Source organism: Butyrivibrio sp. XBB1001 (assembly GCF_000424505.1).
Classification (GTDB): Bacteria; Bacillota; Clostridia; order Lachnospirales; family Lachnospiraceae; genus Butyrivibrio.
The window spans coordinates 57,672-173,014 of sequence record NZ_AUKA01000006.1 but is presented as its reverse complement, the minus strand read 5'-3'; the positions used below and the strand labels follow the sequence as shown (position 1 = coordinate 173,014).

The window sequence follows — 115,343 nt, the reverse complement described above, 5'->3', positions numbered from 1 at the left end:
GCGGACATTTAGGCAAACTTGTAAAGGTGTCAGGAGGAATAAAAAATACACATTCATCCTACGGAGATCACAGGATGGAAATACTTGTGGACCTGATCAAAAAGGTTTCAGGGGATGACATGAATATAGATGATCTCTGCGAAAAGGTCATGGACTGCGTTATGACAGATGAGGCTGTAAGGCTGATTACCGAGGCCGGAATAAGGGATAAGGTCTTTGATCTAATTGCAGATAATATAAAAAGAAACATGGAACTTTGGTGCGATGGAAAGCTTGCGGCAGAAGTTATAGTTTTTTCAAACGAATACACAAAGCTGACTCAGACTGACAGGGCTTTAGAGTTTGTGAAGATGGTTTAAAAAAAGTAGAAGAGTAAGAGAGGAACGGTAAATGGTTCATTTTGTGGGCGCAGGCCCTGGAGCAACTGATCTTATAACAATAAGAGGGCAGAGACTGATCAAGGAAGCAGACGTTATTATCTACGCTGGCTCTTTAGTTAATCCAGAGCTTTTAGAATATGCCAAGGATACATGCGAAATATATAATAGCGCCCTTTTATCCCTGGAAGAAGTCATTGATATCATGAAAAGGGCAGATCAAAAGAAACAGGACCTTGTAAGGCTCCACACGGGAGATCCCAGTATTTATGGAGCTATCAGAGAACAGATGGATGAACTTGATAAGCTGGGGATTGCCTATGATGATACTCCTGGAGTTAGCTCTTTTTGCGGCGCGGCAGCAGCTCTTAATCTTGAATATACCCTGCCTGGTGTAAGTCAGAGCGTCATAATAACAAGAATGGAGGGACGGACCAGGGTTCCGGAAAAAGAGTCAGTTGAGGCCTTATCAAGCCATGAGGCCACCATGGTATTTTTCTTATCTGCAGGTGATATTGAAGGGCTTTGTGCAAGACTCATAGCTTCTGGAAGAAGGGCAGATACCCCATGCGCTATTGTTTATAAGGCAACCTGGCAGGATGAAAAGAAGTTTGTTTCTACTCTTGAGAAAATACCTGATATTGCAAGAGAGCAGGGAATAAATAAAACAGCTCTAATAATAGTTGGAGACGTTGTAAGTACAGGAAACTACGAGAAGTCAAAGCTATATGACAAGGACTTTGAAACGCTTTTCAGGGGCAAAAAATAAGAAGGATTTACAGGATGACAATTAAGGAAGAAAGCAGAAAGGTTAGAAGATGTGCAGTATATCTGATGCTGGTTCTGCTGATAATTATTGCCTTTTTTATGAACTTAGGCATAGGAAATGTAAATATTCCTGTCAGGGAAATATGGAATATCATTATTGGTAATAGTCAGGGAGATGTGAATAGCACAATCATCATGGACATAAGGCTGCCAAGAGCCCTTATGGCATTTATTCTAGGTGGAGGCCTTGCGGTGTCGGGATTTCTTTTGCAGACTTACTTTTCAAATCCTATTGCAGGCCCATATATTCTTGGAATTTCCTCTGGAGCCAAGATGATGGTAGCGATAGTCCTGATCTTTATAGTGGGCAGTACTGGGAGAAGTTCAAATCTTCTTCTGGTGTCAGCTGCATTTGTGGGGGCAATTGTGACTACAAGTTTCATAATCCTCATATCAAGAGTTGTGTCCAACATGGCAGTTTTATTGGCAGCAGGCATCATGGTGGGGTATATCTGCAGTGCCATCACGGATTTTCTTATTGCCTTTGCTGACGACTCGGATATTGTTAATCTTCACAGCTGGTCCCAGGGAAGCTTTTCTGGAATAGATATGAATAGCGTATACTATGCGCTTATTCTTGTAGGGCTTATGTCAATTCTTGTGATGCTGCTTAGTAAGCCCCTTGATGCACTTAGGCTGACTGAGAACTATGCTAGAAGCCTTGGAATAAATGTAAAATTTGTAAGACTAATGGTCATACTTATTTCAAGCGTTCTTTCTGCCTGCGTTACGGCCTTTGTAGGACCAATATCTTTTATCGGAATAGCAGTTCCATTCCTTATGAGAGAGCTTCTTGCAACCTCAAGGCCTATAGTTCTGATTCCGGCATCTTTCCTTGCCGGATCAGTGTTCTGCATGTTTAGTGACCTTCTTGCAAGACAGCTTTTTGCGCCCACAGAGCTTAATATTTCTGCAGTCACATCACTATTTGGAGCGCCAATAGTTATTTATATGATAGTTAGGAGACATGGACGAAATGAGGCTTGAAAAGGTTTCAGCAGGCTACGGACGTAAGGTTGTAGTCAGAGATGTAAATATAGATATAAGGCAGGGAGAGATCATATGCCTGATAGGGCCAAATGGCGGTGGCAAATCTACGCTACTAAAGAGCATAAACGGAAGCCTCTCTCTTATAGAGGGAGAGGTCTATCTTGACCTTAGGAAATTGTCTTCTCTATCAGCCAAAGAAATCTCCAAAGAGCTTTCAATAGTAACAACAGAGAGAATACGCCCTCAGCTTATGACCTGCAAAGATGTGGTCCTATCAGGGAGACTTCCTTTTACAGATGGCTTTGGAAGGTATGGAAAAGAAGATCTTGCCATTGTGGAAGAGGTTCTTGAAACCATGAAGATAAAAAAGCTGTCAGATACCCCTTATGATGCACTAAGTGACGGACAGAAGCAGAGATGCCTTATAGCAAGAGCTATATGCCAGAAACCTAAATACCTTGTGATGGATGAACCAACCTCATATATGGATATCAGGCACAGAATGGAGCTTATGGATGTTGTAAGAAAGCTTGCAAAAGAAAAGGTGACAATAATAATGTCGCTCCATGAAATAGAACTTGCTCTTGATGTGGCAGACAGACTCCTTCTTGTCTATGAGGATGGACACGTAGCGATAGAAGAGCCGAAAAATGTTCTTGAAAAAGCTCTTATAAAAGACCTGTATGGACTTGACGATGACAAGTATAAAAAAATCCTGAAGGGCTTTGATAAGGATGATATAAAGCGCCATAGTGCATGCTTTGTGAATGATAAGTGCGAGTATTTCCCATGTCATGACCTTCCAAGGGAGAGGTTTAACTGCCTGTTCTGTTATTGTCCTTTATACACTATAAAGGACTGTGGAGGAACCTACAGCTACACTGAAAAAGGCATAAAAAACTGCATGGATTGTACCTTCCCTCATGAGAGAGATAACTATGGCAAGGTAATAAAAAAGCTCAAGGAAGAAATGTTCTAAAGGAAAAACGGAGCGGATAGTTTGAAGCAGATAAGCTTAGATAAATACAAAATAATATGCTTTACAGACAAGGGGCAGGAGCTGATGGATAGGCTGGCAGAGGCTCTTTTTAATGAGCTTTCTGATGCTGTTGATGTGCCAGTTTTAGAGAGCGTTTCGTCAGTAGCTGACTGGGCCAGAGATAATTTTGAATCCGGAAATGTCCTGATTTTCATTGGAGCCTGCGGGATTGCGGTAAGGGCAATTGCTCCATTTATCCGCGACAAGAAGACTGATCCGGCTGTTATTGTCATGGATGAAAAGGGAGAGTTTGTAGTCCCAATTTTGTCAGGGCATTTGGGAGGAGCCGTAGAGGCTGCCAGAAAGATAGCTCTTTTGACAGGGGCAAGGGCTGTAATGACTACAGCGACAGATACCAGGGGAGAATTTGCCGTTGACGTTTTTGCCAAGGAAAATGATCTTGTTATAACAGACATGAAAAAGGCAAAAGAATTTACGGCAAGACTATTAAAAACAGGAAGCAGCAGTGCTTACATAGATCCAGAATTTGAAGAGTGTCTGGAAAATAAGAATATCCAGCTTCCGGCTAATATTCGCAGAACTAACGTAGAGGAGGCAGAGCTTGTCATAACCAGCAGAGTATATGACGAAGATGCACTCCTACTTATTCCTAGAAATGTTGTAGTGGGGATGGGCTGCAAAAAGGGAAAAACAAAGGACGAACTTGAAAAAGCTCTTTTGACAGGGCTTTTGCAGGAACATATAGAAAAAAGAGCTGTAAGAGCAATTGTTTCAGCTGATATTAAGAGGGGGGAACCTGGGCTCATTGAGCTTTCAAGGGAACTTGGAGCTGAGTTTATAACCTATGACAGTGACACCCTTCTTGCCCAAGAGGGGGATTTTAGCTCCTCTGACTTTGTAAAAAAGGTAACTGGAGTTGACAATATCTGCGAGAGAGCAGTGTGTGCCTACGGCGCAAGGCTGATCTGTAGTAAAAAAGCCCTGGATGGAGTTACATTTGCAGCTGGCATTATAACTTCAGGCAGAGAATGGGAAAGGCTATGATATGGGAAAATTATATGTTGTCGGCATCGGACCTGGATGCTATGAAGATATGACGATCAGGGCGGATAGGGCCCTTAGGGAATGCGATGTGGTAGCAGGATATACGGTGTACTGTGACCTTTTAAGACCATATTTTCCTGACAAAGAGTACTTATCAACTCCTATGATGGGCGAGGAGAAAAGAGTTGCCATGGCCCTTGAAAGAGCAGGGAAAGGTCAGGTGGTAGCGCTTGTGTGCAGCGGAGATGCCGGAGTCTATGGAATGGCAGGACTTGCCTTTGAACTGGTGCAGGGAGATGGGGATGAAAATGTTGAGAATGTGGAAATAGAAGTGATCCCCGGGGTAACTGCGGCTATAAGCGGAGCAGCACTTTTGGGAGCACCGCTCATACACGATTTTTGCCTGATCAGTTTAAGCGACAGGCTGACACCTGTAAATACAATTGAAAAGAGACTAAGGGCGGCAGCAGAGTCTGATATGGTCATAGTTCTTTATAATCCGGAGAGTAAGTCAAGGAGCGGATATCTCAAAAGGGCAGCAGAAATCCTTATGGAGACTTTAGAAGAGAGCAGAATATGCGGCGTTGCCAGAAATATCAAAAGGCAGGACGAAAAAATGGAGATAATGACCTTAAAGGAACTTACTGAGTATCCTGCAGACATGTTCTGCACTGTATTTATCGGTAATTCCAGTTCTGAACTTATTGATGGACATATGATCACTAAAAGAGGATACAGAAGTGAAAGATAAGGTTTTAATATTTGGCGGAACAACAGAAGGAAGAGTTCTTTCTGACTTTTTAAGGAAAGAGAATGTTCCCCATATAGTAAGCGTTGCAACTGAATATGGCAGAGATATTGAGCTTGGAAGCGGAGAAACAAAAGTTTTAACCGGCAGGCTTTCAAAGGAAAAGATAAAAGAGCTCTTAAGCGGTGGTGAGTTTGGGATTGTTGTAGACGCAACGCACCCTTTTGCTGTCAAAGCCTCAGATGAAATAAGGACTGCGGCTAAAGAGTCCCATACAACCTACCTTAGGCTGTCAAGAAATACTAAAGATCCTGATTATCAGCAGGACTTCGTATCCTATGTAAATACTATGAAGGAGGCAGGAGCAGTCCTGAAGGAAACAGAGGGAAATATACTCCTTCTTACAGGCAGCAAGGATTTACAAGAAATCATAGGGCAGATAGGCGATGTGAAAAGAGTTTACGCCAGAGTGCTTCCAAGCCTTGAGAGCATCACCCTTTGTCAGGAGGCGGGACTTTCCGGCAAGCAGATAATCGCTATGCAGGGGCCATTTTCTACCCAGATAAATACAAGCCTTATAAAAGAGATAGATGCCAAGGCTATTCTTACCAAGGAAAGCGGGGTGACTGGAGGGTACTACGAAAAGCTTGAGGCAGCGCGTCAGTGCGGCATAAGGGCAGTAGTAGTAAAAAATCCTGAAAATAGTAGTGCAAATCCTGAGACAGAAGTTGAGCATCTTTCCATGGAGGAAGTTTTAAAAAAGCTTTCGGAATATCTTGGAATATCTTTTACTGATAATAATGAAAAAAGAGAGATAGTTCTTGCAGGGATAGGACCTGGGGAGGAAAGGCTTATTACTCTGGAAACCTTTAGGGCTCTTGAAGAGAGCGACATTATCTTTGGAGCACCATCAGTAGTGGAGCGTCTTGAGAGCTTTTCTGGAAAGGTAAAGAGCTTTTTTGAAACCTCTAAGATAATAGACTATCTCCAGCAACATCCTGAATATAAAAGAGCTGTTGTTGCCTATTCTGGTGACATTGCAGTTTCAAGCGGGGCCAAAAAGTCTGCAGGGATATTTGAAAGGGCAGGCTTCAAGGTCTGCAAGCTATCTGGAATATCATCTGTATCCCTGTTTGCAAACAGGCTTGGAGTAAGTCTTGAAGATGTCAGGATATTAAGCGCCCACGGCAGAAAGTGTAATGTGGCAGGCTACGCTATGGTAAGTCCCAAGCTGATAGTACTTCCTTCAGATATATCTGATGCAAAGAGAATAGTAGGGGAAGTCCTTCAGACAGGAGACCATTTTAGATTGGTTTTTGGGTGCGACCTTGGAAGCGAAAAAGAAAAGCTGACAGAAGTAGTGGTCAAAGAGGGGAAAACTGATACCAATCTGATAGATGGAAATAAAGTTCTTTTGTATATAGAAAATAAAAATACAGATAATATTCTTGCAGGGCCCTTTGTCAGAGATGAGGACATGATAAGGGGAGATGTCCCCATGACCAAGGAAGAAATCAGAGCCTTGTCTGTTAGAAAGCTTGAACTTAAGACTGGAAGCGTCTTTTTTGATATAGGTGCGGGAACTGGATCGATTTCTATAGAGGCAGCTTTGCTTCATCCGGATATAGAGGTTTATGCTTTTGAAAAAAATAAAGTGGCAGCAGAGCTTCTTTGCAAAAATAGGGAAAAGTTTGGACTGTCAAATATACATATTGTAGAAGGAACAGCCCCGGAGGTCCTTTTGGACTTACCAAGGCCAAGCCATGTTTTTATAGGAGGAAGCGGAGGAAAGCTTGAAGAAATCCTAAAGGCAGTTTTAAAGGAAAACCCAAAGGTAAGGATTGTATTAAACTGCGTGACACTTGAGACTCTATCAATGGTTACCACCCTTGCCAGGAAGATGAATTTAGAAATGACCTATGTATCCCTTGTTTCAGTCACAAGATACCAGGCAAAGGGGCATTACCACATGGCAGATGCTCTAAACCCCGTGTATATAGCTGTTTTAGAGCAGAATAGGTGAGTTATGGCTTTTGAATATAAAGTGCAAATTCCAAGAGTTATGATCTGCGCGCCATCAAGCGGCAGTGGCAAGACCTTGGTTTCCTGCGCGCTTATGAGAATTTTAAAAAGAAAAGGCTACAATGTGGCGGCCTTTAAATGCGGTCCGGATTACATCGACCCCATGTTCCACAAAAAGGTTCTGGAAGTCCCTTCCAGAAATCTTGATCTTTTTATGGCTGGAGAAGAGGGGGTAAAAAGAACCCTGATGGCGGGAGCTTTGGGTGGTGATGTGGCTATCATAGAGGGAGTTATGGGCTTTTTTGATGGCCAAAGCGCTCTGTCTATGGAGGGTTCTTCCTATGATCTTTGTAAAAAGACAAAGACGCCTGCAATACTTGTGGTAGATACAAAGGGTATGAGCAGGTCTGTAATTCCACTTATAAAGGGCTTTGCAGATTACGGCCAGGATAATGGAAAGACGGTCTTAAAGGGAGTTATTTTAAATAATATTTCTCCTATGATAGTCAGGGATATTTCCGGAGAGATAGAAAAAGAGCTGGATATCCCGGTTCTGGGCTTTCTTCCAAAGCTTGAGGGGACTCTTTTTACCAGTAGGCATTTAGGACTGGTGCTTCCAGAAGAAGTGCCGGATATCCTTGAAAAAGTAGACTTGGTAGCAGATAAGCTAGAGGGAAGTCTTGACCTTAAAAGATTTCTTGAAATAGCCAAAGAGGCTAAGGAGCTTACTATAGATAATGAAGCTTCAAAAGAAATCCAATTAAAGACCAGAGTTGGAGTGGCTTTTGATGAGGCTTTTTGCTTTTACTATGAGGATAACCTGGACCTTTTAAAGAATATGGGGGCAGAGATTAAGTTCTTTTCTCCGATACATGATAAGGAACTACCAGAGGTGGACAGGCTGATCCTTGGAGGCGGTTATCCGGAGCTCTATGGGAAACAGCTTATGGAGAATGTATCCATGAGAGAGAGCATAAAGAAAGCGGCCATGGAAGGAATGCCTATCCTTGCAGAATGCGGGGGATTTTTATATTTGCAAAATAGCATGACGGATATAGAAGGGAATACCGCTTTGATGGCTGGAGTTCTTGAGGGAGAATCCCACATGACTTCGAAGCTGTCACATTTTGGATATGTAAATGTCACAGCTCTTTTGGACAATCCATATCTAAAGATGGGTGAGACTATGAAGGGTCATGAATTTCACTATTATGACACAACCAATAATGGCCAGGTTTTAAAAATGTCAAAGCCTTCAGGAAAGCGCTCCTGGGAGGGATATCAGAGTTTTAAGAACGTCTTTGGCGGATTTACCCATTTGTATTATCCTTCCAACAAGGAATTTGTAAAAAGGTTTCTGTCCCTGTGAGGACAATAAATAAGGATCTGTATGATATATCAAAAGAAAGATTTGTTCGAGATAAAAATAGAAAGGCCAGATGAAGAAATTTTCAGGAAGGCAAAAGAGGCTTGGGATGGTATTTCCAAGCCAATTGACGGCCTTGGGGATTTTGAGAGTCTTATATGCCGCATTGCAGCCATGAAGAGGGACATATCTCCGAGACTTTCGGAGCGTACTCTGGTGGTAATGTGCGCAGATAACGGAATTGTAGAGGAAGGCATATCCCAGAGCGGCAAGGAAATAACACTGGCAGTTGCAAAGGCTCTTGGAAATGGTATAAGCTCAGCCTGCAGCCTGGGGAGAGCCTCACACGTTTCTGTATTTCCTGTTGATATAGGGATTGACAGCGATGAAAAGCTTGCAGGAGTTCTTGATAAAAAGGTCTCTAAGGGAAGTAATAATTTCTTAAAAGAGCCTGCTATGAGTGTGGAACAAACCCTTGAGGCTGTCTATGCAGGAATAGAGGTTTCCGAGAAGCTTTATAGCGAGGGAAAAGATATTCTGGCTGTTGGGGAAATGGGAATAGGTAATACTACTACATCAGCAGCAGTCCTGTCAGCTATTCTCGGGGGCAACTGTGACAAATTTGTTGGGAGAGGTGCAGGCCTTGATGATGCAGGTCTTTTGCGAAAAAAGGAAGTTATAAGAAGAGGCCTTTTAAAATATGACTTTGAAAAATATAAAGAAAAAAATGAAAAGTACCTTGAAATACTAAGAACTCTTGGGGGCTATGATATTGCTGGAATGGCGGGAGTATTTATCGGAGCTGCCAAGTGCCATTTGCCTGTAGTTATTGATGGAGTTATCAGCTCCACTGCAGCTCTTCTTGCAGAGGGGATGGTTCCTGGCTGCAGGGAATATATGATACCTTCTCACAGAGGAAGAGAAGCGGGGAATATGGCAGCTCTTAAGGCTCTTGGGCTTGAACCTTATATAAATGGGAACATGGCTCTTGGAGAGGGGACTGGCGCCCTTATGCTCTTTCCTTTATTGGACCTTGTTCTTGACTATTATCTTCAGGGAGCCAGGTTTTCTGATTATAAAATAGAAGAATACAAGAGGTTTAACTGATGGTTGTACTGATCATAGGAATACCTGATAGTGGCAAGTCTAAAATGGCAGAAGATATGGCAGTAAGTCTTTCAGAAAACGGCAGCAGATACTACATAGCCACTATGATTCCCTTTGGAGAAGAGGGGCAAAAGAGAATAGAAAAACACAGAAAGTTAAGGCAAGGTAAAGGGTTTGAAACTATAGAATGCCCGGAAGACCTTGGCAGGAAGCTTTCAAATGTGGATGGAATTGCAGGATCTACCTGCCTTTTGGAGTGCATGTCAAATCTTGTTGGAAATGAAATGCATAGAGAAGGGGCCCTGTGCGGGAATGAACTGGTGAACCACATAATAAAAGATGTGCGTAATTTATGTCAAAGAGCTGAAAATGTGGTGATAGTATCTAATTCTTTTCCCATGGAGGCGCCAGGGTACGACGACGATACCAGAAATTATGTAAGGGCACTTTTTCAGGTTAATGAGGAACTTAAAAAGATTTCTGATGAAATCTATGTTTTTGAAGAGGGCACCTGGTTAAAAGAAAAAGCCAGTATAGGGAGTGACAGGACATGAGATTATTAAAACAGATGGCCATAGCTTTTTCCATGTATTCAAGGATTCCTATGCCTATTTTTGAGTGGGAGGATAAAGATTACAAGAAGGCTATAGCTTTTTTGCCTCTGATAGGAGTAGTCATTGGCTGTATTTGCACGGCTGTTTACTGGCTTGGTCAAGGGCATCAGCCTGGAGTAGCTCTAGGGCTTATCCTTGCCTTAATTCCTATCGCAATAACGGGCGGCTTTCATCTTGACGGCTTTATGGATGTTAGCGATGCTCTTTCTTCCTATCAGAATAGGGAAAAGAGCCTTGAGATAATGAAAGATCCTCACATCGGAGCTTTTGCGGTTATAGGCCTGATAAAATATGGACTTTGCTTTCTGGCAGCGCTTTTATCATTGACCATGCAGGATAGTTCTATAAGTGCATTGCAAGGGGTGTTGGCCTACTCTATAGGATTCGTTATAGTAAGGGCATTATGCGGGCTTACCAGTATTTACCTGCCCAAGGCCAAAAAAGACGGAATGCTCAACAATGAAACAAAAGAGGCGGATTTTTTTGTGAAGATAATTCTGTATATCTCTTTGATCATAGGCGCGGGCTCTGGCCTTATTATATGGCCAATTGGCACTTTTATCGCTCTAATTGCAGTTTTGTGCTATACCCTGCACTATAGTTATCTTTGCAAAAAAAGATTTGGAGGAGTCACTGGAGACACGGCAGGATATTATATTTGCATGGCAGAATGTATATATTTGGTGGCTGTTGCTGTGTCGAGTTATATTACAGATGCTTATTCTTTTTGTTTATTTTGATATTTGAATTAAAAGTACTAGTAGAGGTGTTTTATGTTTTTTCACAGTATAGCCTTTTTCCTGGGCTTTGTGCTGGATCAGATAATTGGAGATCCCTATAATATCCCCCATCCCATAAGACTTATCGGAAACCTCATAAGTTTCCTTGATAAAAGGCTCATGGGACCTAAAGAGGCTGATGACAAGGATAAAGGTTATGACCGAAATCCTTCAAAAGAGTTATGGAAGGGGATTATTTTGTGGATAACTGTTGTTTTGACAACGGTTATTGTTACTTTTTTTCTATTATTTTTTTCTTATAAGGTACATGCTGTACTTGGAATCATGGTTGAAGCAGTAATGACCTGCTATATCCTTGCAGCAAAGAGCCTTAGGGTTGAGAGCATGAAGGTTTATAAGGCTCTTAAGGAAGGCACCTTGCAGGATGCAAGATATGCAGTTTCTATGATAGTTGGAAGAGATACTAAAGTCTTGGATGAAGCAGGCGTTGCCAAGGCAGCGGTTGAAACAGTGGCAGAAAATACTTCTGATGGAGTAATAGCGCCACTTATTTATACCTTTATTGGAGGGCCTGTCCTTGGCTTTTTTTATAAAGCTGTAAACACCATGGACTCTATGGTTGGCTATCACAATGACAGGTATGAGTATTTCGGAAGAGCAGCAGCAAAGATGGATGATTTCTTTAACTATATTCCTGCTAGACTTAGTGCTCTTTTTATGATCGGTGCAGCATTTTTGTGTGGAAGAGATTTCTCTGGCAAAAGAGCTTTTGCAATCTTTAAAAGAGACAGATACAACCACAAAAGTCCTAATTCAGCACAGACAGAGAGTGTTTGTGCGGGAGCTCTTGGAGTAAGGCTTGCAGGAGATGCCAGCTATTTTGGCAAAATAGTGCATAAGCCCTTTATAGGAGATGACTTTAGGCCTGTGGAAGCTGAAGATATTAAAAGAGCCAACAGGCTAATGTATGGCACAACATACTTGTGCATGGCAGTTTTGCTGATAATTATGATTCTTGTAAATACGATGCAGGTGTAAGAAATGCTTCATGGCGGCGAGATATATGATAAGAAAATTAAATATGATTTTTCAGTAAATACAAATCCCTTCCCTTGTCCTGAAGATATAAAGGATCAGCTGATTGAGACGGTATTTAATGTGGATAAGTATCCGGATATGACCCAGAGCCAGTTTCGGAGCGCAGTTTCAAAGGCGCAGAATAGTAGTTCCTACAAAAGCATTTTTACACCAGATATGATAATAGGAGGAAACGGGGCATCGGAGCTTATTGCTGCTGCAACGCTTATGCTGCGACCTCGCAAGGTCCTTCTTCCTGTTCCCAGCTTTTGGGGATATGAACATGCTCTTGGAATGCTTGATAATTGCCAGATCAAATACTACCCTCTTTCTGAGAAAAATGGTTTTGAAGTGACTAATGATCTGGTAGATGCAATAGAGGGAGACGTAGATGCAATTTTTCTTGCAAATCCCAATAATCCTACAGGACGGTGTATTGGTAGAGATGTACTCGAAAAAATAATAAGCAGGTGTCAGGAGACTGGAACAAAACTCATAGTAGATGAGTGTTTTTTCAGTTTGTCGGAAGGGGAAACATCAGCAAGAGACTATATCAGGGATTATTCCGGATTATATGTGATCGATGCCTACACCAAGCTTTTTTCTATTCCAGGAGTGAGAGTTGGATTTCTTTTGTCTCAGAGTAGGAACATACTGAATATAAAAAGATATCTGCCAGAATGGAATATGTCATCTTTTGCACTAAGGGCGGGCATTGGATGCGCCAGACACTGCCTAAAGGGCTATGAAGATGAGTCTTTTGTATATATTAAAGAAGAGAGAAGCTTTCTTTCTAAGGAACTTGAGAAATGCGGAATTAAGGTATTTAAGTCGGATACGAATTTTCTTTTGCTCTATGATAACAGGGGAGATCTTTATAGTTATCTTCTGGAAAAAGAAATACTGATCAGAGACTGTTCTAATTTTAAAGGCCTTGAAAAGGGCTATTACCGGGTGGCTGTAAAAAAACATGAGGATAATGAAATACTTATAAAATGTTTAAGGGAGCTGTGACAATCTGTCACAACTCCCTTAGCGTTTTCTTCCCCTCAAAAGATTACGCAGGCTACATATTTAGCCCATTATAGCTTCAACGGTATATTCCTTAACACCTTCTTCGTAAGGAATAATGTTACCGGAAACCTCCTTGCCATTTACGACAAGCTTCTTGATGCCCTTCTGAGCGCCGTTCTGCTTGACGCTTATGTTGTACTTGGCACCTCTGTACTTTCTTGTAATCTCAAAATCACCAAAGTCTTCAGGAACACATGGGTTGATTGAGAGACCAGTGTGTGTAGGATATACACCAAGGATGTATTGAGAGATGTTAACAAATGTCCAGGCAGCTGTACCTGTGAGCCAGCTGTTCTTGCCCTGTCCAAAGAACTTGGCATCTCTACCTGCAACCATCTGTGAATAAACATATGGCTCTGTGCAGTGAATATCACTTATATCCTCAATATATGCCGGGCATGTCTTCTTGTAGATCTCAAAGGCTCTGTTACCGTGACCAAGAACTGTCTCTGCGATTGAAACCCAAGGATTGTTATGGCAGAAGATACCAGCGTTCTCCTTGTATCCTGGTGGATAAGATGAAACCTCACCAAGTTCAAGGTGATATTTGGTATATGCAGGCTGAAGGATCATAACACCATACTTGGTATCAAGTCTCTCTTCAACACTCTTAAGTGCCTTCTCAGCAAGACCTTCCTTGACACCGATTCCGGCAAGAACACAGAAGCCCTGTGGCTCGATGTAGATCTGGCCTTCCTCACACTCTTTTGAACCAACCTTGTTGGAATAAGCATCATAAGCACGAACAAACCACTCGCCATCCCATCCGGCAGTGATAGCAGCCTGGTAAACCTTGGCGATTTCTTCGCGGGCTCTCTTTGCCTCAGCGTCATCACCGAGAAGCTCAGCGAGCTGAGCATACTCTTCGCCGTATTTTACAAACATACCTGCGATGAATACTGACTCGGCTACAGGACCTTCAGAAGGACCAAAGGTCTGGAATGACTCACCTGGATGCTCTGAGAAACAGTTAAGGTTCAAACAGTCATTCCAGTCAGCACGTCCGATAAGTGGAAGACCATGAGGACCCTTGTGAGTTGCAGTAAAGTCAAAGGAACACTTGAGGTGATCCATGAGTGTCTTGGCAACACTCATATCATTATCGAAAGGAACCATCTCTTTTAATATTGAAAGGTCCCCTGTCTCTCTTACATAAGCACTTGTTCCTGCGATGAGCCAAAGTGGATCATCATTGAAACCTGAGCCAATATCTGAATTACCCTTCTTGGTAAGTGGCTGATACTGGTGATAAGCGCTACCATCCTGGAACTGAGTAGATGCAATATCGATGATACGCTGTCTTGCTCTGTCTGGGATAAGGTGTACAAATCCAAGAAGATCCTGACAGGAATCTCTAAAGCCCATACCACGGCCAATTCCAGACTCATAGTAGGAAGCAGAACGTGACATGTTGAAAGTAACCATACACTGATACTGATTCCAGATATTAACCATACGGTCAACCTTCTCATTGGAAGAAGAGATATGGTAGTTGGAAAGAAGCTCTTTCCAGTAATTCTTAAGCTCTACAAGAGCAGCATCAACAGCACTCTCTGTCTTATAAGCCTCAATCATCTTAAGAGCAGGCTTCTTGTTAACAACGCCTGGAGCTTCCCACTTGTCATCCTCAGGGTTCTCGATATAGCCCAAAATGAAGATAAATGTCTTGGACTCACCAGCTGCAAGTTCAATATTTATCTGCTGTGAAGCGATAGGTGACCAGCCGCTTGCTACAGAATTTGTGCATTTGCCCTCTGCAACAACATCTGGATGATCAGGACCATTGTATGCGCCAAGGAATGCGTCTCTGCTGGTATCAAAACCGTTAACAGCAGAGTTGACGCTGTAGATAGCGTAGTGATTACGTCTCTCTCTATACTCTGTCTTGTGATAGATTGTTGATCCGCCATCTGTAACTTCTACTTCTCCGGTTGAAAGATTTCTCTGGAAGTTTTTCATATCATCATCTGCGTTCCAGAGACACCATTCTACATATGAGAAAAGAGAAAGCTTGGCAGCGGTAGTCTTGTTATTAGTAATAGTCACCTTGGAAATCTCACAGTTATCATTCATAGGTACAAATGTAAGAACCTTGGCTTCTACGTTGTTCTTGCTGGATGTAAATGTGCTATAACCAAGTCCGTGACGGCACTCATATGAGTCAAGGGCGGTCTTTACTGGCTGCCAGCCTGGATTCCACACAACTTCATCTGCCTTATCTGTTGTGTCCTTGATATAGAAGTATTTGCCATTGTTATCATATGGCACGTTGTTATAACGATATCTTGTCAGACGCAGGAGCTTGGCATCCTTGTAAAAGGTGTAGCCACCGCATGTGTTTGATATCAGTGAAAAGAACTCTTTGTTACCAAGGTAGTTGATCCAAGGCAATGGAGTCTTTGGCGTGGTGATGACGTACTCAAGAGAAGCGTCATCAAAAAATCCGTACTTCATAAAAACCTCCTGTGAATTGTGAATTAAGAAAAAGTTGCTATATGCACTTAAACGTTTTCGAAATTTCTAGTGACATTATATATGCTAAATTGATATATTGCAACAGAAAATAAAAAAACTTTTTAGCCGCATAAACACTGGGGTGTAGCCTAAAGTTTCCCTTGAAACCGGTATCAAAAATCTCTTCTATATTAAGCTTCGAAAAAACACCGAAAACGTTTGCTAGAAAATTAACATTATACAATTGCATTAGGAGAAAATAGATGAAATAGCGATAAAGATTTTGTAAAAATGCACCAAAAATATAAATGTTGCACAAAAAAATATAAAAAACTATTGAACTGGGGGTGAAAATGATGTAATCTTAAACTACGAAAACGATTTAGTAATGCACATGGAGTTAACGAGATAGAGAATGGTATCACTTAAGGACATTTCAAAGGCTTGTGGAGTATCAGTTGCAACTGTATCCAAGGCACTCAATGATCATAGCGATATCAGCCAGGAAACCAAGAAACATGTAAGAGAGGTGGCTGAGAAGCTTGGATACAGACCTAATGCAGCGGCTCAGGCCCTCAAGACAAATAAGACTAACAATATTGGTGTCTTGTTCGTCGATGAAGCTAACAGCGGACTTACACATGACTATTTCAATCATGTGCTGGACAGCTTTAAGAGAACAGCAGAGGAGAATGGCTACGATATAACCTTTATAAACAGTGGTAATAAGAGACTTAACAATATGTCTTATTTATCACACGCCATTTATAGAGGATTTGATGGAATCGTAATTGCCTGCGTGGATTTCTCAGATCCTCAGGTTGATGAGCTTATTAAGAGTGATATTCCTGTTGTTACTATTGACCATCTTTTCTATAACAGAACAGCAATCATGTCTGATAACGTCAATGGTATCAATGAACTTGCTACTTATGTTTATGAGCAGGGACACAGGAAGATTGCATATATACATGGTAAAGAGTCTGGAATGGAATCTTCAGTTACCAAGAGCCGACTTTCGAGTTTTTATAAAACCCTTCAGGATTTCGGCGTTGAAATTCCGGATGAATATGTTCCGGCAGTTCCTTATAGAGACACAGATGCTGCTTTTGAGGCAACGACAAGACTCCTTGAACTAAAGGATCCGCCAACATGTATCTTTTACCCGGATGATTTCGCGGCATTTGGCGGAATCAATGCAATCAGAAAAAAAGGTCTTCGAATTCCGGAAGATGTCTCAGTTGTAGGATATGACGGAATCGAACTTGCCAGAAAGATTAGTCCGATATTGACAACCATGGTTCAGGATACAGAGAAGATTGGTGCTATAGCAGCTTCCAAGCTGATCGATCTTATCAACAATCCTAAGGGGACGATCGTTGAACAGGTTGTCGTTAAAGGAAATATAGAGAGGGGAGAGTCCGTAGCAAGACTCATATAGATCAAAAAAGGGAGAGTAATGGTATGAAAGATTTTCTTAAAAACACATGGAAACACAGAGCACATGTTGTGATGGCATTGCCGGTTTTCCTGATCTTGTTCTTCATTATGTACGTGCCTATGGCCGGTCTTGTAATGGCGTTCAAGAACTTCAACTATGTTGATGGTATTTGGAAGAGCCCATGGAATGGACTTGATAATTTCAAATTCCTGATCGCCTCTAAGGCAACATTCATTCAAATCACAAGAAATACAATTTTATATTATCTTTTGTTTACAGCTGTTGGAACATTCCTCAATGTTACACTTGCTATCATGATCGATAAGCTGGTGTTCAAGAGAATGGCCAAGACAATGCAGACACTTATGATCATTCCTGTATTCATTTCTTATGCAGCAGTACAGTTCATTGTATATGCATTCATCAGCTCAGATACAGGTATTATCAACCATACATTAAATACCAGCACAAGATTCTATTCTGCTGCAAACCTTTGGCCTTGGATCCTCCTTGTAGTTAAGATCTGGAAGGATACAGGTTATGGTTCAGTTCTTTATATGTCAGTTCTCGCTGGAATTGATTCAGAGCTTTATGAGGCAGCTGATATCGACGGTGCAAACTCATGGCAGAAGATCTTCCACATTACAATTCCTTCATTAATACCTATGGTTACTGTAATGCTTCTTCTTTCAGTTGGTTCAGTAATGCACTCAGATACAGGTCTTTTCTACCAGGTAACACGAAATAGTGGAGTACTGTACGAAACAACACAGGTTATCGACTCCTTCGTACTTAATGCTATTTTCAAGAATTCGAACTTTGGATTCGTAGCTGCAACTTCATTCTTCCAGTCAGTTGTAGGACTGTTACTGATGCTTTTTGCTAATACAACAGTTCGCCGAATTGCACCAGAAAACGCATTGTTCTAATAGGGGAGAGTAAAGAGATGGCTAAGATGAAAAATAAAGATTTAGAAATGTCTAAAAAAGAGAAGGTAACCGTTGGACAGGTTATCCTTGCAATAATTCTTGTTTTATGTACATTATTTGCTTTCATGCCTGTAGAGCTTACATTCGTAGCTGCTTTTACAGATGAGAAAAGTATTGTAGAAAATGGTTTCAGGTTCTGGCCTAAGGACTGGTCACTTACAGGTATGAGCACAGTTCTGAAATATGGCTCACAGCTTGCAAGATCATATTTTATAACAATATTAGTTACTGTTTCCGGAACATTCATGGGACTTTTATTCATGAGTATGTTCGCATATTCAATCAGCCGTAGAGACTTCAGGTTATCCAAATTCTTATCAATTTATCTGTTGATCCCTATGCTGTTCAATGGTGGAACACTTTCAGGATATATCATTTTCACCAGCTACTATCACTTAAAAGATAGCCTCTGGCTCCTGATCCTTCCACTGTGCGTTTCAACTATGAACGTTATTATTCTTAGAACATATATTGCCAACAGTATTCCTGGAGAACTTATGGAAGCTGCCAAGATCGATGGAGCAGGTGAGTACAGAACTTTCTTCCAGATCACACTTCCTCTTCTTAAGCCTTCACTTGCAGCCGTTGGTTTCATGATGGCTACAGCTTACTGGAATGATTGGCAGAATGCACTTTTGTACATTGACACAGATGCCAAGAAGCCTCTGCAGCTCCTTCTTATCAACATCCAGAAGAGTATAGAGTTCCTTCTTAATAACTCAAACGTTCCTGCATCTGCAAGAGCTGCTATGGGTGGAACTATTCCACAGTACTCAGCAACAATGGCAACAGTTTTAGTAGTTATTGGACCTATCATGGTAGTGTACCCATTCTTCCAGAAATACTTCATCAAGGGTCTTACCGTTGGTTCAGTTAAGGGTTGATATCTACCCCTCAAGGGATGATATAAAAACAAAGAAACCTAAAAAAGGGAGGTTACATATGAAGAAAAAAGTATTATCAGTAATTATGGCTTCAGCAATGTCACTTTCATTGCTCGCTGGCTGTGGCAGCACACCTGCAGCTACAGAGACACCAGCAGACAACACAGCAGCTACAGAGACATCTGCAGCTGAGACAAAGACAGAAGAAGCAACTACAGAGACATCTGCAGCTGAGACAGCTTCTGGCGATGTTACAAACATCAATGTTTACAGATGTACATTTAACCTTGCTACACCTGATTCAGCTCAGGTTCAGAAGGTTCAGGATGCTATCAATGCTTACATCGCAGACAAGATTCCTGTACAGATCACTCTTACAGATATCGGTTCTGGTGAGTATACAGAGAAAGCTAACCTTGCACTTGCAAACAACGAGATCAACCTTCTTTGGACAGCTTCATGGGAAGGCACAATCGGAACAAACGATCTTTATCCAGCAGGCGCTGTATATGATCTGACAGATCTTCTCCCTGGAACACCTCTTTATGGATCAATGGCAGAGGGCCAGTGGGAAGCTGCTAAGTACGATGGCAAGATCTACTTCGTTCCTGTATACAAGGACAACGTAGAAGGTTATGACTTCATGTTCCGTCAGGATCTTGTTGACCAGCACAACTGGGATATCAACTCTGTAAAAGAGCTTAAGGATCTTGAGCCAATGCTCGCTGATGCTAAGGCTGATGGACTTAAATATCCATTCCTTACACAGAAGACAGCTATGTTCTACAGATGGTACATTGACAAATTTGATTTCTTCACAGCTGATTCTTCAACAAACTTCTTTGCTGTAGATCGTGCAACAGATGAAGTTGTTGATACAATCCAGACTCCTGAGTACCTTGAGTTCTGTAAGCTTATGGCTGACTGGGCTGACAAGGGATACATCTCAGAGGATGACTTCACAAAGGTTACAACAGATACAACAACACAGACACAGGATTGGGCTATTTCTTGGTGGACAGATATCCCAGTTAATGACGAGGCAGATGCTCGTTATGGCCAGGATGTAACAATGGTTCCAGCTACAGACAGATGGGCTCATTCAACATCAGCTCTTGGTTCTTGCTACTGCGTAACAGCAAACTCAACAGAAGCTCAGGCTAAGGCTTGCGTAGACTTCCTTGGACTTCTTTACACAGATTCAACACTTGCTGATATGTACACATTCGGTATCGAGGGTGAGGACTTCACATACGATGCTAACCACCAGGTAACACAGACATCTGACAAGTACAACCACTCAATGTGGGAGTCAGCTAACGCTACAATCGTTACTCCTCTTGACAACGAGCCAGCTAACAAGGCTGAACTCTATGATGCATTCAACGGTGGTGCTAACACATCTTCAGCAGCAGGCTTCAGATTTGACAAGTCTCCTGTAGAAGCTCAGTACACAGCTTGCGCTGGTGTATTCGAGAGCTATGGATTCCCTCTTGAGAATGGTGGTATTCCTGCAGCAGACGTTGAGTCTACAATCGAGAAGTACCAGGCAGCTCTTGATGAGGCTGGATACCAGGATGTTCTTGCTGAGTTCCAGAACCAGTACAACGCTTGGAAGGCAAACAAGTAATATAGCGATTCGTATATCACGGAGTTTATTAACTTCATAAGTTTTATATTAGGAATAAAAAGGCAGGGCGTATGCAAATGCGCCCTGTATACATAAACGAGTATCTTCAGGATACACGGGAATTTGATATCCTCCTTTCTTTATCCTTGGCCATACCTCCAGGATAAAGGTTACTCTTTCCTTTTATAAGCGTAAGAAAGCCATGACGTTCCCCGACGTCATGGCTTTCGCTATTAATTGCAAAGTCGCAGGTAATCACTAAAAAATCCACAAATAAATCTGCATAAAACATGGATATTTATGCAGATTTTATGCTTGCCTTTATAACTTTACTGTGGTAAACTCTTTTTATCGCAAACACATGTCCGCGAGAGGAGAACAGATTTTGCCATTGACACACATGTGTGTTTGATAGACGGACATACTGATTTGTGTTTTTCAATCCAGTTTTCCAGAGTATAAATAGTGTACAGGAGAGTAATCTCAAATGCAACAGGATACAGGTTACTATGTTTTAAAAAGGCGGGCTGTACCGGATGTCCTTTTAAAGGTTGTGGAGGCTAAAAAGCTTCTTGAATCCGGCAAGGTCAAGACAGCAGCAGAAGCTGCTGCAACACTTGGAATCAGCCGTAGCTCTTTTTATAAATATAAAGAAGATATATACGAATTTCATGATAGTCTTCAGGGAACAACTCTTACCCTGACATTCCAGATGAATGATGAAGTGGGACTTTTATCCTATGTACTAAATCTAATAGCAGAGTTTGGTGCAAACATCCTGACTATTCATCAGTCTATTCCTCTTAACGGGGTGGCATCATTATCTATCACCATCCAGGTTTTACCTACAACAAGAGATATTATGGAAATGATAAGCAAGATGGAAAAATCAGAAGGTGTGCATAAAGTGCATATCACTGGTAGAAGCGCGACGCTGACATAATGCTCAGAAAATGAGCGTTGGAAATAAATATCTGTAAATATTAGAACATAGATCATTCGTAATAGAATGTGACGATATGGAGGACAACATGGCAAAGGTAGCAGTTTTGGGATATGGAACAGTAGGAAGTGGAGTAGTTGACGTTCTTGATATAAACGCAGCTCTCGTTGAGAAAAGTGCTGGTGAAGCTGTAGAGCTTAAATACATCCTTGATCTTAGGGATTTTCCGGGGGACAAGCACGAGGCTCAGGTTGTGCATGATATAGATATTATCTTAAACGATCCTGAGGTCGATGTGATCTGCGAGACTATGGGGGGATTAGAGCCAGCATTTACCTTTGAAAAAAGAGCTTTAGAGGCCGGAAAGAGCGTTTGCACATCCAATAAGGAACTAGTAGCTGCTCATGGACCAGAGCTTGTAGAACTGGCTAAAAAGAACAATGTGAGCTACCTTTTTGAAGCAAGTGTCGGCGGAGGGATTCCAGTTCTTAGATCAATTAATGATTCTCTTAAACATGAGAAGATTGATTCTATAACAGGTATCCTGAATGGTACTACAAACTATATCCTGACCAAGATGGATAAAGAGGGCGTGGCATTTGAACTTGTTCTTAAGAAGGCTCAGGAAAAGGGCTATGCAGAGAGAAATCCTGAAGCTGATGTGGAAGGCTATGATGCCTGCAGAAAGATTGCTATTCTGGCCAGCCTTATGAGTGGTAAGCACGTACACTATGAGGATATATACACTGAGGGTATTTCCAAGATCAGTATCCTTGACTTTGAATATGCAAGAGCCCTCAACATGTCAATCAAGCTCCTTGCTATGTGCAAGAAAAATGAGAACGGCTTCTTTACAATGGTTGCACCTTTCCTTGTTCCGCCTGAGAACCCACTTGCAAGTGTTAATGGCGTATTCAATGCAATCGATGTCCACGGCAACATGCTGGGAGATGTAATGTTCTATGGCAAGGGAGCTGGTAAAAATGCTACTGCCAGCGCAGTTGTAGCTGATGTGATCGATATTTTAAAGCACAAGGGACATCATATCGAGGTTAATATGAAGGCTGAGAAGGCAGAGCTTTCTCCCAAGGATAATGCAGTAAGGCGCTTCTTTGTAAGAGTTCCTGCAGACCTTCAGGATCAGGCCAAGGAAGTCTTCGGCAATGAGGTAGAAGTTGTAAAGAGAAACAGCATTCCAGAAGAGTTTGCATTTATCACAGATCTTATTTCAGAGAAGGACTTTGAAGAGAGATTGTGGAAGATGAACAGTGTTAAGGGATATTTGAGATTGTATTGATAAAAGTGTATTGTGGACAGAGATTTTCTATGTGACAATGAAATACATTAAGTTCTAGGAAGAGAGAGTGGCATATTATGAAAAAAGTAGTTAAATTCGGTGGCAGTTCACTTGCAAGTGCAGAGCAGTTTAAGAAAGTGGGCGAGATCATAAAGGCAGATCCCGACAGAGTCTATGTAGTTCCTTCAGCCCCTGGAAAAAGAAATTCCAAGGACACCAAGGTAACTGACATGCTCTATAAGACCTATGCTCTGGCAGAGGCTGGTAAAGACTTTGCTAAACAGCTCTCAGATATAAAGGCCCGCTATGACGAGATCATAAAGGGACTTAACTTAAAGCTCAGCCTTGCAGATGAGTTTAAGACTATTGAAAAGAACTTTAAGGCTAAGGCTGGAAAAGATTATGCAGCCAGCAGAGGTGAATACTTAAACGGAATCATCATGGCAGCATTCCTTGGCTATGAGTTTATAGATGCAGCTACAGTTGTTGCTTTTGACAAGAACGGCGAATTTGACGGTGAGAAGACCAATAAGCTCATGGGCAAAAAGCTTGAGAAAGCACCTAAGGCTGTTGTCCCTGGATTTTACGGAGCATATCCTGATGGAACTATCAAGACCTTCTCAAGAGGCGGCTCAGATATAACAGGATCAATTGTATCAAGAGCGATCAAGGCTGATGTATACGAGAACTGGACTGATGTATCAGGATTCCTCGTAGCAGACCCCAGGATCATTGAGAAGCCACCACACATTGAGACTATCACATATACAGAGCTTCGAGAGCTTGCCTATATGGGTGCCGGAGTACTTCATGAGGATGCTATCTTCCCTGTTAGAAAGGAAGGCATTCCAATCAATATTCGTAACACCAATAAGCCAGAAGATCCTGGCACATGGATTGTAGAATCCACAGCCAAGAAGTCCAAGTTTGTTATAACTGGTATCGCTGGTAAAAAGGGCTTTTGCTGCGTGAATGTTCTCAAGGATCAGATGAACTCTGAGGTTGGATTTGTCCGCAAGGTATTACAGGCTTTTGAAGATCAGAACATTTCTATTGAACATGTTCCTTCTGGAATTGACACAATGACTGTGTTTGTTCAGCAGGATGAATTTATTGAAAAGGAACAGGCTGTAGTATCAGAAATCCACAGGCTTGCTCACCCGGACATGCTGGAAATCGAATCAGACCTTGCTCTTATTGCAGTTGTAGGTCGCGGCATGAAGTCAACACGTGGTACTGCTGGAAGAATCTTCTCAGCACTTGCGCACGCTTCTGTAAACGTTCGCATGATCGATCAGGGCTCATCAGAGCTTAATATCATCATAGGTGTTGAAACAAGAGATTTTGAAAAAGCTATCCGCGCTATATACGATATTTTTGTAACTACACAGATTTGATCAGGATTTGGATTGTTACAGCCTCAAACATTTACTTAAGCAAATATTCTATAAATTTTACGGCAAGATCTTTTCTGGAGCTGTTGATAATAACTCCTGCTGCGGAGGAGTAACCGGAGTAGGCACCTGTCTCCTTAAGGATTGCTGAGTTATCAAGCTTTATGCCAACAGGAATTGGTCTTTCCATTTCAGAAGGGTCAGTTGGAGGGAAAGTCAGGTCTTTGTTATAGTTATCAGCAATAACTGCGTATTTGTTGTTTTTATCAAACTCGCCAGTGCTGATGTAAGTCTGGTATTCCTCTGAGTTTAGGTAATCCAGGTAACTCTGATCTACATATATAAACAAATCCTGATATTTCTCAATTTGTTCCTTTGAAAGAACTGTCCTTAAATCAGCAAAGACTTCCTGATTGGCGTAATAGGTAAAGATGTTGCTGTCAGCTGCCAGAACATCAAGATCTCCGCCGGCAACATTTGCCATGATCTTCTGACTCGTAGCTATGGTGGTCTCTGTAATAACCTGAAGGTCATAACTCTCAGCAGTATCTATAAAGCAGCTATACTTACTGGTATCAATTCCTGCATAAGGAGCAAATCCGTATTCGAGCTGTTCCTGAGCACTTGATGCGCCGGAATTTATCATGACAGCATAGAAGCCATAGGGCTTGTTGCTTCTGATATCGTGAATGAGCATGGATAAAAGAGCTACTGCACAAATGATCACTATTGTATGGATCTTGTAGTACTCCCAAAAGTATTCCAGCTTGGCCTTAAATCCCTGGCCTTTTAATTTCTTTTGTTGTTCTCTTATTTCATCGTGTAATGACATTTCTTCTCACTTTCCCATTATGGTATTACGTTTTCTCATTTGTTTATTAACAGAAAAATAATACTTTTTTATCATCAAAACATATATAATAGTAATAGGACTTTTTTTGCCCTCATATAATAAAGTAAATAATAAAAATTTAGAACAAAAGTGTCAATCCACAATTTAAATCAAATGTGAAATTGAATACAAGGTAATAGTACAAAAATATTGCAAAATACACCTTGAAAGATTAGAGAAAGTAATATAAGATAGTCGATAAAATGGGCCATTTCTATAGGCCAGATTACAGGAGGCTATTGTTACAAATGGTTAGTGATAACAGTTATGTAGAATGTCTTGTCTCTAGTAAGGCATCACCTCTGTTTGTTGTTTTGAAGGTGGTTTCCCTTATACTTGCGATTCTTTCTTTTCTTTCATCACTATTACTTGGAAGCCTTGTGGGAATGATACTTGCGATAGCATTTGGTGCAGCTTACTATTTCGTTTCACTTAATGCCAGCATTGAGTTTGAGTATCAGTACTGCGACAAAGAGATCACAGTAGACAAGATTCTAAATAAGAGCAGACGTAAGAACATAGGCAAGTTCGATGTTGGCAAAATTGAGGCTATGGCTCCTTCTCGTTCTTATCACCTGGATGAGTACAAGAACAGAACCTACAAGGCTCTTGATTTTTCATCAAGGATCAAGGATCAGCAGCCTGATCCAACCTACACAATCTATTATGATGGCAAGGAGAAGATAGTTATCGAGCCTTCTAAGGAGTTTGTAGAGGCCGTTAGAAACGTGGCTCCGAGAAAGGTATTTTTTGATTAATTGAATATAGTTGAATAAAGTATAAATGTGTTGGGGAATACATAGTTACCAAAAATATTGATTTACGATGGGAGTAGAAAATGGGACAGATTATTGGTGAAGGAATCACATTTGACGACGTATTATTGGTACCTGCATATTCACAGGTAGTACCTAATCAGGTGGATGTAGGAACATATCTTACTAAGAAGATAAGACTTAACATTCCTATGATGAGTGCAGGAATGGACACCGTTACTGAGCATAGAATGGCTATTGCCATGGCTAGACAGGGCGGAATTGGTATTATTCACAAGAACATGTCAATCGAGGCTCAGGCCGAAGAGGTTGATAAGGTAAAAAGATCAGAGAACGGCGTCATCACAGACCCATTTTCACTTTCTCCAGACCATACACTGGCTGATGCTGATTCTCTTATGGCTAAGTTCCGTATTTCAGGCGTTCCTATTACAGAGGGAAGAAAGCTTGTTGGTATTATCACAAACCGTGATCTTAAGTTCGAGAAAGATTTCTCTCAGAAGATCAAGGACGTTATGACAAGCGAGAACTTGATCACAGCTAAGGCTGGAATCACATTAGAGGAGGCCAAGAACATTCTTGCCAAGTCTAAGAAAGAAAAGCTCCCAATCGTTGATGATGACTACAATCTTGTAGGACTTATCACTATTAAAGATATTGAAAAGACTATCAAGTATCCTCTTGCTGCCAAGGATGATCAGGGCAGACTTCTCTGCGGTGCAGGCGTTGGTATTTCTGCTAACTGCCTTGAGAGAGTAGCAGCCCTTGTTGATGCCAAGGTTGACGTGATCGTACTTGATTCAGCACATGGACATTCTGAGAACGTTCTTAAGTGCCTTAGAATGATCAAAGAGAAATTCCCTAATCTTCAGGTTATTGCAGGTAACGTTGCTACAGGTGAGGCTACAAAGGCTCTTATCGAGGCTGGTGCTGATGCGGTTAAGGTTGGTATCGGACCTGGCTCTATCTGTACAACAAGAGTTGTAGCAGGTATCGGTGTTCCTCAGATCACTGCTATCATGGACTGCTACAAGGTTGCCAAGGAATATGGAGTTCCGATTATTGCTGATGGTGGTATCAAGTATTCAGGAGATATTACAAAGGCTATAGCTGCAGGCGGTAACCTTGTAATGATGGGATCAATGTTTGCTGGCTGTGATGAGGCTCCAGGTGAGTTCGAGCTTTATCAGGGCAGAAAATATAAGGTATATCGTGGAATGGGATCCATTGCAGCTATGGAAAACGGCTCCAAGGATCGTTATTTCCAGGAAGATGCCAAGAAGCTTGTTCCAGAAGGCGTTGAGGGACGAGTTGCATATAAGGGAACAGTAGAAGATACTGTATTCCAGCTTATGGGTGGTCTTCGTTCAGGTATGGGATATTGCGGATGCGGTACAATAGAAGAACTCAAGGAGAATGGCAGATTCATCAAGATGACATCAGCTGCTCTTCGTGAATCTCATCCACATGATATTCAGATCACCAAGGAAGCACCTAACTATAGCGTAGATAATAACTAATAACACAGATGTAATTTAATCTTTATTTTCCTTGAGGGGGGAAAATGCAGGAGACAGTTACCAAAGTGGAACTTGAAAAAGCCACAGAGACGGGTTCTTTAAATGAAAAGAAAGGAGCCCTTGGTAATTTTGCGCTCAAAAATGCCGAGGGCATGCAGGCCTGGCAGGATAAGTTCTGCGAAATGTCAGGGGTCTATGCCATGTGCCTTGATGAAAACGGCAGTCCCATGAGCCAGTTCTCCGGCAATCCCCATGAAATAGAGATTATCAAGAAATACGTAACGGATGTACGTATTCATAATATTTTCAAAAGAGTATCAGAGAGCGAGCTGGAGGATCAGGCTGTGGAGATCACAGAGGTGCCTAATCTCCGGCTGGCTGCTGTTGCTGTTAAGAGTGGCAAAGATACTGCCGCTGTCTGGATTGTATGTGGCGTTTTTAAGGACGCAGAATATGAGGCGGAGTTCTATCATGTTCCGCCTATTGATTCTTTTTCTTACCAAATTTCCGAAGACAAATTTTATAGAGTATTAGATCTTTTGAGAGCCACTCTGAATGCTCTTTTGGCTATTGAAACATCGAGAACTCAGGCTGTAGCTATAAGTGAGGAATCCAAAGCCCAGGAACTTGAGATGACTTCCTCTTTCCACAGAGCAGAGACCATGACTGAAATCGTCTCCCTTCTTGATAGCAATGAGGGAATTGAAACTATCATGGCCATGATCCTGTCAAAGCTTTGTGGATATTTACAGATAAGTAACGGATTTACCTGCAGAGTTCACCACGGAAACCTCATGGACATTGTAGTTCAGTGGAATGCGCAGGGTGTAAACAAGATGTTTACTGAGACTACAGATCAGGAAGTGTACTGGTTCCTTGGAAATGAAAAGGCAATCGTGGTATCAAGTGACTCTCAGATGAACGCCGGTGAAAGAGAACAGCTCGATATTCTGGGAATCAGGGCGCTTGTTGCCATGCCCATCATTATCAACGGCGCTCCAAGATTCTATGCCTGTCTAACAGAAAACAGAGAGGATAGGATCTGGTCTATTGATGACGTTAAATTTATTAACGATACCATTAGAATCCTGCAGAGTATCATTACAAAGAGAATACAGACTAACTCACTGGCTAGTTCTTTTGCCTCGCTGGAAGCGGTTCTTGATAACGTGGGCTGTTCCATATACGTAAGAGATATTGGCACCGGAGTATTGCTCTTTGCCAATAGGAGCTTTAAAAAGAACTTTAGCAAAGAGCTTTCTGAAAACAAACTTATAGAGCTCTTTGAATCTAACATTCCATCTAGAAGTCATAGTGGTAACTATGAGGTTAATCATAAGACCAGAGGTAAGTGGTACGACGTTTATTACACTAGGATCAAGTGGGTAGACGGCCGGCCTGTTTCTCTGTGCGCTATTTACGATGTTACTGAGAAAAAGCTCTACCAGAAGAGAATTGAGCAGCAGGCTTATACTGACTTTTTGACAGGCCTGTACAACAGAATGTGCTGTGAGAAGGATCTTGCCAAGTACGTAGATGAAGCCCGTCAGACAGGAAGGACAGGTGCCCTTATGTACCTTGACCTTGATGATTTCAAGCACATCAATGATAGCCTTGGACATCAGTATGGAGATGTCCTCCTTCAGGATATTTCAAATGCCATGAGCAGGATTGATGGCATCAGCAATTCCTGCTATAGAATGGGCGGAGATGAATTTGTCATCATTGTTCCGCCTGAGAACTACAGCAAGATGGACAAGATACTTGAGGAAATCAAGGATGCCTTTGCTACACCCTGGTATCTCAAGGATAGCGACTATTACTGCACCATGAGTATGGGTGTCGTGAAGTTTCCGGAAAATGGCGATAATGTATCTGAACTTATCAGAAAGTCAGACGTTGCCATGTATGAGGCAAAAAAATCAGGCAAGAACAGGATCGCTGAGTATTCAGACAATATAGATTCTTCTTCAATCCACAGACTGGACCTTGAAAAGAATATGTTTGACGCTATAGGTAAGGCCTGCGAGGAATTTGAAGTCTTTTTCCAGCCTATAATCACCTTTACTCAGGATAAAAAGAGTAAGAAAAAGATCAAACATGTGGGAGCAGAGGCACTGGTTCGCTGGAACAGTACTAAACTGGGATTTTTAAGCCCGGATGAGTTTGTGCCTCTTGCAGAATATCTTGGACTTATAAATCCTATTGGAAATCACGTCCTGCAGAAGGCTTGCGAGTGCTGCAGGCAGTGGAATGAGTCTGGAATAGGCGAGTTCGCAGTAAGCGTTAATCTGTCTGTAGTCCAGATCATGCAGAATGATATTGTGGATACCATAAAAAAGTGCATCGAAGATAATCACCTGAATCCAGAAAATCTGGTGCTGGAACTCACAGAGAGACTTGCTATAAATGATCTTGCAAGAACCAAGCAGACTCTTTTGGATATAAAGGCACTTGGAGTAAGGCTTGCACTTGATGATTTTGGTACCGGGTATTCCGCTCTTAGCAGTATAAGAGCTCTGCCTTTTGACATAATCAAGGTGGATAAGGATTTTGTAAAAGATATTGCGACAGACGATTATTCTCAGGCTTTCGTAAGAATGATGGCGCAGCTTGGAGAGACAATTGGTGCAGACATCTGTGTTGAAGGTATTGAGACCAAGCAGCAGCTGGATGCATTAAAAGGCATGGGAGTTAAGTATATTCAGGGTTACTATTATGACAAACCTCTAAGGAGAGCAGCCTTTGAAGAAAAATATGTCTACAATCCATAGAGTTTAGGGAATGTATAATAGAACATAGAATTATGTTATAATTTATGATATCATAGTGTGTCTATACTATACTATTTAGAAGGTTGGTTTTATTAAGTAATGGCAGAGGAAGTAATTAAGAATTTATCTGAGAATGCAGAGGGTGACAATACACCTTCAAGACATTTTATTGAACAGGCAATTGACAAGGATCTTGCAGAGGGAGTTTATGACCATGTTCATACACGTTTCCCTCCAGAACCTAATGGATTTTTGCATATAGGTCATGCCAAGAGTATTCTTCTTAACTATGGAATGGCTCAGGAATACGGCGGCAAGTTTAATATGAGATTCGATGATACTAATCCTACCAAGGAGAAGGCAGAATTCATGGATTCTATCATCGAGGACGTTAAGTGGCTTGGTGCAGATTATGAAGATCGTCTCTTCCATGCATCAGACTATTTTGACGAGATGTATGAGGATGCCATCAAGCTCATCAAAAAGGGCAAGGCTTATGTATCTGAACTTTCAGCAGAAGAGATGCGTGAGTACAGAGGAACCCTTACAGAGCCTGGTAAGGAAGACCCTAACAGAAATAGAAGCGTAGAAGAGAATCTTAAGCTCTTTGAAGATATGAAGAACGGCAAGTTTGAGGACGGAAGCGTTACTCTTCGTGCCAAGATTGACATGGCTTCACCTAACATTAACATGAGAGACCCTATCATTTACAGGGTTGCACATATGACACATGCTAGAACTGGCGATAAGTGGTGCATTTATCCTATGTACGACTTTGCTCATCCTATTGAGGATGCTATTGAGGGAATCACACATTCTCTTTGTACTCTTGAATTTGAGGATCACAGACCTCTTTACGACTGGGTCAAGGAAGAGTGCGAGTACAAGAACCCTCCACGCCAGATTGAGTTTGCCAAGCTTTATCTTAATAACGTAGTTACAGGTAAGAGATATATCAAGAGACTTGTAGAGGATGGAATTGTTGATGGATGGGATGATCCACGACTTGTTACTATTGCCTCTCTTCGTAGAAGAGGATTTACTCCAGAATCTATCAAGATGTTTGTAGATATGTGTGGTATCAGTAAGGCTAACTCTACAGCTGAGTATGCTATGCTTGAGTACTGCATCAGAGAAGACCTTAAGCTTAAGTCTAAGAGAATGCTTGCTATCTTAGACCCAGTTAAGCTCATTATTGACAACTATCCAGAGGGACAGACAGAGCTTCTCGATATCGAGAATAACAAGGAAGTTCCAGAGATGGGATCCAGAAAGGTTCCTTTTGGAAAAGAGCTTTATATTGAGAGAGAAGACTTTATGGAGGAACCTCCTAAGAAATACTTCCGTCTCTTCCCTGGCAATGAAGTAAGACTTATGAACGCTTACTTTGTAACATGCACAAGCTTTGTCAAGGATGAAACTGGCAAGGTAACAGAGATCCACTGTACTTATGATCCTGCTACAAAGGGCGGAGACAGCCCTGATGGCAGAAAGGTCAAGGGTACTATCCACTGGGTATCTGCCAAGGAGGCTGCTACATGTGAAGTGCGCCTTTATGAGAACATCATTGATGAGGAGAAGGGTGTATACAATGAGGATGGTTCACTGAATCTTAACCCTAACTCAATCAAGGTTATCAAGGATGCCAAGCTTGAGCCTGAACTTGCAAACGCAGCTCCATACGACAAGTTCCAGTTTGTAAGAAATGGATTCTTTAGTGTGGACAGCAAGGACTCCAAGCCAGGAGCACCTGTATTTAACAGAATAGTTTCACTTAAGAGCTCTTTTGTACTTCCTAAGAAGTAATGTCACCAAAACTATAATCCTAATAAAGAGAGGTTGCGTTATGGCTGGTATTTTTTCTGGACTTGAAAAACTCGGACTTGGAAACATTGGCGGTGGTAATCTTTTTGAAGATCCTTCCAAGAAGGAAGCACCTGTAAAAAAAGAAGAACCCAAAAAGAAACTTTCCCTTGTAAACGAAGAGGACTATCTGTTTGACAAGAAGTACAAATGTCCTGTTTGCGAGGATGAATTTGACGCTAAGACTGTAAGAACAGGTAAAGTCAGGATGAAGAATGTTGATATCGATCTTCGCCCTGATTACGACGAAGTTGACCAGAATAAGTATGATGTTATAGCGTGCCCTCACTGTGGATATGCTGCGCTGGGAAGATATTTTGCAACACTTAACAAGTATCAGATTGATGATATAAGAGTTAAAATCTGTATGAACTATAAGAAACTCGACTACAATGAGCCTACTTATAGTTATGAACACGCCAGGAATATTTATCAGCTTGCTCTTGCTAACGCAGTGGTCAAGAAGGCCAAGAACAGCGAAAAAGCTTATATATGTCTGAAGACAGCCTGGGTTATCAGAGGTGAGACAAGGCGTATGGATCCTTCTGAGGATGGCTATGAGGAAAAGAAAGCTGCCAATGATGCTCAGGAAAAAGAGCTGCTTTCAAATGCACTTAATGGCTTTGTAATGGCGAGACAGTCTGAGGAATTCCCTATTGCAGGAATGGATTCAACAACACTTGATTACCTGATCGCTGCACTTGCCGTAGAAACTGATCAGTTTGACGTAGCTTCCAAGATGGTTTCAGAGCTGTTAACTTCAAGAGTTGCCAACAGCCGTATAAAGGACAAGGCTCGTTTATTAAAGGATATGATTGCTGAAAAGAAGGGCGAGCCAGCAGAGTGATAGTTTTGTAGTAAACATAAAGAAAACCCCTGTAGCCAATGGCTATAGGGGTTTATTAATATTCATTATTTCTCGTCATTGAAAAATTCTTCTGACTTTTCAGCTGTCTTCTCAGGTTCATCGTCAAGAGCTGAATCATCAGCAGGGCTGATATCTACATATTTGCGATTGCCAAATTTGAATTCTGTAGTATTATACTCGTCATCGTCCTCGAAATCTTCGAAGTCTTCGTAATCATCATCATCAAAATCATCGGCAATAGCTTCATCTCTCTTTGAGAGATAGTAATATGCTCCAGCTGCGGCAGCACCTACAGCAGCACAAAATACAATAAATTTACCAAATCCGTTTTTCTTGGACATGTAAATGACCCTCCTATCAAGCGATAGAATAATTTTAATACAATTTAATCACAAATAAAAGTGCAAAATTAAGAATTACTGTCAAATTCACTTTTTTTGATGCCCCAGATAAGATTGCGCCACTGCTCAAGCTGATCTGTTGTCATGAAACCATTGGAAGTTCCCATATATCCAATCTTGTAGGAAGCAAATAACAAAGCGTTCTTAATCGCATTTACGCTGTCACCGTTTTCCATATAGTAGTGAAGGAAACATGCGAATAGGGCATTACCAGCACCTATGGTATTAACAACCTCATTGGTCTTGACTGTTTTATAGTGGACACGAAGGTCCTGGGCTTTATCATAAAGGATAAGACCTTCCCGGCCCTGGCCCAGAATAATGATATCAGTTCCATAAGTTCCAGCCATTCTGTCGATGAATTCATAAGGGTCTTCGCCCAGATTATCATCACTAAAATACAGAACCTTGGCAGGCTCAAGGAAATCTGTGTTGTATTTTTCTTTTTCCCTATTGTAGGTTCTGATATTGACTGCAATAGGCTTTTTTCTGGCAGCTGCTTCTTTTGCAAATGGTCTGCAGAAATTGGCGTTGGCCAGTACCATCATGTCGCAGGCTTCTGCGATAGGGGCAACCATGGACATGTCATACACGTTTTCTCTTAGATCCTTGATATCTTCAAAGATTTGCTGCTTACGATCTTTGTCATACAGAACAACCTCTGTTGGAGTGGCCTCCATTTGAGGAATGATATACTGGGTAGAAAGAGTTATCTTTCTATCCTGAGGATTGATCAGGCTAAGGTCCTGATTTCTTCCTACGATGGACATGAAAGTTACATCGTCACCGAGCCATTTTAGAGCCAGAGATTCGTTGTAAGCATCGCCACCCATAGCCGTAAAAATGGAATCACTTGCACTGGTAATAGGAGAGTAGACTACAGGAATCTTGTCAACTCTAACAATGGTCTCAATCTGCGTAACACCTGCTACTAAGAACTTGCTCATGCTTTTGCCTCCTCATTATTGAGATATTCTGCATATTTGAACCAGTTTTATGGTTTTATCGTTCCATAAGAGACATGGCTTTTATCATATCTATATATTCTTCAGCTTCCTGCAAAAATAAGTCGGAACGGAAACTTGCACTTTTGATTCTTTTTACCATAAGTCCGTTTATTGTAAAATCAAGGATCTCGCCAACTTTATTGTAATCAACAAAAGGAGCGAACTGGGTTATATCTGCTCTTTCTCTTAGGGCCTCCATGATCCTTTGATATTTTTCTCTTCGCTCGCTGATCTCTGCGACAGCTTCTGGATGTTTTTCCTCATCAGCCTTATTAAGGTAGAGGAAAATGTATGGATACTGAGACATGGCTGCCACTTTGGCAGATAAAATCTGGTGATACAGCTCAAAATAGCCATTTTCATTTTTTTCCACATTGGCTGTAAGCTCCAGAGTTACGAACCTTGTGGCATAGTCGTACAAAAAAGCGTATATACCAATCTTGCTTCCAAAATAGTGAAACAAGAGTCCCTTGCTGATCTCAGCGTTTTTTACTATCTCATCGGTACTGGCATGATAGTAACCGTATTCAGAAAAGACCTTAAGTGCCGCGTTTATCATCCTGTCCTGCTTTTCTTTTTTTAGTTCAAAAAATTTCTCATTCATATTCTAGCCCGCCTAAAAAGTCGTAATTGACCACACCAGTCTATTATAAATATAGCATTTTTGTCATGTCACTTCAAACGGTTTACCGTTATTTATCAATTTTTTATAGGTGGCGTCTAGCTAAGCAATACGCAGTTTCAAGCATTTTTAACGTAATTTAGTAGTTGCGGTAGAGCGATAATGGTGGTAAAGTATATATATGGAAACGTTACCGGTAACGAGCAAAAATTTCCGGAAAGTGGTATTATAATAGTTAATGTGCAGGTTTTTTGCGGATTGAGAGGGTCAAGTAATGGCAAAGAGTAATAAAAAGCAGACAAGGGCATGTGGTGTTCTTCTTCCTATTTTTTCACTGGCTTCAGAGTATGGAATAGGATCTTTTTCCAAGGAGGCATATGAGTTTGTTGACTTTTTGAAGGAGGCAGGGCAGAGCTACTGGCAGATACTGCCACTAGGTCCTACAAGTTATGGTGATTCACCATATCAGTCTTTTTCAACATTTGCAGGAAACCCTTATTTTATAGATATTGAGAAGCTTATAGAGGAAGGTCTTTTGACCAAAAAGGATGCAGAGAGCTACGATTTTGGCGACAATGCTGAGAAAATCGATTACGAGAAGCTCTATCGCAATAGATTCAAACTTCTTAAAAAGGCCTTCGACAACATAGATAAGGCAAAGAATTCCAAAGAGATCAGAAAAGAGTTTGACTCTTTTAAGAAGAACAAGGATAATGATTGGCTAAGGGACTATTCTCTTTTTATGGCTCTTAAAAACGCCAACGGTGGAAGAGCCTGGAATACATGGGATGAGGATATAAGGCTTAGAAAGGCTTCAGCAATGAAGGCTGCTTTTGAAAAGTATGATGAGGAAGTTGAGTTTTACTCATTCCTTCAGTATCTTTTCCTTAAGCAGTGGACAGATCTTAAGGCTTATGCCAATGATAAAGGCATCGAGATCATAGGAGATATACCGATCTATGTGGCCTTTGACAGTGCTGATACCTGGGCTAATCCGGAATTGTTCCAGCTGGATAAAAAGAACACTCCTATCGATGTGGCAGGATGCCCGCCTGATGCCTTTAGTGCTACAGGTCAGCTTTGGGGCAATCCTCTTTACAGATGGGACTATCACAAGAAGACTGGCTATAAATGGTGGATGAAGAGAATTGCTCACTGTTACAAACTTTATGATGTGGTCAGAATAGACCATTTCAGAGGCTTTGATGAGTATTATGCAATTCCTTATGGCAATCCAACAGCCGAGATTGGCGAGTGGAGAAAGGGCCCTGGATACGAGCTCTTTGAAACCATGAAGAAGGAACTTGGGGAAAAGAAGGTTATTGCAGAAGATCTTGGATATCTGACACCTTCAGTAATAAAGCTTGTTAAGAGAACTGGTTTCCCTGGTATGAAAATCCTGCAGTTTGCTTTTGACTCAAGGGAAGAGAGCGATTATCTGCCTCACAACTATACCAAGAACTGTATTGTGTATACTGGAACTCACGACAATGAGACTACAAGAGGCTGGTTTGATCATCTTCCAAGACAGGACAAGAAATTCTGCAAGGAATACCTTGGAATCCATTACAACAAGGACGCTGTTTGGGCTACTATCAGAGCTGCCTTTGCCAGCGTGTCTGACACAGCAATCATTCCTATGCAGGATTACCTTGAGCTTCCTATGTCAGCCAGGATAAATACCCCATCAACCCTTGGCGGAAACTGGGTATGGAGAATGGACAAGAACGCACTTTCAAAAGAACTGTGCGAGAAGATGAGGGATTACGCAAGAATTTATGGCAGAAATAACAATTAGAGAAATCGCAAAGCGCTGCGGAGTAGGTGTCAGCACTGTATCAAGAGCAATCAACAACCACTCTGATATAAATCCTGAGACCAAGCAGCGAATAATGGATGTAATAAAGGAAACTGGATATATTCCAAATAACAGTGCCAGAAATCTTAAGAGAACTGATGCTAAGTGCATAGGTGTTCTGGTAAAGGGTATTACAAACCCCTTCTTTACACCTATCATCGAGAAGATTGAGCAGGAGACTGAAAAGAAGGGCTATGCTCTTGTGCTCAGGCATGTTGAAGCCTATGAGAACGAGGTGAATGTTGCTCTTGAATTGGAAAAAGAAAAAAGGCTCCGTGGCATTATCTTTTTGGGCGGTAGCTCCAAGCATGAGGCAGATAAGCTAAGACAGCTCAATGTGCCTGTAATATTTGCTACAATAGGGTCTGACATTTCTGATGACCTTGGAAGAAATGCATATTCTACTGTATCTGTAGACGATGAGGTAGAGAGCCGTAAGATGGTTGAATACCTGATAGGTCTTGGACACAAGAAGATTGCTATCCTGACAGAGGGTAATGACCAGCCATCTGTTGTTAGTTTACGTTATGATGGGTATAGAGATGCCCTTAATAAGCATGGGATAAAGCTTGATGAAAAGCTAGTCAAATATGTAGACCGTAGGATTTATGCTATGCAGAACGGATATGAGACCACTAAGGCACTTATTGATTCCGGGGCAGAATTTACAGCTCTTTTCTGCGTATCAGACGTTTTGGCAGTAGGCGCTCTCAGAGCTCTTGCTGATGCAGGAATAAGAGTTCCAGAAGATGTTTCTGTTGCGGGATTCGACGGACAGGATCTGGCTTCATTTACAGTGCCAAGGCTTACCACGATCAAGCAGCCATTATCTGATATTTCAGAGGAGACCATGCGCCTGATATTTGATCTCATAGAGGAAAAGAGAGGCCATAAGCATATAATTTTCCCTGGAGAGCTTGTTGTGGCAGAATCTACAAGAAGTATAAAATAATAATATAAATATATAAGAGCCGTCTGGTTACCTTTTGAGAAGGAAATCAGGCGGCTTTTTTCCGCTTATGAACTATCTTTTTGGGGGAAAACATAATACTAACAAACTGGTCATATAAAAAGCCTTAAAACTGAATATATTTATAGTACCAGAAATATTGTATATTTGCTTTTAAATTAAACAAAATGCTTGCAGAGAGGTGATAATTACATGAAAAGAGTTGCTGCGATAAATGACCTTTCAGGATTCGGAAAATGTTCTCTTATAGCGGATATTTCAGTTCTATCATCCATGGGAATTGAGGTTTGTCCTGTTCCAACGGCAGTGCTTACTGCTCAGACTGGCTTTCCATCTTATTACCAGCAGGATCTGAAAGATATGGTGGAACACTGCAGAATAGAATGGTCCAGGATGGGAACGAAGTTTGATGGTATCATCACAGGTTATATACCCCATGAGAACCAGATTGATCAGATTATTGATTTTGCAAATGCCTTTAATCAAAAGAATACAGTTCTTTTGGTGGATCCAGTAATGGGCGATGGTGGACAATGCTATGCAAATTACACAGATTCAATGCGTTTAGGAATACAGAAACTTGTAAGGAAAGCAGATGTTATCACTCCAAATCTGACTGAACTATGCATACTGGCAGGAGAAGACCCAACTGAGTTGCCCAATAATGTTGACCGCATTCTGGAAATTGCCAAAAAGGCAAAGGCTAACGAAAAGCAGAAAATAGTTGTGACAGGTGTGATCCTTGAAAAGGGTGAGCTTTGTAACATAGCAATACATCCAGGTGGAGCAGAGGTTATTCACAGTAAATACAATGGACTCAGCTATTCAGGGACAGGAGATCTTTTTGCGGCAGCTCTAATGGGGAATCTGTTAAATGGAGAAACGCTAGTGGACGCAGCTTCTAAAACAGCGGATTTTATTAGTGAATCCATAGTTAATACTGAGGATAAGGATAGAAACTATGGCGTTGACTATGAATTACAGTTAAAAAAGGGATGGGAGAGGTGAGAGTATGAATGAAAAAGTAAATTCCAGAACAAAAAAGCTTTCTTTTACAGGACTATTGATAGCCATGACTGTATTGTTTACAGCCTATATTTTTCATATTCCGTTTGGATTAAATGGCGGTTATATTCATTTCGGTGATTCAATCATCTATTTGGCAGCAGCTCTTTTGCCAACACCATATGCTCTTATGGTTGGAGCCCTGGGAGGCGGGATTTCAGATCTTTTAACCGCTCCAATGTGGGTAATTCCTACAGTTATCATCAAAATGCTGATCGTGCTTCCGTTTTCAAGCCAAAAGAGTACTTTAATATCTAAGCGAAATCTGGTGGCTCCTGTTATTTCTTTTTTTATCTCTGCTACAGGTTATTTTGTAGCAGAAAAAATAATGTTTGGCACAGAAACAGCCATATTCGCAGCCTTTTCAGGGAGCTTCATTCAGTCTGGAGGAAGTGCATTGTTCTTTTATCTGATAGCAAGTGCATTTGACGGTGTTGGAATAAAAAAGAGAGTTTTTCAGTTTCAGTAATTTGGGGAAAGGGGATAAAAACGTGGCAGACATAATATATACTTACAAAGATTCAGTTTACGCAAACATAACAAATAAATGCAATTGCAGATGTACCTTCTGTATTCGCTTTTTAAAGGATGGTATTGGAAATGCAGACACTCTTTGGCATCAGCAGAATCCTTCCAAAGAAGAAGTATTAAAAACCATAAGGGAATACGATTTTACAGGCTATAATGAGCTTGTGTTCTGTGGCTATGGCGAACCTACCTGCGCTTTAGATATTTTGCTAGCCGCAGCCAAGATTGCTAAAGAGGAGAAGGGGCTGAAGGTCAGACTTAATACAAATGGTCTTGGTAATGAGGAAAATGGCAGAAATATTGTCCCGGAGCTGGCAAGCGTAGTAGATAGCATTTCTATAAGCCTTAACGCGCCGGATAGTGCTGCTTATGAGAAGGTAACAAGACCTCAGGTGGAAAATGCTTTTGACAAAATGGTGGATTTTGCCAGGAAGGCAAAAGATAGCATTGGTCAGGTCAAATGGTCTATAGTTGACGTTTTGCCTAAGGAGGATATAGAAAAGTGCAGGCGACTCTCAGAAGAAACTGGTATTGAACTCAGGATCAGACATTTCACATGAGGACTATGAAAGGACAGGCAGCGATGTTTGTCCTTTACTTATATATTTCAGAAGGTTATCATAAATCTGGATATATAGGAATTTTCTTTTTAGCAAAAAAGGTATAACCAGATGAACTACAAAATTGAAAAAAATATATCGGAACCTGCGTATATTCAGCTTTATAAGCTCCTGGTTAATGATATTGTTGGAGGAATTTATGAGTACGGAAGTAAACTTCCTTCAAAACGCGTTATTGCCGAGGAAACAGGAATCAGCGTCATAACTGTCGAGCATGCACTGACCCTTTTAAATGAAGAGGGCTATGTTGAGAGCAGGGAGCGAAGTGGTGTCATTGTCACCTATAGAGGTGAGGATTTCCTAGGTGATGCCCGGTCTAACAGATTTAGAAGCGAGAACAATTTGAATAAGGGTTCTGATCAGAGACAGATAAGAAGTATAGGTGATTTTCCATTTTCTGTTCTGACCAAGACTATGAGAAAGGTAATGTTGGACTACGGGGAGAAAATATTGATCAAATCTCCAAACCATGGCTGCACAGAGCTTAGGCAGGAACTGTGCCATTATCTTGCAAGAAGCAGAGGCATCATGGTTGAGCCATCTCAGGTCATCATAGGTTCAGGAGCAGAATATCTCTATGGCCTTATTGTTCAGCTTCTTGGAACCGACAGAGTTTATGCTATAGAAGATCCTTCCTACAAAAAGATATATGATGTTTACAATGCGCTTGGCGCCAAGATTGACAGGCTGGGTATGACAAATGAGGGAATATCTTCAGATGCTCTTTTAAAAACAAAGGCACAGATACTGCATGTCACACCCTTTAACAGCTATCCAAGTGGAGTTACAGCCAGTATTTCCAAGAAACTTGAGTACATAAAGTGGGCCAAATTAAGAAACGGAGTTCTTATTGAAGACAACTACGAGTCAGAGCTTACTGTTTCCAGAAAGGCTGAGCAGCCGCTGTTTTCCATGAATCCGGAGGCTGACGTAGTCTATATCAATACTTTTTCACGAACAATAGCGCCTTCCATGCGTATTGGCTACATGGTATTGCCAGAGAGCATGGTGGAACTCTTCAACGAAAAACTGGGCTTCTACTCCTGCACAGTACCTATATTCGACCAATACGTCATAGCACAGCTCCTTAAAAGTGGAGACTTCGAGCGCCACATCAACCGTGTCCGCAGACAAAGACGCCAGCAGCTGAAATGATTCAGGCCTGTGCGGGCATTCCCCGCCACAGAGTAAATAACGCTCATTCAGAAAGTCTTTTTCGTCGGCTTCAGTTCGGATATTCATTGGCTTCTGGAAGTAGCATAAGAATTCTACGGTTCAAAACTCGCGCCAGGGCAGCGCTTGCGAGTCGACCAGTTTCCTATGCGAGTCTTTTCTGGCAAATGCGATTTTCTAATGTTTCCATGGCAGTTTTTCCCGCGCATGCGAAGCGTTGTCTGAAGCAGGACGGATAATAATCTTATATATAAGAAAATGCCATTTGGCGCACCGCGCCATAAAGAAAAGCTACATCAACATCTCCAAGTTTACTTGAGAGATTGATGTAGCTTTTCTTGTAAATGCCCGCATCGCGGGCTATGGCATTTTCTATTGAAATATTTCTCCCCGTCCTGCAAGTTTCAGCTGCAGCATGCGCATTAGAAGAAAAACTGCGGAAACATCTAAGAAAATCTGCATTTGTCAGTGACGAGCACTACGGGAACTGGCGCGAGTAAAAAGCTGCCCATTGGCGCTCAGACATGTTGAACCGAAACAGAATTCTTATGCCACTCCAGAAGCCTCATGAATATCGCCTCCTTACACAGACGAAAAAGTACTTTCATGAATATCGCTCTCATACTCTGTGGCGGGGAATGCCAATGCACAGTGAATTATTTGTAGACGATTTTGGCTGCCATTTCGCGGGCGGCAGTTTCGCCCTGGAAGTGCTCAATGATAGCAAGTCCGAAGGGGATTGCGGTTCCCATGCCGCGGCTTGTGATGAAGTGGCCATCCTTGGTTACTTCTGAAGTTTGTACGTCGGCGCCCTGAAGGTCTACTTCGCAGCCTGGGTAGCAGCAGGCTTTTTTGCCATTAAGAAGGCCCATCTTGCCATAGACTGTTGGTGCTGCGCAGATTGCGCACAGCATCTTATCTGTAGCATCAAACTCTTTAATCTTGATCTTAAGCGGCTGGCAGTTGCCGAGATTTGTTGTTCCTGGCTGACCACCTGGAAGGATCAGCATATCAAGGGAATCAAAATCCACATCCTCAAAAAGTGTATCAGCGATAACGGTGATCTTGTGAGAGCCGGTTACTTCCTTTCTTCCCATTATGGAAGCAGTCGTAATCTCGATTCCGGCGCGCCTCAATAAATCCACTACAGTTAGTGCTTCAATTTCTTCAAATCCATCTGCTAAAAAAATAGCTGTCTTTGCCATAATTTCCTCCAAAAAGATACATTCTATGCAGTAATTGTTTTGTGAATATTGTACCATAGTAATAGATTTAATTCATTGTTTGAATAAGCGGGAAATGGTATATTTATTGATATTAGGGGGAAATATGAAAAAATATATAGCACTAATTTTTATGGTATTACTCGTGACGATTATTTTTACAGGTTGCATGAATGGTAGAAGGAATGTCAATTCATTTAATGCAAAGACATCATATAACGAGTGGGCGCAAGCAATAGGGCTGTTTAATGGGGAGAAACTAAAGATTGACACTTATGCTGAGAGAGAAAATGGTCTAATTGAGATTGTCTTTTATAGCGAGGATGAAGATGAACTGGGCTATAAAGAGCTCAGCGAGTTAATTGATAGGCATAATAAATTTGTCGAAGATAATCCATCGTATTTTAATCCGGGCACCTACATTTGGTTAAGGGACTATGAAGGCGGAACCGGTAGGGGAGTGTATTTCTTTTCCAGAGAGGACGCAAGTACGTATGGATTGCAGGTAAATGGACTAGATGATACCAAGGATGATATGAAGATCAAGTATGCTGCTATAAACATGAAGGATGAATATGGATATAGGAAAATAGCAGATAATAATGTAATCTATGATATCCCAGTTGTATTGCTCTGGTATTATCAAGGAGCATGCCATTCGGAGAACTGCTATGAGGTTTTAAACCATTTTGCTGGAATAGAAAAGGTATTGCTAGAATATAAAGATGATGATGCAGGTTTTGAAGAAAGCAAGGAAAAGGTATTACATTTTGCGCCTGATGTAGAGGTCTATAAAAGGGCATCAGATGGACAATGGACATTGATGGATTAATGGTACTGCTGATAGGGGAAAACTATGAGAATAAAAGTAAATATCATTGTCTTTTTGATTATTACAACTGTTCTATGTGGCTGTGCGGATGGAAGAAGGGCATTGTCAAAGAAAAGCGTTGATTCTAAATATGGGGACTGGATTGAGACGACAGGCCTTTTTGAAAATAAAGCAGTTGCATTAGATAATTATCTGGAAGACGCGGAAGGAAGAATAGAAGTTTCTTTGTATACTATAGATGGAAAGGAAACGGAAGGATACAAGGAACTAAGCGATTTGATAGATAAACATAATGATTTTGTATTAAACAATCCCGAGTACTTTAACGACGAAATTAAGATAGAAATGCATACTGTTGACACTGCAGGAGTAGAAAATCTTTTCTTTTTTTCAGATGGGGATAGCAGATATGGGTATCAGTTTTTGTCTGAAGACTTGGGTATGAGTAATAATGCTGAGATTAAATATATTTCTATCAAAATTATTGGAGGAGAATATGAAATAGCTGATTATCCAGTTAATTATAATATTCCTGTAGTGATACTATGCGATGAGGGGGCAGGTCCAACAAAAGAAAAATATGAAATATTAAAGCATTTTAATGGAATAGAGAAGGTTGTACTTGACTATAGCACAGAAGAAAAATGGATAGATGCTAGTGCGGATTATGTGTTGGAATATGCACCAAATGTAGAAATATATAAGTTTGCGGATGACATGCATCTAGTGAGGGTTAAATGAAAAGAATAAGCATTTTACTTTTGGTTTTAATTGTCACCTTTACTAGCGCTGGATGTATGGCTAATGGTAGAAAAAAACTGGATTTTTGGGGTATAAAAACATCGTATGGAGAGTGGGCCGACAATATAGGATTACTTAATAGAGATGGATTGACGATTTAGCACAATAAAGTAAAATTAAGGTATCTGAGTAAATTATAGGAGGTGACGACATGGAACGAGTAGCAAAGTTTTTGAAGGATGCAGGAACTTATTATCTTGCAACAGTAGAGGGAGATCAGCCGAGGGTAAGACCTTTTGGCACTGCGCACATTTTTGAGGGTAAGCTCTATATCCAGACTGGTAAGGTCAAGAATGTATCCAAGCAGCTTCACGCTAATCCAAAGGCTGAGATCTGTGCATTTATGAATGGACAGTGGCTCAGGGTAGCTGCTGAGCTTGTAGAGGATGACAGAATAGAGGCAAGACAGTCTATGCTGGATGCATATCCTTCACTTCAGGGTATGTACAAGGCTGACGATGGAAATACAGAGGTGTTCTATCTCAAAAATGCGACAGCAACTTTCAGTTCATTTACAAGTGATCCAGAGGTTGTAACTTTCTGATGATAAGTGTAGGGAGTGATAGGATCACTCCCTATTTTTGAGGACTAGTATGGGAATTGAAATTGAGAAGAAATTTACGGTAAAAGAGATATCTTTTGACCTGGACAAATATCCATTTCATGAGATTGAGCAGGGGTATCTTAATGTGCATCCTGCGATTAGGGTAAGACGCCAGGATGATATTTACTATATGACGTATAAAGGGACTCCAGACAGCTCTTTTGCTGATAAAAAGAGTGAGAATATTGGCCAGGTTGAGTACAATATGCCACTTGATAAGGCAAGCTATGAGCATATGGTTTCAAAGGCTGATGGAAATTTTATCAGGAAAAAGAGATATCTGATCCCTTTAAATGAGGATGCGTTTTCTGCGGAATATCTGGAAGCTGATCCAGATTTAAAGGAACAGATAAAGAAGGGCGAGATCAAGATAGAGCTTGATGTTTTTAAGGCGCCTTTTGAGGGAAGAATCCTTGCTGAGGTTGAGTTTCCTTCTGAGGAGGCAGCCAGAAACTATCATCCTGCAGCTTGGTTTGACGAGGATGTGACTGGCAACAGGAAATATAGTAATTCTCAGATGAGCATTGAGAAGGTATGAATATTTTATTTCAATAGTTGCTGCTATTTTAGAATTATAATTTCACGGAATTTTGTTAATAATAAACAATAGAAAAAGTTGCCTTAAATATTTTTTGTGCTACTCATAGATAAATGTATAGATTTTGTGTATTGGGTTTATTTCACTCTTTTCCTGTAGTATAAATATCCCTGCGAATAATTTAGAAGAAAATGAATGAAAGATATGAAGGGCAGGACATAATAAATGAGTAACAGGGCAGAGCTTATAAATCAGCTTGCGGCTTCAATGGGGGCTGGAAAAGTTGGAACTAGTGTGGGAAATGGCACAACCAAGTCAAGATACAATGCCAAGACAGGAACTCTATATTGTAAGGAGCACAACGTTTCTCAGAATGTTGCTAATCAGGCAATGACATATTTTATGGGGATGAAAGAGAAATACAGTAGAAATACATCTCTTCAGGCTCAGCAGATGGTGCAGATTTATCAGTGCGCAATAGATGCCATCAGAATGTCACAGGATCCAAATGTTAAGGCAGCGCTTAAGGCAGTAAAGTCAGTAGGATGACAGATTTTTAATAATTTACGGTAGAAATATAATGATAGATATTTAAGATGTTACGATATCTCAGAAATAATATGAAGATATCGTAACATTTTTGTTGAATGAAAAACAATATTATGATATGATGTAAACCGATTGTGCCCAAAAGGGCGTAGACTTTTTTAGGAGGAAACAATAGTAACATGAGCGTAACAGTAGAGAAGCTCGAGAAGAGCATGGCTAAGCTTAAAATCACAGTTTCTGCAGATCAGCTTGAGAAGGCTTTGCAGAAGGCATATGAGAAGAATAAGAACAAGATCCAGCTTCCTGGATTCCGTAAGGGTAAGGCTCCTCGTAAGATGATCGAGCAGATGTATGGCAAGGGAGTATTCTACGAAGATGCAGCTAACGAGCTCATCGAGGAAGAGTATCCTAAGGCAGTAGAAGAGTGCGGCGAGAGCGTTGTATCTTCACCTAAGATCGACGTTGAGCAGCTTGAGGCTGGTAAGGACTTCATCTTTACAGCTGAGGTAGCTCTTAAGCCACCAGTTAAGCTCGGAAAATATAAGGGTGTAGAAGTTCCTAAGATGGACGTAGAAGTTACAGACGAGGAAGTTGATGCTGAGATCGACAAGCAGCGCAACACTAACGCTAGAACAATCGATGTTACAGATAGAGCAGTTGAGAACAACGATATCGTAACTCTTGATTTTGAAGGATTTGTAGATGGAGTTGCTTTCCAGGGCGGTAAGGGAACAGATTATCCTCTTACAATCGGTTCAGGTTCATTCATTCCTGGATTCGAGGAGCAGCTTATCGGATTTGAAATTGGCAAGGAAGGCGATGTTAACGTAACATTCCCTGAGGATTACCAGGCAGAGGATCTTGCTGGTAAGGCTGCTACTTTCAAGTGCACAGTTAAGGCTATCAAGGCTAAGGAGCTTCCAGAGCTCAATGATGAGTTCGCTTCAGATGTATCTGATTTCGATACACTTGCTGAGTACAAGGAAGATGTTAAGAACAAGCTCGTAGAGCGCAAGACAGCTTCTGAGAAGGCTAACAGAGAGGATCTCGTAGTTAAGGCTGTTATAGAAGATTCAGAGATGGAGCTTCCTGAGGCTATGATCGAGACTCAGCAGAGACAGATCGTTAATGACTTTGCACAGAGACTTCAGATGCAGGGCATGAACTTCGATCAGTACATGCAGTACACAGGCAACACAGTTGACAAGATGCTTGAGCAGGTTAGACCTCAGGCTATCGAGAGAATTCAGGCTAGACTTGTTCTTGAGGCAGTTGCAGAGGCTGAGAAGATCACAGTTTCTGATGATGATTTCGAGGCAGAGCTTGCTAAAATGGCTGAGCAGTACAAGATGGACGCAGATAAGCTTAAGGGTCTTATGGGTGAAGGCGAGCTTAAGACAATGCGTGAGGATCTCACAGTTCAGAAGGCAGCTGATTTCCTTGTAGAGAATGTTAAGGAAGGTGCCAAGAAGGCAGCAGCCAAGAAGACTACTACCAAGAAGGCAGCAGCTGACAAGGACGCTGAGGAGAAGCCAGCTAAGAAGACAACAACAAGAAAGACAACTAAGAAGGCTGCAGATGATGCTACAGCTGAAGAGAAGCCTAAGAGAACAACTAGAAAGAAGAAGACAGAAGAAGAGGCTTAATTCATATCTTTTGACGCAATGAATATATAAGGCGCGAGGATGGTCATACGTCCTCGCGCTTTTCATAGTTTTTTTATAAAATAAAGGTTGCATAAAATCTAATTGTAGCGTAGTATTGCTCGTAAGTGCTAAAGACTTTAAAAAAATCAATAATTAAATTATAATGTAAATAGTATGTGCATTTGCATTTGCCATTACAGTAAGATGAAAGGAAGACAGATATGAGTTTAATACCTTACGTCATTGAACAGACAAGCCGTGGAGAGAGATCCTATGATATCTACTCCAGACTTTTAAAAGAAAGAATTGTATTTTTGGGAGAAGAGGTTAATGCAGCTTCAGCCAGCACAATTGTGGCTCAGCTCCTTTTCCTTGAGGCGGAAGATCCTAACAAGGATATCCACATGTACATCAACAGCCCTGGAGGAGAGATTTCTTCCGGTATGGCTATTTACGATACTATGAACTACATCAAGTGTGATGTTAGCACAATCTGTATCGGAATGGCTGCCAGCATGGGTGCTTTCCTTCTTGCAGGCGGCGCTAAGGGTAAGAGAATGGCTCTTCCTAATGCAGAAGTTATGATCCATCAGCCACTTGGTGGAACACAGGGCCAGGCTACAGAGATTGAGATTGCTGCCAAGCACATTCTCAAGACTAAAGAGAAGATGAACAGAATGCTTGCTGCAAACTGTGGCAAGACATATGAGCAGGTAGCTGCTGATACTGAGAGAGATAACTGGCTTTCAGCTCAGGAGGCTCTTGATTATGGCCTTATCGATTCAATCATTGAGAATCGTCCATCTGAGAAGGATGACAAGAAGTAATTAAGAAGGCATTTTATATTAGAAATGAGGACTAATAATGGCAGGAAAGAATTCCGGTGAGATCAGGTGCTCTTTTTGTAACAAGACACAGGATCAGGTTAAAAAGTTAATAGCAGGACCTGCAGGGGTTTACATTTGTGACGAGTGCGTAGACATTTGTGCAGATATTATTGAGGAAGAATTTGAGGATGAGCCTGTTACAGGCAGAGACCAGCAGATCAACCTCCTCAAGCCTGTAGAGATCAGGAACTTCCTTGATGAATATGTAATCGGACAGGACGAAGCTAAAAAGGTTTTGGCTGTATCTGTTTACAATCATTACAAGAGAGTTCTTGCTCCCAAGAATGAAGACAAGAATGATGTTGAACTTCAGAAGAGTAACATCATTATGATCGGACCAACAGGATCTGGTAAGACATATCTTGCACAGACTCTTGCCAAGATCATCAATGTGCCATTTGCTATTGCAGATGCTACTACTCTTACAGAGGCTGGATATGTAGGTGAGGACGTTGAGAATATTCTCCTTAAGCTTATCCAGAATGCAGATTATGATATCGAGAGAGCTCAGTACGGAATCGTATATATCGATGAGATCGATAAGATCACCAAGAAGAGCGAGAATGTGTCTATAACACGTGATGTTTCAGGTGAAGGCGTTCAGCAGGCTCTTCTTAAGATTGTAGAAGGTACCGTGGCAAGCGTTCCTCCTCAGGGTGGACGTAAGCATCCTCACCAGGAGCTTATACAGATTGATACCAGCAATATTCTCTTTATCTGCGGTGGTGCTTTTGACGGACTTGATAAGATCGTGGAGGCAAGACTTGACCGCAATTCAATCGGATTTAACGCTGAGATTGCAGATAAGTCTGAGAGAGAAATCGGTGAGGTTCTTAAAGAGGTAACTCCTCAGGATCTTGTAAAGTTTGGTCTTATTCCAGAGTTTGTAGGACGTGTGCCTATTACAGTTACTCTTGAAGGTCTTTCCAAGGAAGCTCTTATGAGAATCCTTACAGAGCCCAAGAATGCTCTTGTTAAGCAGTATCAGAAGCTCTTTGATTTTGATGATGTTAAGCTTACATTCGAGGATGAGGCTGTTCATAAGATAGCTCAGATGGCTTATGAGAGAGAGACTGGAGCTAGAGGACTCCGTTCTATCATGGAGAAGACTATGATGGATGTTATGTATGAGATTCCATCAGATGAGACTATCAGCGAGTGCGTTATCACAGATGCATCAGTTGATGGAACCAGCCAGCCACTTCTTGTTCACAAGGATCAGAAGAAGCTTAAGCAAGCTAAATAAGATAAGTAAATGATTATAAATAAAAAGCAATTGGAATGAGGATGTACCTCAAACCAATTGCTTTTTTCATTTTTACACTATAAGATTATGCGAATTTTTGTTTGTAAAAAACTGTCAGGCTTCTGGTGTGTTTGCTGCCTCAGCAAGAAGCTCATCCATGAAATCATATATTTCCTGACGGCCCTCTTTGGACAGGGCTGAGTAAGGGAAAATCTTGATCTCATCTGGAAGTCCAAGGGTGTTTCTGAGCATGTTAAGGTGCTTCTCATGCTGGGACTTTTTGATCTTGTCAGATTTAGTAGCTATGATGACTGGCTGGAAGCCCTGATGAACAATCCATTTGTACATCTGAACATCATTGGCTGAAGGCTCGTGCCTTATATCTATTAAAAGAAATACTCTAAGGAGCTGCTTGGAAGTGTGAAGGTAGTTCTCAATCATCTTGCCCCACTGCTCCTTGACCTTCTCAGGGACTCTTGCAAAGCCATATCCTGGAAGATCCACAAGATAGAACTCATCATTTATGTTGTAGTAATTGATGGTCTGAGTCTTGCCTGGCTCCTGGGAAGTTCTGGCATAGTTCTTGCGGTTCATGATCCCGTTTATAAGTGAGCTCTTACCAACATTACTCTTACCTGCAAAGGCAAATTCAGGATGGATATTGTCAGGAAGAGTACTGGTGATTCCGCACACTGTCTCAAGATTTACATTTTTTATAACCATAATAATTCTCCAATAATCTAAATGAATAAAATGTTTTCGGCGCTTTAATAATACACTATAAAAACTAATGTGGCAAAAAAGTGATCAGATAGTTGGAAGATTTTTCTATGTTAGAATAGTTGATATTTTGATATAGTTTCATTTGTGTGAAACAAAGCAAGGCGGGTGAATGTATAAAAGATAGAATAAAAAAGCCTTGTTGGGAGGAAATGAAAAATGAAAAGGATCAGTGCAGCTCTTTTAGCTGGCGCAATCATGGTTACAGCAACAGGATGTGATTTACAGGAACTGGGGAAAAAACCAATTAGAGTCGAATCAGAAGCGGAGGCCTCAGTGGAAGATATGTCAGTAGCTGAACCTGGAAAAGAGGAAGTGAAAGAAGAGGCACCAGAAGCAGCTACTGTTGAAGAGGTAGAGGAAATAATTGAGGAAGAAGAGCCTGAAGAAGATCTTTTGACTAAATACAAGAATAATCCAATGGACCTTACACCTGGAGAATTGTTCAGGCTGTTTTGCCAGGGAGAGATCATGGCAGAGACTCTTCCTGATGAAAGTGGCAATACACAAACAATTGATGCAAGTCATTATGAATTTGAAGACTTTACAGATGCTACCAGTGCAATGACTGTGAAAAAGCCTTTGGATCTGGATAATGATGGGGAACTTGAATTTATCCTTAATAACATGGTTTATGGGGATATGTATTTCGACTGCAAGGATGGCAAGGTTGTATGCTTTGCACAGGGCGAAGGTACAGAGATTAAGTGTACTAATCAGTACTATAACGGCGCTAACTGGGTTATCCATTATGGCTCTGCTGGCAATGGAACTGCATATATTTTTGATAAATATAATGGAAATTTAGAGATTACCGAGTCCTTCAGGCTTGATGCTATAGATGAAGCGGATGGAACAATGTCTTACTACAAGGATGAGACACCTATCTCAGCAGATGAATATGTTGTTCTGCGCGAGACTATTTTTGGCTATGACCGTGAGGGCATGATGGAAGGCGAAGAGCTTACAAAAAGTGAGCTTAAGGACTATGAAGCTTTCCTTGAGCGAGATGGTTATGTTGGGTTTACGTTTACAACTTATAGGCAGCCTGAAGATGTGAATTGGGGGAGTGTTCTCTATGGAGGGGCAGGAATAGATACAGATGATTACTCTGTAGAGGCCAAAGATGCTTATCTTAAGGCAATTGGCGAAGAGTATGTAGAATACGATCTTGCTGCATATAAAGGAGACGATGTCAGGGCAGATATAGAGAGAAAAACCGGACTTGTTAATTTTGATCTGAAAAAAATTCGGGGGCTTGTATATGTAGAAGAGTATGATATGTGCTTCCTGGAGTACAGTGATGTTACTAATTTAGATGTGACTATCCTAAAGGGAGTTAAGAATGGTCCTGTAGTACAGCTTGTTATTGAAGGCAGATATGGCGAACCTGCAACTCGCCTGACACTTATAGGAACAGGGAATCCCGCAAATCCATTCCATTTTTATTCAAACCGTCAGCTTTGGGAGGAAGAATATGGAAATAAGACCTTCCTTGCCCCTGTGGATGGATCAGATGAAATGGTTGAATATGTTGTTTCATCTTCTGTGAATGTTCATGATGGTTGTACACGTCCACATATTCAGATAATAGAAGGCAATGAGACCGGAAAAACTGTAGGTACATGGATGGAGAATGTAGATCTTGCAGGATATGAAATAAAGGAAGTACTATTCTGTGAAGTAAACGGCGATGATATTGGAGATGCGATCCTGATACTGGATGACGGATCAGATACGATTGCTGTAGTCAGCAGAGGAAAAAAGAACGAATATGGTTCAAGCTACTATTATTGCGATAAATATACTACTACAGAATGGCTTGGCAAAAACATTAAGAATTTGACAGCGACACGCGTATTAAAGTACATTAAATCTCATCAGGATGAATATAAGGAACTCATTAAATAAATGAATTTTACTCCACTTAAGGTATCACTGGATGAGGCCTGTATGTCAGACTTTTCAAGGCGATACCACTTTAAAGAACAAGATAAAAATGAGATAGAAAAGCTCTACATAAAGGTTGAGCCAAGGGTTCACGCTCAGTTCCACTATTGCCTTCTTGGCGACAATGGTGAAGTTGTGGAAAAAGATGCTACGAACTGCGCAAGAAAAGCGTTAGTGGTGGTTACTCTCGGTCAGGCCTTTGACGAGTTTCAGGACAGCTTTCTTTCTGATACAAAGGAAAATATCCACAGGGCTTATATTCTTGATTGCATAGGTCTGGAGCTCTTGTCCAGGGCTTATTCGGAGATTGATGAAAAGCTCCATGAACTAACAGGAATGTATGCAGGTAATTACACTTTTGCAGGGGAAGACAGGCTTCCAATGTCTGAAGTTCCAAAGCTTATGGGACTTCTTGGGCAGAAGGCTGTAACCTACAACGAGGCGTTTGTGCTGATTCCAAAGAAAAGTGTGCTTTTTGCAGTACCACTTTCAAAAGAGCCAGTTCATAAACCTGGACTGTGCAGTGCGTGCGGCAACGTGGACTGCGCCATGAGACAGGAGGGAGCATGAGTCTTAAAGATTTGTTCAGGTTTTTTGTTGATAAAAGCTTTTCGGAGATAAAAGAAAATCAGGATTGCGAGACTAGAAGTGCTGCAGCAAGTGAATCAATAAACGATAAGCAGCAGGTAGCCAGCGAACCAGATATCAATCGACAGCCAACAGTAAGCATTTTGCACAGCTGGAAAAAAGGTAATGGTTTCTTTGCTCCAGGTGTGGCTATATTTGTGGAAAATGGTAAGGGACTGCTTCGGGAAGCCTACACAAATGAAATTACAGAGTATTGCTACGGCAATTTAATGTTTGGAGACAAGACCTTGTTTCAGCTTCAAGGTGGGGAGTATTATTGTCCAACCTGCGAGAAGATAGTTAAGAGCGGATATAATCTTGAGCAGACAAAAGAGTTTTCTTTTGACGCCATAAATTCCGAAGATTCAGATTTTGAAGCTGTGGTTGAGCAGATGAAGCCGCTACTTGGACTACTTAAGTCTGATTACTATTTTCTGTGGGATACGGAGCTTTATCCAACAGATGGAAATGGTAATCTTTTCTGGGATTTTCCTAATGAGGATATTCCAATGACTGGGTCATGTGTCTATTATCGAGGAGCCTGTGAATGGGGACTATTAACCCCTCATTTTACCATTGCTACCCAGCCAAAAGCCAAGTTTAACAAGGAACGGGCTGAATATTACAGAGATAAGCCTGGAGCCAGGGCTATTGCGTATTACATGGACGGTAATCTTACAGCTCTTTTGGATGGGCATCACAAGGCAATGGCAGCTGCTATGGAACACAGAAAAGTCAGAGCAGTTGTTATATCAAGATGTAGTTATACTGTTTGGCAAGATGTAAATAAGAAAAAAGAAAAGTTTCTTATAGCAAATGATGCGCGCTTCAATTTTTCAGAACCATGGATAGACGAAAGAAAGATTGAAAGCGTACATGTCGCGACTAAAAAAGTTATCAGATTAGAACCGGTTACTACTAATGACGAAACTGAGTTTGACTTTGATACCAAAAAACTGGCATATGAGTATCCTACCGTGTCAGAATGTGCAAGCATAGATTATTTTGATGAAATAAATGATGAACTGATAGATGCGTATCTAAGAGGTGAATTCGTCAATGATACGTATAAATGTCAGAATCTGATCGAAGCTTTAGGAGCAATTAAAAGCCCTCGTCTCTTTGAAGTTATAGATCACTGCCTTTACAAAGAATTCGATAAGGATCTGCTGTATTTTGCGGCGGAGCAGATTGAGAAGCAGATGGAAAGAGGCAATAACTTAGGACAGGATAACCTTCAGGATTACTTGATAGAATATATGACAAAGGTAGAGAACGAGTATCCAGAGCTGGGCAAAAAGATATTTGAAATGCTGTGAGAGATTTGAGGGAGTTGACAAAAGAAAAAAGGATTGTTATAGTTGTAATAGAACAACAATAACAATCTTTTATATTGCATTAATGTGAGTCCTGGACCATTGACTTATATACAGTATATTTGCAGCTGATAGTGGAAGAGTTTCATTATATCTCTGCGGAGGGGAGGCATTATGAATATTCAGAAATTTACACAGAAATCCATAGAGGCGGTTAATAACTGCGAGAAGATTGCTATGGAATATGGCAATCAGGAGATAGAACAGGAACATCTCTTATATGCTCTTATGACCATTGAGGATAGTCTCATTGCAAGACTTGTTGAGAAGATGGGCGTAGACAGGGATTCTTTTATCAGGAGAATCGAGCAGGGAATAGCCAAGAGGACCAAGGTTCAGGGAGGAAATCCTTATGTGGGTGCTGACCTGAACAAAGCACTTATGTCTGCAGAGGATGAGGCCAAGGCTCTTAAGGATGAGTATGTATCTGTAGAGCATCTTTTTATGGCTATCATCAAGAAACCTAATAGAGAAGTCAGGGAGATACTGAGTCAGTTCGGCATCGATAGGAACAGATTCCTTCAGGTACTGTCTGAGGTCAGAGGTAATAGGAATGTTACAACAGACAACCCTGAGGCTACCTATGATACTCTTAACAAGTATGGTACAGAGCTTGTGGAGAAGGCCAGACGTCAGAAGCTTGATCCTGTAATTGGAAGAGATACTGAGATCAGAAATGTGATCAGGATTTTGTCCCGTAAGACCAAGAATAACCCGGTTCTTATTGGCGAGCCTGGTGTTGGTAAGACTGCAGTTGTAGAGGCTTTGGCTCAGAGAATAGCTAGTGGCGATGTCCCATCAGCTCTTAAGGACAAGAAAATCTTTTCTCTTGATATGGGAGCACTGGTGGCTGGTGCCAAGTACAGAGGCGAATTTGAAGAGAGGCTTAAGGCAGTTCTTGAGGATGTTAAGGGCTCTGATGGTGAGATAATTCTTTTCATTGATGAGCTTCATCTTATAGTAGGCGCTGGCAAGACTGATGGCGCTATGGATGCCGGCAATATGTTAAAGCCTATGCTGGCAAGGGGCGAACTGCACTGTATCGGTGCTACAACTCTTAATGAGTACAGACAATACATTGAGAAGGATGCGGCCCTTGAGAGACGTTTCCAGCCAGTAATGGTTGATGAACCTACAGTAGAGGACACAATCAGTATCCTTCGTGGACTCAAGGAGAGATACGAGGTATTCCACGGGGTCAAAATCATGGATTCAGCCCTTGTAAGTGCGGCGGTTCTCTCTAACAGATACATTTCAGACAGATTCCTTCCGGACAAGGCTATAGACCTGGTGGATGAAGCCTGCGCTCTTATCAAGACTGAGATGGATTCCATGCCAGCAGAGCTTGATGAGCTTAACCGTAAGATCATGCAGATGCAGATTGAGGAGGCAGCTCTCAAGAAAGAGGACGATTCTCTTAGTAAGGAAAGACTATCTAATCTGCAGAAAGAACTTGCTGAGCTCAAGGAAGAATTCGATTCCAGAAAGGCTCAGTGGTCCAATGAGAAAGAGGCAGTGGATAAGCTTGCTGCCATGCGTGAGCAGATAGATACCATAAATTCTGAGATTGCTATAGCTCAGAGAAATGGCGATTACGAGAAGGCTGGAGAACTTCAGTATGGTAGGCTTCCTGCGCTTAAGAAGCAGCTGGAAGAGGCTGAGGCATTGGCAAGAGAGAAAGAGTCTGAGACAACTCTGGTACATGAAAGAGTATCTGATGAGGAAATCGCAGGTATCATCAGCAGATGGACCGGCATTCCAGTCAGCAAGCTTACAGAGAGTGAGAGAAATAAGACCCTTCATCTTTCGGATGAGCTTCATCAGAGGGTTATTGGCCAGGACGAAGCCGTTGTAAAGGTTTCAGAAGCTATCATGAGATCCAAGGCTGGCATCAAGGATCCTACTAAGCCAATTGGTTCCTTCTTATTCCTGGGGCCAACTGGTGTAGGTAAGACAGAGCTTGCCAAGAGTCTTGCACAGGCCTTGTTCGACGATGAGAACAACATGGTCAGGATTGATATGAGTGAATATATGGAGAAGTATAGCGTATCCAGACTTATCGGAGCTCCTCCAGGATATGTGGGCTATGATGAGGGCGGCCAGCTTACTGAGGCAGTCAGGAGAAAGCCTTATGCGGTAGTCTTATTTGATGAGGTTGAGAAGGCACATCCTGATGTGTTTAATATTCTCCTGCAGGTTCTTGATGATGGACGAATAACTGATTCTCAGGGTAGAACGGTGGATTTCAAGAATACTATCCTTATCATGACTTCTAACATTGGTGCTCAGTATCTTCTTGATGGAATCAGGGATGATGGCACTATAAGTGACGAAGCTCAGAAAGAGACCATGGAGGATCTTAGAGCTCACTTTAGACCGGAGTTCCTTAACAGACTTGATGAGATCATAATGTTTAAGCCTCTTACCAAGGAGAATATCGGAGGCATTGTTGATCTTGTAATAGCAGATCTTAACAAGCGTCTGGCGGACAGAGAGATTACAGTTTCTCTTACTCCTGCGGCCAAAGCCTATGTTATTGACAATGCATATGATCCAATTTATGGAGCAAGACCTCTTAAGAGATATATCCAGAAATATGTGGAGACGCTTTCAGCCAAGCTGATCCTTCAGGATGAGATAAATCCACATGATACTATAGAGTTTGATGTAAGAGACGGAGAACTTGTAGCCAGAGGTGTGAAGGGCTGAATTAAAAGACTTTCATAGTAAGGAGAAAAGAATGATACCACAGGATCCAGTAATGCTGCTTAGCTTTATCAACATGAAGCTTCGAGATGAATATCAGGGGCTTGATGCCTTGTCAGAGGGGCTTGATATTAGCAAAGACGAGCTTGATGAAATAGTACGTAAACTAGAGGGTATAGGGTACAAGTATGATCCAAAGCTCAACAAATTCGCCTAATTAGAGTATACTAATTCTCTGTTGTGGGAATTTTTATCTCATTTTCCTGCGGCTATAGTAGTATTATCAGAATAGTTAAGAGAAGGAAAATGACAAATGGCGGATTTTTCAAGAGTAATCAGGATGATTGTGGAAAAAGATTATGCCACAATGAGACTAATATGTGTGTTTTGTGCGGTAATGTTCTTTGGCCTTACAATCATGCAATATCAGTCTGCGGATGAAATGAGTGATTATGACACTGCTCCTGCCTATATTACGGATGTAACTAGTAGGGAAGTCGTAAACCGAAAAGGTGTATATTACGAATATACTTATAATGTTCACTGGTATTATGAGGATGAGTGGCATGTTAAAACTATATCCAGCCAAATCGATCCACCAGATCAGGAACTTTCGGAAGTGCGTGTTAATCCCGTGAGCAAGAAGATGACAATTGGCAGTTCTGAGGGAAGCAGACATGGAGCCAACATGACAGCAATAATTGTTGGGATACTTCTAGTTTTATATATAATTCTTCTTGTCATCGACAAGAATAGACTTGAAGGAATTAACCGGAATTGTACTTTATCTATTGCTATGGGAGTCGTAGGTGGTATCATTACAGGACTGTGTTGTAAGATTGTTTATTCTGATTCCAGATATGTAGATGACCAGGGAATAATGATTTTCCTAACAGCATTATTTGTTATTATGGGTATAGGCGGAATCATAGGGAAAGTCTTGATCGCATCCAACAAAAATAAGGGTAAAAGGTAACATGAGTGCAACTGATAAAGAGAGATTCTTTGTCAGTTGCACTTTTTTATATCATCTGATCTAAAAACTGGTGTATAATTAATTTGTAATACCATAACTTCTTGAACGCAATAATGAAAACGTGTTAAGAGATTATGATATTACAATGAATAAAACACATATACAACAAGGAGCGATATGCTATCATCCATAGATATTCACTGTCATATTATGCCAGGTGTAGACGATGGGTCACCAGATATGGAGACTAGTCTGAAGATGCTGCAAATTGCGGAGAAAAATGGTATTGAACGCATTATTCTTACTCCTCATCACAAACCAATGCATCATAATGTAAGTCCTGAGCACAACAAGGTTTATTGCGGCAAACTCCAGGAACTGGCAGATAGGGCAGGACTTCATATTCATCTATATTCTGGAAACGAGATTTACTATAGTGATGAGACCCAGAGGGAACTTGAGAAGGGCAAGATCTGTACTCTGGCTGACTCTGATTATTGTTTGGTTGAGTTTCATCCCACAACCCCATTTAGAGCTATACATAACGGAATATATCAGGTTCAGACAGCAGGCTACATTCCAATAATAGCCCATGTTGAGAGATATTCAGATGTTGTATCCCATTATTCATACGTAGAGGACCTAATAGATATGGGATGCTGTATACAGGTCAACGCATCAAGTGTGATGGGAAAATACGGATTTGGAATTTCTCATTTTACAAGGAAACTATTAAAGAACAGGCTGGTGGACTTTGTGGCTACAGATGCCCATGACTGCAAGAGCAGGGCACCAGAGATTCTTGAATGCAGAAATTATGTGGCTAAAAAATTTGGAGATGCTTACAGCCAAAAAATCTTTTACGATAACCCAATGTCAGTTATAAACAACGAAGTATTGTAAATACCAGGGGAGATTGATGAACAACAAAGACGACGTGCTAGAAATTAATCTTGGGGAATTATTTGCGGTTCTGATGGGAAGAGCCTTTCTGATCATAAGTGCTGGAGTATTTTTTGCACTATCAGGGCTATTTCTCAGCAAATTTGTGATACATCCTGAGTATGAGTCAACCACCAAGATTTATATTCTCAACAAAGAGGAGAATCAGACAGTAACGTACTCTGATGTGCAGATATCTACACAGCTGACACAGGACTATGCAGAGCTTATAAAATCCAGAAGAGTTTTGGAGGAAGTAATCCAGAGGCTTCATCTTGTTGATATGGAGTATAAGGATCTGTACGAGGTTCTGAAGGTTGATACCCCTTCTGATACGCGAATTGTAGCTATCACTGTAAAAGACGAAGATCCTCTTATGGCTATGAAGATAGCCAACTGCATAAGAGAGGTGGCCAGCGAACATATCACAAACGTTATGGATATTGATGCCATAAATGTAGCGGAAACAGCTAATGTTCCTACATCCAAGTCAAGCCCCAGCGTTGTGAGATGGACAGTTATTGCAGGCTTTTTGGGAGCTGTTGTAGTAGCCTTTTTTGCTATCCTTGGATATCTTTTGGATGACTCAATAAAGAGCAATGATGATGTGGAAAGATATCTTGGAATGAGCACTCTGGCACTTATACCGCTGACACTGGATGAACAGGATAAGAAGAAAAAGAAAAAGCCAAAAAAGAGTAAGTAGGGGGATAAATGCAGAACGCCAAGCTTCATTTTAGCCAATCAGAAAATAACTATCAGATAAAAGAGGCATATAAGACCCTTAGAAGTAATATCGAATTTAGTGGACAGAATGTGAAGGTGGTATCCATCACAAGCTGTACCCCTGGAGAGGGAAAGACTACAGTTGCCATGGCTCTTGCAAGAGCCTTTGCAGAGGCAGGTAAAAAGACTGTGCTGGTGGATGCTGATATGCGTAAGTCGGTACTTGTTGGAAGATACAAGACTGGCTCTGTTCGCCTTGGCCTTACCCACTGCCTTGTGGGAAGGGAGAGATTATCAAGCGTTATCTGCGAGACAGATACTCCTAATCTCTATGTTATTTTCAGTGGCCCTGTGCCACCAAACCCCAGTGAGCTATTAGGAGGCAGGATTTTTGGCAAGGCCCTTGAAAACATGAAGCAGGTCTTTGACTATATCATAATTGATACACCTCCTCTTGGAAGCGTTATCGATGCTGCTGTTGTGGCCAAGCAGTGCGATGGAACTGTCATGGTCATAGAATCAAATGCTATAAGCTACAGATTTGCCCAAAGGGTAAAAGATCAGCTTGATAAGGCGGGAGCCAAGATGCTGGGCGTTGTCCTTAACAAGGTCGATATAACAGGTAAAGGATATTATGGCCATTATGGAAACTACTATGGCAAATATTACGGCAAGTATTATGGCAAGTACTATGGCAAATACGGAGAAGATAATATTGAGGTACCGTCCAAACCAAAGGCTAGTGCAGAAAAGGAGCCTTCTGATGATGACCTGGACGAACTTAATTATCTGGCAGGAGTAATGCGCAAGGACTGAGAATTTATCTAATTTATAGTTTCGACTAAAAAGATGACTTACAGGAGATTAACGTGAAGGGAAATATTCTGGGGATTTTTTTTACAATGTTAAGCGGTGTATTGATTGCGCTTATCGTAATTGCTTACGGTAGGAGTGACAGACAGGAGCCGGAGTTTAGATTTTCAGCTTTGAATCTTATGTATGATTCCACAACCACAGAGTCTGATCTTATTGCTGGAATAAATGCCTATGATTCAAGAGATGGAGATCTGACAAACAGGATTGTTGTGGAAAAGGTTGTTTTAAACAGAGAAGCTGAGACGGCGGTTGTTTACTATGCTGTGGCAGATTATAGCGGCAATGTCACCAAGCAGTCCAGAGTGTTTCCTGCTGATATAAAAGACATTGAAGGTGAGACAGAGGAGGAAACTCTTGAAGAAATGTATCCTAATCTAAGTTTTGGGGATTCAGGTGAGATGTATAGCAGCGCAGAGGGTAGTTCTGCGTCATTGGATGAAGAATACTAGTATATGTGAAGATAGGGAGATAAGAGAACATATAGATAAAAGTTACGGGAGAATAGAATTCTGCGATTGGAGAAATATAGCTTATGAGGAAAACAGGCAGAATAATCCTTGTGGTATGGGCGGTTCTTATGACCATTATAGCGGGCGGCCTTACTACCTTTGAAGCCATGAGGATATTTGGCAAACAGAATCTGGATTCCAAGTCGGCTACCACTTCACCTATGTTTGATGAAGAGATGGCTGGCGGACCTGCAGAGAACAGTGCAGTCTGGGAGAACGACTGGGTAAGGTACAACGGTAATGTCTATGACTACAACGAGGACATTACTACCTTTCTCATCATGGGAATAGACAAGGACGATGAGGTGGTAAAAGAGGTGCAGGAGGGCACAGATGGTGGCCAGGCGGATGCTCTTTTCCTGCTGGTATTAAATCCCCACGACGAGAGCATAAAGATCATTGGAATTAATAGAAACACCATGACAGATGTGGATATCTATGATGATTATGGCAGATACATGACTACAACTATCGCGCAGATTGCTGTTCAGCATGGCTTTGGAAATGGAATGGAAGAGTCCTGTGAATATCAGGTCAAGGCTGTTTCAAATCTCTTTTACCAGCTTCCAATCCATGGATATGCAGCTATCAACATGAGCGCCATTTCTACAATAAATGACATTGTTGGCGGCGTAGATGTGACTGTTCTGGAAGATCTGACCAAATGGGATAGTAAGCTGGTTGAGGGAGCCCAGGTCCATCTTGAAGGAGAGAGCGCCTTTCACTACGTAAAGAGCAGAGATGTTAAGCTCTTTGGCTCCAGCGACAGGAGACTTGAGAGACAGCGCCAGTACCTGAACGGATTTATCAAGGCAGCAAGGACCATGAGCATGGAAAATAGTAACGCTGCCATAGATCTTTTTACAGCAATAAGTGACAAGATGGTAACGGATATTACAGCAGACGAGATTTCGTATCTTGCTCCTTATATGACAAGATATTCCTTTGATGCCTCTGATTTTATGATGATAGACGGTGAAACTCAGAAAAATGGCCAGTATGAGGAATTCTATGTGGATGAGGATGATCTCTACAAAACAATAATTGAAGTTTTTTATGAAAAAGTTGATTATGCAGACTAAAGTTTTGGAGAAAAAAAGCCGATATAGAATTGTAAGAATATTAGTTATTTGCCTTTGCCTTGCGCTGATAGCAGGCTGTGGCAAGACTTCCAGTAAGAAAACTACGGAAGAGGGCTCTGATTACGTTGATGTCAGCGAACTTTCAAGGCAAAACAGTGATATCTTTGCCTGGATAAGGATACCAGAGGCCGGGATTGATTATCCTGTGCTTCAAAGGGGCGATGGAGATGATTCTTTTTACCAGACTCATGATTATCTGGGAAAAGAGGATCCTAAGGGCGCAATCTATATAGAAGCTGCAAACTTAAATGACATGTGCGACTTCAATGAAGTGCTCCACGGCTCATCACCATCAGATGGCACAATGTTTGCACCTCTGTGTAAGTTTCTTGATCAGGAATTTTTTGACGAACATAGATACATTTACGTATATATGAAAGGAAATGCGCTTATCTATTACACATTTGCCGCATACCTAAGAGAAGATACAAGGCTTCTTGAGCAATATGATTTTAGCTATGCTTCTGGATGTCAGCAGTTTCTGGATGAGATTTATTCAAGAAGCATGAGCAAAATAGTTAGAGAGGGCTGGGAGAACCAGGTACAGCCTGACAATTTCATAATCACACTTTCGACAGTTGATCCTTCCTCAGGCAAACAATTAGTGGTAGTTGGATGCCTTGTGGGAGATGTGGCAGGGAAGATAGACAGATACGTGGATTATGGTGATCCTGATGATTTCTAAAGTTGTTAAGAAAGTATGGAGGCGTAGAAAAATGAAAAAGATTCTGGCTCTCGTAATGGCAGGAATGATGATCGTATCATCTAGTATTTGTGTTTGTGCTACTGATTCAGCAGGCACTGGAAATTCTGGTGAGGGCTCTATCAGTCCACAGGCGGAGATTGCACAGCTTAAGGCTGAACTGGAGGCTCAGAAAAAAGCTTATGAGAAGCTTGAACAGGCCAACAAAACCCAGTCAGCACAGATTTCAGCTCTTATAGAGGCTGTAAAGGCAACTGCAAACAGCAAGCAGAGTGCGCCAGCTCCATCAAGAGGTTCTTCAGGACCTGATTACAGAAATCAGCAGCTAATTAGAAATAACGCTGTCTCCTTTAATGGCAACATAATTGGCCAGGGCGGACATGTAGAGATAAACGGCGGCAGAAGTAATGTCACCTTTGTACTCGGTGTTCCTGACGGGGGAACACTTACATCAGCCAATACTCTTGCAGGAAGTGTAAGGGGCGGCCTTATCAACTGTGTTACAGTTTCATCAACGGTAGGCTTTAGGACAGCAAGAGTTAATTTCTACATGCCAGGTGTGGTTGCCGGCGATACAATTGCTGTTTATCAGCTTCAGAACGGTAAATGGGTACAGCTTCCAACAGCAGAGATTCGCAAGGACCACGTGGTTGTTGATATGACACGCTATGGAACGCTGGCATTTATCAGAGTACCAGTACTTGCAGCAGTTACTGGTTGATAATTTCAGACTTTATCCGCCTTTCAAGAAGGACTTGAGAGGCGGATTTTTTTGTTGTAGAATGTCTTTATCTTAGTAGAGCGTGAAAGTGAGAAAGTAGAGGAAATACAATGAGCTGGGAAGAAAATGTTAGAAAAGTCATACCATATACTCCAGGCGAACAGCCTAAGATCAAGAATATTATAAAGCTAAATACTAATGAAAACCCTTATCCTCCAGCACCTGCTGTGGAAGAGGCGCTTAGAAATATGGATGCAGATGCCTTCAGGAAATATCCTGATCCTGGCTGCAGCCGCCTTGTTAATGCAATTGCTGATTTTTATAAAGTTGATAAGGACAATGTTTTTGTGGGAGTAGGATCTGATGATGTGCTGTCAATGGCCTTTTTGACATTCTTTAATTCGAATAAGCCAGTTCTTTTCCCTGATATCACCTATTCTTTTTATGATGTATGGGCGCAACTTTACAGGATTCCTTATGAGCAGATTCCTTTAAAGAGCGACTTTACTATAGAACCTTCAGATTATTTCAGGGAAAATGGAGGCATTGTCATAGCAAACCCCAATGCACCGACAGGAGTAGAGCTTTCTCTTTCTGCAATAGAAGAAATTGTAAAAAGAAATCCTGATGTGGTTGTGATCGTTGATGAAGCCTACGTGGATTTTGGCGGAGAATCAGCGCTTCCTCTTATTGATAAGTATGATAACCTTCTGGTAGTCCAGACTTTTTCTAAGTCCAGGTCTATGGCCGGAATGAGGATTGGTTATGCTTTTGGTAGCAAGAAGCTTATTGGATATTTGTCCGATGCCAAGTTTTCTTTTAACTCCTATACCATGAATATGCCAAGCCTTGAACTGGGAGCTTTGGCAATCGAGGACAGGGACTACTTTGAAAAGACCAGGAGCATGATAATAAAGACCAGAGAAAGAACCAAGGAAGAACTTTCTAAACTTGGCTTTGTTTTTGCGGATTCCAAGACCAACTTTATCTTTGCAATGCACCCAGACAGGCCTGGCAAGGAGCTATTTGAATATTTGCGTCAGCATGATATAATAGTTCGTCGCTTTGATTTACCAAGGATAAGTGAGTATCTTAGAATCTCCATAGGAACTGATGAGGAGATGGATACCCTTATCAGCGTACTAAAGGAGATTATTTAATGCTGAAGAAATATTTGATAGTTTTTTTGTGGGCTATGGTTCCACTTGTTGAACTTAGAGGAGCTATTCCGATTGCCCAGGGAATTAAGGTTGCTGATCCAAATTTCAACATGCTTCTTGCATATATTATTATTGCAATTGGCAACATGCTTCCTGTACCTTTCATTTTCTTTTTTGCGAGAAAGGTGCTTGAGTGGGGCAAAGAGAAACCTGTGATCGGAGGATTCTTTACTTTCTGTCTTGAAAAAGGTGAAAAGGGAGGAACCAAGCTCCAGGCTAAGGCTGGAAGAGGCTTGTACTGGGCACTTCTTCTTTTTGTAGGTATTCCGGTTCCTGGAACTGGTGCGTGGACAGGAACTCTTGCTGCCAGCATTCTTGATATGGACTTTAAAAAGAGCGTAATGGCAGTAGTCGGTGGTGTTGCACTTGCAGGTACTATCATGGGCGTAGGAAGCTTTGTGGTTGCCAATCTTTTAGTTGGAACCTTTGGCTGATTGTAGGAGCTTTATATGGAAGCATATTCAGATTTTGCAACTGTATATGACACCTTTATGGATGAGACCCCCTACGAAGTGTGGGGAGACTATGTTGCTGAGCTTATAGACGAGTATGGAATATCAAGGCCTTATATTGAGAGCAATGCAGAGGCAGGTACGGAAGCTGAGGCTGATGCGGAAGCTATAGAGGATACAGAGGCAGCTCTTTTACAGGAGAGAAATCTTGTGGTTGAGCTTGGCTGCGGCACTGGCTCTTTTACCCAGATCATGAAGAAAAAGGGTTATGACATCATGGGGATTGATATGTCTCCAGAGATGCTGAACATAGCAAGGAACAAGGCATCAGAGGCAGGACTAGATATAATGTACCTTGAGCAGGACATGAGAGAGCTTGATCTGTACTGCACTGCCGGAACTATTGTAAGTGTGTGCGATAGCATCAATTACTTGCTTGAGGATGAGGATGTGATCGAGACCTTTAGGCTTGTTAACAATTTCCTTTATCCGGGTGGTATATTTATTTTTGATTTCAACACTCTCTACAAATACAGAGATGTGATAGGAGATGCTACGATTGCGGAGAATCGTGAGGACTGCAGCTTTATTTGGGATAATTACTATCACGAAGAAGAGCACATAAATGAATACGATCTGACTATTTTTGTCAGGACTTCTGGGGAGGAGGATGTATTCAGGCGTTTTTCGGAGACACATTATCAGAGAGGATATACGGTGGAGGATATGAAGTACTATTTGAAAGAAGCGGGGCTAGAGCTAGTCACTATAGTTGATGCAGATACTCACAAGGCACCAACTGCTGAGAGCCAGAGAATTTACATTGTGGCTCGTGAAAAAGGTAAAGAGAAAAGTAAATAATGAAAATAAGAAAGACAACTGATCATACTTAAAAAAGTGGTCAGTTGTCTTTTTTGATCAGTCTATTGCAATTTCTCCGGCAAATACTGTAGTTGCAGGGCCCTCCATGATAACGGAAGACTCAAGGTCACCATTCCAGGAGCAGGTAACTATTCCTCCAAGAACATGAACATCAACCCTTTCATCTGTAAGACCGTTTAGAATACAGGCAACAGTTGTGGCGCAGCATCCTGTTCCGCAGGCAAGGGTTTCTCCAGTGCCTCTTTCCCACACACGCATGTGGACTGAGCCTCTATTGTCTACCTTTACAAATTCAGTATTGGTGCGGTTAGGGAATATCTCATTATTTTCAAATTTTGGTCCAATGGCTTCAATATCGAAACTATCAAGATCCACATCTTCCGGCAGGAAAACTACTGCGTGAGGATTTCCCATGGAAACGCAGGTGATATTCCAATCTTTGCCATCTATTGTGACAGGGGCATTTATCACAGCATCAGGGAAAGAGCTGTTTGCAGAGGAATACTGGGATCCGGTAGTCTCCTTGCTATTTGCCTGAAGCTTATCAGGTGAAACCGGTACAAGCTCAGGCTTTAAGATAGGAGCACCCATATCAACCTTTACTGAGGACACAAGGTTGTCATCACCTATTGTAAGATCTATATATTTCTTTTTGCCGGCACTTACTATTACAAGGTTCTTTTTGTCGGTTAGTCTGTTGTCATATACATATTTGGCAACGCATCTTATTCCGTTTCCGCACATTTCAGATCTTGAACCGTCGGCGTTGTACATTTCCATCTCAAAATCAATGGATGGATCGGAAACTGGATTGATAAATATAAGGCCATCTGAACCAATTCCAAAGTGCCTGTCAGAAACTTTTCTTGCAAGCTCACTTTTTTTATCCTGGGGAATATTTTCCCTGGCACCATCTACGTAAACGTAGTCGTTGCCGCATCCGTGCATTTTGGTAAAGAGCATAAAAAATCCTCCTGAAATCTGAATAAGTTATCTAATTTTACGGCTTTTTTAGATTGATTGCAATCTAATCAATAAAACCTTGAAAATAATCAAGAATTTTATTAGTTTTTTCTATTCAAAAATTCTAACAAATATGATAGATTTTATGATTATAATAGGTATAAATTAGATATTGTAAGTTTTTATATTTAGATTTCTTAAAAGAGGTTTTCAGTCAGAGTTTTTTACATGAGGGGTCAGATGCACATGAGTTTGGGGACGTGTATCTGAATGTGGAGGACAATATGAAAAAAGGGGTTAAGAAGATTGCATTCGTAGCATCTTCAGGGGGACATCTTGAGGAAATTTCCCGTCTGAAGGAAATCGAGGGGATGTATGACTGCTTTTTAGTAACAGAGAAAAGTGATTTCGAGATCAAGGATTTCTGTGAAAAAAGGTATCTTGTTCCAATGATGAACAGAAAGCAGATTACATTTTTTCCAAAGTTTATTTGGCTGTTTTTTAAGACGCTTTCTATTCTGCTCAAGGAAAAACCAGACTTTATAATTACAACCGGAGCTTTGGTAGCATATCCATTCTGTGTGGTAGGCAAACTTCTTGGTATCAAGGTGGTTTATGTTGAGTCTTTTGCAAGAGTCACGGAGCCATCTCTTACTGGTAAGCTTGTTTATAACATGTCAGATTTATTCATGGTACAGTGGGAGGATATGCTAGAGAAATATCCGAAGTCGATGCTTGGAGGCGGTATATTTTGATATTTGTCACATTGGGGACGCAGAAATTTCAGATGAATAGACTGGTTAAGGCAGCAGATGAGCTGGCTTTGGTCCTTTCTGAAGATATATATATTCAGAAGGGTCACTCAGACTATGTTCCCAAGAACTGTGAATATACCGATTTTATGGATGCCGATGAGTATAATAAGAAAATTGCGGAGTGCAGCATGCTTATTACTCATGCAGGTGTAGGAACGATTATTACAGGCATCAATTGTGGTAAGCCTATAATAGTTGTACCACGCAAGAACAGGTATGCAGAGCATGTTGACGATCATCAGTGTCAGATTGCGAAGGCATTTTCATCCAAGGGATGTGTTCTTTGCTGTGAAGAGGTAACTGAATTAAAGGATTATATTGATAAAGCAAGGACGTTTGACTTTAAACCATACGAACTTAGGGGTGGTAATATAGAGGAGACTATCATGAGATTTATCAATATCTTTGATTAATACTAAGATGTTGGGGCAGTATTACGATGAATCGCAGTAACAAAGGGGCAAACACAAATATTATACAAATGATGGAGGATATTGTAGTCCTCTTTATTGTTTATTTTATAGAGCGCAAGGCGTTTGAGGATGTGATCTTACCAACGACACAGCCAAAATGTCTCGCGCTTGTTGTGGTTTTTGGTACAATATATATCCTGTCTAATAAAGAGTCCAGAATATACGATGTGACTTTCTTTTTCTATATGGACAGGTTCTGGAAAACTATCAGTAAGTCCTGGATTCTGGCTACTGGAATCACTATGGGACTTATGTATGTCTATAATCCTCATATCAATATCAGAAGATTTCATCTTCATTTTATTTTCTGGGTATATGTGGCCATATGCATCAATATGGTATTCAGCAGATTTTTCCAAATGATATTTGCAGACAGGCTGGCTCCTAGAGCGGCCTTTGTTGGTACTTTTGAAGAGTACGAGAAGTTCAATTATTTTCTGAACAAGACAAGCGTCAAGGTAGAGGAAGTGGGATATATTCTGGATAGAGAGCTTCCTGATAAAAAGGTGTTCAATATCTTGGGAGTTATTGATGACATCGAGCAGATTGTCAGGAATAACGAGATAGATCAGGTCTATTTTATACAGCATAGTGATGACAATATTGAACAGATACAGCAATATATAGACATGTGCCTTGAAATGGGAGTCACTGTCAAGGTTGTGATGGATGTTTCATACTCACGCAGAATGCACAGATCTAATAGTTATGTTAGTTCTGTTGGAACATACCCGCTTATCACATATCATACGATCACACTTAACAGTTATGAGCAGGCTATAAAGAGGGCGATGGATTTTGTCTTCAGTCTTATTGCAATCATAATTGTATCGCCTGTGATGCTGATAACCGCGATAGCAATTAAGCTTGATTCTCCCGGGCCTGTTATTTTTAAGCAGGTTCGTGTCGGACAAAACGGCCGCACCTTTAACATGTACAAATTCAGGAGTATGTGTCAGGATGCGGAGAAACGCAAGGATGAACTTATGGAGCAGAACGAAATGGACGGCTTCATGTTTAAGATAAAAGACGACCCGAGGGTAACAAGGGTAGGTAAGTTCATTAGAAGGACCAGTATAGATGAACTTCCACAGCTTATCAATGTACTAATGGGAGATATGAGTCTTGTGGGGACAAGACCTCCGACAATCGATGAGGTTGCCAAGTACAAGAGAGGCCAGTGGAGGAGGATCAGTATCAAGCCAGGAGTTACAGGGCTCTGGCAGATTAGTGGGCGGAACGATATCAAGAGCTTTGACGAAGTAGTTGAGCTTGATCTGAAATATATTGACAACTGGACCTTGGAAGAAGATATTGCGATTTTATTTAAGACGGTGGGAGTTCTTTTAACAAAAAAGGGAGCATATTAAGGTGGAGGAAGACGAAAGTGGAGATGACAGAAAAAGTAAAACTAAAAAAGCAGCTGAATGTGACAGATCTTTCTGGCGAAAAAGTCATGATTGATTTTGAGTCAGGCAAATACTTCATGATAAAGGGCGCAGGTAATGACATCTGGGATCTTATCCAGGAAGAGATTACTGTAGGTGAGATCATAGATAAGCTTCTGTCTGAGTATGAGGTTTCAAGGCAGGAATGTGAGGAGTCTGTTCAGGATTTTTTAGGAAAGCTTCGTGAGCTTGATTTTATCTGATTTTTTGGAGGAGTAATTGTGTTAAAAACTATTATCAACAACTTTCATATAGAGAAACTTTTCTGGATAATAAAGTCCAAACTCAAATATATGATACTGGTGGGACTGTTTTTTTGGAGTGCTGGCAGGAGGCGCTACCTTTGCGTTGAGACAGGATACTTATGCAGCGCAGATTTCTTTTTATGTATATAGTAATCCGGATTATATCAATGATAGCGGAATTAATCTTTCATCATCAGAGGTTGGCAATGCTTCGGCTCTTCTTAGCAGCTATCTGCAGATATTAAAGAGTAATAGCTTTTTGGAGTCAGTTATAGAAAAGTCTGGTATTGATCCAGTGTATTATACCCCTGGCATCTTAAGGTCTGAGATTTCTGCTTCTGCAGTATCAGGTACAGCGGTGTTTAAGGTTACGGTTTATGATAGTAATCCATACAATGCAATGCTTATAGCTAATACTATTGGCGAGCTTGCTCCTGACAAAATAGTCAGCGTTGTAAAATCTGGTGGTATTGAAGTCCTGGATCAGGCCAAGCTTCCAACAGTACCTTATGAGTCAACAAGCGTTTCTCTTATGACTCTTATTGGGGCGGTTGCAGGTGCAGCTTTGGCTGCATTCTTCTTTATCATTAGAGGACTTAGAGACACAAGATACAGAAGGCTTAATGAAATCACAGATGTATACAACATTCCAATACTTGGAATCGTTCCTCAAATGGAGGAAAAGGATGAAAATGGTAATGTTAAGGTGATTCTGTCAGATGATAGCCCCTTTGTTCTAAGGGAAGCCTACAACGATATCAGAACAAATATGCTCTTTATGGGCAACGGCGAGAAATGTCCTGTATTTGCTGTAACAGGCGCAGATTACGACGAAGGAAAGACTACTAACAGCATAAATCTTGCAACTAGCTTTGCAATGATGGGAAAGAAAACGCTTCTCATTGATGGAGACCTTCGTAATGGTGATATAGCGCAGATTCTGGGCATAGAATCCAAGAATGGCCTGTCAGAGTATCTTGGAGGCCTGCAGAAAAAGCTGAATATCCATGCGAACACCAGGGAAAACCTTGATGTTATTACTACGGGCGTTATTCCTCCTAACCCTACAGATCTTCTGATCAGTGAAAAGTGGAAGGATATGATTGCAGATCTTAAGAATAATTATGATGTCATAGTGATTGATACACCTTCAGTCGGTATAGTGGCTGATGGTGTCGAGGTTGTTAATGTGGCAACTGCATTTATAGTTGTGATAAGAGAGTTTGTAACAAGGTTTGAGCGTGAGGAACTCATTATCAGAAAGCTTGACGCTGTAGGCGCAAATGTTTGCGGATTTATTTATAACGGAATGGACGTCAGGTCAGTAGATTATAATCACAAGGATTATGTTAACGGTGGAAATTATGGTAAGCGTAGTAGTGCCAGTGTACAACACAAAAAGGTATCTAAAAAGAAGTCTTGATGCACTGGTAGGACAGACAATATCTCATTCAGAATTTGAGATAGTTTTGGTGGATGATGGTTCAACAGATGGTTCTGGAGAAATCTGTGATGAGTATAGTAAGAAGTATCCAGATATTATAAGAGTGTTTCACAAGTGTAATGGTGGACAGGCTACAGCCAGAAATTATGGCATCAGGATGGCCAAAGGTGAATATATTGGTTTTGCTGATTCTGATGATCATGTGGATGTGACTATGTTTGAAAAGCTGTATAAGCTTGCAAAGGCTGAAAATGCTGATCTTACTGAGTGCCATTATCACAGTATGTTTGAACTTCCTTCAGAGGATGATTCTTTTCCAAAATACAGGGAAATAGGAACCAGAGGAACAATAAGAGCTCACAAGGATGTGAGAGAACTATTTTTTGATCCTCAGGTCTCTCCCTGGAATAAGCTATATAGAAAAAGTGTCCTTGTAGACAATGATGTCTTTTTCCCAGAGGGAATGATCTATGAGGATACTGCCTTTTATATAAAGGCTCTTCCCTTTATAAAAAAGCACGCATATCTTGATGAAAAGCTTGTGTATTACAGCGTAAGACCAAGTTCTACCATGACAAAGAATCTTGGAGCCAGGGTTGGTGATATTTTTAAAGTCCTGGACAATATAATAGATTACTATCATAGGAAAGCAATCTTTAGACAGTACAAGGATGAGCTTGAGTACTTTTGTGTGAAAATAGCATTCTGCAGCAATCTTAGCAGAATAGGAAGAGTTCCTAATAGATACATGAGAAGGGAATTATTTGATAAGACCTTTGATTTTGTAAATAAGAATTTTCCATATTACCGCAAGAATAAATTTTTTAAGGGTAAGATTGGGGTGTATATAAAGTCAGTAGGTAGATGGAACTGCGGTATTTATGCCTTTGTTCTGTCCAAAGTGATGATCGGATAAGGGGAAAAATGAAGCCGCATATTTCTGTGGCCATGGCCACCTATAATGGGGAAAACTACATAATAGAGCAGCTTGAGTCTATCTTGGATCAGTCAATGAAAGTGGATGAGATCATTATTCACGATGACATTTCAAAAGATAATTCAGCGGCGGTTGTGGAGAAGTATATCGAGGCAAAGGGGCTTTCAGATATCGTAAAGTTTTCTGTTAATGAGAAAAACCTCGGATATGCTTCAAATTTTATAAGTGCACTGCTTGAAACCAGAGGTGATTATGTTTTCTTTTGTGATCAGGATGATATATGGACCAGGACCAGAGTTCATGACATGGTACAGATTATGGAGGAAAACAAAGATATAGCTCTTTTGGGATCTGAGTTTGAACCCTTTAAATGCAGCAAGGATGCACCAGATGTACCTTCCTGGGAACTTGCCAGATTTAAAGATGATGGCTCAGTAGAGAAGCTTTCCTTTAATTCAGAGAACATCTTTATTGGCTGTCAGGGCTGTACAATGCTCATGACTAGATCATTTCTTGAGGTGATCAAGAACTATTGGTATGAAGGCTGGGCTCATGATGAATATGTTTGGAAACTGGCTCTTTCCATGGACAGGCTATATTTCTTCCATAAGACTACGCTTAAGAGAAGGCTTCATTCCAGCAATGTGACCCTTCACAAGGAACATAAGAACGAGCAGAGGATCAGGTATCTGACTGAACTAAAAAAGAGTCACGAAGCTACTAGGCGCTTTATTAGTGAAAATAGTGATGTAACAAATAAAGAGTTTAAAACAAGACTCATGGACCGCCATATAAAAGCGACTGGACTAAGACTTGATCTTATAGAACACAGAAAGATATTAAACAGCATTAGACTACTTGGGTATATGGACTGCTATCACAAGAAGAGGTCTATCCCAGTGGAACTACTAATGGCACTTAGAAGAAAGTAATATGATCGGTACTACAGAAAATGTGAGAAATAATACAAGTAAATATTTCAAAGAGCCCCTTGAGAGGGAGTGGTTTAGAAAAGTGGGACTTGCGTATATGTTTTCTCTATACGTGCTTCCACAGTATTTTGGAATCGCCAATCCTCTGTTCGATCTTACTATAGTTAGAATAACTATTATTGTGGCTGCTATTTTTATAATCAATGATAAAGAAAGAACAGCTTCTTTTAAACAGATAATTGTTTCAGAGAAGATGGGGTTTGTTCTTATTCCATATTTTATTGTTCTTTTCTACACTATGGTGCTTAGGGTAGATTTTAATGCGTTTCTTAACCCTTTTATTGAGTTTCTTGAGATGTATCTTTTGATATATATTATCAGGGATACCTTCGGATTTAAGCAGTCTGTAAAGATATTTCTTGGATTTATATACCTGCTGGTCATCTTGGGAGTCATAGAATCAATTACAAGTGTTTCGCCTTTTTCATATCTGGTGACTATAAAAGGTATTTATACTGGTAGATATTTGAGAGGTGGCCACTACAGGATAATGAGTAATGCAGGTCATTCTCTTGGATATGGCCTTATGCTGATAACAGCTCTCCCTTTTGCAGCATACGATTATGAGAAGGAAGAACTCAATATCTTTAGAAGGCCTGTACTTTTGGGGCTTTTATTATTTAACATTTTTATGACTGGGTCCAGGTCAACATTAGGAGTGGCTTTGGGTGAAATTTTTGCTATTTTTTTGCTTTCAGATTTTAAGTATATAAAGCATAACACTATGCTGCTGCTATCATCCTTTACGGTGTTTGCCTTTTTAACATTTGTACTGCAAAAAACTTCATTTGGCTCCTATGTCATGCTGCAAATAACTTCATTAGTGGATTCATTATTTGATACTACTTATTCGGTGAAATATGGAGCGAACTTACAGCAGCTTAGACAGAGTAAAGCTTATAGAGATCTGCTCAAACGAATATTCCATGTGGAATGGCTTAACCCCATATTGGGAATAGGCAGAAAACGTGGCTTTAAGAGTATGGTGGATGGAAGAAGAATTGTTTCCATAGATAATTTCTACATTGCAGAATATGTAAGATATGCATATCCGGGAATGGTCAGTTACATCCTGTTTTTGGTATATATGGGGGTACGTATGGCCTACGATATATATAAGACCCATTCTGCAGCCATCAGGATGTGTTTTATTGGAACAGCTTTTTATTGTCTGCATTTGTATATAGCAGATTCACTGCAGACATTTAAGTATTTGTATGTCTTATTTGCATTGTATCTCTGCGCAGATAAAAAAGAATATGTTCCAGCAAAGGATCCTTGTAAATATATAAAACGAGGAATTATTGAGTATGCCAAGCTATGATAATAAGCTTATAAACAGAATAAAGGACAGGATGCTTCTGGGTACTATCTATGATCAGATAATGATGCATGTGAAGTATACAGATGAAAAGACACGTTTTCTGTATAGTGTTATGGCTGGCCAGAAGCACAGAATGATATTCTATCGCAGATTCAAAAAGAAATACCTTGTAAAATGCACTGCGGACAGGCCCTGGGAGAGACTTGAAAAGAAAACTAACAAAGATACTGTCTGGTTCATGTGGCTTCAGGGAATTGATAATGCCCCTGATATTGTAAAAAAGTGCCTTGAGAGCCAGAAGAAGGCTATGCCGGATAAGCATTTTATAGTGCTTGATGATAGTAACTATCAGGAATACGCTTCGCTTCCAGATTTCATCGTCAAAAAGCATGATGAGGGAATCATAGGACATGCTCATTTTAGTGATCTTATCAGAAATGAGATCCTTATAAAGCATGGCGGATTCTGGATTGACGCAACTGTTTTTATGACTGATGCAAATCTTATAGAGAACGTTGAAAAGGCTGATCTTTTCATGTACAGCTATTATTATTTTGGTTTTAACCCGGAGATAATGGAGCTGAACAATTGGTTTATTTACAGCACAACCAATAACAATATGTTATCTCTTTTGCAGAAGTTTTTGTATGAATATTGGAAAGACAACAACCGCGCATCAAATTATTATATCTATCATATTTTTGAAACGATTGTTAATGAGTATTATGAGGATGAGTACAAGGCTATGCCTATAGTAAGCCAGGCCCAGGCTCATGTTTTGGCAACATATATTTATGACAAGTATGATCCTGATAAATTTGAATGTCTTAAAAAGACCACAGGGGTTCACAAGTTGAGCACCAGATTTGAACAGGACAAGCTTAAAGAGAAAGGAACGTTCTACGATGTCATCATCAATCAGTCAGACTACTGATGTGGAAGTTATAAAGAACATAGCTCCTGAAGATGGAAATAGAATACCCAAGATCATTCACTATTGCTGGTTTGGGGGAAAACCTCTTCCAGAGGATCTAAAAAAGTGTCTTGATACCTGGGAAAGACTCCATGGCTATACCATTATGAGATGGGATGAGAGTAATTGTTCCTTTGATGAAAATGAGTTTGTGAGAAATACCTTCAGGGACAGGCAACTTGGGTTTATCGGTGACTATTACAGACTTAAGGCTGTATATGAATACGGCGGAATCTATTTGGACACCGATGTGAAAGTGTATAAGTCTTTTGACAAGCTATTAAAGCACAAGGCATTTCTGAATTTTATCTTTGACTGCTCAATTGGAACAGCCATTATTGGAAGCGAAAAGGGAAATCCTTTTATCCGGGGGATAATGGATATGTACGATAGCAGCGTGATACTTCCAGTAGATGGTAAAAGGCAGGGCAAGGTCTTTGAGTGGAAGGGCGATAAGCTTTATGTTCATGGATATGCTACCAGCAATTACTATTATACCTATTACATTTTAAAGCACTATCCAGAGCTTTTACTAAATAACAAATTCCAGGATATGGGGGATTTTGTTATTTATCCCAAGGAATTATTTGAGATAGGAACACTTTCTGGAAGACATTATGCTATTCACTTAAATGCAGGTGAGTGGAGAACTAAAGAGGATGACTCAGATAGTTTAAAGAACAGGATCAAGAACTCACTTAAAGGAAACGAGTTTATTTATGATAAGGTTCAGGTTCTGGTTAGAAAGCGCAGATACAAGAGACTAAATAAGGGAATACCTTTTTATGCCTATTCACAGGCACAAAAGGAAGGTAGACTTCTGCCGGAGTTGTAATAATGAACTATTATTTTACAGTTATTTGGGGACTTATAATTGAACAGCTACGGGGAATATATGTGTCACAGATTGAGCTTTTGTTTATTGTAGGAGCCCTGGTGATTCTTATTCCTGGATATATCCTGATGAGGATAAATGGGAATATTACCAAAAGGGGGCTTTTTACTGCCTATTTTCTTTTTGTATATGTAGGAATAATGCTTCTTATAACCATATTCAGGAGACAGCCCGGCTCAAAAGAAGGCCAGATAGTAACTCATTTGGATTTTGGATATATTAAGGGCGGATGGTTTAGGCAGAAACAGGCGGCTTACAGCATCCTTAATGTTTTTTTGTTTGTTCCATTTGGCTTTTTGATAAGAGTTTTAAGGAAAGAAGAAGGACACATTCGAAACATTGCCATGTGTACACTTTTAAGCTTCCTCTTTAGCTTTGGAATAGAATGTATCCAGCTTATGACAGGGACAGGTTCTTTTGAAGTGACTGACCTTGTTACTAACTTAAGCGGGGGCTTTATAGGAGCAATTATTGCTTCCTTGATCTTATATATTTTAGACAGAAGGATTTTGAAACATGAAAAAGAAATTTAATCTAAAAGATATTTTGATAATTGCACTTAGTATCATTTGCCTGTGTCTTTTGATTTTTATTATCTATGCCTCCAGAAAGAGCAGCGAGATGGTATCAGAAATGCTTGAAAGTGACAGCGAGCTTGTGGCATCTACTGTAGCAGAAACAGAAAAAGTTTTTACCGACTATATAGAGCTTAGCGAGGCTTCTTCAGAAAAATATATTGAGCTTTACAACTTTGGAACCGACTCCATCGATCTGTCTGGTATAAAGATTTTCCTGGCTGGGGAGGAAATCGGAACCATAGGAGATGGAACTTTAATTGATAAAAATCAGTACATCGCCATAGACCTTAAGAAAAATCCAGGAGATGCCAAGGTTAACATAATCACACTTAAGGACAAAGATGGCAATGATATTGCCGGATATATGCTTCCACAGATAACTGCAGGGAAGAGCTACGGAAAGAGAAGTGCTGATAGTAAGGAGATGGGATTTATGTCTCCTACCAAGGGCAAGGCAAATGACTCAAAAGAAATAGAATATGTAAGCTTTGATGGTATAAAGTTCTCTACCCCATCAGGTTTTTATTCCGGGGCTTTTCCTCTTACATTGGAAGCAGGCGCTGGGGAAAAGATATATTACACAACAGATGGTACAATGCCAACAACAAAGTCTGATGAATATGTGGAACCAATAATGATCAGAAAGCCCTCAAGCTCTGATGCGGTATATTCAAAGATAGCCTTTGACTATTATCAAACGGCTAAATATACAGGTGGAGCTATTGACAGAGCTATGGTGGTCAATGCCATAAGAGTAGACGGAAGTGGTAATGTCACTGGACAGGCTTCACAGATATACTTTATTGATATGGCCAGGGATGTATCTTACAGGAATATTCCTATTATTTCAGTCACTATGGATCCGGAAGATCTGATTGGATATGAAAGCGGTATTTACGTTTCCGGTAAAGGATACGATGACGCGCTTATTGCAGGAGAGGCACATCCCAGCAACTTCTCCAATTATTTAAGTAAAGAGAAAAAGGATTGTCAGGTAACCTTTTTTGAAGCTTCTAAGGGCAAGTCATTAGAGAGTGATGGAAAGATAGGAATCTATTACAACAGCGAAGTATACTCTGTTCAAAAGGCCTTTAAGATTACTATGGATGGATCTATATGGAAATATGTAGGTTCATCACTTCATGATTATATAGATGGTAATTATGAGCTAATTGTGCAGCAGAACCTTGATGATGAGGATGGCAAACTTAGAGAATATATTGCTAACGGACTTTTGGAGGATACAGCTGTTGGAACCTATGAAATGACGCCAGTTGTGTTATTCCTCAATGGAGAATACTGGGGCGTGTATATGCTCAAGGCTCCTTATGATACCAAATATTTTGCTAAGGAATATGGTGTAAGTGAAGATGGACTTAACATAAGAAAATATTATTATGGAGTCTATAATCAGTCCTTCAGAAGTCTGACAGATTATATAACCTCAAACGATATGAGCGTGCCTGAAAACTATGAGCATGTTAAAGAGATGATGGATATTGATAGCTATCTTACATATGTATGTGGCAATATTTATCTGGCTAATTCAAAACTAGGTACAACAAGAACTTCAACATGGAAGACCGTTGATTCTAGTGGTACTGGCTACTCTGATGGAAGATGGAGATGGCTCATGGATTTCACAGGAGATACCATGAACAGCACCAGAAAGCAGAATTACAAAATAAATACATTCATGCAGCCTGGGGTTCATGGCGATAGGGTGTTTCAGTCGCTTCTTATGAACAAAGAATTCTGTGATCGTATGGTTGAAATCATGGAGAAGCTGATAGCCGAGAATTTCAGTAAGGAAAACTATACAGAGGTTATAGAGTACTATTCAAATCTTATGAAAAAACCTGCCATGGATTCACATTCAAGATTCTACAGCTCATATTCTGAGACTGAGTTTAGCATGCAGGTAGATAATATTTATGAGTTCTTTGAAAACAGGGCAGACTACATTATGCAATACACAAGGGATCTGGCTCAGAAGGGCGGTGATATGGCGTATGTTCAACAGTATGAGGAACAGGCTTTAGAGGAAAATCCTGATGAGCAGAGCTATGAAGAAATGAATAGTTCAGAAGACAATGGTGACGAAACAGTAGTGCAGGAAAATGAGGACAATACAGATGGCTGAGACATTAGTTGATATCAGACTTTATTACGCAGAACTTATCAGGGCATGTCTGGAAAAAAGAAAACCTGCTCCAATTCCAGAAAAGGTTAGTCTTAATGATTTACTGAGCTATGCTAAGACTGGACAAATCAGCTATCCGATATTTAGCTCGCTTATTAAGCTGGACATAGATGAAGAACATGCTGATACCATCAGGCAGGCACTTAAGCTGAGCACATTTAGGACCTTTATGCAGATGGGGGCATTTACTGAGATAACCAATGCCCTTGAGGCAGCAGGTATTCGCCATCAGGTGTTAAAAGGGGCAATCATAAAAAGAGACTATCCATCGCCTGAAATAAGAGAAATGAGCGACATAGATCTTGTTATCTATGATGAATCATTGGATAAGGCCGCTAAGGTCATGGAGAAACTTGGCTATGATAATCATGGCATCATCAAGCATCACATGATCTTCACCAAGGGAAATGATCTTTATGTAGAAGTACATTGGTGCCTTTTTGATGGAAGCGTAGGCCATAGTCAGCATTTATATTTTAATGACTTTAGAGCAAGACTCATAGATGGAAAAAAGTATACCTATGAGTTTAGCCATGAAGATTTCTATGTTTATTTGATTGCACATATGGCCAAGCATTTCTTTGAAACCGGGTGTGGTATCAGAAATTTGATGGATATCTATGTTTATATGAATAAATATGGAGACCAGATGGACAAAGATTACCTTAATAAGGAACTTGAAAAGTGCGGGATCAGGGACTTTGAAAGGGAAATGCGAGAACTTGCATTTATCTGGCTCGACAGCAGAGAATGTCCTGAGTTTTATGAAAATCTTTTTGCCTACATGCTGGACAGTGGCATCTATGGCAGGGGAGAAAATGGTGTATGGGGGCAGCTTGCAAAAGAAACTGCTACAGGCAATAGAAATATCAAAGTCCATTACTATTTTCCATCCATCAATTTTATGAAGGAGAAGTATACATGGTTAAATAAAGCTCCTTTCTTACTTCCAATAGCATGGGTTGTAAGAGGCGTATGCGGGGTAAGCAGCAAGTCTTCAAGGGAACACAGGCAACAACTTGAAAGTACGGACAAAGACAATGTTGAGAAAATGCTGGATATTTACCATAGATTGAATTTGAATTTTAGAAAGTAATTTTTGTGGGGGAGATTATGTTTCTTAAGAGGGGAGTTTTTAATTCAGTAAGGGGAGTAGGAAGACTTTTTTTCCGAAAACATATTTGGCTTGTCAGCGACAGGGAAAGATCTGCCGGGGATAATGGCGAAGCCTTTTTCAGGTATCTGCAGGATAAGCCGGTGAATTCGGTGTTTGCAATCAGCAAGGACAGTCCTGATTACGCCAGGATGAATAAAATCGGGAAAGTTGTAGATTATGGATCACTTAAGTACAAAATGCTTTTGTGTATCAGTGATTGTCATATTAGTTCGCAGCTGATCCATATGGAGTCACATTCAGAGACTCCACAGATTTTTTTGCAGCATGGAGTAGCTGTAAATACTATCGCTAAAATGCTAGCACCTGTCTGCCATAAAAATTTTTATATTTTGTGTTCCAGTAGGCAGGAAAGCTTAAATAGATGTAGAAATGAGTATAGTATTTCTGATGATCATATCTGGAATTTAGGTTTTCCAAGATTTGACTTATTAGAGAATGAAGCTAAGAAACTCGTAATTATTGCCTTTACCTGGCGTGCTGAACTGGCTGGAAGTACAGAGGAAGAGTTTAAAAAATCCTATTATTATTCAGAGCTTGCTCGTATTATGACGGATGAGAAATTACTAGATGAATTAGCTAAAAGGGGATACAAGCTCTGCATAAAGATTCATCCGGAGATGGAGAGATTTAAGGAACTGCTTCCGGTATCGCATAACTGCAGCATTTACACGAAGCCATATAGAGAATTATACAAAGAGGCAGCAATCATAATTACAGACTATTCCTCATGTATCTATGACTTTGCCTATCTTAATAAACCAATAATTTATTATCAGTTTGATGATGGCAGATACTATAAGAATAATCCATATGTTGAGCTGTGTGGATTTAGCTACAAGGAAAATGGGTTAGGACCAGTAGTGACTAGTTACGAGGCGTTTATCTACGAACTTGAGAAGTGTATTGATAATAATTGCGCTATGGAAGATGAGTATCTAAATCGGACAAAAGAGTTCTTTTTTTACCATGACAAGAATAATTGCGAAAGAGTCTATAAAAAGATTCTTGAAACTATCTAGAAGGAATAGTATGTGATGTATTGCTATGAACTATATGGATTAAAGGTACAATCAAATATTGAATTTCCGCAGTTATTAGCTATAGATGAGTTTTCAGAAGATAGTGCTGAGATAGAAATGCTGATGGAGAATAACACTATAAACTCAGATTCAGACGAAGCCAGACAAGATCAGAAAAAAGGATATGGCCTAACTGAGAATGGGGGTTGGTTTTATAATCAGGCGGGCTATTTTGATATAAAAACAGAGAATGATAAAACAACTATAAGATGCGCCAAATATAGTGATGTGGATGAAAGTATTGTAAGATCTTTTTTTCTTGGAAATTGTGTGGCACTTGGGATGACCCAGAGAAATAAGATTGTTTTACACGGAAGTACTCTTTTGATGGGTGACAAGACGATTCTCATATGTGGAAATAGTGGAAGTGGAAAATCTACTACAGCTATGGCACTAATTGAAAAAGGCGCTAAACTTATCGCAGATGATATTTCTGTGATTGATGTAGAAACGGCTGACGGCTGTGCTTATGCTTACCCGGCCTTCCCAGAGCAAAAGCTGTGCAGGGATGCTGTGGAATATAATCATATTGATGTTGAAAAACTATCTTATGTTAATGAGGACCGAGATAAGTTTTCATATATCAGAAAAGAAGTTTTTGAAAATAAGAAGAAAAAAGTAGATGGAATGATAGCCATTAGAACTGTTGAAGGAACTAATGAGGAAGTAAGTATCAGGAAAATAGATGGTGCTGATAAGGTGAATGCTATTACAGATAAATTCTTTTTAAATTGGTTGTATGGACATGGGCTGGAACTGCATCCAAAAGAAATGATGAAATGCTTTGCACTGGCAGGACAGATAGATATTTGGGATGTTTCAAGAACTTGTGACGGAGATACTAGGGTAAAGCTTGTTAACAGTATTTTAGATGTATTGAAGGATTAAAGAGATGTCTGCAATATGGGGTTATATAAGTTTTGATTCTGAGGTAAGAGAATTAAATACAGAAATGAAGAAAACCTATGAAGATTGCGCTATTGACAGGTTTGAGGAAACAGCTTTTGATCGGGGCTTTTTTTCCTGTGGAATACAGTTCTTTACAAAAGAGGCAGAATATGAACGTCTTCCAATAAAAGATCTTAAGAGAGGAATAGTCTTTACTGGGGATATTGTTTTAAATGGCAGAGATGAATTGATAGACGAAATAAAGACTTGCTTATCAGATGGGGAGATAAGAGATTTTTCTATAGGATTATTTGGGGAAAAGGATCCTGTCTCAAATATGCCAGTATCTGCGTGGCCCGATGGAGTCCTAACGTATTTGGCATATTCTATCTGGAATGAGGATTTTACAGAGCATATACAAGGCCTTTTTGCTATAGCAGTATATGATACTGATCAGCAATTGTTCAGATTATACACAGATCATATGGGAACACGCTGCGTTTATTATAGCATTTGTGGAAAAGAGCTATTTTTCTCTAGTCTATCCAGGCCTATATACAACTGTATGCCATCAGAATATAGAGGAATAAATGAAAAGTGGATCACAGGCTGTCAGTTTACAAATACAGCCGCGATGGTTCTTTTCCCTGAACTAACCCCTTTTGACAACATTTATCAGGTGGTCAGAGGGCAGGTTGTAGAAGTAAGAATAGATGGAGAAAATGTAAGAAAGGCTGCCAAAGAATATTATAGGCCTACCTGTAAAAGTATTATTCATGATAAGCCAGACAGTTACTACAGGGAGAACTTCAGAAAGATTTTCTGGAAGTGTGTAGAAGATGCAATGAGATGCAGAGGCGCAGTTGCAGCAACAATAAGCAGCGGCCTTGATTCTACTTCTGTGGCTGCTGTAGCCGCCAGCATACTTTCTGAAAAGGGCGGAAAACTATATGGTTTTACTTCTGTTCCCTTAAAAGATTACGTAAACACCTATGATGAGGGATATATTCCGGATGAGTCAGAGGGAGTAAAGCAGTTCTGCAAAAAGTATGAGAATATTGAACCGACCTTTACCAGCTGTGAGGGGAAAAGCGCATTTACCGAGATGGATGAGTTGATCCACAAGTTTGAAGTTCCAGGGAAAGCACTGATTAACCAGGTCTGGATGATTGATATAGTCAAAAGAATGAAAGAAAAAGGCTGTCAGGTTCTATTAAATGGCCAGTATGGAAACTTTACATTGTCCAGTGGGAATGTTTTTTCAAGAGTATTCCACGAACTCTATGGAGGCAATATAAGGGAGGCAAAAAGGCAACTAGCAGCATTTGGAAAAAGATATGGAGTTCCAAGAAAAATATTGTTGAAGGCTGTTTGGGAAGAGGCGCTGGGGAAACTTCTTTTTGATCTAAATATAGATAGCAATTATAAAAAAAGTTTCGATAGAAAATATCTAAAAAGAGGCCTGCTTGAAAAGCACAGGATAATAAAGAGGGATCGTTATCTATATAAAATGAGAGGCTACAACGATTGCGAACCTAGAGTTAAACAGAATAATCTGGTTTTAGATGAAACATTTACAGAAACTATGGGGATATTTGACACAAAGATAAGCATTTACTATGGCGTTCTTTTCAGAGACCCTACAAGAGACAAGCGAATGGCAGATTTGTGTATATCTTTTCCGGAGAAAGCATTTACGGACGATGGCCTCGAAAGGCGATTAGTGCGTGAGTATTTGAAGGATATGATACCAGACAGCATCAGGCTTGATCCGGGACATAGAGGAGTACAGAGCCCGGATGCGGTTTTGAGACTTAAAAAATTTGGTAATGAAAAAATGAGGACACCATTAACTGATCAAATTTATGAGTACTTTAATGAAGGGAATGTAAAAGAATTGTTCAAGCAGGATGTTAATGAAGAAAATCACAAAGATATAGTGAGAATACTGGCAATGGACTGCTTCTTAAGAGAATATGCAAGTTGACTTTTGTATTAAGAAAAAAAGAGTCGCCTGTAAAATGCGACTCTTTAGAGTGTAATCAAGGATTCTGAGGTGTTACATGCCAGTCATCCTGATTCTTTTCTCCTTCTCCACTAAAGGAGTAGAAGTTTCTGTGAAGCTCGATGCTATATACTGCAGCATCACAGTAACCAGATCTGGCATTACCAAGCGCTGTATTACTGATATTGAGCTCCTTGATTTCTGGAGAAGTCCAAGTTTTCATACATTTTGCCCTCCTTTGCTGTCTATGGCATAAAGATAGCAAGCAAGACCGTAAGTGTAAAGAAATCTAACAAAACTGTTACCTTTTAATGTATTGAAGTGAACTATAATAGGAGAGATATGGGCATCATAGGAAGAGGATATAGGTTCCTTAGATACAATGAACATAAAAGTGTGACCCTTAAAGCCTGGGGTTTATCTGCGTATTACAGATTTCAGATGCTATATGAGGATACAAGAAAACTAAATAAAAAATGGGGCATTGAGGGAGAGGAATCTGCAGAAGATGTCTCAATGGATGAATATCGCTACTGCAAGAAAGTCTCCTACGCTGTAAATCAGGTCTGCAGTAAGACGAAATGGGAGAGTAAGTGTCTTGTAAGAGCGCTCACAGCCCAGAAGCTTCTTGCAGAAAAGGGAATAGAGTCCACTATGTATCTTGGGGTTAAGGAAGATGGAAACCACAAAATGGTAGCCCATTCCTGGATAAGGGTAGGAAGAGTTTTTGTAACCGGAGGCAATGGTGTAGCAGATGGCTATGCTGTAGTAGATAAGTTTAGATCAAGGATCAGTAAGAAAAGATGAGTAAGATTGAGAAGCTTAAGCATTATTGGAATAGGCGAGAGGATGCAATTGAATACTTTAAGTGGTGTCTGAATTACACTAAGCCATACCTTCCACAGCTTGCCCTGCTTATGGGATTTGATTTTCTTGGAACATTCATGTCAGTTGGAATGGCCATCATAGGAAAAAAGCTGATAGATAAGGCTTCTATTGGTGACCTTTCAGGCTTGTGGAAAATCATAATCATCTATGTAGCTGTAATCTTGGGAAGCCAATTGATGGGCATTATAAGTAGCCTTTTAGCTGTAGTCGTTTACGAGAAGTTTGGCTTTGGAATAAGAAAGAAGGTATATAGGAGAATTCTTGATACCTGCTGGATTGATATTTCCAAGTATCATACAGGAGATCTGATGACAAGACTTACAAGTGATGTGGGTGCTGTGTCTGATGGTATCGCTAATACTATACCAACGATATTAAGACTTATGGTAGAGCTTTTAGTAACCTTCTGTACGCTGGCATACTACGATCTTAGACTTGCGCTGTTTGCACTGCTGGTGGCACCAATAGCCATGATCGCAAGCTTCTGGCTGGGCAGAAAGCTCAAGTACCTTACAGTTAAGGTTCAGCAGACTGAATCCAAATATCGCTCCTTTATGCAGGAGAGTCTTGCAAATATCCTGATCGAGAAGTCTTTCTGTCTTGAGGATTATTCAGAGGAGAGACTTACTCAGCTCCGTGATGAGCGAATTTACTGGGTATTTAAGAAAAATAGAACAAATATGTATGCTTCAGCAGCCATGGGATTGTCTTTTCAGCTGGGCTACATTGTAGCATTTGCCTGGGGGGCGATTTGTATCGCTAATAAGACTATTACTTACGGAACAATGACAGTTTTCCTTCAATTGGTAAACAGGATCCAGGCGCCAATTGTGAGTCTTGCCCAGCTCATACCAAGGATCATTTCAATGCTTGCATCTGCAGGACGAATCATAGAACTTCAAGATCTCCCCAAGGAGCAGTATCTTGGCAAATCAATAACACCTGAAAAGATAGGTGTTAAGGTAGATACTATTTCTTTTGGCTACACAGATGATCTTGTATTTGAAGATGCCAGCATAGACTTTAAGCCGGGAGAATTTACCGCTATTGTTGGTAAATCAGGAATTGGTAAAACTACGCTTGTAAGGCTTATCATGGCGTTTACCAATAGAATGAAAGGTAATATTGAATTCTACAATGAAAAGGGTGAAAGCATAGAGGCCAGCCCCGACGCCAGACAGTTTATCGCCTATGTGCCTCAGGGTAATACTTTATTTAGTGGCAGCATCAGAGACAACGTCCGTATGGGTAAAAAGGACGCTACGGATGAGGAGATAGTAGAAGCACTTGAGAGCGCTGCGGCTTACGATTTTATCAAGGAGTTCCCGAAAGGGATAGACACCATCATTGGCGAAAAGGGAGTAGGAATTTCTGAAGGTCAGGCGCAGAGAATTGCAATTGCCCGGGCACTTGTTAAGAAGGCGCCATTCCTTATTCTTGATGAAGCAACTTCTTCCCTTGATGAGAGTACAGAGCTTAGAGTTTTGGAGGGAATCAGAAAATGGAATCCATCTCCGACTTGTCTTTTGATAACGCACAGAAGGTCAGTGCTGCAATATTGTGACAGAGAGATTCAAATAGTAGATAAGAAGATGTCTGCTATCGCGGGGTAAACGGTATGTACAAAATTCTTATGGTGGATGACGATCTTGAAGTTTTAGAGGTTAATAAGAAATTCTTTGAAGATAAAAACTGTAAAGTGCAGGTTTGTTCGGAAGCTTCAGAGGCCCTTGGAATTGTGGAAAAATTCAAACCGGATTGTATCCTTCTTGATGTTATGATGCCTGAAATAGACGGGTTTAAATTATGCAGGAAAATGAGGCATGTTACCAATGTGCCCATTCTATTTCTGTCGGGCAAGGTCTCTGAGGATGACAAGATAGAAGGCTTTGAAGCTGGCGGGGATGACTACATTGAAAAGCCCTACAGCTTAAGGGAAGTTTATGTCAGGATAGTTGCCAATATCAAGAGAAACACTCAGAGGGGTTCAAAAAAGAGTAGTAGCATGCTGATAATCCTTGGGGATTTTGTTATAGACAAGGAAAAGCATAAACTCTTTTACCAAAATGAGGAAATAATAATATCCAACAAAGAGTATGAGCTGATATTGTTCCTGGCTCAGAATCTGAACAGAGAGATTACTTTTGAAGAAATTGGTATCAAGTTGTGGGGAACTTATATTGAAACTGACAGGCGAAATGTAATGGTGAATGTTTCAAGACTTCGTAAAAAGATACTTGATAATACAGGTGTGGATAACCTTATAGAGACTGTATGGTCTAAGGGTTACAAGCTGGTAAGCCATTGAGGATAATAAGGGGAGAATATATGGCTGACAAGAAAAAATTTGAGCAGCCCAAGGTTGACAGTGATACTGTAGCTGAGCTGTCAAAAAAGTTATTAGAGGCTAACGCAAAGCTACAAGAAGCTGAGCATGAAAGAACGCTTATGCTTGAAAATATATCTCACGATCTGAGGGCACCGCTAACAGCTATAAGGAGTGCCATAGACTATCTGAAAGCCAGGGATGAGAAAGATGGGCTTGAGGCTTCATCTAAAGATTATACCGACATGCTAAGGCTTATAGATAACAGGGCATTGACACTAGAAGTCCTTGTTCAGGATCTCTTTTACCTGACCAGTATTGAAAGTGGAAGAGAGGAGCTTAAATTGCAAAGAGTGCCCATAGGGCAGTTCCTTGAGGAGTATTTCTTTGCGGCTCAGATTGATGAAAGATATTCAGGAAGGAATCTTTTATTAGAGATTCCTGAGGATGATGACAGCTTTGTTTCTATTGACATCGGCAAGATGAGCAGAGTGCTGGATAATCTTTTTACTAATGCCAGGAAGTATTCGGAGGATGGATCCGATATTACTCTTGGTATGGGGCGCTATGGGGATAATGTTTGCTTTTTTGTAAGAGATACTGGAGCGGGAATCCCAAAAGAAGAGGTGTCACATATTTTTGAGAGAACATACAGAGTGAGTAAGTCAAGAACCCCGGAGGGAGAGACCAGTAGTGGTCTGGGGTTATCGATTGTAAAGAGCATCGTGGATCAGCATGGAGGCAGAGTCTGGTGCGAGAGTAACTTAGGTGAGGGTAGCTGCTTTTTTGTAGAGCTGCCAGTTGTATGAGAAGCGTTTAAAAGGGTGGAGAGTATTTTGTTAGGTTCAAAGGTAAGTATTATAGTGCCGATTTATAACGGCGAAAACTATATAGATAATTGTATTTGTAATCTAAAGAAACAGACCTATAGTAATCTCGAGTTTGTTTTAGTTGATGATGGAAGTACAGATAAGACTTCCATAATGTGTGATGAACTGACTAAGGGAGATAGTAGATTTAAAGTCATTCATAAGCCAAATGGTGGACTTAGTACTGCGAGAAATGCAGGTATAAAGGCTTCTTCGGGAGATTATGTGTATTTCTATGATGTGGATGATGATGTTATTCCAAGTCTTATTGAAGATAATGTCAGGCTGGCAGAAGAACATAATGCAGATGTTGTGATGTTTGGTTTCTGGTATCACAATCTGGATACAGGAGAGCGCAAGGATAATATCTTAGGAAGAGGATTTGTGGGGAATGGAGATGAGTTTTTTGACAACTATCTTCAGCTTGCGGTAGATCATGAGGTATTTAATGCCCCTTGGAATAAGATATATCGCAGGAGTTTTCTTGAGGAAAATAATCTCGAGTTTTTGCCGGAGTATCCAATCTATGAGGATATTATTTTTTCAGTCAGGATGCTCAAAAAGGCAGAGAAGATCGTTGTAAATGACAATATGTACTATGTTTACTATATCAGGAGTGCTGGAAGTCTTATTACCAAATATGTAGATGGATATTTTGATTCAGTTACATTTTTTTATGATAACGCTTTGGATTATTGCAGATTGCATACTGATAATAGCAAACAGATATCGAAGCTTAGTACTTTATATGTAAGGCTTGTAACCAACAATCTTAAACAGATTAGTAACAACGACAATCTTGACCGTGCTACCAGAATCAGACTGATCAGAAATATATGTCGTAATGAAAAGTTCAGAAGCGCTCTAAAGCTTGCCAGGTTAGAGCCCAGGAAGATATTTGTTAAGGTTTTTGCTCTTACAGGTAATGCTTATGCAGTGTATAGAATGTACAGATTTCTAAGTAGGCATTGCAGATAGAGGCGGGTGGACTATGGGCGAAACACTATTAAACGTATACCGGAGTGAACTAAAGTATTACATCAGCCTCTACGAATACTATTATCTCAGGCAGATGCTGCAGAACATAATGGAGCCAGATCCCAACATGGGAGCAAGAGGCGAGTATTTTATCAGGAGCCTGTATTTTGATTCTGTGGATAATGTTGATTACATGAACAAAGTAGCAGGGATTGAGAACAGGAAAAAGATAAGGCTAAGGATATATGATACTGATTCTCAAAAGGTGAAATTAGAAGTAAAAAACAGGTTTAACTCTTATATGCAAAAGGAATCTCTTTCTATAACAAGGGATGATGCTTTGCGGATAATAGATGGGGATTTTGATGCCCTTGACGGCTTTGAAGCCAATGTGTCGAGGAAGGTTAAGAACATCATGGTGGATAATGTCTATACTCCCAAGGTTATCGTTGATTATGAGAGGGAAGCCTTTATTTATCCAGAGCACAATGTGAGAGTTACATTTGACAAAAATATAAGGGCAGCATTTTCAGACAGACTCTTTGATCCAGATCTTTCGATGACACCAGTGATAACAGAACAGGTGATGGTTCTTGAAGTTAAGTTTGATCAGATGCTTCCAGAATATATAAAGAATGCAATAAGTACAGCAAGAATTCTAAACTCGTCAGTAAGTAAATACTGCATGGCAAGAGAATTATTGGGATAGGGGGATAGTATGAACAAAAAGGAACTTCTTTATTATTTACTTGAAAATAACACTAACATTTCAATTTCTGAGATTGCAATTGGACTTATCATGTCCGTTTTTCTGGCTTTCTTTATCTATTTTATCTACAAGAAAACCTACTCTGGAGTAATGTATTCCAAGAACTTTAATGTGACAATACTACTGGTAACTATAATAACTACAATGGTAATGATGATCATAGGAAGCAACCTTGCTCTTTCACTTGGTATGGTGGGTGCTCTTTCTATCATCAGATTCAGGACCGCTGTCAAGGATGCCAAGGATAGTGCGTTTATTTTCTGGGCTATTGCTGTAGGTATAGCCTGCGGTTCAGGAATTTATACCATCGCTATTTTGGGAAGCATCATTATAGCACTGGTACTTCTTTTCTTAAGTAGAGGTGTGATGGATGTGACTTCATATCTTGTGATCGTCCATGGTGATTCTTCTGTAGAGGCTGAACTGGTTTCAAAGACAATTGACCAGTATTGCTCCAAGAATGCTCTTAAGATGAAAAACATCACAGATTCAAAGCTTGATATGACGTATGAGGTTACCTTTAAGAAGGGACAGGAAGAGCAGCTTACAAAAGAGCTGAGAAAAATATCAGGTATTTCAGCAATCAATGTTGTTACTTATAACGGCGAAGTAGCGGGGTGAAGGGGTGAAACACCGTAATTTCTATAGGGTATTGGGGATGTTTGCGGCAATCCTTGCATTCGCTGTTATGATACTCTGCATAAAAACTGAATATAGAAATCTGGATAATTACCCGCAAAATGAGACTGGAAAGACTCTGTGCATCAATGAAGTTATGTACTCAGGTCTTGGTCTATACAGAGATGAGGATGGAGATAACAGCGACTGGATCGAACTATACAATTATGGGGATAAGCCAGTTAATTTATGGGGCATGTCTATCGCTGATCACGTGGGAGCAAGCAGAAGGTGGTATTTTCCTAACTATGTGATGGAGCCTGGAGAGTATCTTATAGTATGGGCATCAGCCAAGGATAAGGTAACTGAGGCTGGTCAGATGCATACGGATTTTATGATAAGTTCTTCAGATACTATTACTCTGTACTACGGCAGGGATTGCGTTGATAAGCTTCATATTTCTGCCCCGGTTGACCCCGGAGTATCTGTTGGAAGACCTGCCAAGGAGCCAAGAGCTCTGGCTGTTTTATCTAATGCAACTCCGGAAAAGATTAATAATACCAGGCCCATCTCCTATCTGGTGAGGCTTGATGATGAGCTTTCTCCACCAGAGTTTTCAAACGAATCCGGAGTGTATTCATCGGACTTTTATCTAACGTTGACTTCAGAAGATGATGACACTCAAATTATTTATACGCTGGATGGATCAGAACCAGATGAGAGTTCAGCCATCTATTCAGGGCCGATACATGTCTATGACAGGAGTGGTGAACCTAATGTGATTGGCAATGCCAAGACCACGCCCAATTACGAAATGAATTACTATTGGGAAAATACTTATTTATATAAAGGAACTGTGGTAAGGGCCAGAACCATGAAAAATGGGGCTATGTCTGATGAAATAGTCACTAAATCCTATTTCATTTCTCCTGAAACAGATTTAAATATAGTATCTCTTACAGTTGACCCGGCTGATATGTTTGATGAGCGCGACGGAATCTACGTTCCCGGCGAGACATATTATATCTGGAAAAAATATAACAAAGAGAGCACAAACACTGTTTTTCCACCTGCAAATTACAATGCGGAAGAAAAGGTAAAAGCACACCTTGAAATCATGGACAGCAGTGGAGCGATACTTGCAGATAATGAAGTAGAAGTAGAAATCATGGGTGCTGCCTCCAGGTCCAACGCTGCCAAGGGACTTAAAGTGACAATGGCAGACAATGGAGAGTCTTTTGATGCTGGCATGTTTGAGCTCATTCCACAGGCAAATGTAACACAAAATGCAGAAGGGGCTGATAGTCTGCTCCTTAGGGCAGGGGGAACTGATTTTAACAAGTCAATGTTTTGTGATATTTTGGCTCAGTCACTTGTAGCTGATAATATGAATATTACCTATCAGGCAGCAGAGCCTGCAGTACTTTTCATAAATGGAGAATACTGGGGAATACATAATATTAGAGAAGCATACGGAGCGGATTATTTTAATAGGCATTACGGAATAAATCCATCAAACTTAAGCCTTATTAAGCTTAATACTGGTATAGACCCTTACGTGCCAGAGATTTCAGAAGGCACTATGCAGGACCTTCAAGATTATCTCAATCTTGTTGAATATGTTAAGACACATGATTTGTCAGTGCAGGAAAACTTTGATTATGTTGCAGATAAGATTGATGTGGAGAGTTTTATGGATTACTTCATCGCGGAAATCTACTATGGTAATGACGACTGGCCTGGCAATAACTTCCGCATATGGAGGGCTACGCAGCCAGGTAACAAATATGGGGACAATAAGTGGAGACTGGTTCTATTTGATCTCGATGATGCCTTTTTATACCCGGAGTTTAATTCTGTAGAGTATGTTCTGACTGAGGATTACGACAAGGAAATACTTGATGGAGTCAACTTAAACTTTGATGATAACAGAGAAATAATCATTGCACTTATGCAGAATGAAAAGTTTAAGGCAGATTTTTTTGAAAGATTTGATCAGTGTCTTGATACTGTCTTCTCCTCTGAGAAGGTACTTGCGCAGATTGACGAGCTTCAGTCCATATATGACTCTGAGATGCCGGCGCACTTTTCAAGATGGCATACGCAGGATGGATGGCTAAAGAGGATAAAAAATAAATTTAAGTATACTTATTCTGAAAAGGATCTGTATACCTATCAAAGATGGCTTGCAAGAATAGAAAACATGAGAACTTTTGCCAAGGAAAGACCTGATAATTTGCGAAGCTATTTAAATGATTATATAGAAAAATGAAAAGGAGTGGTCAGAATTCTGACCGCTCCTTAACTAGTTTATCCCAGATTATTCTTAGTCCGTATCCAACTGGCGTTTGAGAAAGATTTGGATCCCATCCGTCATTTCCTTCAACTATCATAGGCCCTTCTGGTGTAATGGCTACATCCCAGCCAATTGTAAAAAGCTCCGGAATTCTTTCGTGAGTACTAATAACAAGCTCTTTTGCTTCATTCCAGAAAGGGATTTTTAAACCTGCATTGGGATTTTCATATCGCTTTTTTTCTGTAAAGCTGAACATATCATTTCTTACGGTTCCATCATCATTAACACCAGTAAATAATCCTCCCATATCGCCGTTATCAACAAGCTTACCATGTTTACCAAATCTTAAAGCTGCAGTGGTTATAACTACTCTTTTTCCAGTATTGAAAGTTACAATTCTCATGGTATTTACGGAGGTATCGTTGAATTTGTTCATGGTAGGATGCTGAGTGATAAATGCCTGGATAAGCCAGTTGGATCTTGGATTATATAGTGAGTCCAAAAACTCTTTTATAGTAAAGGTTTTTGAGTCATAAATAATCTTATTATCCTGAACCATTGCTACCATTACGCCTGTACCACTGCAGCCAAACGTGCTTTTGAAAACCACGTTTTTTCCTGAAAAATCTTTGAGAAAGATATCCGCCGTGATTTCTTTTTTGCCCCCATCTTCGGAAAAACTATAAAGCTTTCCATTTTCATATATTCCATAGGATCTGCAAAAAGCATTGGTATTGCCGTGAATAGATCTCATGAGCATTTCAAATGACTGTTTATCACGCATGAAAAGGGTGTAGTCATAGGGAAATGCACTTCCTTCAGGGTAATATGTCGCATTTACGTCATGCCTCTGTTTGAGGAAGATGCCTCTGTCCAGCCACTGATCTAAGTTAGTGGTTTCTACCCTGTCCATTCCATAGAGGTTATAGCATACGTTGACGTCATTGTATTTGTTATACCAGTCGGTAATCTCATGCAGTCTGACTTCTCGTGGTTTTCTTTCAGATTCTGTGTAACAAGTGGGTGCATCTACCACAGCTTCTATTTTTGTTAGTATTTCCTGATCCATTTTTTCTCCTACTATTACAAATAATAACTTAGTAATTTCTTCCTGTTATTGACACCATAAATCTGAGGAATTCCTGTACTTTTTAGATCTTTTCCTATAAATTTACCATCAACATACCATTCTAATCCCATATATTCCGCGTACCAGGATAAAAGCTTATCCATCATAGGTGCTTTCGTTCCTATAATATCTGCATAGGATCTGATAATAGCAAGCCCCCATGGGAAATCTTCAGTAAACATACGGGATGTTGTGTCCGAAGAAAATCCTCCGGGAACCTCTATCATAGGCGCATATACCGACTGGAATGTAGCTATGCTGTTAATTTTTGCAGTCATGGCCCCTTCAGTAGGTGATTCGTAGTGTTCTGTAAGTGGTCTTATGGCACTGGTATCCAGTTCATCGATTTTATCAAGAATCTGGTGCAATTCAGAATCCATGGTTAGAAGCGTATGAGAGGCTTCATCTGTCCAACCTACATAGAACTTACATTTATCGCTAAAAACATGGTTTTTTGTGTATTTTCCAAAAATCTCATAAGTTCTTGAAGTGTGGAGTATAGGGTTAGTAGGTGTAAGGGCTACTGATAAGTAATTGTCGGCCTTCTTTGTTTTTAGGCCGCATGCTTCTATCTGTTCACATGCCCAGTCAAGTCTTTCAGGCCTTTGGGTTCCTACGACGCTAAAGGGCTTCCAGCTCTTTAAATTAGCTTCCTGTCCGTATTTTTCAAGTTTTGCTGTAAAAGGAACTCGCTGGAATCCGAAGAGAGTCTGGGAGTTTGTAAAATACTTTCCAAAGAAAAATTCGCAGCCCCCTCCTCCTGGCAAAACTCCTATTAAGGCGCTATCTGAAACATAGGGAGCAATGTCTTTAAATGCTTTTTCTACGGCAAAATGCGGAAGTGCGATAAATACAATGTCAGCATCTTTTGCGGCAACAGAAGGGTCCCCGGAAATATTGTCAGGTTCAACTTCAAAGGAAAAGCTTCCTTCCCAGTCGTTGCACTTTAATACTTTTGAGAATTTCTCGGGCCTTCTGGTAAAAAGAGATACCTTATCAGCTGGATTGTGATTCTTTATATAACATGTGAGGGTTGTTCCAATATGTCCCCCTCCAACAATACAGATATTCATTAGCGTTATTCCTTCTCTCCAAGTACGTCTTCCAGAGCTGCAATAATAGCATTGTCTTCTTCTTTCGTCTTTACTGCAAGCCGAATGTACTGTCTGTTATTTACGTCCATTTTGGGACTGAGGTTTTTAATAAGGATATTGTGTTTAACTATAAGAGTTCTTGTAAGGGCCTCGGCCGACATTCCGCCTAGAACCTCAGCCATAACATAGTTGGCCTGACTTGGGATAACCCTAAGGTGCTTGTTTTTGGAGAGTCCTTCTGTGTAACGCTTTCTTTCCTCACGGAATTTTTCAAGAGCGGCAACATAATCCTTTTTGTATTTTTCAGATATCTGCATATAGAACTCGCCAAAGGAATTGATATTCCAGATAGCTACGTCTTTTTTCATATCTTCGATAACTTCCTGGTTTCCGGATGCGAGGACACCAAGCCTAAGGCCAGGAACACCGTAAGATTTGGAAATACTCTTCATTACAAAAAGGTGTTTGTTGTCATCAAGTAGCTGTTGGTCAAGCAATGTGTTATTAAGCTCATCAGAGAAGTCAGCAAAGGACTCATCGATAACCAGCTTAATTCCCTTTTGCTTTGTCCAGGAAATAAGCTTAAGAATATCAGCGTAAGGAATATAGTTACCAGAAGGGTTGTCAGGGTTGATGAGCACCAGATTACTTATATCTTTATCTTCAAAGAAGGAGGTAATGTCATCTACTGTATAGGTGTAGCAGTCATTACCTGGCCAATATGCTAATACCATATCCTTATCGTATCTGTGAGCATATTCTTCGAAGGTGGGCCTTATGATGCCAAGTTTTCCATCAAAGTGTTCCATGAGACTTTTGATAAGTTCTGCTGCGCCGTTACCAACAAGGATATTCTCCTGATGAACTCCAAAGTTCTTGGCAGCTAAAAGGCTGTTAACACGCATGCCAGAAGGATATTCTGTGAGAAGAGTATCAAAGTTTGCTCTTAGTTCATCCTTCATTCTTTCAGGTGGAAAATAGGGATTAACAAGGTAACAGAAGTCCATTAACTTGGGATAACGCCAGTATCCACCGTAACGTCCCTGAAGGAGTTTTACACGTTGATCCTCATCAGGAATAAACATTGACTGCGCTATGTCCAGATCCTGAATGTCATCGATCTCATACCAGAGTTGACCGCTAAGCCTTTTTGCTTTGATTTCAGGGTCATCAAGCATAGTGATAACACGAAGAACCTGTTCATAGTATTCGTTTTCACCGAGAGCACTCTGATATGCTTCAAGGAAAGGTACATAGTGAGTTTCAGAGAAGTGCTTACTGAATTTATAGATGTTTACTGTCTTGTAATAATCCTTGATTTCGCTGAATTTGAATCTTTTGCCTGGAACAAAGGCCTCAATGGAATCGTCACTGCCAATCTTGATGCAGGTTCCATCCATCCAGGATTCGTACTTATCCACAAGAGCCAGAGTCTGTCTTGGATCGTTTATGATTTCATCAAGAACTGCATCTTCGAAAATAAGATCTGATTCAAAAAGAAGTGTATCTTCTTTGCGTAGCCAATCTTTTGCAAGAGCAAGAGAATAGATATTGTTGGTCTTATCATAAATTGGGTTGTTTATATATGTAATAGGCGTGTTGATACCAAGAGTCCCAATAAAATCAATAAGATCCTGACCTCTGTATCCAACCACGATTACAATACGGGATAAGTAACGCTTATCAAGCTGCTCAAGCATACGTTGGATAAGTGATACTCCGTTGACTTTTACCATACATTTTGTGTTATTAGCAGTGAGTTCTTTAAGTCTTTTCCCCATTCCTGCTGCCAATATTATTGCCTGCATATTTTATTCCCCCATTATCCTTTTTCTTGGCGCATTCTTTCCAGCACTTTTGTATAGGATTCCTCCGTACTGTTTATAACTTTTCCAAATTGTTGGTGTATTGCTGCCTGCTGCTTGGGTATCATATAATCTTTGCCATAGTACCGTAATAATATTTCATGATATCCTGCAGGTACAGGCACTTTGGTAAATTCAAAAGGTAAATACAGAGTCTCTGCAAACCATTTTTTTTCAAGGTATCTGTATTTGTTGAAAAATTTGTAAAAGGTGACCTTATCCACAAGATTGCTTTTGAATGGAATAAAGTGACACCATTTATCAAATTTTCTATAAGCTTTGGCGGGATCTTTCCTACATTTGTCAGCATACTTCCCCATGACAAAGCCCTTAAAGGTCTTGGGGGGAGTAGCAATATATACATAACCAAAAGATCTTCTGTAAAAATTCAGCAGTTTACATTTAAGCTTATTAAAAAGTCTTGATTTAGAAGTGACATCGACAGGGAAAATATCTAGGAAAATTCCCTGATTGAAGGGCACTTTTAGTGCCTCGTTTGAAAGTATGGCTGCAGTTTCGGAATTGCGCAGCTGAACATGCGGCCTTAGAAATCCCTCATCATTGTATGGAGTTTGCAAAAAGTAAGGATGCTTGAATTCTGAATCCCCAATTTCCAAAAGCTTGTCATAGTCTTCCCTTAGCATGACTACGTCTATATCATCATCCCAAGGAATAAAGCCCTTTTCCCTTACTGCCCCAAGTAGTGTTCCACTATCTACAAAAAAATGAAGGTCGTGTTTTTGACATACCTTTTCAAGTTCATTTAAAAGATCTAATAAAACTGCCCAGATTTCTTTACTCTGTCTGGTAACAGCATATCCACATCTTTCCTCAGGTTCTAAAAAGCCCTCTGGAGGTGTGATGTTAAGATTGACCATTTCTAGTTCCCCTCCCAATACTAAAGTCATACCTCACATGATTATATCATCTTACACTGCTTTCGCCATCATTTGATTTTGGAAAGACGGTAATTCTTTTACTATGAATAGAAAATAATAGTGTTATTGACCGAAGCCTTAAAACGTATATATAATTATTTTCTGAGTGAAATTTCAGAAATACGGTTTTGTTGTGGGTTATATATGTGTATGAGGTGTGGGGAACATAGATGAAATATATAGTAAGCGAATCTTTATGTGACAATAATTTAGGTAAAACAGCTATAGGAAAGGCTAGGGCAGATATTGAGCAGGTGGCACAGGCCAATGGCTTTGAACTGCTGAAACTGCCTTTGGTCGATCCGAAGTATGCATTTAGTCATGCTACACATTTCAAGGTATATGAGAATTGGAAGCAAAATATTCCAAAGCTTGGTAAAGGTGATGTTTTACTGCTGCAGTTGCCGCTCAGACAGCATACACTATTATTTTCAAAATTGCTTAAAAAGCAAAAGCGTGCAGGAGTAAAGATATATGCAATACTCCATGATCTTGATACCCTTAGGTTTTCAATGAGCAAAGCTGCTTCATGCAAGGAACGAATCCGCAGGAAAGCGGAAGAAACAGGAGTTTTAGCTCTGTGTGATGTGATAATTGCACACAACGATAGGATGAAGGCTGCTCTTGTGGTAATGGGAGTTGATGAGAAAAAAATTATTACACTTAAGATATTTGATTACTTATCGGATCAGCCTGCCAAAGACAGATCTTTTGATAAGACCGTGATAGTAGCAGGTAATTTTTCAGATGAGAAGTCTGGATTTGTGTACAAGCTTCCGGAAAATGTGAAATTTAATCTTTATGGGCTTGGTTATAAAGGTATTCAAAACGATACTATCTCATACAAAGGATCTTTTTCTCCGGAGGAACTGTCTGATAAAGTGTCAGGAAGCTTTGGACTTGTCTGGGATGGTGACAGTTTGGATACTTGTTCAGGTTTTTATGGTCAGTATCTAAAAATCAATAATCCGCATAAGACATCTTTTTATCTGTCATGTGGATTACCGGTTCTTATATGGAAAGAAGCTGCCCTATCAGAATTTGTAGCAGAGAATAAATGTGGTATTTTAATAGAGTCGTTAAATGAGATTAAAGATATCATGGATAAGCTTTCGGATGATCAATACCATGAAATTTCTGAGAATGCAGTGAAAGTGTCGGAGAGTATTAAAAAAGGACAGTTTTTTGCTAATGCCTTGAAACAGGCTGAAAATATCGCAAATAACCAGGCACAGAACTAATGAAAGTGTAAGGTTTACATCACAAGACAAATATATTAGAATATTGCATACATGCATTTACAATGACGTGTACAATAAATTTTATTATATAAGGATGGAGTATTAGTTATGGCATTATTACAAGAGTGGCGTGACAAGGCCTATTCTGAGACTGCCAACAAGGGCGATCTTCAGAGATTATGGACAGATTATTTTCAGAAGGAGCGCGATATCTATGCTCAGCTTCTCAAGAACCCTGACGAGGTAGTTACAGGTACAGTTAAGGGCCTTGCTGAGAAATATGGCGTTGAGCTAATGTATATGGTTGGATTCCTTGATGGTATCAACGATTCCCTTAAGGAGCAGAACCCAATCGACGATATGACTGAGGATACAGAGGTTAACCTTGGTTTTGACAAGGAACTTCTTTACAAGAACATGGTAGCTGCAGGTGCCGATTGGCTCTATGGTCTTGAGGAGTGGAAGGAAATCTTTGATGAGGACAAGCTTAAGGCTCTTTACAAAGAGGAGAAGGCTTCTCACACAGTAAGAAAAGAGAACAAGGTTTATCCTAACGATCCATGCCCATGCGGAAGTGGTAAGAAGTACAAAAAGTGCCACGGCAAGAACGCATAATTACATTTTGATAATGAATCGGCATCATTTTGAATAAAAAGTGATGCCGTTTGTTATGATTAACCATTATTTTACAAGGAGCATTACCCGGTAGGTATTGCGAGAAAGGACAAAAAATGAATAAAGAAGAGTTTCTAGAAGTTTACCGCCATTCTATGGCACACGTACTGGCCAAGGCCGTTATCGAGTTATACGGCAAGGAAGTTCAGTATGCAATCGGACCTCAGATTGAGGATGGTTGCTACTATGATTTCGTACTTCCTAAGGCTGTTACTCAGGATGATTTCAAGACCATCGAGGATAAGATGCGTGAGATCATTAAGAGAAGAGAGGATTGGACACGTAAAGAGGTTTCAAAGTCGGAAGCACTTGAAATGTTCAAGGACCAGAAGTTTAAGACAGAGCTTATTAATGATCTTCCAGAGGATGAGGTAATCACAGTTTATTATACAGGTGAGGATTATGTGGACCTTTGCCGCGGACCTCACGTAGATAACTCTCAGGAACTTATGAATGTTTCATACCAGGTTAAGTCAGTTTCTGGTGCATATTGGAGAGGTGATGAGAAGAGAGATCAGCTTTCCAGAATATATCTCTATGCTTTCCCAAGCAAGGATGATCTTAAAAAGCACATCAAGATGATCCAGGAGGCTATGGAGAGAGACCACAAGAAGATTGGTCCTGAACTTGACCTGTTCATGTTCGATGAGACAGCTCCTGGTATGCCATACTGGCTTCCAAGAGGATGGAAGATGTATCAGGCACTTCTTAAATACTCAAGAGAGATCCAGGAGAGACACGGTTATACAGAGATTGCCGCTCCTCTTGTTAATAACAAGAAGCTCTGGCTTATCAGTGGACACTGGGCTCACTACGTAAACAACATGTTCATGGTTCCAGGTGTTTCAGGATGGCTCAAGGCTGATGCTGAGATTCCAGGAATTCTTGAGAACAACAATGATCCTACAGAAGAGCCCAAGAATATCAAGATTCAGGCTGGTTCTGTAATCTACAATCGTGAGCAGAATGACACTATGGCTGCTAAGCCAATGAACTGCCCTAATGCCATGATGACATATAAGAGAACTAACCACTCTTACAAGGAACTTCCTATCCGTTACAGTGAGTATGATGTACTTCACCGTAAGGAGAAGTCAGGACAGATGAACGGACTTTTCCGTGTTCAGGAGTTCAGACAGGACGATGACCATACATTCGTAATGGAGTCTCAGATCAAGGAAGAGATTGCAGATGTTATTGCAATCGCTGATGAGATCTATTCAACATTCGGTGTAACATATAGAGCAGAACTTTCAACAAGACCAGAAGACTTCATGGGAGACATTGAGGTTTGGAACAGAGCTGAGGCAGCTCTTAAGGAAATCCTTGATGAGAAGTATGGAGAAGGCGGATATGAGATCAACGAAGGTGATGGAGCTTTCTATGGCCCTAAGATCGACCTTCAGATCAAGGATGCCCTTGGAAGAGAGTGGCAGTGTGGAACTGTACAGCTTGACTTCCAGCTTCCTCACAACTTCGGCCTTACATATCAGGCTCAGGATGGCAGCATGCAGATGCCTGTTGTTATTCACAGAGCAATTTACGGATCACTTGAGAGATTTATCGGTATCATTATCGAGAACTTCAAGGGTGTATTCCCATTCTGGCTCAGCCCATATCAGGTAGGTATCGTACCTATCCGTCTTGAGCATAATGAATATGCCAAGGAAGTTGAGAAGGCTCTTATGGATGCTGGAGTTCGTGTTGAGACTGACTACTCAGACAACAACATGAAGGAGAAAATCAAGAAGTACAAGAACTACAAGGATCCATACATTCTTGTAATCGGCGACAAGGAAGCTGCTGAGAGAACTGTATCTATCAATGTTCGTGGATCTAACAAGCAGGTTCAGAATGTGCCTCTTGATGCTTTTGTAGCAATGTGCAAGAAGCTCAATGCAGAGCATTCTCTTGAACTCATTGATAGCTATGAGGCTTAATTAGTTACTTAGATAAGTTTTTGATCATTTATTAGGCACAATGCTCAGGCATTGTGCCTATTCAGAAAAAATGTTTTTTTGCCTATGGGGGATTTATGTTTGGCAAGATAAAGACTATGTTGGGGCTTGTTCTTTCGCTACAACTTATAATTATTGCTACAGTTTCAAGGCTTGATGTAATAGATGCTCATGCTGCAGATGAGCTTAAAAGTGCTGTAGATTGTTCTTTTATTATTCCACCTGAATTTATTCCTGGAGGAGAGACTGGTCTTTTTGTGAACCGCAATGCTCCAATGGAATCTTCTACAATAAAATATAGCTGTTATGACAATGGGGCGGATAAGGTTTTGACCAATAGACAGAAAAAGGAACTTGAAGAATCTGGGGTCAGACAGATCATTGATTCGTCCAGAAATCTTACTAAAGAAATCTATCAGGAGCAGATGAAGCTTGCCTATGACCAGGAATTTGGGCAGAATGTAGGCTTTAATGTCAGCTCTTTTGAAAATATAACTATTGACGGGTATCCAGGCTATCGCATAGTTTCAAGCTTTCAGCCTGGGGGAGAAGAAACAATTCATCAGACTGTTTATATAGTTTTATCCAAATACAGGACGTTTACAATATCCTTCCAAAGAGCAGAGGATGATGATTGTGAGGATTTGTTTGATAAGAGTGCTCAGACAATTCACGTGAAATGAGTTTTAAGGGGATTTAATGGCAGTAAGCAGATCAAAAAGGACAGCCCAGAATGCTATTATGGGTTTTACATATCAGTTTGTTACAATGATTCTTGGCTTTGTTTCAAGAGTCGTATTCTTGCGGACTATTGGGGTTGAGTTTCTGGGCCTTAATGGTATCTTTGGCGATGTATTAACTCTTTTATCTATGGCGGATCTTGGTTTTTCAACAGCCATGGCTTATAGCTTTTATAAGCCTTTGGCAGATGATGACAAGGATGCTATCGCGGCCCTGGTGGCCTTTTATAAGCGTATTTACAATATCATAGCCATGGCGGTGCTGCTTATTGGATTAGCGGTTATTCCTTTTTTGAGGTTGATCGTCAAGACAGAGCAGGATATACCACTTCTAGAGGTTTACTATCTCTTTTCACTTGCCAGAGTAGCTACTTCCTATCTGTTTGTTTATAAGACAACTCTTTTAACTGCTGATCAGAAGGATTATAAGGTGGTATTGATCAGGATGATCATGAACATCTCAAGGGTGTGCCTCCAGCTCCTGATGTTGGTAGTGTTTAAAAGCTACATTTTGTATCTGTCAGTAGCAACAGCAATGGGAATTCTCAATAACCTCATTGCTTCTAAAAAGGCAGAGAAGGAATACCCCTATATTAAAGATCTCAGGGGCAAATATGTGTCTGACAAGAACCTGAGGGGCAGGATTGTAGAGAACATGAAGTCAGTGTTTATCTACAAACTCTCAACAACTGTTTTCAGCGCTACAGATAACATTATCATATCTGCAGTTATCAGCACTGCTGCGGTTGGACTTTATTCCAATTATCTTAACCTTAGTCAGAAGCTTCTTTTGATGGAACAGATTCTTTTTTCATCTATGACAGCTAGCATAGGCAATGTCATAGCCAAGGAAAATGCTGACAAGAAGTACAAAGTTTTTCAATCTATACAGTCAGTGAGCCTTATTTTGTGCGGTGTTATCACTAGTTGCTACTGTCTGCTGGCAGATGACTTTGTTGGGATAGTTTATGGAAAAGAATATGCCCTGCCCTTTATTGTAGTAATTGCAGTTACTGTGAATGCTTACTTTTCCTGTGCTCTGCAGCCGCTCTGGCTTTATAGAGACGCTACAGGATTATACAGAAAAACTAAGTATATTATGCTGGTGGCAACTATAGAGAATATTGTACTTTCTATAATCCTGGGTAAGATTATTGGAATTGCGGGTGTCATTTTTGCTTCGGCAATTTCAAGGCTGACAACTTATTGCTGGTATGAGCCAAGGCTTCTTTACAAGGAATACTTTGACAGAACTGCAGGAAAATATTACTTCCAGATACTAACGAATGTGCTCTTGTGTCTGGTGGCAATTGTTTCAATAGGTTTTATAGTCTCTGGAATGAAAGTTACAGGCTGGGTGTCGTTTGGTGTTAAGGGAGTAATAGTTGGTGCTCTGAGTTTTCTGATCTTTATGGGCATTTATTTTAAGACAGAAGGCGCCCAGAACATCATTAAAAAGATCAGGGAAAAGCTTGTCAGATAAGGTTATATAGTATATGAGTGATTTGGTTACTGTTATTGTACCTGTGTACAAGGTTGAGAAATATTTGAATAAATGCGTGGATTCTATTTTGAATCAGAGCTACAGAAATCTTGAAATCATTCTTGTGGATGACGGATCTCCTGATGAATGTAGCAGGATTTGCGATGATTATGCCAGTATGGATTCCAGAATAGAAGTTATCCACAAAGAAAACGGAGGCCTTTCCAGTGCCAGAAATGCAGCTCTTGATGTGGCCAAGGGAGACTGGATCCTTTGTGTTGACAGTGATGATTATATTCATAGCACTATGGTTGAAAAGATGCTTGCTGCGGCTGAGGAGAATTTGGCTGATATAGTTATCAGTTCTTATTATCTTCAAAAGAATGACAAGTTATCCATTGTGGATGAAATCCATGATGAGGTGATCGTAATGGATAAAATGACAGCTCTGGATAGGCTTGTTGCAGATAAAGAGATTAAGAGTTATGCCTGGGGAAAGCTATATAGGGCTGAACTTTTTGAAGGAGTAAGATATCCAGATGGCAGAAACTATGAGGATATTGCAACTACCTATTATCTGTTTGATAAGGCTGACAAGATAATCAAGATTCCAGAGTATCTGTATTACTATCTTGTAAGGGATGACAGCATCTCTTTTAACAATTCTACAGTCAGCTGGCATAAGGGATGCCACGCATCCTGCCTTGGACAGGAGGAGAGAGCTGAATACTTCAAGCAAAAAGGCTATGTTGACCTGTATGAAAGGGCGATGGCAGCTCTTTTGCCATATCTGTTCTCTGATATTAAGAGCGCTTACCAGGCTGGTGAATTTGAAGATGCTATTGAAACTCAGAAGTATATACAAGGGCATTTGAATTCATTTAGGGAAAATGCGTATATTTCAGACAAAGACAAAAAACTGATCGACGTATATTTAAAGTCACCTGATTACTTTAAGTTCTATGAAAAGGTAAAAAAGCCAGTTTTGAAGATAAATAAAAAGATAGCAAAAGTAAGACATCATATCTGGCTATTAACTGCATTCTATGATTTTGAACTAAAAGCAGGAAAGAGCAGGAGGGTAGTTTATTTCGAACTTCCTTGCTTTGACAATTTGGGGGATCATGCAATTGCTTATACTACTAAAAAGCTTTTGAGTCAGATTTTTGCAGATGATGATTCAGCACAAATATATGTGGTTCCTGGTTGGCAATTCAATAAGGCATTTTCTGCCCTTAAAAGGTGCATAGGCAAGGATGATGTTATTGTTTGCCAGGGCGGCGGAAATTTTGGAAATCTGTATGATTTTGCACAGGTCTTTAGAAGAAAGGTATTAAAGAGGTTTCGTGATAATAGGATTGTTATAATGCCTCAGACAGTTTTTTATACTGATGATGAAAAAGGCAATAAAGAAATTGAGCTTGATAGGAAGACTATAGAAAAATGCAGCAATCTGACTATTTTAGCTCGGGATAAGAAGTCATACGGATTATTCAAACAGTATTTTAAAACCGATGTCTGCCTCATGAGAGATGTGGTAACAACACTGAATCTTCCTGATCAGAATAATGAGAGAGAAGGAATTCTTCTCTGCCTTAGATCTGACAAGGAAGGAAAGCTGTCTCTGGAAGAGAAAATGCAAATAGAAAAAGAGTGCAGAGAATGGGGGCAGGATGTGAAAGTTTCTGATACCTGCACTAATTATGTGATAAAAGATGAAGACAGGGAGAGAATCTTACTTGCTAAATTAGGACTCTTTAGCAGGGCTAGGCTTGTTGTAACTGACAGGCTGCATGGAATGATGTTCTCACTTATTACCAAGACTCCTTGTATAGTTCTTGGCAACAACCATCACAAGGTCAGGGAAGCCTATGATACCATAGGGGATTGCGACTATATCAGGTATATTGATTCGGCGGATGAATTAAAAAAGGCGGTCAGTGATCTTTTAAATGATAATTGTGGTAGTTATACAAGACCTGTTTACAAAAATGATCTAGGCAAATATAAGGAGCTTCTGTGTGGAAAAAATAGTTAATCACAATGTAATCTCTTCCAAAATTCAATTGGCAAATATAAACAAAAATCCGCGCAAAAATTCTCTGTAACCGCTTACATAAAAATATTGAATCTCCAAGCCTCAAACATTATGATTAAGAGGCATGAACGAAACGGGCTCTGTGGGGGGACACGGGGCTTGTTTCAACTAAAAAATCTTAAAAGTATTGTTGGGAGGTAGAAATGTTGGGGAAACAGTATAAGGCAAGGCTATGTCTGGCTGTAGCGGGGGTATTATGCGCTTCGTCAGTATTTGCAGGAACTGGGCTTGAGGCATCAGCAGCAGTAAATGCTCCAGCTGTAACAAGCGCAGGAGGATGGCTGGAATCAGCCTATGTGACATGGAGCGCATCTGAGGGAGCAGATGGCTACAAAGTTTATGTAACAGGTGAGAACGGAGAGGCGCTTCTTGATGATGAGCTTATCCGCGTATATTCTAATGGCTCAGGGCAGCAGTACTATAGAGCTGATGCGCTGGGACTTTCTTCTGGTAATTATTCATTTAAGGTAGTTCCTGTGGAAAACGGCAAGGAACAGGCAGGGGCTAGTTCTTTTTCCCAGACTGTATATGTACAGAACCATGACAGATCAGGCTTTGGCTTTGTCAATGGAACATCAAACGGTGCATATAACGCTGACGGAACTCTTAGGTCAGATGCAGTAGTTCTTTATATTACCAAAGACACAAAAGATAGCGTGTCACTTGATGTTGTGACAAACGCAAAAGGTGCAACTACAAGCGCTACTGGCCTTCAGAATATTCTTAACTTATACAAAAAAGGATATGACAAGCGTCCTCTTGATGTTAGATTTGTAGGACAGATCACAGACTTTGACACAATGGAAGGCGGAGATATCTGCATTAGCGGCTCTGGAGATTCCAAGAGGCTTTCTTGCGGCATTACCTTTGAGGGTGTCGGAGAAGATGCAACAGCAGATGGATGGGGACTCAGAATCAAGAACGCTTCCAATGTAGAAGTGAGAAACCTTGGTTTTATGAACTGCGATAGTAACGAAGGGGATGACCTGGGGCTTCAGCAGAGTGATGATCATATCTGGGTTCACAACTGTGACTTTTTCTATGGCTATGCTGGTGGAGATGCTGACCAGGCCAAGGGCGATGGAGCACTTGATACCAAGAAGTCTACTTTTGTAACTCATTCCTATAACCATTTCTATGACACAGGTAAGAGTAACCTTCAGGGAATGAAGTCTGAGTCTACTGAGAACTACATCACATATCATCACAACTGGTATGATCACTCAGATTCCAGACACCCACGTATCAGAACATGCAGCGTACATATTTACAACAACTACTATGATGGCAATGCCAAGTATGGTGTTGGCGTAACTATGGGGGCTTCTGCATTTGTAGAGGGCAACTATTATAGAAACTGCAAGTTCCCAATGCTTATTTCAGAGCAGGGATCAGATGTTATCGAGAACTGGGATACTCTTAAGAGAAATGAAGACTATGGTACCTTCTCAAGTGAAAATGGTGGAATCATTAAGTCTTTTAACAACTATATCGAGGGTGCTCAGTCCTACGTAACTTACCAGGAAAATGCAAAAGAGTTTGATGCTTATGAGGTATTAGCAGCTGAGCAGCAGGTTCCTTCCGAGGTGGTTTCGTATAAGGGTGGCACAAGCTACAACAACTTTGATACATCAGCTATTATGTATTCTTATTCTGCTGATGCTCCAGAGGTGGCAAAAGAAAAAGTACAGGCCATGGCTGGTAGAGAAAATGGTGGTGACTTTAAGTGGGATTTCAACGATGCAGTTGATGATACAGACTATGGAGTGAACCGTGAACTTAAGGCTGCTCTTAATTCTTATGAGACAAGCCTTGTAGCAGTTGGCGGTGGTTCAGTGGATTCACCAAGTGAAGGGGCATCAGATAGCTCAAGTGAAGGCTCATCAGAGGCTGCAGGCGAATCATCAAGTGATAGCGGAGCAGAGGCTTCTTCTGAGTCAGCAGGCGAAAGCTCAAGCGAGGCTGCATCTGAGAGCTCCAGCACAGAAAAAGAGCCAGAGACTCCTGCGGAAGCAACAAGCTATGTTCATAATTTCACTGCACAGGGCAAGGTTAGCGATTTCTTTAGCATAGTAGGAAATCTTTCTACAGATAAAGGGACAGTTATATACAATGATAAGAAGCTTACACAGTGTCTTAAGATTGAGTCGAAGACAAGCATTAAGTTTACAGCTGCTTCAGAGGGACAGCTTACACTTGTATTTGGCGACAAGGATTCTTCTATAAAGCTTGATGGTGATGCGGTAAAAGAGACATCTAATGTTATGACTCTTGATATAAAAGAAGGTGCTCATGAACTTACCAAGAAGGATACAGAAAATCTCTTTTACATGGAGTATGTAACAAAAGGCCAGTCCCAGGTAGAGGAACCATCTACTGATGAGCCAGGAAGTGATGCATCAAACGAGGCTTCAAGTGAAGCAGCTGCGGAGCAGTCAAGCGAAGCTGCAGGCGAGGCATCAAGCCAGGAGTCTGCATCAGAAAGCTCCAGTGAGGCAGCGGGAGAAGCATCTTCCGAGGAAGTGAATGAACCAGTAATCGAAGAGCCAGGTAGTGACCCAGAACCTGTGGATCCTGAGCCAGTTCAGGAGACAGGTACATGGAGCACAAAGTGGGGCAAGACAACATATGTATTTCCAGATGGAACAGTCGCAACAGGCAAGCAGACAATTGATGGCGTAACTTATTTCTTTAAAAATAATGGTTCGTTGATAAAGCAGGACTTTGTTGACATTGATGGAGACAGATATTATGCCGACAGCGAAGGCAGGATGGTAACAGGCTGGAAAGATAAGTGGAGCGCCAGATATCACTTTAGTGATGAAGGCAAAATGAATACAGGAATGACTACTATCGATGGAAGCACATATTTCTTCAAAAATACAGGTAAACTTGTAGTCAGCGACTTTGTTACTATTGATGGAAATACATATTTCTTCAACAGCGAAGGCAAGATGGTGACTGGAGAAATGATCAGATGGCATCACAAATATGTATTTGATGAAAACGGAATTTTGATAGAAGGTTGAAAAATAAGTTGACAATAAAAAAATAATGTGCTAATTTATACAAGGTCGTCTGAGATAACCATTCAGATGATGTGCCGAAGACAGCAGGTGTTCCTTTATGAGGAACATAATGAGTGATCGCCTGCCGAGGAAAAGTTTGATTAGACTTTTTTACCTCTCGATGTCTTCGAGAGGTTTTTTTTCGGCGGTATATTCTATAAGGAGGTAAAAAAGATGGCAAAGGTTGAACTTAAACAGCCTGTAGTAGCTGAGATCTCAGAGAAGATTAAGGATGCTCAGGCAGTCGTACTTGTAGATCACCGCGGACTTACTGTAGCACAGGATACTGAGCTTCGTAAGAAACTTCGTGAAGAAGGCGTAACATATAAGGTTTACAAGAATACGATGATGAACTTCGCATTCAAGGGAACAGATTTCGAGCAGCTTTCAGACCTTTTAAACGGTCCTAGCGCTATGGCTGTATCTGAGACAGATCCAGCAGCTCCAGCTCGTGTTCTCTATGAGTTTGCAAAGAAGGCTAAGGCTCTTGAGATTAAGGGTGGTGTTATTGAAGGAAAGTTCTATGACGCTACAGCAATGACAGACATTGCTACAATCCCTGCAAAGGATGTACTTCTTTCAAGATTGCTTGGCTCTATGCAGTCACCTATCGCAAACTTCGCTCGCGTTATCAATCAGATCGCAGAGAAGGACGGCGAGGCAGCTCCTGCTGAGGCAGAGGCTCCAGCTACAGAAGAGGCTCCTGCAGAAGCACCTGCAGCAGAGTAATCTGTACAGAATTATTAGTAATAACAACACAACAAATTTAGAAATTATACTATATGGAGGTATATAATAATGGCAAAGTTAACAACAGCAGAATTTATCGATGCTATCAAAGAGCTTACTGTTCTTGAGTTAAATGATCTTGTAAAGGCTTGTGAGGAAGAGTTCGGCGTATCTGCAGCAGCAGGCGTTGTAGTTGCAGCAGCAGGTGCTGGCGCAGCAGCAGCTGGTGAAGAGAAGACTGAGTTCAACGTAGAGCTTACAGAGGTTGGTCCTAACAAGGTTAAGGTTATCAAGGTTGTTCGTGAGCTTACAGGTCTTGGACTTAAGGAAGCAAAGGATCTCGTTGATGGAGCTCCTAAGATGGTTAAGGAGAACGCAGCTAAGGCTGAGGCTGATGATATCAAGGCTAAGCTTGAGGCTGAGGGTGCAAAGGTTACTCTTAAGTAATCTTGTTTTCTTCAAAGATAAGCAGATAAATAAGAAAAGCCAAGATGTAGGTTTACTTACATCTTGGCCTTTTTTTATTTATCTTTACAAAAAAACTTGACACCCAGAAAAATTGATGATAGGATATAGGGTGCACTATTGTGGTGTGGTGGGCCTTTTTGCGCACTTTTTTAAAAGTACTCCAAAATCCCCATTTCATCGCAAAAAAATAAAATTTAGAACGGGGTGAATGTCAATGGAAAAAAACAGATTACATCCTACTGGTTCTGGTAAAAGCATTCGTATGAGTTTCCAGCGTCAGAAGGAAGTCCTGGAGATGCCAAACCTGATTGAAGTACAGAAGAATTCATATCAGTGGTTTCTTGACGAAGGCTTGAAGGAAGTCTTTGACGATATCTCTCCTATTGAGGACTACAGTGGCAAGCTCAGTCTGGAATTTGTTGATTTCAAACTTTGCGAGGATGAGATTGACAAAAATAAGAACACGATTGAGAAATGCAAGGAGAGAGATGCAACATTTGCTGCACCTTTAAAAGTTAAGGTTCGTCTCCATAATAAGGAGAAGGATGAGATCACTGAACATGAGATTTTCATGGGCGATCTTCCTCTTATGACAGCCACTGGTACATTCGTTATCAATGGAGCAGAAAGAGTTATCGTCAGCCAGTTAGTTCGTTCACCCGGTATTTATTATGATATTTCATACGATAAGATCGGTAAGCAGCTTATGGCGTGCACTGTTATTCCTAACAGAGGTGCATGGCTTGAGTACGAGACTGATCCTAATGATGTATTCTATGCAAGAGTAGACAGAACCAGAAAGGTTCCTGTTACTGTCCTTATCAGAGCTCTTGGTATAGGTACAAATGAGGAGATTCTTGAACTCTTTGGTGATGAGCCTAAGATCCAGGGAAGTTTTTCCAAGGATTCTTCTACGGATTATCAGAGTGGTCTTCTTGAACTCTACAGAAAGATCCGTCCTGGTGAGCCACTTAGTGTTGAGAGTGCAGAGTCTCTTATCAACGCTATGTTCTTTGACCCTAGAAGATATGACCTTGCTAAGGTTGGTAGATATAAATTTAATAAGAAACTTCATTTCAAGAACCGTATCAATGGACATGTTCTTGCTGAGGATGTAGTTGATGAGACTACTGGCGAGATGATCGCATCTGCTGGTACTAAGGTTGACCGCGCTCTCGCTACAGAGATTCAGAACTGCGCTATTCCTTATGTTATTCTTCAGGAAGAAGAGAGAAATGTTAAGGTTCTTTCTAATATGATGGTAGATATCACACACTTTATTGAGTGTGATCCTGCTGAGCTTGGAATTAATGAGAACGTTTATTATCCAGTACTTAAGGAAATCCTTGATGAGTACACAGTCAAGAATGATCCAGAAGGTCTTGCTGAAACTATCAAGAAACGTGTTCATGAGCTTATTCCTAAGCACATTACCAAGGAAGATATCATTGCTTCTATTAACTACAATATCCATCTTGAGTATGGCATTGGTAACGATGATGATATCGACCACTTGGGCAACAGACGTATTCGTTGCGTAGGCGAACTTCTTCAGAACCAGTATCGCATTGGTCTTTCAAGACTTGAGAGAGTTGTTCGTGAGAGAATGACAACACACGATACAGAAGAGGTTTCTCCTCAGACACTTATCAATATTAAACCTGTACAGGCAGCTGTTAAGGAGTTCTTCGGATCTTCACAGTTGTCACAGTTCATGGATCAGAACAACCCTCTTAGTGAGATCACTCACAAGAGACGTCTTTCAGCTCTTGGTCCTGGCGGTCTTTCAAGAGATAGAGCCGGATTCGAGGTTCGAGACGTACACTATACACACTATGGACGTATGTGCCCTATCGAGACACCTGAAGGTCCTAACATCGGACTTATCAACTCACTTGCAAGCTATGCAAGAGTTAATGAGTATGGTTTCATTGAGGCTCCATATCGTGTTGTTGATAGAACAGATCCAGAGAATCCACGCGTTACTGATGAGGTTGAGTACCTTACAGCGGACGAGGAAGATAATTACCATGTAGCTCAGGCTAATACTCCACTTGATGAGGAAGGCCATTTCGTTAAGAAGACTGTTTCTGGTCGTTACAGAGAGGAAACATCCGAGTATCCTAAGACTGCAGTTGAGTACATGGACGTATCACCTAGAATGGTATTCTCAGTTGCTACAGCACTTATTCCATTCCTTGAGAACGACGATGCTAACCGAGCCCTCATGGGATCAAACATGCAGCGTCAGGCGGTGCCTCTTCTTATGACAGAAGCTCCTGCAGTTGGTACTGGTATGGAGAGAAAGGCTGCAGTTGACTCAGGTGTATGCGTAGTAGCTAGAAAAGCTGGTACTATCGACTTCGTTGATAGTAAGCTTATCCAGATGACATATGATGATGGTGAGAAGGAAGAGTTCCATCTTATTAAGTTCCAGAGATCTAACCAGAGTAACTGCTACAATCAGAGACCTATTGTATTTAAAGGGGATCATGTAGAAGCTGGTCAGGTTATCGCAGATGGTCCTTCTACATCGCAGGGAGAACTTGGTCTTGGTAAGAACCCTCTTATCGGTTTCATGACATGGGAAGGTTATAACTACGAGGATGCTGTTCTTCTTTCAGAGAGACTTGTACGTGATGATGTTTATACATCTGTACATATCGAGGAGTATGAGGCAGAAGCTCGTGAGACAAAGCTTGGACCAGAAGAAATCACTCGTGATGTTCCTGGTGTAGGTGATGATGCTCTCAAGGATCTCGATGACCGCGGAATCATCCGTATCGGTGCTGAGGTTCGTGCAGGTGATATCCTTGTTGGTAAGGTTACACCTAAGGGAGAGACAGAGCTTACAGCTGAGGAGAGACTCCTTAGAGCAATCTTCGGTGAGAAGGCAAGAGAAGTTAGAGATACATCTCTTAAGGTTCCTCACGGAGAATATGGTATCGTTGTTGATGCCAAGGTATTTACAAGAGATAACGGCGATGAGCTTTCACCTGGTGTTAATCAGGCTGTTCGTATCTATATCGCACAGAAGAGAAAGATTTCTGTAGGTGATAAGATGGCTGGTCGTCATGGTAACAAGGGTGTCGTATCACGTGTACTTCCTATTGAGGATATGCCATATCTTCCAAATGGTAGACCACTTGATATCGTGCTGAACCCTCTGGGCGTTCCTTCCCGTATGAATATCGGACAGGTCCTGGAGATTCACCTTTCTCTTGCTGCTAAGGCACTTGGATTTAACATTGCAACACCAATCTTTGATGGCGCAAACGAGATAGATATTCAGGATACACTTGAACTTGCTAATGACTATGTAAATAGCACATGGGATGAGTTCGAGGCTAAGTATAAAGATCTTGTACATCCTGAGATCATGGAATATCTGTACGAGAACAGAGATCATAGAGAACTCTGGAAAGGTGTTCCTATCAGATCAGACGGTAAGGTACAGCTCCGTGATGGTAGAACAGGTCAGAAGTTTGATAGCCCAACAACTATTGGACACATGCATTACCTGAAGCTCCATCACTTGGTTGACGATAAGATCCATGCTCGTTCAACTGGTCCTTACTCTCTTGTTACACAGCAGCCTCTGGGTGGTAAAGCTCAGTTCGGTGGACAGCGTTTCGGAGAAATGGAAGTTTGGGCTCTCGAGGCTTATGGCGCAGCTTACACACTTCAGGAAATTCTTACAGTTAAGTCTGATGATGTTGTAGGACGTGTTAAGACCTACGAGGCAATTATTAAGGGTGATAACATTCCTGAACCTGGCGTTCCAGAATCATTCAAGGTTCTTCTTAAAGAACTTCAGTCTCTTGGTCTTGATATCAAGGTTCTTCGCGAAGATAACACTGAGGTTGAAATCAAGGAGAGCGTTGATTACACTGATTCTGATTATCGCTTCGAGATGGAAGGCGATAATTCATCACGTGATTACAGCCAGGAATCTTTTGAGGCTAATGGCTACTCCAAGCAGCACTTCGATGAAAGTGGCGAGCTTGTAGCAGAAGCAGAAGAAGCAGATGATTTTGAAGAGTCATTTGAGGACGATTTCGGTTCATCTGATGATGAGTAATCAGAAATAAACTGTTTGACTGGCCTTATGGTCAGTCAGGCAGATTGCTGTAACTTAAACTCACGATAACATATAGAAAAGAGGTTACGAATGTCTGATTCAACAATGAATAAAGCAATAAATGAAGCTTCAAGTGGCAGAGGCAGCAGCCTTCAGCAGGTTTATCAGCCAATGACATTTGATTCTATCAAGATAGGACTTGCATCACCTGAAAAAATCAGAAGCTGGGCTCATAGAAATGACAATGACCCACATAGTGGTGAGGTAACAAAGCCAGAGACAATCAACTACAGAACACTTAAGCCTGAAAGAGATGGTTTGTTCTGTGAGAAGATATTTGGACCTACCAAGGACTGGGAATGTCACTGCGGTAAGTACAAAAAGATTAGATATAAGGGCGTTGTCTGCGATCGTTGTGGCGTTGAGATCACAAAGAGCAGCGTACGTCGTGAGAGAATGGGATATATCGAGCTTGCAGCTCCTGTATCACATATTTGGTATTTCAAGGGAATACCTAGCAGAATGGGCCTTATTCTTGACCTTTCACCTCGTGTACTTGAGAAAGTTCTTTACTTCGCATCATATATAGTACTTGATCCAGGGGAGACAACTCTTGAGTACAAGCAGGTTCTTTCAGAGAAAGAGTATCAGGACGCAAGAGAAGAATGGGGCGGTAAATTCCGTGCCGGAATGGGCGCTGAGTCTATCAAAGAGCTCCTTCTT

103 protein-coding genes and 1 other annotated feature (2 of these 104 cut by a window edge) are annotated in these 115,343 nt (G+C 40.6%); of the genes, 90 read left to right on the top strand and 13 right to left on the bottom strand.

Features of this window, described 5'->3' with window-relative positions; translation table 11 throughout:
• The 13 genes in view from cbiD to G631_RS0107185 are tightly spaced (at most 33 nt apart) and all read left to right on the top strand, a layout consistent with a single transcriptional unit that may run on beyond the window.
• A protein-coding gene (gene cbiD, locus G631_RS0107245; RefSeq protein WP_051196985.1) for a cobalt-precorrin-5B (C(1))-methyltransferase CbiD crosses the window boundary here: on the top strand, nt 1-359 show its 3' portion. Its footprint begins 790 nt before the window's first position; the window shows 359 of its 1,149 coding nt (coding positions 791-1,149); the start codon falls outside the window, past its left edge; it ends in the stop codon at nt 357-359.
• Between the two features lie 31 nt (nt 360-390).
• Nucleotides 391-1,146 carry a precorrin-4 C(11)-methyltransferase gene (gene cobM / locus G631_RS0107240; RefSeq protein WP_026488888.1) on the top strand — a complete coding sequence of 252 codons (756 nt, stop codon included), beginning with the start codon at nt 391-393 and terminating at the stop codon, nt 1,144-1,146.
• 14 nt (nt 1,147-1,160) lie between these two features.
• Nucleotides 1,161-2,192, top strand: a complete 1,032-nt coding sequence (locus G631_RS0107235; protein WP_035789477.1) for a FecCD family ABC transporter permease — start codon at nt 1,161-1,163, stop codon at nt 2,190-2,192.
• Nucleotides 2,182-3,174, top strand: a complete 993-nt coding sequence (locus tag G631_RS18410) for an ATP-binding cassette domain-containing protein (protein WP_051196983.1) — start codon at nt 2,182-2,184, stop codon at nt 3,172-3,174. The genes G631_RS0107235 and G631_RS18410 overlap by 11 nt, the downstream gene beginning before the upstream one ends.
• Nucleotides 3,175-3,195: 21 nt before the next feature.
• Nucleotides 3,196-4,239, top strand: a complete 1,044-nt coding sequence (locus G631_RS18405) for a cobalt-precorrin 5A hydrolase (protein ID WP_051196981.1) — start codon at nt 3,196-3,198, stop codon at nt 4,237-4,239.
• A 1-nt stretch (nt 4,240) separates the two neighbouring features.
• Nucleotides 4,241-4,990 (top strand): precorrin-3B C(17)-methyltransferase, encoded by a 750-nt coding sequence (gene cobJ, locus G631_RS0107220; RefSeq protein WP_026488886.1) that lies wholly within the window; start codon nt 4,241-4,243, stop codon nt 4,988-4,990.
• Entirely contained in the window at nt 4,980-7,010 is a 2,031-nt protein-coding gene (gene cobK, locus G631_RS0107215) for a precorrin-6A reductase (RefSeq protein WP_026488885.1), read from the top strand. The genes cobJ and cobK overlap by 11 nt, the downstream gene beginning before the upstream one ends.
• A 3-nt stretch (nt 7,011-7,013) precedes the next feature.
• Entirely contained in the window at nt 7,014-8,378 is a 1,365-nt protein-coding gene (locus G631_RS0107210) for a cobyrinate a,c-diamide synthase (RefSeq protein ID WP_242829074.1), read from the top strand.
• Between the two features lie 21 nt (nt 8,379-8,399).
• Nucleotides 8,400-9,482 carry a nicotinate-nucleotide--dimethylbenzimidazole phosphoribosyltransferase gene (gene cobT / locus G631_RS0107205; protein WP_026488883.1) on the top strand — a complete coding sequence of 361 codons (1,083 nt, stop codon included), beginning with the start codon at nt 8,400-8,402 and terminating at the stop codon, nt 9,480-9,482.
• Complete coding sequence (locus G631_RS0107200; protein ID WP_026488882.1) at nt 9,482-10,036, top strand: bifunctional adenosylcobinamide kinase/adenosylcobinamide-phosphate guanylyltransferase; 555 nt, start codon at nt 9,482-9,484, stop codon at nt 10,034-10,036. The genes cobT and G631_RS0107200 overlap by 1 nt, the downstream gene beginning before the upstream one ends.
• Nucleotides 10,033-10,836, top strand: coding sequence for an adenosylcobinamide-GDP ribazoletransferase (locus G631_RS0107195; protein WP_026488881.1), 804 nt, complete (start codon nt 10,033-10,035; stop codon nt 10,834-10,836). Before G631_RS0107200 ends, G631_RS0107195 begins: the two co-directional genes overlap by 4 nt.
• Before the next feature lie 33 nt (nt 10,837-10,869).
• Entirely contained in the window at nt 10,870-11,874 is a 1,005-nt protein-coding gene (cbiB, locus tag G631_RS0107190) for an adenosylcobinamide-phosphate synthase CbiB (RefSeq protein WP_026488880.1), read from the top strand.
• A gap of 3 nt (nt 11,875-11,877) precedes the next feature.
• Nucleotides 11,878-12,927 carry a pyridoxal phosphate-dependent aminotransferase gene (locus tag G631_RS0107185; protein ID WP_026488879.1) on the top strand — a complete coding sequence of 350 codons (1,050 nt, stop codon included), beginning with the start codon at nt 11,878-11,880 and terminating at the stop codon, nt 12,925-12,927.
• A gap of 60 nt (nt 12,928-12,987) precedes the next feature.
• On the opposite strand, the gene G631_RS0107180 is transcribed toward G631_RS0107185, so the two are convergent.
• Complete coding sequence (locus G631_RS0107180; RefSeq protein WP_026488878.1) at nt 12,988-15,441, bottom strand: GH36-type glycosyl hydrolase domain-containing protein; 2,454 nt, start codon at nt 15,439-15,441, stop codon at nt 12,988-12,990.
• A 415-nt stretch (nt 15,442-15,856) separates the two neighbouring features.
• Between G631_RS0107180 and G631_RS0107175 the strand changes: the two genes are divergently transcribed.
• From G631_RS0107175 to G631_RS0107140, 7 genes are all read left to right on the top strand, one after another.
• Complete coding sequence (locus G631_RS0107175) at nt 15,857-16,882, top strand: LacI family DNA-binding transcriptional regulator (RefSeq protein WP_026488877.1); 1,026 nt, start codon at nt 15,857-15,859, stop codon at nt 16,880-16,882.
• A gap of 23 nt (nt 16,883-16,905) precedes the next feature.
• A complete protein-coding gene (locus G631_RS0107170) occupies nt 16,906-17,811 on the top strand; it encodes an ABC transporter permease subunit (RefSeq protein ID WP_035789474.1) in 906 nt (301 codons plus the stop codon).
• Between the two features lie 17 nt (nt 17,812-17,828).
• Nucleotides 17,829-18,755: a carbohydrate ABC transporter permease gene (locus G631_RS0107165; protein WP_035789472.1), complete on the top strand. Its 927-nt coding sequence runs from the start codon at nt 17,829-17,831 to the stop codon at nt 18,753-18,755.
• Between the two features lie 58 nt (nt 18,756-18,813).
• Nucleotides 18,814-20,385: an ABC transporter substrate-binding protein gene (locus G631_RS0107160; RefSeq protein ID WP_026488874.1), complete on the top strand. Its 1,572-nt coding sequence runs from the start codon at nt 18,814-18,816 to the stop codon at nt 20,383-20,385.
• Nucleotides 20,386-20,872: 487 nt separating this feature from the next.
• Nucleotides 20,873-21,328: an ACT domain-containing protein gene (locus G631_RS0107150; protein ID WP_026488872.1), complete on the top strand. Its 456-nt coding sequence runs from the start codon at nt 20,873-20,875 to the stop codon at nt 21,326-21,328.
• 88 nt (nt 21,329-21,416) lie between these two features.
• Nucleotides 21,417-22,625: a homoserine dehydrogenase gene (locus G631_RS0107145; protein WP_035789470.1), complete on the top strand. Its 1,209-nt coding sequence runs from the start codon at nt 21,417-21,419 to the stop codon at nt 22,623-22,625.
• Nucleotides 22,626-22,702: 77 nt separating this feature from the next.
• Nucleotides 22,703-24,022 carry an aspartate kinase gene (locus tag G631_RS0107140; RefSeq protein WP_026488870.1) on the top strand — a complete coding sequence of 440 codons (1,320 nt, stop codon included), beginning with the start codon at nt 22,703-22,705 and terminating at the stop codon, nt 24,020-24,022.
• 31 nt (nt 24,023-24,053) lie between these two features.
• Here the strand turns inward: G631_RS0107140 and G631_RS0107135 are convergent, their stop codons facing one another.
• Nucleotides 24,054-24,851 carry a hypothetical protein gene (locus G631_RS0107135; RefSeq protein WP_026488869.1) on the bottom strand — a complete coding sequence of 266 codons (798 nt, stop codon included), beginning with the start codon at nt 24,849-24,851 and terminating at the stop codon, nt 24,054-24,056.
• 308 nt (nt 24,852-25,159) lie between these two features.
• Between G631_RS0107135 and G631_RS0107130 the strand changes: the two genes are divergently transcribed.
• The 5 genes from G631_RS0107130 to G631_RS0107110 all read left to right on the top strand — a co-directional run bounded on the left by G631_RS0107130 (nt 25,160) and on the right by G631_RS0107110 (nt 32,691).
• Nucleotides 25,160-25,669 carry a DUF6106 family protein gene (locus G631_RS0107130; protein WP_035789468.1) on the top strand — a complete coding sequence of 170 codons (510 nt, stop codon included), beginning with the start codon at nt 25,160-25,162 and terminating at the stop codon, nt 25,667-25,669.
• 80 nt (nt 25,670-25,749) lie between these two features.
• Nucleotides 25,750-27,207 carry an IMP dehydrogenase gene (gene guaB / locus G631_RS0107125; RefSeq protein WP_026488867.1) on the top strand — a complete coding sequence of 486 codons (1,458 nt, stop codon included), beginning with the start codon at nt 25,750-25,752 and terminating at the stop codon, nt 27,205-27,207.
• Nucleotides 27,208-27,251: 44 nt separating this feature from the next.
• Nucleotides 27,252-29,981 (top strand): sensor domain-containing phosphodiesterase, encoded by a 2,730-nt coding sequence (locus G631_RS0107120; RefSeq protein WP_155833893.1) that lies wholly within the window; start codon nt 27,252-27,254, stop codon nt 29,979-29,981.
• 99 nt (nt 29,982-30,080) lie between these two features.
• Complete coding sequence (locus G631_RS0107115; protein WP_026488865.1) at nt 30,081-31,787, top strand: glutamine--tRNA ligase/YqeY domain fusion protein; 1,707 nt, start codon at nt 30,081-30,083, stop codon at nt 31,785-31,787.
• Nucleotides 31,788-31,827: 40 nt separating this feature from the next.
• Entirely contained in the window at nt 31,828-32,691 is an 864-nt protein-coding gene (locus G631_RS0107110; protein WP_026488864.1) for a DUF2225 domain-containing protein, read from the top strand.
• 65 nt (nt 32,692-32,756) lie between these two features.
• Here G631_RS0107110 and G631_RS18400 read toward each other — a convergent pair whose 3' ends face one another.
• From G631_RS18400 to G631_RS0107095, 3 genes are all read right to left on the bottom strand, one after another.
• Nucleotides 32,757-33,053, bottom strand: coding sequence for a hypothetical protein (locus tag G631_RS18400; RefSeq protein ID WP_035789465.1), 297 nt, complete (start codon nt 33,051-33,053; stop codon nt 32,757-32,759).
• 68 nt (nt 33,054-33,121) lie between these two features.
• The gene (locus G631_RS0107100) at nt 33,122-34,060 is read right to left on the bottom strand and encodes a carbohydrate kinase family protein (RefSeq protein ID WP_026488863.1); all 939 of its coding nucleotides are present in this window, start codon (nt 34,058-34,060) and stop codon (nt 33,122-33,124) included.
• 55 nt (nt 34,061-34,115) lie between these two features.
• On the bottom strand, nt 34,116-34,724 hold the full coding sequence (locus G631_RS0107095; protein WP_026488862.1) for a TetR/AcrR family transcriptional regulator: 609 nt from the start codon (nt 34,722-34,724) through the stop codon (nt 34,116-34,118).
• Between the two features lie 292 nt (nt 34,725-35,016).
• Between G631_RS0107095 and malQ the strand changes: the two genes are divergently transcribed.
• The 6 genes from malQ (at nt 35,017) to pdxR (ending at nt 40,938) form a co-directional block, all read left to right on the top strand.
• Nucleotides 35,017-36,540 (top strand): 4-alpha-glucanotransferase, encoded by a 1,524-nt coding sequence (malQ, locus tag G631_RS0107090; RefSeq protein ID WP_035789463.1) that lies wholly within the window; start codon nt 35,017-35,019, stop codon nt 36,538-36,540.
• Nucleotides 36,521-37,552, top strand: coding sequence for a LacI family DNA-binding transcriptional regulator (locus G631_RS0107085; RefSeq protein ID WP_026488860.1), 1,032 nt, complete (start codon nt 36,521-36,523; stop codon nt 37,550-37,552). The genes malQ and G631_RS0107085 overlap by 20 nt, the downstream gene beginning before the upstream one ends.
• A gap of 210 nt (nt 37,553-37,762) precedes the next feature.
• Nucleotides 37,763-38,578: a PfkB family carbohydrate kinase gene (locus G631_RS0107080; RefSeq protein WP_026488859.1), complete on the top strand. Its 816-nt coding sequence runs from the start codon at nt 37,763-37,765 to the stop codon at nt 38,576-38,578.
• Between the two features lie 4 nt (nt 38,579-38,582).
• A complete protein-coding gene (locus G631_RS0107075) occupies nt 38,583-39,104 on the top strand; it encodes a TIGR04002 family protein (RefSeq protein WP_026488858.1) in 522 nt (173 codons plus the stop codon).
• A 22-nt stretch (nt 39,105-39,126) separates the two neighbouring features.
• Complete coding sequence (locus tag G631_RS0107070; protein WP_026488857.1) at nt 39,127-39,723, top strand: TIGR04100 family radical SAM protein; 597 nt, start codon at nt 39,127-39,129, stop codon at nt 39,721-39,723.
• Between the two features lie 111 nt (nt 39,724-39,834).
• A complete protein-coding gene (gene pdxR, locus G631_RS0107060) occupies nt 39,835-40,938 on the top strand; it encodes a MocR-like pyridoxine biosynthesis transcription factor PdxR (RefSeq protein WP_026488856.1) in 1,104 nt (367 codons plus the stop codon).
• A gap of 674 nt (nt 40,939-41,612) precedes the next feature.
• Here pdxR and G631_RS0107055 read toward each other — a convergent pair.
• Nucleotides 41,613-42,161: a DJ-1 family glyoxalase III gene (locus G631_RS0107055; RefSeq protein ID WP_026488855.1), complete on the bottom strand. Its 549-nt coding sequence runs from the start codon at nt 42,159-42,161 to the stop codon at nt 41,613-41,615.
• A gap of 124 nt (nt 42,162-42,285) precedes the next feature.
• On the opposite strand from G631_RS0107055, the gene G631_RS0107050 reads away from it, so the two are divergent.
• From G631_RS0107050 to clpX, 8 genes are all read left to right on the top strand, one after another.
• Nucleotides 42,286-43,011 carry a hypothetical protein gene (locus G631_RS0107050; RefSeq protein WP_026488854.1) on the top strand — a complete coding sequence of 242 codons (726 nt, stop codon included), beginning with the start codon at nt 42,286-42,288 and terminating at the stop codon, nt 43,009-43,011.
• Between the two features lie 24 nt (nt 43,012-43,035).
• Nucleotides 43,036-43,752, top strand: a complete 717-nt coding sequence (locus tag G631_RS0107045; RefSeq protein ID WP_026488853.1) for a hypothetical protein — start codon at nt 43,036-43,038, stop codon at nt 43,750-43,752.
• A 211-nt stretch (nt 43,753-43,963) separates the two neighbouring features.
• Nucleotides 43,964-44,356, top strand: coding sequence for a pyridoxamine 5'-phosphate oxidase family protein (locus G631_RS0107035; protein ID WP_026488852.1), 393 nt, complete (start codon nt 43,964-43,966; stop codon nt 44,354-44,356).
• A gap of 49 nt (nt 44,357-44,405) precedes the next feature.
• Nucleotides 44,406-44,954: a hypothetical protein gene (locus G631_RS0107030; protein WP_051196979.1), complete on the top strand. Its 549-nt coding sequence runs from the start codon at nt 44,406-44,408 to the stop codon at nt 44,952-44,954.
• 225 nt (nt 44,955-45,179) lie between these two features.
• Nucleotides 45,180-45,503, top strand: a complete 324-nt coding sequence (locus tag G631_RS0107025; RefSeq protein WP_026488850.1) for a hypothetical protein — start codon at nt 45,180-45,182, stop codon at nt 45,501-45,503.
• A gap of 179 nt (nt 45,504-45,682) precedes the next feature.
• The gene (gene tig / locus G631_RS0107020; RefSeq protein ID WP_026488849.1) at nt 45,683-47,149 is read left to right on the top strand and encodes a trigger factor; all 1,467 of its coding nucleotides are present in this window, start codon (nt 45,683-45,685) and stop codon (nt 47,147-47,149) included.
• 221 nt (nt 47,150-47,370) lie between these two features.
• On the top strand, nt 47,371-47,976 hold the full coding sequence (gene clpP, locus G631_RS0107015) for an ATP-dependent Clp endopeptidase proteolytic subunit ClpP (protein WP_026488848.1): 606 nt from the start codon (nt 47,371-47,373) through the stop codon (nt 47,974-47,976).
• Nucleotides 47,977-48,013: 37 nt separating this feature from the next.
• Nucleotides 48,014-49,282 (top strand): ATP-dependent Clp protease ATP-binding subunit ClpX, encoded by a 1,269-nt coding sequence (clpX, locus tag G631_RS0107010; RefSeq protein WP_026488847.1) that lies wholly within the window; start codon nt 48,014-48,016, stop codon nt 49,280-49,282.
• Nucleotides 49,283-49,396: 114 nt separating this feature from the next.
• On the opposite strand, the gene yihA is transcribed toward clpX, so the two are convergent.
• Entirely contained in the window at nt 49,397-50,005 is a 609-nt protein-coding gene (gene yihA, locus G631_RS0107005; RefSeq protein ID WP_026488846.1) for a ribosome biogenesis GTP-binding protein YihA/YsxC, read from the bottom strand.
• A gap of 216 nt (nt 50,006-50,221) precedes the next feature.
• Here yihA and G631_RS0107000 point away from each other — a divergent pair, with 216 nt between their 5' ends.
• The 16 genes from G631_RS0107000 (at nt 50,222) to G631_RS0106925 (ending at nt 65,849) form a co-directional block, all read left to right on the top strand.
• Nucleotides 50,222-51,973 (top strand): hypothetical protein, encoded by a 1,752-nt coding sequence (locus tag G631_RS0107000; RefSeq protein WP_026488845.1) that lies wholly within the window; start codon nt 50,222-50,224, stop codon nt 51,971-51,973.
• A complete protein-coding gene (locus G631_RS0106995; protein WP_026488844.1) occupies nt 51,974-52,582 on the top strand; it encodes a hypothetical protein in 609 nt (202 codons plus the stop codon).
• A complete protein-coding gene (locus tag G631_RS20135; RefSeq protein WP_051196977.1) occupies nt 52,579-53,958 on the top strand; it encodes a hypothetical protein in 1,380 nt (459 codons plus the stop codon). Before G631_RS0106995 ends, G631_RS20135 begins: the two co-directional genes overlap by 4 nt.
• Before the next feature lie 171 nt (nt 53,959-54,129).
• Nucleotides 54,130-56,724, top strand: coding sequence for an ATP-dependent chaperone ClpB (gene clpB, locus G631_RS0106985; RefSeq protein ID WP_026488843.1), 2,595 nt, complete (start codon nt 54,130-54,132; stop codon nt 56,722-56,724).
• Nucleotides 56,725-56,755: 31 nt separating this feature from the next.
• Entirely contained in the window at nt 56,756-56,938 is a 183-nt protein-coding gene (locus G631_RS0106980; protein WP_026488842.1) for a DUF4250 domain-containing protein, read from the top strand.
• A gap of 96 nt (nt 56,939-57,034) precedes the next feature.
• Nucleotides 57,035-57,697, top strand: a complete 663-nt coding sequence (locus tag G631_RS0106975) for a hypothetical protein (protein ID WP_026488841.1) — start codon at nt 57,035-57,037, stop codon at nt 57,695-57,697.
• A 177-nt stretch (nt 57,698-57,874) separates the two neighbouring features.
• Nucleotides 57,875-58,600, top strand: coding sequence for a CpsB/CapC family capsule biosynthesis tyrosine phosphatase (locus tag G631_RS0106970; RefSeq protein WP_026488840.1), 726 nt, complete (start codon nt 57,875-57,877; stop codon nt 58,598-58,600).
• Between the two features lie 16 nt (nt 58,601-58,616).
• Nucleotides 58,617-59,345, top strand: coding sequence for a YveK family protein (locus G631_RS0106965; RefSeq protein WP_026488839.1), 729 nt, complete (start codon nt 58,617-58,619; stop codon nt 59,343-59,345).
• A gap of 8 nt (nt 59,346-59,353) precedes the next feature.
• Nucleotides 59,354-60,181, top strand: a complete 828-nt coding sequence (locus G631_RS0106960; protein ID WP_026488838.1) for a polysaccharide biosynthesis tyrosine autokinase — start codon at nt 59,354-59,356, stop codon at nt 60,179-60,181.
• A 53-nt stretch (nt 60,182-60,234) separates the two neighbouring features.
• Complete coding sequence (locus G631_RS0106955; protein WP_026488837.1) at nt 60,235-60,690, top strand: hypothetical protein; 456 nt, start codon at nt 60,235-60,237, stop codon at nt 60,688-60,690.
• A gap of 83 nt (nt 60,691-60,773) precedes the next feature.
• Nucleotides 60,774-61,832 carry an LCP family protein gene (locus tag G631_RS0106950; protein ID WP_026488836.1) on the top strand — a complete coding sequence of 353 codons (1,059 nt, stop codon included), beginning with the start codon at nt 60,774-60,776 and terminating at the stop codon, nt 61,830-61,832.
• Entirely contained in the window at nt 61,807-62,577 is a 771-nt protein-coding gene (locus tag G631_RS20130; protein ID WP_026488835.1) for a class B sortase, read from the top strand. The genes G631_RS0106950 and G631_RS20130 overlap by 26 nt, the downstream gene beginning before the upstream one ends.
• A 31-nt stretch (nt 62,578-62,608) precedes the next feature.
• Entirely contained in the window at nt 62,609-63,316 is a 708-nt protein-coding gene (locus G631_RS0106940) for a hypothetical protein (RefSeq protein WP_026488834.1), read from the top strand.
• Nucleotides 63,317-63,426: 110 nt separating this feature from the next.
• Nucleotides 63,427-64,476, top strand: coding sequence for a histidinol-phosphate transaminase (hisC, locus tag G631_RS0106935; RefSeq protein ID WP_026488833.1), 1,050 nt, complete (start codon nt 63,427-63,429; stop codon nt 64,474-64,476).
• Nucleotides 64,476-64,970: a COG2426 family protein gene (locus G631_RS0106930; protein ID WP_026488832.1), complete on the top strand. Its 495-nt coding sequence runs from the start codon at nt 64,476-64,478 to the stop codon at nt 64,968-64,970. Before hisC ends, G631_RS0106930 begins: the two co-directional genes overlap by 1 nt.
• A gap of 15 nt (nt 64,971-64,985) precedes the next feature.
• Nucleotides 64,986-65,849 (top strand): class I SAM-dependent DNA methyltransferase, encoded by an 864-nt coding sequence (locus tag G631_RS0106925; RefSeq protein WP_026488831.1) that lies wholly within the window; start codon nt 64,986-64,988, stop codon nt 65,847-65,849.
• A gap of 57 nt (nt 65,850-65,906) precedes the next feature.
• Here the strand turns inward: G631_RS0106925 and dapF are convergent, their stop codons facing one another.
• The gene (dapF, locus tag G631_RS0106920) at nt 65,907-66,833 is read right to left on the bottom strand and encodes a diaminopimelate epimerase (protein ID WP_026488830.1); all 927 of its coding nucleotides are present in this window, start codon (nt 66,831-66,833) and stop codon (nt 65,907-65,909) included.
• Between the two features lie 284 nt (nt 66,834-67,117).
• On the opposite strand from dapF, the gene pssD reads away from it, so the two are divergent.
• From pssD to G631_RS0106840, 16 genes are all read left to right on the top strand, one after another.
• Nucleotides 67,118-67,588, top strand: coding sequence for a PssD/Cps14F family polysaccharide biosynthesis glycosyltransferase (pssD, locus tag G631_RS0106915; protein ID WP_026488829.1), 471 nt, complete (start codon nt 67,118-67,120; stop codon nt 67,586-67,588).
• Nucleotides 67,531-68,061, top strand: coding sequence for a PssE/Cps14G family polysaccharide biosynthesis glycosyltransferase (pssE, locus tag G631_RS0106910; protein ID WP_255345394.1), 531 nt, complete (start codon nt 67,531-67,533; stop codon nt 68,059-68,061). The genes pssD and pssE overlap by 58 nt, the downstream gene beginning before the upstream one ends.
• A gap of 26 nt (nt 68,062-68,087) precedes the next feature.
• Nucleotides 68,088-69,491: a sugar transferase gene (locus G631_RS0106905; RefSeq protein WP_026488827.1), complete on the top strand. Its 1,404-nt coding sequence runs from the start codon at nt 68,088-68,090 to the stop codon at nt 69,489-69,491.
• A 23-nt stretch (nt 69,492-69,514) separates the two neighbouring features.
• The gene (locus tag G631_RS0106900) at nt 69,515-69,772 is read left to right on the top strand and encodes a lasso peptide biosynthesis PqqD family chaperone (RefSeq protein WP_035789499.1); all 258 of its coding nucleotides are present in this window, start codon (nt 69,515-69,517) and stop codon (nt 69,770-69,772) included.
• Between the two features lie 145 nt (nt 69,773-69,917).
• Complete coding sequence (locus G631_RS0106895) at nt 69,918-71,237, top strand: polysaccharide biosynthesis tyrosine autokinase (RefSeq protein WP_026488825.1); 1,320 nt, start codon at nt 69,918-69,920, stop codon at nt 71,235-71,237.
• Nucleotides 71,179-72,174, top strand: a complete 996-nt coding sequence (locus tag G631_RS0106890; protein WP_026488824.1) for a glycosyltransferase family 2 protein — start codon at nt 71,179-71,181, stop codon at nt 72,172-72,174. Before G631_RS0106895 ends, G631_RS0106890 begins: the two co-directional genes overlap by 59 nt.
• 8 nt (nt 72,175-72,182) lie before the next feature.
• The gene (locus G631_RS0106885) at nt 72,183-73,127 is read left to right on the top strand and encodes a glycosyltransferase (protein ID WP_026488823.1); all 945 of its coding nucleotides are present in this window, start codon (nt 72,183-72,185) and stop codon (nt 73,125-73,127) included.
• 1 nt (nt 73,128) lies between these two features.
• Complete coding sequence (locus G631_RS0106880) at nt 73,129-74,511, top strand: hypothetical protein (protein ID WP_026488822.1); 1,383 nt, start codon at nt 73,129-73,131, stop codon at nt 74,509-74,511.
• Nucleotides 74,498-75,445: a capsular polysaccharide synthesis protein gene (locus G631_RS18385; protein WP_051196973.1), complete on the top strand. Its 948-nt coding sequence runs from the start codon at nt 74,498-74,500 to the stop codon at nt 75,443-75,445. Before G631_RS0106880 ends, G631_RS18385 begins: the two co-directional genes overlap by 14 nt.
• A complete protein-coding gene (locus tag G631_RS20125; protein ID WP_051196971.1) occupies nt 75,417-76,319 on the top strand; it encodes a glycosyltransferase family 32 protein in 903 nt (300 codons plus the stop codon). Before G631_RS18385 ends, G631_RS20125 begins: the two co-directional genes overlap by 29 nt.
• A 2-nt stretch (nt 76,320-76,321) precedes the next feature.
• Nucleotides 76,322-76,912, top strand: coding sequence for a VanZ family protein (locus tag G631_RS0106865; RefSeq protein WP_026488821.1), 591 nt, complete (start codon nt 76,322-76,324; stop codon nt 76,910-76,912).
• The gene (locus G631_RS0106860; protein WP_026488820.1) at nt 76,896-79,100 is read left to right on the top strand and encodes a CotH kinase family protein; all 2,205 of its coding nucleotides are present in this window, start codon (nt 76,896-76,898) and stop codon (nt 79,098-79,100) included. The genes G631_RS0106865 and G631_RS0106860 overlap by 17 nt, the downstream gene beginning before the upstream one ends.
• Nucleotides 79,093-80,256, top strand: coding sequence for a nucleotidyltransferase domain-containing protein (locus tag G631_RS0106855; protein WP_026488819.1), 1,164 nt, complete (start codon nt 79,093-79,095; stop codon nt 80,254-80,256). Before G631_RS0106860 ends, G631_RS0106855 begins: the two co-directional genes overlap by 8 nt.
• Before the next feature lie 17 nt (nt 80,257-80,273).
• Entirely contained in the window at nt 80,274-81,356 is a 1,083-nt protein-coding gene (locus G631_RS0106850; RefSeq protein ID WP_026488818.1) for a CDP-glycerol glycerophosphotransferase family protein, read from the top strand.
• A 15-nt stretch (nt 81,357-81,371) separates the two neighbouring features.
• Complete coding sequence (locus G631_RS0106845) at nt 81,372-82,304, top strand: HPr kinase/phosphorylase (protein ID WP_026488817.1); 933 nt, start codon at nt 81,372-81,374, stop codon at nt 82,302-82,304.
• Between the two features lie 4 nt (nt 82,305-82,308).
• A complete protein-coding gene (locus tag G631_RS0106840) occupies nt 82,309-84,291 on the top strand; it encodes an asparagine synthase-related protein (protein WP_026488816.1) in 1,983 nt (660 codons plus the stop codon).
• Between the two features lie 55 nt (nt 84,292-84,346).
• On the opposite strand, the gene G631_RS0106835 is transcribed toward G631_RS0106840, so the two are convergent.
• Entirely contained in the window at nt 84,347-84,532 is a 186-nt protein-coding gene (locus tag G631_RS0106835) for a hypothetical protein (RefSeq protein WP_026488815.1), read from the bottom strand.
• 119 nt (nt 84,533-84,651) lie between these two features.
• On the opposite strand from G631_RS0106835, the gene G631_RS20120 reads away from it, so the two are divergent.
• The 8 genes from G631_RS20120 to G631_RS0106795 are packed head-to-tail and all read left to right on the top strand — an operon-like array spanning nt 84,652 to nt 93,029.
• A complete protein-coding gene (locus tag G631_RS20120) occupies nt 84,652-85,116 on the top strand; it encodes a lasso peptide biosynthesis B2 protein (RefSeq protein WP_051196969.1) in 465 nt (154 codons plus the stop codon).
• On the top strand, nt 85,113-86,810 hold the full coding sequence (locus G631_RS18370; RefSeq protein WP_051196967.1) for an ABC transporter ATP-binding protein: 1,698 nt from the start codon (nt 85,113-85,115) through the stop codon (nt 86,808-86,810). The genes G631_RS20120 and G631_RS18370 overlap by 4 nt, the downstream gene beginning before the upstream one ends.
• Before the next feature lie 5 nt (nt 86,811-86,815).
• Entirely contained in the window at nt 86,816-87,505 is a 690-nt protein-coding gene (locus G631_RS0106820) for a response regulator transcription factor (RefSeq protein ID WP_026488814.1), read from the top strand.
• A gap of 20 nt (nt 87,506-87,525) precedes the next feature.
• The gene (locus tag G631_RS0106815; protein WP_026488813.1) at nt 87,526-88,332 is read left to right on the top strand and encodes a sensor histidine kinase; all 807 of its coding nucleotides are present in this window, start codon (nt 87,526-87,528) and stop codon (nt 88,330-88,332) included.
• Nucleotides 88,333-88,359: 27 nt separating this feature from the next.
• Nucleotides 88,360-89,370 (top strand): glycosyltransferase, encoded by a 1,011-nt coding sequence (locus tag G631_RS18365; protein ID WP_051196966.1) that lies wholly within the window; start codon nt 88,360-88,362, stop codon nt 89,368-89,370.
• 13 nt (nt 89,371-89,383) lie between these two features.
• Nucleotides 89,384-90,079 (top strand): polyphosphate polymerase domain-containing protein, encoded by a 696-nt coding sequence (locus G631_RS0106805; RefSeq protein WP_026488812.1) that lies wholly within the window; start codon nt 89,384-89,386, stop codon nt 90,077-90,079.
• A 9-nt stretch (nt 90,080-90,088) separates the two neighbouring features.
• Nucleotides 90,089-90,760 carry a DUF4956 domain-containing protein gene (locus G631_RS0106800; RefSeq protein WP_026488811.1) on the top strand — a complete coding sequence of 224 codons (672 nt, stop codon included), beginning with the start codon at nt 90,089-90,091 and terminating at the stop codon, nt 90,758-90,760.
• Between the two features lie 37 nt (nt 90,761-90,797).
• Complete coding sequence (locus G631_RS0106795) at nt 90,798-93,029, top strand: CotH kinase family protein (protein WP_026488810.1); 2,232 nt, start codon at nt 90,798-90,800, stop codon at nt 93,027-93,029.
• A gap of 10 nt (nt 93,030-93,039) precedes the next feature.
• Here G631_RS0106795 and G631_RS0106790 read toward each other — a convergent pair whose 3' ends face one another.
• Genes G631_RS0106790 through G631_RS20110 form a run of 4 tightly spaced genes read right to left on the bottom strand, consistent with a single transcriptional unit; the run spans nt 93,040 to nt 98,019 of the window.
• A complete protein-coding gene (locus G631_RS0106790) occupies nt 93,040-94,122 on the bottom strand; it encodes a sugar-transfer associated ATP-grasp domain-containing protein (RefSeq protein WP_026488809.1) in 1,083 nt (360 codons plus the stop codon).
• A gap of 14 nt (nt 94,123-94,136) precedes the next feature.
• Nucleotides 94,137-95,255 carry an NAD/NADP octopine/nopaline dehydrogenase family protein gene (locus G631_RS20115; protein WP_051196964.1) on the bottom strand — a complete coding sequence of 373 codons (1,119 nt, stop codon included), beginning with the start codon at nt 95,253-95,255 and terminating at the stop codon, nt 94,137-94,139.
• A gap of 5 nt (nt 95,256-95,260) precedes the next feature.
• The gene (locus G631_RS0106780) at nt 95,261-97,084 is read right to left on the bottom strand and encodes an aminotransferase class I/II-fold pyridoxal phosphate-dependent enzyme (protein WP_026488808.1); all 1,824 of its coding nucleotides are present in this window, start codon (nt 97,082-97,084) and stop codon (nt 95,261-95,263) included.
• 14 nt (nt 97,085-97,098) lie between these two features.
• Nucleotides 97,099-98,019: a LicD family protein gene (locus tag G631_RS20110; protein ID WP_051196962.1), complete on the bottom strand. Its 921-nt coding sequence runs from the start codon at nt 98,017-98,019 to the stop codon at nt 97,099-97,101.
• 230 nt (nt 98,020-98,249) lie between these two features.
• Between G631_RS20110 and G631_RS0106770 the strand changes: the two genes are divergently transcribed.
• The 11 genes from G631_RS0106770 to rpoC all read left to right on the top strand — a co-directional run.
• Nucleotides 98,250-99,320: a sugar transferase gene (locus G631_RS0106770; RefSeq protein WP_026488807.1), complete on the top strand. Its 1,071-nt coding sequence runs from the start codon at nt 98,250-98,252 to the stop codon at nt 99,318-99,320.
• A 108-nt stretch (nt 99,321-99,428) separates the two neighbouring features.
• A complete protein-coding gene (locus G631_RS0106765) occupies nt 99,429-99,935 on the top strand; it encodes an SEC-C metal-binding domain-containing protein (protein WP_026488806.1) in 507 nt (168 codons plus the stop codon).
• A 116-nt stretch (nt 99,936-100,051) separates the two neighbouring features.
• On the top strand, nt 100,052-101,935 hold the full coding sequence (locus G631_RS0106760; protein ID WP_026488805.1) for a threonine--tRNA ligase: 1,884 nt from the start codon (nt 100,052-100,054) through the stop codon (nt 101,933-101,935).
• A 95-nt stretch (nt 101,936-102,030) separates the two neighbouring features.
• On the top strand, nt 102,031-102,636 hold the full coding sequence (locus G631_RS0106755; RefSeq protein ID WP_026488804.1) for a hypothetical protein: 606 nt from the start codon (nt 102,031-102,033) through the stop codon (nt 102,634-102,636).
• Nucleotides 102,637-102,652: 16 nt separating this feature from the next.
• On the top strand, nt 102,653-104,176 hold the full coding sequence (locus tag G631_RS0106750; protein WP_026488803.1) for a lipopolysaccharide biosynthesis protein: 1,524 nt from the start codon (nt 102,653-102,655) through the stop codon (nt 104,174-104,176).
• A gap of 13 nt (nt 104,177-104,189) precedes the next feature.
• On the top strand, nt 104,190-106,214 hold the full coding sequence (locus tag G631_RS20105; protein ID WP_051196960.1) for a glycosyltransferase: 2,025 nt from the start codon (nt 104,190-104,192) through the stop codon (nt 106,212-106,214).
• A gap of 203 nt (nt 106,215-106,417) precedes the next feature.
• Nucleotides 106,418-109,303 (top strand): pectate lyase family protein, encoded by a 2,886-nt coding sequence (locus G631_RS18345; protein ID WP_051196958.1) that lies wholly within the window; start codon nt 106,418-106,420, stop codon nt 109,301-109,303.
• A 56-nt stretch (nt 109,304-109,359) separates the two neighbouring features.
• Nucleotides 109,360-109,492 (top strand) — a sequence feature (ribosomal protein L10 leader region).
• A gap of 24 nt (nt 109,493-109,516) precedes the next feature.
• The gene (gene rplJ, locus G631_RS0106735; RefSeq protein WP_026488802.1) at nt 109,517-110,071 is read left to right on the top strand and encodes a 50S ribosomal protein L10; all 555 of its coding nucleotides are present in this window, start codon (nt 109,517-109,519) and stop codon (nt 110,069-110,071) included.
• Between the two features lie 69 nt (nt 110,072-110,140).
• Complete coding sequence (rplL, locus tag G631_RS0106730; protein WP_026488801.1) at nt 110,141-110,518, top strand: 50S ribosomal protein L7/L12; 378 nt, start codon at nt 110,141-110,143, stop codon at nt 110,516-110,518.
• Nucleotides 110,519-110,753: 235 nt separating this feature from the next.
• On the top strand, nt 110,754-114,620 hold the full coding sequence (gene rpoB, locus G631_RS0106725; RefSeq protein ID WP_026488800.1) for a DNA-directed RNA polymerase subunit beta: 3,867 nt from the start codon (nt 110,754-110,756) through the stop codon (nt 114,618-114,620).
• 105 nt (nt 114,621-114,725) lie between these two features.
• Nucleotides 114,726-115,343, top strand: the 5' end (the start) of a protein-coding gene (rpoC, locus tag G631_RS0106720; RefSeq protein ID WP_051196996.1) for a DNA-directed RNA polymerase subunit beta'. The gene runs 3,105 nt beyond the window's last position; 618 of the gene's 3,723 nt are visible here — the first part of the coding sequence; its start codon is at nt 114,726-114,728; its stop codon lies beyond the right edge, outside the window.

Excerpts from the sequence above, each read along its gene's own strand:
- cobM (WP_026488888.1), top strand. The coding sequence starts at position 391 with ATGGTTCATTTTGTGGGCGCAGGCCCTGGAGCAACTGATCTTATAACA.
- G631_RS0107235 (WP_035789477.1), top strand. The coding sequence starts at position 1,161 with ATGACAATTAAGGAAGAAAGCAGAAAGGTTAGAAGATGTGCAGTATAT.
- G631_RS18410 (WP_051196983.1), top strand. The coding sequence starts at position 2,182 with ATGAGGCTTGAAAAGGTTTCAGCAGGCTACGGACGTAAGGTTGTAGTC.
- cobJ (WP_026488886.1), top strand. The coding sequence starts at position 4,241 with ATGGGAAAATTATATGTTGTCGGCATCGGACCTGGATGCTATGAAGAT.
- G631_RS0107210 (WP_242829074.1), top strand. The coding sequence starts at position 7,014 with ATGGCTTTTGAATATAAAGTGCAAATTCCAAGAGTTATGATCTGCGCG.
- cobT (WP_026488883.1), top strand. The coding sequence starts at position 8,400 with ATGATATATCAAAAGAAAGATTTGTTCGAGATAAAAATAGAAAGGCCA.
- G631_RS0107200 (WP_026488882.1), top strand. The coding sequence starts at position 9,482 with ATGGTTGTACTGATCATAGGAATACCTGATAGTGGCAAGTCTAAAATG.
- G631_RS0107195 (WP_026488881.1), top strand. The coding sequence starts at position 10,033 with ATGAGATTATTAAAACAGATGGCCATAGCTTTTTCCATGTATTCAAGG.
- cbiB (WP_026488880.1), top strand. The coding sequence starts at position 10,870 with ATGTTTTTTCACAGTATAGCCTTTTTCCTGGGCTTTGTGCTGGATCAG.
- G631_RS0107185 (WP_026488879.1), top strand. The coding sequence starts at position 11,878 with ATGCTTCATGGCGGCGAGATATATGATAAGAAAATTAAATATGATTTT.
- G631_RS0107180 (WP_026488878.1), bottom strand. The coding sequence starts at position 15,441 with ATGAAGTACGGATTTTTTGATGACGCTTCTCTTGAGTACGTCATCACC.
- G631_RS0107175 (WP_026488877.1), top strand. The coding sequence starts at position 15,857 with ATGGTATCACTTAAGGACATTTCAAAGGCTTGTGGAGTATCAGTTGCA.
- G631_RS0107170 (WP_035789474.1), top strand. The coding sequence starts at position 16,906 with ATGAAAGATTTTCTTAAAAACACATGGAAACACAGAGCACATGTTGTG.
- G631_RS0107165 (WP_035789472.1), top strand. The coding sequence starts at position 17,829 with ATGGCTAAGATGAAAAATAAAGATTTAGAAATGTCTAAAAAAGAGAAG.
- G631_RS0107160 (WP_026488874.1), top strand. The coding sequence starts at position 18,814 with ATGAAGAAAAAAGTATTATCAGTAATTATGGCTTCAGCAATGTCACTT.
- G631_RS0107150 (WP_026488872.1), top strand. The coding sequence starts at position 20,873 with ATGCAACAGGATACAGGTTACTATGTTTTAAAAAGGCGGGCTGTACCG.
- G631_RS0107145 (WP_035789470.1), top strand. The coding sequence starts at position 21,417 with ATGGCAAAGGTAGCAGTTTTGGGATATGGAACAGTAGGAAGTGGAGTA.
- G631_RS0107140 (WP_026488870.1), top strand. The coding sequence starts at position 22,703 with ATGAAAAAAGTAGTTAAATTCGGTGGCAGTTCACTTGCAAGTGCAGAG.
- G631_RS0107135 (WP_026488869.1), bottom strand. The coding sequence starts at position 24,851 with ATGTCATTACACGATGAAATAAGAGAACAACAAAAGAAATTAAAAGGC.
- G631_RS0107130 (WP_035789468.1), top strand. The coding sequence starts at position 25,160 with ATGGTTAGTGATAACAGTTATGTAGAATGTCTTGTCTCTAGTAAGGCA.
- guaB (WP_026488867.1), top strand. The coding sequence starts at position 25,750 with ATGGGACAGATTATTGGTGAAGGAATCACATTTGACGACGTATTATTG.
- G631_RS0107120 (WP_155833893.1), top strand. The coding sequence starts at position 27,252 with ATGCAGGAGACAGTTACCAAAGTGGAACTTGAAAAAGCCACAGAGACG.
- G631_RS0107115 (WP_026488865.1), top strand. The coding sequence starts at position 30,081 with ATGGCAGAGGAAGTAATTAAGAATTTATCTGAGAATGCAGAGGGTGAC.
- G631_RS0107110 (WP_026488864.1), top strand. The coding sequence starts at position 31,828 with ATGGCTGGTATTTTTTCTGGACTTGAAAAACTCGGACTTGGAAACATT.
- G631_RS18400 (WP_035789465.1), bottom strand. The coding sequence starts at position 33,053 with ATGTCCAAGAAAAACGGATTTGGTAAATTTATTGTATTTTGTGCTGCT.
- G631_RS0107100 (WP_026488863.1), bottom strand. The coding sequence starts at position 34,060 with ATGAGCAAGTTCTTAGTAGCAGGTGTTACGCAGATTGAGACCATTGTT.
- G631_RS0107095 (WP_026488862.1), bottom strand. The coding sequence starts at position 34,724 with ATGAATGAGAAATTTTTTGAACTAAAAAAAGAAAAGCAGGACAGGATG.
- malQ (WP_035789463.1), top strand. The coding sequence starts at position 35,017 with ATGGCAAAGAGTAATAAAAAGCAGACAAGGGCATGTGGTGTTCTTCTT.
- G631_RS0107085 (WP_026488860.1), top strand. The coding sequence starts at position 36,521 with ATGGCAGAAATAACAATTAGAGAAATCGCAAAGCGCTGCGGAGTAGGT.
- G631_RS0107080 (WP_026488859.1), top strand. The coding sequence starts at position 37,763 with ATGAAAAGAGTTGCTGCGATAAATGACCTTTCAGGATTCGGAAAATGT.
- G631_RS0107075 (WP_026488858.1), top strand. The coding sequence starts at position 38,583 with ATGAATGAAAAAGTAAATTCCAGAACAAAAAAGCTTTCTTTTACAGGA.
- pdxR (WP_026488856.1), top strand. The coding sequence starts at position 39,835 with ATGAACTACAAAATTGAAAAAAATATATCGGAACCTGCGTATATTCAG.
- G631_RS0107055 (WP_026488855.1), bottom strand. The coding sequence starts at position 42,161 with ATGGCAAAGACAGCTATTTTTTTAGCAGATGGATTTGAAGAAATTGAA.
- G631_RS0107050 (WP_026488854.1), top strand. The coding sequence starts at position 42,286 with ATGAAAAAATATATAGCACTAATTTTTATGGTATTACTCGTGACGATT.
- G631_RS0107045 (WP_026488853.1), top strand. The coding sequence starts at position 43,036 with ATGAGAATAAAAGTAAATATCATTGTCTTTTTGATTATTACAACTGTT.
- G631_RS0107035 (WP_026488852.1), top strand. The coding sequence starts at position 43,964 with ATGGAACGAGTAGCAAAGTTTTTGAAGGATGCAGGAACTTATTATCTT.
- G631_RS0107030 (WP_051196979.1), top strand. The coding sequence starts at position 44,406 with ATGGGAATTGAAATTGAGAAGAAATTTACGGTAAAAGAGATATCTTTT.
- G631_RS0107025 (WP_026488850.1), top strand. The coding sequence starts at position 45,180 with ATGAGTAACAGGGCAGAGCTTATAAATCAGCTTGCGGCTTCAATGGGG.
- tig (WP_026488849.1), top strand. The coding sequence starts at position 45,683 with ATGAGCGTAACAGTAGAGAAGCTCGAGAAGAGCATGGCTAAGCTTAAA.
- clpP (WP_026488848.1), top strand. The coding sequence starts at position 47,371 with ATGAGTTTAATACCTTACGTCATTGAACAGACAAGCCGTGGAGAGAGA.
- clpX (WP_026488847.1), top strand. The coding sequence starts at position 48,014 with ATGGCAGGAAAGAATTCCGGTGAGATCAGGTGCTCTTTTTGTAACAAG.
- yihA (WP_026488846.1), bottom strand. The coding sequence starts at position 50,005 with ATGGTTATAAAAAATGTAAATCTTGAGACAGTGTGCGGAATCACCAGT.
- G631_RS0107000 (WP_026488845.1), top strand. The coding sequence starts at position 50,222 with ATGAAAAGGATCAGTGCAGCTCTTTTAGCTGGCGCAATCATGGTTACA.
- G631_RS0106995 (WP_026488844.1), top strand. The coding sequence starts at position 51,974 with ATGAATTTTACTCCACTTAAGGTATCACTGGATGAGGCCTGTATGTCA.
- G631_RS20135 (WP_051196977.1), top strand. The coding sequence starts at position 52,579 with ATGAGTCTTAAAGATTTGTTCAGGTTTTTTGTTGATAAAAGCTTTTCG.
- clpB (WP_026488843.1), top strand. The coding sequence starts at position 54,130 with ATGAATATTCAGAAATTTACACAGAAATCCATAGAGGCGGTTAATAAC.
- G631_RS0106980 (WP_026488842.1), top strand. The coding sequence starts at position 56,756 with ATGATACCACAGGATCCAGTAATGCTGCTTAGCTTTATCAACATGAAG.
- G631_RS0106975 (WP_026488841.1), top strand. The coding sequence starts at position 57,035 with ATGGCGGATTTTTCAAGAGTAATCAGGATGATTGTGGAAAAAGATTAT.
- G631_RS0106970 (WP_026488840.1), top strand. The coding sequence starts at position 57,875 with ATGCTATCATCCATAGATATTCACTGTCATATTATGCCAGGTGTAGAC.
- G631_RS0106965 (WP_026488839.1), top strand. The coding sequence starts at position 58,617 with ATGAACAACAAAGACGACGTGCTAGAAATTAATCTTGGGGAATTATTT.
- G631_RS0106960 (WP_026488838.1), top strand. The coding sequence starts at position 59,354 with ATGCAGAACGCCAAGCTTCATTTTAGCCAATCAGAAAATAACTATCAG.
- G631_RS0106950 (WP_026488836.1), top strand. The coding sequence starts at position 60,774 with ATGAGGAAAACAGGCAGAATAATCCTTGTGGTATGGGCGGTTCTTATG.
- G631_RS20130 (WP_026488835.1), top strand. The coding sequence starts at position 61,807 with ATGAAAAAGTTGATTATGCAGACTAAAGTTTTGGAGAAAAAAAGCCGA.
- G631_RS0106940 (WP_026488834.1), top strand. The coding sequence starts at position 62,609 with ATGAAAAAGATTCTGGCTCTCGTAATGGCAGGAATGATGATCGTATCA.
- hisC (WP_026488833.1), top strand. The coding sequence starts at position 63,427 with ATGAGCTGGGAAGAAAATGTTAGAAAAGTCATACCATATACTCCAGGC.
- G631_RS0106930 (WP_026488832.1), top strand. The coding sequence starts at position 64,476 with ATGCTGAAGAAATATTTGATAGTTTTTTTGTGGGCTATGGTTCCACTT.
- G631_RS0106925 (WP_026488831.1), top strand. The coding sequence starts at position 64,986 with ATGGAAGCATATTCAGATTTTGCAACTGTATATGACACCTTTATGGAT.
- dapF (WP_026488830.1), bottom strand. The coding sequence starts at position 66,833 with ATGCTCTTTACCAAAATGCACGGATGCGGCAACGACTACGTTTACGTA.
- pssD (WP_026488829.1), top strand. The coding sequence starts at position 67,118 with ATGAAAAAAGGGGTTAAGAAGATTGCATTCGTAGCATCTTCAGGGGGA.
- G631_RS0106905 (WP_026488827.1), top strand. The coding sequence starts at position 68,088 with ATGAATCGCAGTAACAAAGGGGCAAACACAAATATTATACAAATGATG.
- G631_RS0106900 (WP_035789499.1), top strand. The coding sequence starts at position 69,515 with ATGACAGAAAAAGTAAAACTAAAAAAGCAGCTGAATGTGACAGATCTT.
- G631_RS0106890 (WP_026488824.1), top strand. The coding sequence starts at position 71,179 with ATGGTAAGCGTAGTAGTGCCAGTGTACAACACAAAAAGGTATCTAAAA.
- G631_RS0106885 (WP_026488823.1), top strand. The coding sequence starts at position 72,183 with ATGAAGCCGCATATTTCTGTGGCCATGGCCACCTATAATGGGGAAAAC.
- G631_RS0106880 (WP_026488822.1), top strand. The coding sequence starts at position 73,129 with ATGATCGGTACTACAGAAAATGTGAGAAATAATACAAGTAAATATTTC.
- G631_RS18385 (WP_051196973.1), top strand. The coding sequence starts at position 74,498 with ATGCCAAGCTATGATAATAAGCTTATAAACAGAATAAAGGACAGGATG.
- G631_RS20125 (WP_051196971.1), top strand. The coding sequence starts at position 75,417 with ATGTCATCATCAATCAGTCAGACTACTGATGTGGAAGTTATAAAGAAC.
- G631_RS0106865 (WP_026488821.1), top strand. The coding sequence starts at position 76,322 with ATGAACTATTATTTTACAGTTATTTGGGGACTTATAATTGAACAGCTA.
- G631_RS0106860 (WP_026488820.1), top strand. The coding sequence starts at position 76,896 with ATGAAAAAGAAATTTAATCTAAAAGATATTTTGATAATTGCACTTAGT.
- G631_RS0106855 (WP_026488819.1), top strand. The coding sequence starts at position 79,093 with ATGGCTGAGACATTAGTTGATATCAGACTTTATTACGCAGAACTTATC.
- G631_RS0106850 (WP_026488818.1), top strand. The coding sequence starts at position 80,274 with ATGTTTCTTAAGAGGGGAGTTTTTAATTCAGTAAGGGGAGTAGGAAGA.
- G631_RS0106845 (WP_026488817.1), top strand. The coding sequence starts at position 81,372 with ATGTATTGCTATGAACTATATGGATTAAAGGTACAATCAAATATTGAA.
- G631_RS0106840 (WP_026488816.1), top strand. The coding sequence starts at position 82,309 with ATGTCTGCAATATGGGGTTATATAAGTTTTGATTCTGAGGTAAGAGAA.
- G631_RS0106835 (WP_026488815.1), bottom strand. The coding sequence starts at position 84,532 with ATGAAAACTTGGACTTCTCCAGAAATCAAGGAGCTCAATATCAGTAAT.
- G631_RS20120 (WP_051196969.1), top strand. The coding sequence starts at position 84,652 with ATGGGCATCATAGGAAGAGGATATAGGTTCCTTAGATACAATGAACAT.
- G631_RS18370 (WP_051196967.1), top strand. The coding sequence starts at position 85,113 with ATGAGTAAGATTGAGAAGCTTAAGCATTATTGGAATAGGCGAGAGGAT.
- G631_RS0106820 (WP_026488814.1), top strand. The coding sequence starts at position 86,816 with ATGTACAAAATTCTTATGGTGGATGACGATCTTGAAGTTTTAGAGGTT.
- G631_RS0106815 (WP_026488813.1), top strand. The coding sequence starts at position 87,526 with ATGGCTGACAAGAAAAAATTTGAGCAGCCCAAGGTTGACAGTGATACT.
- G631_RS0106805 (WP_026488812.1), top strand. The coding sequence starts at position 89,384 with ATGGGCGAAACACTATTAAACGTATACCGGAGTGAACTAAAGTATTAC.
- G631_RS0106800 (WP_026488811.1), top strand. The coding sequence starts at position 90,089 with ATGAACAAAAAGGAACTTCTTTATTATTTACTTGAAAATAACACTAAC.
- G631_RS0106795 (WP_026488810.1), top strand. The coding sequence starts at position 90,798 with ATGTTTGCGGCAATCCTTGCATTCGCTGTTATGATACTCTGCATAAAA.
- G631_RS0106790 (WP_026488809.1), bottom strand. The coding sequence starts at position 94,122 with ATGGATCAGGAAATACTAACAAAAATAGAAGCTGTGGTAGATGCACCC.
- G631_RS20115 (WP_051196964.1), bottom strand. The coding sequence starts at position 95,255 with ATGAATATCTGTATTGTTGGAGGGGGACATATTGGAACAACCCTCACA.
- G631_RS0106780 (WP_026488808.1), bottom strand. The coding sequence starts at position 97,084 with ATGCAGGCAATAATATTGGCAGCAGGAATGGGGAAAAGACTTAAAGAA.
- G631_RS20110 (WP_051196962.1), bottom strand. The coding sequence starts at position 98,019 with ATGGTCAATCTTAACATCACACCTCCAGAGGGCTTTTTAGAACCTGAG.
- G631_RS0106770 (WP_026488807.1), top strand. The coding sequence starts at position 98,250 with ATGAAATATATAGTAAGCGAATCTTTATGTGACAATAATTTAGGTAAA.
- G631_RS0106765 (WP_026488806.1), top strand. The coding sequence starts at position 99,429 with ATGGCATTATTACAAGAGTGGCGTGACAAGGCCTATTCTGAGACTGCC.
- G631_RS0106760 (WP_026488805.1), top strand. The coding sequence starts at position 100,052 with ATGAATAAAGAAGAGTTTCTAGAAGTTTACCGCCATTCTATGGCACAC.
- G631_RS0106755 (WP_026488804.1), top strand. The coding sequence starts at position 102,031 with ATGTTTGGCAAGATAAAGACTATGTTGGGGCTTGTTCTTTCGCTACAA.
- G631_RS0106750 (WP_026488803.1), top strand. The coding sequence starts at position 102,653 with ATGGCAGTAAGCAGATCAAAAAGGACAGCCCAGAATGCTATTATGGGT.
- G631_RS20105 (WP_051196960.1), top strand. The coding sequence starts at position 104,190 with ATGAGTGATTTGGTTACTGTTATTGTACCTGTGTACAAGGTTGAGAAA.
- G631_RS18345 (WP_051196958.1), top strand. The coding sequence starts at position 106,418 with ATGTTGGGGAAACAGTATAAGGCAAGGCTATGTCTGGCTGTAGCGGGG.
- rplJ (WP_026488802.1), top strand. The coding sequence starts at position 109,517 with ATGGCAAAGGTTGAACTTAAACAGCCTGTAGTAGCTGAGATCTCAGAG.
- rplL (WP_026488801.1), top strand. The coding sequence starts at position 110,141 with ATGGCAAAGTTAACAACAGCAGAATTTATCGATGCTATCAAAGAGCTT.
- rpoB (WP_026488800.1), top strand. The coding sequence starts at position 110,754 with ATGGAAAAAAACAGATTACATCCTACTGGTTCTGGTAAAAGCATTCGT.